General features: G+C 62.2%; 88 protein-coding genes, 1 pseudogene and 2 riboswitches (1 of these 91 only partly in view). Of the genes and pseudogenes, 44 read left to right on the top strand and 45 right to left on the bottom strand.

All coding sequences use genetic code 11. The features are described 5' to 3' along the window. The first annotated feature begins 182 nt into the window (after window positions 1-182). The 6 genes from leuS (at window position 183) to lipA (ending at window position 7,348) form a co-directional block, all read left to right on the top strand. On the top strand, window positions 183-2,795 hold the full coding sequence (gene leuS, locus CUR33_RS18430) for a leucine--tRNA ligase (protein ID WP_289240519.1): 2,613 nt from the start codon (window positions 183-185) through the stop codon (window positions 2,793-2,795). A gap of 72 nt (window positions 2,796-2,867) precedes the next feature. Continuing rightward, entirely contained in the window at window positions 2,868-3,479 is a 612-nt protein-coding gene (locus tag CUR33_RS18425; RefSeq protein WP_289240518.1) for an LPS-assembly lipoprotein LptE, read from the top strand. A 39-nt stretch (window positions 3,480-3,518) separates the two neighbouring features. After that, the gene (holA, locus tag CUR33_RS18420) at window positions 3,519-4,553 is read left to right on the top strand and encodes a DNA polymerase III subunit delta (protein ID WP_289240517.1); all 1,035 of its coding nucleotides are present in this window, start codon (window positions 3,519-3,521) and stop codon (window positions 4,551-4,553) included. A gap of 82 nt (window positions 4,554-4,635) precedes the next feature. Beyond that, window positions 4,636-4,794, top strand: coding sequence for an alternative ribosome rescue factor ArfA (gene arfA, locus CUR33_RS18415; protein WP_090255580.1), 159 nt, complete (start codon window positions 4,636-4,638; stop codon window positions 4,792-4,794). A 72-nt stretch (window positions 4,795-4,866) separates the two neighbouring features. Continuing rightward, window positions 4,867-6,150: a lytic murein transglycosylase gene (locus CUR33_RS18410; protein WP_289240516.1), complete on the top strand. Its 1,284-nt coding sequence runs from the start codon at window positions 4,867-4,869 to the stop codon at window positions 6,148-6,150. Between the two features lie 145 nt (window positions 6,151-6,295). Next, window positions 6,296-7,348, top strand: a complete 1,053-nt coding sequence (lipA, locus tag CUR33_RS18405; protein ID WP_289240515.1) for a lipoyl synthase — start codon at window positions 6,296-6,298, stop codon at window positions 7,346-7,348. Window positions 7,349-7,418: 70 nt separating this feature from the next. Here the strand turns inward: lipA and lipB are convergent, their stop codons facing one another. From lipB to CUR33_RS18350, 11 genes are all read right to left on the bottom strand, one after another. Further along, complete coding sequence (gene lipB, locus CUR33_RS18400; RefSeq protein WP_289240514.1) at window positions 7,419-8,072, bottom strand: lipoyl(octanoyl) transferase LipB; 654 nt, start codon at window positions 8,070-8,072, stop codon at window positions 7,419-7,421. Next, complete coding sequence (locus CUR33_RS18395; protein WP_160089186.1) at window positions 8,072-8,347, bottom strand: DUF493 domain-containing protein; 276 nt, start codon at window positions 8,345-8,347, stop codon at window positions 8,072-8,074. The genes lipB and CUR33_RS18395 overlap by 1 nt, the downstream gene beginning before the upstream one ends. Window positions 8,348-8,420: 73 nt before the next feature. Beyond that, the gene (locus CUR33_RS18390; RefSeq protein ID WP_289240513.1) at window positions 8,421-9,596 is read right to left on the bottom strand and encodes a D-alanyl-D-alanine carboxypeptidase family protein; all 1,176 of its coding nucleotides are present in this window, start codon (window positions 9,594-9,596) and stop codon (window positions 8,421-8,423) included. A gap of 121 nt (window positions 9,597-9,717) precedes the next feature. After that, on the bottom strand, window positions 9,718-10,725 hold the full coding sequence (locus tag CUR33_RS18385) for a septal ring lytic transglycosylase RlpA family protein (protein ID WP_170049194.1): 1,008 nt from the start codon (window positions 10,723-10,725) through the stop codon (window positions 9,718-9,720). Continuing rightward, window positions 10,725-11,735, bottom strand: coding sequence for a lytic murein transglycosylase B (gene mltB, locus CUR33_RS18380; RefSeq protein ID WP_289240645.1), 1,011 nt, complete (start codon window positions 11,733-11,735; stop codon window positions 10,725-10,727). Before mltB ends, CUR33_RS18385 begins: the two co-directional genes overlap by 1 nt. 17 nt (window positions 11,736-11,752) lie before the next feature. After that, window positions 11,753-12,856, bottom strand: coding sequence for a rod shape-determining protein RodA (rodA, locus tag CUR33_RS18375; RefSeq protein ID WP_169852852.1), 1,104 nt, complete (start codon window positions 12,854-12,856; stop codon window positions 11,753-11,755). Between the two features lie 38 nt (window positions 12,857-12,894). Next, window positions 12,895-14,784, bottom strand: a complete 1,890-nt coding sequence (gene mrdA, locus CUR33_RS18370; protein ID WP_289240512.1) for a penicillin-binding protein 2 — start codon at window positions 14,782-14,784, stop codon at window positions 12,895-12,897. A 24-nt stretch (window positions 14,785-14,808) separates the two neighbouring features. After that, window positions 14,809-15,276 carry a 23S rRNA (pseudouridine(1915)-N(3))-methyltransferase RlmH gene (gene rlmH, locus CUR33_RS18365; RefSeq protein ID WP_289240511.1) on the bottom strand — a complete coding sequence of 156 codons (468 nt, stop codon included), beginning with the start codon at window positions 15,274-15,276 and terminating at the stop codon, window positions 14,809-14,811. Between the two features lie 12 nt (window positions 15,277-15,288). Next, a complete protein-coding gene (gene rsfS / locus CUR33_RS18360; protein WP_160090215.1) occupies window positions 15,289-15,660 on the bottom strand; it encodes a ribosome silencing factor in 372 nt (123 codons plus the stop codon). A gap of 40 nt (window positions 15,661-15,700) precedes the next feature. After that, window positions 15,701-16,375: a nicotinate-nucleotide adenylyltransferase gene (gene nadD, locus CUR33_RS18355; RefSeq protein ID WP_289240510.1), complete on the bottom strand. Its 675-nt coding sequence runs from the start codon at window positions 16,373-16,375 to the stop codon at window positions 15,701-15,703. After that, entirely contained in the window at window positions 16,375-17,640 is a 1,266-nt protein-coding gene (locus CUR33_RS18350; protein ID WP_289240509.1) for a glutamate-5-semialdehyde dehydrogenase, read from the bottom strand. Before CUR33_RS18350 ends, nadD begins: the two co-directional genes overlap by 1 nt. A gap of 264 nt (window positions 17,641-17,904) precedes the next feature. Here CUR33_RS18350 and CUR33_RS18345 point away from each other — a divergent pair, with 264 nt between their 5' ends. After that, window positions 17,905-19,134 (top strand): alpha/beta fold hydrolase, encoded by a 1,230-nt coding sequence (locus CUR33_RS18345; protein WP_289240508.1) that lies wholly within the window; start codon window positions 17,905-17,907, stop codon window positions 19,132-19,134. A gap of 52 nt (window positions 19,135-19,186) precedes the next feature. Here the strand turns inward: CUR33_RS18345 and CUR33_RS18340 are convergent, their stop codons facing one another. Further along, the gene (locus tag CUR33_RS18340) at window positions 19,187-20,041 is read right to left on the bottom strand and encodes a class I SAM-dependent methyltransferase (protein WP_289240507.1); all 855 of its coding nucleotides are present in this window, start codon (window positions 20,039-20,041) and stop codon (window positions 19,187-19,189) included. 108 nt (window positions 20,042-20,149) lie between these two features. Between CUR33_RS18340 and CUR33_RS18335 the strand changes: the two genes are divergently transcribed. Together CUR33_RS18335 and CUR33_RS18330 are read left to right on the top strand one after the other, a co-directional pair. Beyond that, complete coding sequence (locus CUR33_RS18335) at window positions 20,150-20,866, top strand: DNA-3-methyladenine glycosylase (RefSeq protein ID WP_289240506.1); 717 nt, start codon at window positions 20,150-20,152, stop codon at window positions 20,864-20,866. Next, window positions 20,863-22,179 carry a bifunctional DedA family/phosphatase PAP2 family protein gene (locus tag CUR33_RS18330; RefSeq protein WP_289240505.1) on the top strand — a complete coding sequence of 439 codons (1,317 nt, stop codon included), beginning with the start codon at window positions 20,863-20,865 and terminating at the stop codon, window positions 22,177-22,179. Before CUR33_RS18335 ends, CUR33_RS18330 begins: the two co-directional genes overlap by 4 nt. Here CUR33_RS18330 and CUR33_RS18325 read toward each other — a convergent pair. Genes CUR33_RS18325 through CUR33_RS18315 form a run of 3 tightly spaced genes read right to left on the bottom strand, consistent with a single transcriptional unit; the run spans window position 22,173 to window position 23,843 of the window. Next, window positions 22,173-22,760, bottom strand: a complete 588-nt coding sequence (locus CUR33_RS18325) for an LON peptidase substrate-binding domain-containing protein (protein ID WP_289240504.1) — start codon at window positions 22,758-22,760, stop codon at window positions 22,173-22,175. The two genes, CUR33_RS18330 and CUR33_RS18325, sit on opposite strands and share 7 nt — an antisense overlap. A 10-nt stretch (window positions 22,761-22,770) precedes the next feature. Further along, window positions 22,771-23,487, bottom strand: a complete 717-nt coding sequence (locus CUR33_RS18320) for an LrgB family protein (protein ID WP_448703202.1) — start codon at window positions 23,485-23,487, stop codon at window positions 22,771-22,773. After that, the gene (locus CUR33_RS18315; RefSeq protein WP_160089210.1) at window positions 23,484-23,843 is read right to left on the bottom strand and encodes a CidA/LrgA family protein; all 360 of its coding nucleotides are present in this window, start codon (window positions 23,841-23,843) and stop codon (window positions 23,484-23,486) included. The genes CUR33_RS18320 and CUR33_RS18315 overlap by 4 nt, the downstream gene beginning before the upstream one ends. A 221-nt stretch (window positions 23,844-24,064) precedes the next feature. Here CUR33_RS18315 and CUR33_RS18310 point away from each other — a divergent pair, with 221 nt between their 5' ends. From CUR33_RS18310 to CUR33_RS18285, 6 genes are all read left to right on the top strand, one after another. Next, the gene (locus CUR33_RS18310; RefSeq protein WP_257777746.1) at window positions 24,065-24,520 is read left to right on the top strand and encodes a MaoC family dehydratase; all 456 of its coding nucleotides are present in this window, start codon (window positions 24,065-24,067) and stop codon (window positions 24,518-24,520) included. 139 nt (window positions 24,521-24,659) lie between these two features. Continuing rightward, on the top strand, window positions 24,660-26,387 hold the full coding sequence (locus CUR33_RS18305; protein WP_289240503.1) for a C13 family peptidase: 1,728 nt from the start codon (window positions 24,660-24,662) through the stop codon (window positions 26,385-26,387). A gap of 61 nt (window positions 26,388-26,448) precedes the next feature. Continuing rightward, complete coding sequence (locus CUR33_RS18300) at window positions 26,449-27,090, top strand: oxidoreductase (RefSeq protein ID WP_289240502.1); 642 nt, start codon at window positions 26,449-26,451, stop codon at window positions 27,088-27,090. Window positions 27,091-27,110: 20 nt separating this feature from the next. Further along, window positions 27,111-27,449, top strand: a complete 339-nt coding sequence (locus tag CUR33_RS18295; protein ID WP_160089216.1) for a DUF5629 family protein — start codon at window positions 27,111-27,113, stop codon at window positions 27,447-27,449. An 18-nt stretch (window positions 27,450-27,467) separates the two neighbouring features. Next, window positions 27,468-28,079, top strand: coding sequence for a class I SAM-dependent methyltransferase (locus tag CUR33_RS18290; protein WP_289240501.1), 612 nt, complete (start codon window positions 27,468-27,470; stop codon window positions 28,077-28,079). Between the two features lie 116 nt (window positions 28,080-28,195). Next, window positions 28,196-30,745, top strand: coding sequence for an EAL domain-containing protein (locus CUR33_RS18285; protein ID WP_289240500.1), 2,550 nt, complete (start codon window positions 28,196-28,198; stop codon window positions 30,743-30,745). A gap of 51 nt (window positions 30,746-30,796) precedes the next feature. On the opposite strand, the gene CUR33_RS18280 is transcribed toward CUR33_RS18285, so the two are convergent. The 4 genes from CUR33_RS18280 to CUR33_RS18265 form a co-directional block, all read right to left on the bottom strand. After that, entirely contained in the window at window positions 30,797-31,096 is a 300-nt protein-coding gene (locus CUR33_RS18280; protein ID WP_289240499.1) for a YceK/YidQ family lipoprotein, read from the bottom strand. Further along, on the bottom strand, window positions 31,089-31,721 hold the full coding sequence (gene ubiX / locus CUR33_RS18275; RefSeq protein ID WP_167147278.1) for a flavin prenyltransferase UbiX: 633 nt from the start codon (window positions 31,719-31,721) through the stop codon (window positions 31,089-31,091). Before ubiX ends, CUR33_RS18280 begins: the two co-directional genes overlap by 8 nt. Beyond that, a complete protein-coding gene (gene mpl, locus CUR33_RS18270) occupies window positions 31,722-33,074 on the bottom strand; it encodes a UDP-N-acetylmuramate:L-alanyl-gamma-D-glutamyl-meso-diaminopimelate ligase (protein ID WP_289240498.1) in 1,353 nt (450 codons plus the stop codon). A gap of 129 nt (window positions 33,075-33,203) precedes the next feature. After that, on the bottom strand, window positions 33,204-35,105 hold the full coding sequence (locus CUR33_RS18265) for a sigma-54-dependent Fis family transcriptional regulator (protein WP_289240497.1): 1,902 nt from the start codon (window positions 35,103-35,105) through the stop codon (window positions 33,204-33,206). Between the two features lie 302 nt (window positions 35,106-35,407). Between CUR33_RS18265 and exaC the strand changes: the two genes are divergently transcribed. The 5 genes from exaC (at window position 35,408) to CUR33_RS18240 (ending at window position 41,452) form a co-directional block, all read left to right on the top strand. Further along, entirely contained in the window at window positions 35,408-36,928 is a 1,521-nt protein-coding gene (gene exaC, locus CUR33_RS18260; RefSeq protein WP_289240496.1) for an acetaldehyde dehydrogenase ExaC, read from the top strand. 181 nt (window positions 36,929-37,109) lie between these two features. Beyond that, on the top strand, window positions 37,110-38,558 hold the full coding sequence (gene eat / locus CUR33_RS18255; protein WP_090255645.1) for an ethanolamine permease: 1,449 nt from the start codon (window positions 37,110-37,112) through the stop codon (window positions 38,556-38,558). A 66-nt stretch (window positions 38,559-38,624) separates the two neighbouring features. Next, a complete protein-coding gene (locus CUR33_RS18250) occupies window positions 38,625-40,019 on the top strand; it encodes an ethanolamine ammonia-lyase subunit EutB (protein WP_282876803.1) in 1,395 nt (464 codons plus the stop codon). A 14-nt stretch (window positions 40,020-40,033) separates the two neighbouring features. Beyond that, window positions 40,034-40,846: an ethanolamine ammonia-lyase subunit EutC gene (gene eutC, locus CUR33_RS18245; protein ID WP_160089248.1), complete on the top strand. Its 813-nt coding sequence runs from the start codon at window positions 40,034-40,036 to the stop codon at window positions 40,844-40,846. Between the two features lie 138 nt (window positions 40,847-40,984). Continuing rightward, complete coding sequence (locus CUR33_RS18240) at window positions 40,985-41,452, top strand: GNAT family N-acetyltransferase (protein ID WP_090255651.1); 468 nt, start codon at window positions 40,985-40,987, stop codon at window positions 41,450-41,452. Window positions 41,453-41,495: 43 nt separating this feature from the next. On the opposite strand, the gene CUR33_RS18235 is transcribed toward CUR33_RS18240, so the two are convergent. Further along, a complete protein-coding gene (locus tag CUR33_RS18235; RefSeq protein WP_289240495.1) occupies window positions 41,496-43,094 on the bottom strand; it encodes a SpoIIE family protein phosphatase in 1,599 nt (532 codons plus the stop codon). A gap of 111 nt (window positions 43,095-43,205) precedes the next feature. Between CUR33_RS18235 and CUR33_RS18230 the strand changes: the two genes are divergently transcribed. Next, window positions 43,206-44,045 carry a M90 family metallopeptidase gene (locus tag CUR33_RS18230; RefSeq protein WP_289240494.1) on the top strand — a complete coding sequence of 280 codons (840 nt, stop codon included), beginning with the start codon at window positions 43,206-43,208 and terminating at the stop codon, window positions 44,043-44,045. A gap of 78 nt (window positions 44,046-44,123) precedes the next feature. Further along, window positions 44,124-44,651 carry an inorganic diphosphatase gene (ppa, locus tag CUR33_RS18225; protein ID WP_090255657.1) on the top strand — a complete coding sequence of 176 codons (528 nt, stop codon included), beginning with the start codon at window positions 44,124-44,126 and terminating at the stop codon, window positions 44,649-44,651. Between the two features lie 190 nt (window positions 44,652-44,841). Here ppa and CUR33_RS18220 read toward each other — a convergent pair whose 3' ends face one another. From CUR33_RS18220 to CUR33_RS18200, 5 genes are all read right to left on the bottom strand, one after another. After that, window positions 44,842-45,585, bottom strand: a complete 744-nt coding sequence (locus tag CUR33_RS18220) for a SapC family protein (RefSeq protein ID WP_289240493.1) — start codon at window positions 45,583-45,585, stop codon at window positions 44,842-44,844. 29 nt (window positions 45,586-45,614) lie between these two features. Beyond that, window positions 45,615-47,252 (bottom strand): ShlB/FhaC/HecB family hemolysin secretion/activation protein, encoded by a 1,638-nt coding sequence (locus CUR33_RS18215; protein ID WP_289240492.1) that lies wholly within the window; start codon window positions 47,250-47,252, stop codon window positions 45,615-45,617. Further along, window positions 47,252-65,794, bottom strand: coding sequence for a leukotoxin LktA family filamentous adhesin (locus CUR33_RS18210; protein WP_289240491.1), 18,543 nt, complete (start codon window positions 65,792-65,794; stop codon window positions 47,252-47,254). Before CUR33_RS18210 ends, CUR33_RS18215 begins: the two co-directional genes overlap by 1 nt. Window positions 65,795-65,919: 125 nt before the next feature. Further along, window positions 65,920-66,636: a response regulator transcription factor gene (locus CUR33_RS18205; RefSeq protein ID WP_289240490.1), complete on the bottom strand. Its 717-nt coding sequence runs from the start codon at window positions 66,634-66,636 to the stop codon at window positions 65,920-65,922. 61 nt (window positions 66,637-66,697) lie between these two features. Beyond that, a complete protein-coding gene (locus CUR33_RS18200) occupies window positions 66,698-69,376 on the bottom strand; it encodes an ATP-binding protein (RefSeq protein WP_289240489.1) in 2,679 nt (892 codons plus the stop codon). 183 nt (window positions 69,377-69,559) lie between these two features. Here CUR33_RS18200 and CUR33_RS18195 point away from each other — a divergent pair, with 183 nt between their 5' ends. Then, entirely contained in the window at window positions 69,560-70,330 is a 771-nt protein-coding gene (locus CUR33_RS18195; RefSeq protein WP_289240488.1) for a sulfite exporter TauE/SafE family protein, read from the top strand. A gap of 3 nt (window positions 70,331-70,333) precedes the next feature. Here CUR33_RS18195 and CUR33_RS18190 read toward each other — a convergent pair whose 3' ends face one another. Next, window positions 70,334-71,326, bottom strand: a complete 993-nt coding sequence (locus tag CUR33_RS18190; RefSeq protein WP_170050181.1) for an AraC family transcriptional regulator — start codon at window positions 71,324-71,326, stop codon at window positions 70,334-70,336. A gap of 172 nt (window positions 71,327-71,498) precedes the next feature. Between CUR33_RS18190 and CUR33_RS18185 the strand changes: the two genes are divergently transcribed. From CUR33_RS18185 to CUR33_RS18155, 7 genes are all read left to right on the top strand, one after another. Further along, window positions 71,499-72,353 carry a MaoC family dehydratase gene (locus CUR33_RS18185; protein ID WP_289240487.1) on the top strand — a complete coding sequence of 285 codons (855 nt, stop codon included), beginning with the start codon at window positions 71,499-71,501 and terminating at the stop codon, window positions 72,351-72,353. A 112-nt stretch (window positions 72,354-72,465) separates the two neighbouring features. After that, complete coding sequence (locus CUR33_RS18180; protein ID WP_289240486.1) at window positions 72,466-73,227, top strand: hypothetical protein; 762 nt, start codon at window positions 72,466-72,468, stop codon at window positions 73,225-73,227. Between the two features lie 76 nt (window positions 73,228-73,303). After that, window positions 73,304-73,624, top strand: a complete 321-nt coding sequence (locus CUR33_RS18175; protein WP_289240485.1) for a nucleotide pyrophosphohydrolase — start codon at window positions 73,304-73,306, stop codon at window positions 73,622-73,624. Further along, window positions 73,617-74,366: a methyltransferase gene (locus tag CUR33_RS18170; RefSeq protein ID WP_289240484.1), complete on the top strand. Its 750-nt coding sequence runs from the start codon at window positions 73,617-73,619 to the stop codon at window positions 74,364-74,366. The genes CUR33_RS18175 and CUR33_RS18170 overlap by 8 nt, the downstream gene beginning before the upstream one ends. A gap of 29 nt (window positions 74,367-74,395) precedes the next feature. Beyond that, window positions 74,396-74,989 carry a DUF4136 domain-containing protein gene (locus CUR33_RS18165; RefSeq protein WP_289240483.1) on the top strand — a complete coding sequence of 198 codons (594 nt, stop codon included), beginning with the start codon at window positions 74,396-74,398 and terminating at the stop codon, window positions 74,987-74,989. Window positions 74,990-75,013: 24 nt separating this feature from the next. Beyond that, window positions 75,014-75,577 (top strand): DUF4136 domain-containing protein, encoded by a 564-nt coding sequence (locus tag CUR33_RS18160; RefSeq protein WP_289240482.1) that lies wholly within the window; start codon window positions 75,014-75,016, stop codon window positions 75,575-75,577. A 40-nt stretch (window positions 75,578-75,617) separates the two neighbouring features. Then, entirely contained in the window at window positions 75,618-76,106 is a 489-nt protein-coding gene (locus CUR33_RS18155; RefSeq protein ID WP_289240481.1) for a GNAT family N-acetyltransferase, read from the top strand. Between the two features lie 5 nt (window positions 76,107-76,111). Here the strand turns inward: CUR33_RS18155 and CUR33_RS18150 are convergent, their stop codons facing one another. Next, window positions 76,112-77,011 (bottom strand): LysR family transcriptional regulator, encoded by a 900-nt coding sequence (locus CUR33_RS18150; protein WP_289240480.1) that lies wholly within the window; start codon window positions 77,009-77,011, stop codon window positions 76,112-76,114. A gap of 99 nt (window positions 77,012-77,110) precedes the next feature. Between CUR33_RS18150 and CUR33_RS18145 the strand changes: the two genes are divergently transcribed. From CUR33_RS18145 to CUR33_RS18135, 3 genes are all read left to right on the top strand, one after another. Further along, the gene (locus CUR33_RS18145; RefSeq protein WP_289240479.1) at window positions 77,111-77,983 is read left to right on the top strand and encodes an MBL fold metallo-hydrolase; all 873 of its coding nucleotides are present in this window, start codon (window positions 77,111-77,113) and stop codon (window positions 77,981-77,983) included. Next, complete coding sequence (locus CUR33_RS18140; RefSeq protein ID WP_289240478.1) at window positions 77,974-78,672, top strand: SDR family oxidoreductase; 699 nt, start codon at window positions 77,974-77,976, stop codon at window positions 78,670-78,672. The genes CUR33_RS18145 and CUR33_RS18140 overlap by 10 nt, the downstream gene beginning before the upstream one ends. A gap of 61 nt (window positions 78,673-78,733) precedes the next feature. Then, a complete protein-coding gene (locus CUR33_RS18135) occupies window positions 78,734-79,183 on the top strand; it encodes a DMT family transporter (RefSeq protein WP_160089286.1) in 450 nt (149 codons plus the stop codon). Here the strand turns inward: CUR33_RS18135 and CUR33_RS18130 are convergent. Next, a complete protein-coding gene (locus tag CUR33_RS18130) occupies window positions 79,180-80,133 on the bottom strand; it encodes an SdiA-regulated domain-containing protein (RefSeq protein WP_289240477.1) in 954 nt (317 codons plus the stop codon). The two genes, CUR33_RS18135 and CUR33_RS18130, sit on opposite strands and share 4 nt — an antisense overlap. A 437-nt stretch (window positions 80,134-80,570) precedes the next feature. Here CUR33_RS18130 and CUR33_RS18125 point away from each other — a divergent pair, with 437 nt between their 5' ends. Both CUR33_RS18125 and CUR33_RS18120 read left to right on the top strand, forming a co-directional pair. Beyond that, window positions 80,571-82,058 carry a SulP family inorganic anion transporter gene (locus CUR33_RS18125; RefSeq protein WP_167147195.1) on the top strand — a complete coding sequence of 496 codons (1,488 nt, stop codon included), beginning with the start codon at window positions 80,571-80,573 and terminating at the stop codon, window positions 82,056-82,058. Window positions 82,059-82,204: 146 nt separating this feature from the next. Continuing rightward, complete coding sequence (locus CUR33_RS18120) at window positions 82,205-83,326, top strand: GGDEF domain-containing protein (RefSeq protein ID WP_289240476.1); 1,122 nt, start codon at window positions 82,205-82,207, stop codon at window positions 83,324-83,326. 33 nt (window positions 83,327-83,359) lie between these two features. Here the strand turns inward: CUR33_RS18120 and CUR33_RS20855 are convergent, their stop codons facing one another. From CUR33_RS20855 to pbpC, 3 genes and pseudogenes are all read right to left on the bottom strand, one after another. After that, window positions 83,360-84,088, bottom strand: coding sequence for a methyl-accepting chemotaxis protein (locus CUR33_RS20855; protein ID WP_448703234.1), 729 nt, complete (start codon window positions 84,086-84,088; stop codon window positions 83,360-83,362). 141 nt (window positions 84,089-84,229) lie between these two features. Continuing rightward, window positions 84,230-85,246: pseudogene (locus tag CUR33_RS20850) on the bottom strand (HAMP domain-containing protein); the annotation flags it as partial. A gap of 209 nt (window positions 85,247-85,455) precedes the next feature. Then, the gene (gene pbpC / locus CUR33_RS18110) at window positions 85,456-87,837 is read right to left on the bottom strand and encodes a peptidoglycan glycosyltransferase PbpC (protein ID WP_289240474.1); all 2,382 of its coding nucleotides are present in this window, start codon (window positions 87,835-87,837) and stop codon (window positions 85,456-85,458) included. Between the two features lie 137 nt (window positions 87,838-87,974). Between pbpC and CUR33_RS18105 the strand changes: the two genes are divergently transcribed. Continuing rightward, window positions 87,975-88,268, top strand: coding sequence for a hypothetical protein (locus CUR33_RS18105; RefSeq protein WP_289240473.1), 294 nt, complete (start codon window positions 87,975-87,977; stop codon window positions 88,266-88,268). A 221-nt stretch (window positions 88,269-88,489) separates the two neighbouring features. Here CUR33_RS18105 and CUR33_RS18100 read toward each other — a convergent pair whose 3' ends face one another. Beyond that, window positions 88,490-93,412: an alpha-2-macroglobulin family protein gene (locus CUR33_RS18100; RefSeq protein WP_289240472.1), complete on the bottom strand. Its 4,923-nt coding sequence runs from the start codon at window positions 93,410-93,412 to the stop codon at window positions 88,490-88,492. A gap of 189 nt (window positions 93,413-93,601) precedes the next feature. Here CUR33_RS18100 and CUR33_RS18095 point away from each other — a divergent pair, with 189 nt between their 5' ends. The 8 genes from CUR33_RS18095 to CUR33_RS18060 all read left to right on the top strand — a co-directional run bounded on the left by CUR33_RS18095 (window position 93,602) and on the right by CUR33_RS18060 (window position 105,533). After that, window positions 93,602-94,972, top strand: coding sequence for an MATE family efflux transporter (locus CUR33_RS18095; protein WP_289240643.1), 1,371 nt, complete (start codon window positions 93,602-93,604; stop codon window positions 94,970-94,972). Next, on the top strand, window positions 94,959-95,987 hold the full coding sequence (locus CUR33_RS18090) for a sensor domain-containing diguanylate cyclase (RefSeq protein ID WP_289240471.1): 1,029 nt from the start codon (window positions 94,959-94,961) through the stop codon (window positions 95,985-95,987). Before CUR33_RS18095 ends, CUR33_RS18090 begins: the two co-directional genes overlap by 14 nt. A gap of 28 nt (window positions 95,988-96,015) precedes the next feature. Continuing rightward, window positions 96,016-96,471, top strand: a complete 456-nt coding sequence (locus tag CUR33_RS18085) for a DUF2214 family protein (protein WP_289240470.1) — start codon at window positions 96,016-96,018, stop codon at window positions 96,469-96,471. A 95-nt stretch (window positions 96,472-96,566) separates the two neighbouring features. Beyond that, entirely contained in the window at window positions 96,567-96,812 is a 246-nt protein-coding gene (locus CUR33_RS18080; RefSeq protein WP_090255704.1) for an exodeoxyribonuclease VII small subunit, read from the top strand. Further along, window positions 96,809-97,696, top strand: coding sequence for a (2E,6E)-farnesyl diphosphate synthase (gene ispA / locus CUR33_RS18075; protein ID WP_289240469.1), 888 nt, complete (start codon window positions 96,809-96,811; stop codon window positions 97,694-97,696). The genes CUR33_RS18080 and ispA overlap by 4 nt, the downstream gene beginning before the upstream one ends. A 277-nt stretch (window positions 97,697-97,973) precedes the next feature. Next, the gene (locus CUR33_RS18070; RefSeq protein WP_289240468.1) at window positions 97,974-101,261 is read left to right on the top strand and encodes a carboxyl transferase domain-containing protein; all 3,288 of its coding nucleotides are present in this window, start codon (window positions 97,974-97,976) and stop codon (window positions 101,259-101,261) included. Between the two features lie 85 nt (window positions 101,262-101,346). Then, window positions 101,347-103,242: a 1-deoxy-D-xylulose-5-phosphate synthase gene (gene dxs / locus CUR33_RS18065; protein ID WP_289240467.1), complete on the top strand. Its 1,896-nt coding sequence runs from the start codon at window positions 101,347-101,349 to the stop codon at window positions 103,240-103,242. Between the two features lie 66 nt (window positions 103,243-103,308). After that, window positions 103,309-103,522, top strand: a riboswitch (cobalamin riboswitch). A 106-nt stretch (window positions 103,523-103,628) separates the two neighbouring features. Further along, entirely contained in the window at window positions 103,629-105,533 is a 1,905-nt protein-coding gene (locus CUR33_RS18060; protein WP_289240642.1) for a TonB-dependent receptor, read from the top strand. A gap of 38 nt (window positions 105,534-105,571) precedes the next feature. On the opposite strand, the gene CUR33_RS18055 is transcribed toward CUR33_RS18060, so the two are convergent. From CUR33_RS18055 to nrdR, 13 genes are all read right to left on the bottom strand, one after another. Beyond that, a complete protein-coding gene (locus tag CUR33_RS18055) occupies window positions 105,572-106,369 on the bottom strand; it encodes a cobalamin-binding protein (protein ID WP_289240466.1) in 798 nt (265 codons plus the stop codon). Further along, window positions 106,369-106,785 (bottom strand): MFS transporter, encoded by a 417-nt coding sequence (locus tag CUR33_RS18050; protein ID WP_289240465.1) that lies wholly within the window; start codon window positions 106,783-106,785, stop codon window positions 106,369-106,371. Before CUR33_RS18050 ends, CUR33_RS18055 begins: the two co-directional genes overlap by 1 nt. Next, on the bottom strand, window positions 106,782-107,402 hold the full coding sequence (gene ribA, locus CUR33_RS18045; RefSeq protein ID WP_090255721.1) for a GTP cyclohydrolase II: 621 nt from the start codon (window positions 107,400-107,402) through the stop codon (window positions 106,782-106,784). The genes CUR33_RS18050 and ribA overlap by 4 nt, the downstream gene beginning before the upstream one ends. A 112-nt stretch (window positions 107,403-107,514) precedes the next feature. After that, entirely contained in the window at window positions 107,515-108,162 is a 648-nt protein-coding gene (locus CUR33_RS18040) for a retropepsin-like aspartic protease family protein (RefSeq protein WP_289240464.1), read from the bottom strand. Window positions 108,163-108,179: 17 nt separating this feature from the next. After that, window positions 108,180-108,908 carry a substrate-binding periplasmic protein gene (locus CUR33_RS18035; RefSeq protein ID WP_160089316.1) on the bottom strand — a complete coding sequence of 243 codons (729 nt, stop codon included), beginning with the start codon at window positions 108,906-108,908 and terminating at the stop codon, window positions 108,180-108,182. 16 nt (window positions 108,909-108,924) lie between these two features. Next, the gene (locus tag CUR33_RS18030; protein ID WP_090255725.1) at window positions 108,925-109,455 is read right to left on the bottom strand and encodes a phosphatidylglycerophosphatase A family protein; all 531 of its coding nucleotides are present in this window, start codon (window positions 109,453-109,455) and stop codon (window positions 108,925-108,927) included. Further along, window positions 109,448-110,416 (bottom strand): thiamine-phosphate kinase, encoded by a 969-nt coding sequence (thiL, locus tag CUR33_RS18025; RefSeq protein WP_289240641.1) that lies wholly within the window; start codon window positions 110,414-110,416, stop codon window positions 109,448-109,450. Before thiL ends, CUR33_RS18030 begins: the two co-directional genes overlap by 8 nt. Before the next feature lie 7 nt (window positions 110,417-110,423). After that, window positions 110,424-110,915, bottom strand: coding sequence for a transcription antitermination factor NusB (nusB, locus tag CUR33_RS18020; protein WP_169852851.1), 492 nt, complete (start codon window positions 110,913-110,915; stop codon window positions 110,424-110,426). After that, the gene (gene ribH, locus CUR33_RS18015; RefSeq protein WP_090255729.1) at window positions 110,912-111,388 is read right to left on the bottom strand and encodes a 6,7-dimethyl-8-ribityllumazine synthase; all 477 of its coding nucleotides are present in this window, start codon (window positions 111,386-111,388) and stop codon (window positions 110,912-110,914) included. The genes nusB and ribH overlap by 4 nt, the downstream gene beginning before the upstream one ends. Before the next feature lie 184 nt (window positions 111,389-111,572). Beyond that, window positions 111,573-112,667 carry a bifunctional 3,4-dihydroxy-2-butanone-4-phosphate synthase/GTP cyclohydrolase II gene (gene ribBA, locus CUR33_RS18010; protein ID WP_090255731.1) on the bottom strand — a complete coding sequence of 365 codons (1,095 nt, stop codon included), beginning with the start codon at window positions 112,665-112,667 and terminating at the stop codon, window positions 111,573-111,575. Window positions 112,668-112,677: 10 nt separating this feature from the next. Then, window positions 112,678-113,340: a riboflavin synthase gene (locus tag CUR33_RS18005; RefSeq protein WP_289240463.1), complete on the bottom strand. Its 663-nt coding sequence runs from the start codon at window positions 113,338-113,340 to the stop codon at window positions 112,678-112,680. Window positions 113,341-113,507: 167 nt separating this feature from the next. Further along, a riboswitch (FMN riboswitch) is annotated at window positions 113,508-113,666 on the bottom strand. Window positions 113,667-113,766: 100 nt separating this feature from the next. After that, window positions 113,767-114,885 (bottom strand): bifunctional diaminohydroxyphosphoribosylaminopyrimidine deaminase/5-amino-6-(5-phosphoribosylamino)uracil reductase RibD, encoded by a 1,119-nt coding sequence (gene ribD / locus CUR33_RS18000; RefSeq protein WP_090255735.1) that lies wholly within the window; start codon window positions 114,883-114,885, stop codon window positions 113,767-113,769. Beyond that, window positions 114,885-115,343, bottom strand: partial view of a transcriptional regulator NrdR gene (nrdR, locus tag CUR33_RS17995; protein WP_090255738.1) — the 3' portion only. Its footprint extends 6 nt past the window's final position; 459 of the gene's 465 nt are visible here — the last part of the coding sequence; the start codon falls outside the window, past its right edge; the stop codon is at window positions 114,885-114,887. Before nrdR ends, ribD begins: the two co-directional genes overlap by 1 nt.

Raw genomic sequence — 115,343 nt, 5'->3', positions numbered from 1 at the left:
TTAGCGTTCGCGCTTTAACCGGCAGTACCTCGCGACAAACGGCGCGGCCGGTCAGGCGCAACAGACGAGCATGGCCAGGCCGCCATAGCTGGAGCGCAGCGCAATCAGGGTTTCCCTGAATAAGCGGGGCTCATGTATGCTACCGCGTTTCCCGCAAGCCCTTATTCCCAGCGCCGGTAGCCATGCAAGAACAGTACTCGCCCCGTGAAATCGAAGCCGCCGCGCAGTCCCATTGGGACGCGCAGAAATCCTTTGTAGTGAGCGAACAGCCGGGCAAGGAGACCTTCTACTGCCTGTCGATGTTCCCCTACCCGAGCGGCAAGCTGCACATGGGCCATGTGCGTAACTACACCATCGGTGACGTAATCAGCCGCTACCAGCGTATGCAGGGTAAAAACGTGCTGCAGCCTATGGGCTGGGATGCGTTCGGCATGCCGGCGGAAAACGCTGCGATGAAAAACAAGGTCGCGCCGGCCAAGTGGACCTACGAAAACATCGAGTACATGAAGAGCCAGCTCAAGTCGCTGGGTTTGGCTGTGGACTGGACACGCGAAGTCACCACCTGCAAGCCGGATTACTACCGCTGGGAACAGTGGCTGTTCACCCGCCTGTTCGAAAAAGGCGTGATCTACCGCAAGAACGGCAGCGTCAACTGGGACCCGGTGGACCAGACCGTACTGGCCAACGAGCAGGTTATCGACGGCCGCGGCTGGCGCTCGGGCGCGGTGATCGAAAAGCGCGAAATCCCGATGTACTACTTCAAGATCACCGCTTACGCGGAAGAGCTGCTGAGTAGCCTGGACGAACTGGATGGCTGGCCGGAACAGGTCAAGACCATGCAGCGTAACTGGATCGGCAAGAGCTTCGGCGCTGATGTGGTATTCGACTATGACCAAGCCAGCGTCGGTATCGACGGCCAGCTCAAGGTCTATACCACCCGCCCCGACACCTTGATGGGCGCGACCTACGTCGCCGTGGCCGCCGAGCACCCGCTGGCCCAGCGCGCCGCCGAGAGCAATCCGGCTATCGCAGCGTTTATCGCCGAATGCAAAGCCGGCTCCGTGGCCGAGGCCGACATGGCCACCATGGAGAAGAAGGGCGTTGCCACCGGCCAATTCGTTATTCATCCGCTGAGTGGCAACAAACTGCCGGTATTCGTCGCCAACTACGTGCTGTGGGGTTACGGCGAAGGCGCCGTGATGGCCGTGCCCGCGCACGATGAGCGCGATTTCGAATTCGCCAACAAGTACGACCTGCCGATCAAGCAGGTCTACACCGGCGAAGGCAAAGAATACGACGCCACTCAATGGCAGGACTGGTACGGCGACAAAGCCGGCCTGAGCAGCATCAACTCTGGCAAGTACGACAACCTCGACTTCAGCGCCGCCTTCGACGCCATCGTCGCGGACCTGGAAGCCAACGCCCACGGCGCACGCAAAACCCAGTTCCGCCTGCGCGACTGGGGCATCAGCCGTCAGCGTTACTGGGGCTGCCCGATCCCAATCATTCATTGCGACAGCTGTGGCGACGTACCGGTACCGGAAGACCAGCTGCCGGTTGTGCTGCCAGAAGACGTGGTGCCCGATGGTGCCGGCAGCCCACTGGCGCGCATGCCCGAGTTCTACGAATGCAGCTGCCCGAAATGCGGCAAGCCGGCCAAGCGTGAAACCGACACCATGGACACCTTCGTAGAGTCGTCCTGGTATTACGCACGCTACGCCTCACCGCATTACACCGGCGGCATGGTCGACCCTGAAGCGGCCAACCACTGGCTGCCGGTGGATCAGTACATTGGCGGTATCGAACACGCGATCCTGCACCTGCTGTATGCGCGCTTCTTCCACAAGCTGATGCGTGACGAAGGGCTGGTCAGTTCGAATGAGCCGTTCAAGAACCTGCTGACCCAGGGCATGGTGGTCGCCGAGACCTATTACCGCACCCTGGAAAACGGCGGTAAAGACTGGTTCAACCCGGCCGATGTCGAGCTGGAGCGTGACGCCAAAGCCAAGGTCATCAGCGCCAAACTGAAAAGCGACGGCCTGCCGGTGGAAATCGGCGGAACCGAGAAGATGTCCAAGTCGAAGAACAACGGCGTCGACCCACAGTCGATGATCGATCAGTTCGGTGCCGACACCTGCCGCCTATTCATGATGTTCGCTTCGCCGCCGGACATGAGCTGCGAATGGTCTGACGCCGGCGTTGAAGGCGCCAACCGCTTCCTGCGCCGCGTCTGGCGTCTGGCGCAAAACCATGTCAACCAGGGCATCGCCGGCGCACTCGACTTGGCCAGCCTGGATGACGAGCAGAAGGCCGTGCGCCGCGCGATTCATCTGGCAATCAAGCAGTCGAGCTTCGATATTGGCCAGCACCACAAATTCAACACCGCCATCGCCCAGGTGATGACGCTGATGAACGTGCTGGAGAAATCCGCACAAACCACAGCTCAGGATCGCGCCCTGTTGCAGGAAGGTCTGGAAGCGGTGGCGCTGCTGCTGGCGCCAATCACGCCACATATCAGTCATCAGCTGTGGCAGGAGCTGGGTCACGACGAAGCCATCATCGATGCCGCCTGGCCACAGGTGGATGAGTCTGCCCTGGTGCAGGACAGCCTGACTCTGGTGATCCAGGTCAACGGCAAGCTGCGCGGACAGATTGAAGTGCCAGCCAGCGCCAGCCGCGAAGAGGTTGAAGCCAGCGCCCGCAGCAACGAGAACGTACTGCGTTTTACCGAAGGCCTGAGCATTCGCAAGGTCATCGTGGTGCCAGGCAAACTGGTCAACATTGTTGCTAACTGACTAGTCGCCAACTGATTAAGCTCGGCGCGACCGCACAACGGCGCGCCGCAAGACACGCCAAGGGGATAAAAGATGATCAAACGGAATCTGTTGGTAATTGGCCTGGCCACCCTGCTCAGCGCTTGCGGCTTCCAGCTGCGTGGCACCGGTGACGTGCAATTCGCCCTCAAGGAACTGGATGTCAGCGCGCGCAACGCCTATGGCGAAACCGTCAACCAAGTGCGCGAAGTGCTGCAGAACAACGGCGTCAAGGTCTATCCAGGCGCACAGTACCGCCTGGTATTGAGTAACGAGCAGGAAAATCGCCGTGCCGCCAGCTTTACCAGCTCGGCCCGCACCGCCGAGTACGAGCTGAGCAAAACGCTGGAATATGAGATCCGTGGCAGCAAAGACCTGCTGCTGATGAGCGACAAGCTGGAAGCCCAGAGCTTCTACACCCAGGACGGCAACAACCTGATTGGTGGCGACCAAGAGGCCGCTCAGCTGCAACAAGAAATGAACCGTGAGCTGGTCCAGCAACTGGTCCAGCGCCTGCAGCAGATCAGCCCAGCGCAACTGGACCAACTGCAGCAAACCGCAGAAGCCAAGGCTCAAGCCGAAGCCGATGCCCTGGAAGCCGCTCGCCAGCAACAGGCCGCGCAACCGCAGCAGTCGCCAATCCAGCTGCCGATTCCCGCCCAGTAAGCTCGCCGGGCCGCGCAAGCGGCCCTGCTCTGCGCTCGCATGAAGCTTAACTCCGCACAACTCAGCAAACACCTGCAGGGCAACCTGAGCCCAGTGTATGTGGTCAGTGGCGACGAGCCGCTGCTCTGCCAGGAAGCCACCGACGCCATTCGCGCCGCAACCCGCCAGCAGGGTTTCAGCGAGCGCCAGGTGTTCAACGCCGACAACAACTTCGACTGGGGCAACCTGCTGCAAGCCGGTGCCAGCCTGTCGCTGTTTGCCGACAAACGCCTGCTGGAGTTGCGCCTGCCCAACGGCAAGCCCGGTGACAAAGGCGCAGCCGCGCTGCTCGAATACCTCGCCCGCCCCGCCGAAGACACCGTACTGCTGATCAGTCTGCCGAAACTCGACGGCAGCGCGCAGAAGACCAAATGGGGCAAGGCACTGATTGACGGCGCGCAGACGCAGTTCGTGCAGATCTGGCCGGTCGATGCCAACCAGCTGCCGCAGTGGATTCGCCAACGTCTCGCGCAATCGGGCCTCAGCGCCAGCGCCGAAGCGGTGGACATGATTGCCGTGCGGGTCGAAGGCAACCTGCTCGCCGCCGCCCAGGAAATCGAAAAACTCAAGCTGCTCGCCGAAGGTACGCAGATCGACGTCGACACCGTGCATGCCTCGGTTGCCGACAGTGCACGCTTCGATGTTTTCGGCCTGATCGATGCAGCCCTCAATGGTGAAGCCGCCCACGCCCTGCGCATGCTCGAAGGCCTTCGCGGTGAAGGCGTCGAGCCGCCGGTAATTCTCTGGGCTCTGGCCCGGGAAATCCGTCTACTGGCCACCATCGCCCAGCAGTACAGCCAGGGCATGCCGCTGGAAAAGGCCTTCAGTTCCGCGCGCCCGCCAGTCTGGGACAAGCGCCGCCCGCTGGTCAGCAAAGCCCTGCAACGTCTGTCGGCCGCACGTTGGGCTGCGCTGCTGCAGGATGCCCAGCAGATCGATGCGCAGATCAAAGGCCAGGCGGCCGGCGATCCCTGGAGCGGCCTGAGCCTGTTGACGCTAAACATCTGCGGTCAACGCCTGGGCCTATCTTGCTAGCGGCCAAACCCTGGACTTTTAGCGGGGTGCGGATCATGCTTCGCCCGCCTGCGACGTGCAGGTCATTTGCCGAGGAAACGTCATGGCGAAGAAAGCCAAACGCGGCCCAAATAAGGCCAAATCCCTAATCGCCCAGCCACTGTTTCGCTCCCGCCAGGAAACACCCAGCAAAGGCAAAGGCAGCTACCGCCGTGAAGCCTCCCAGCAAAACTGGGAGGCTTCATACGTTCTGGCCGCCTGAAAAGCCCGCCACAGCCCGCATACCGCCTCAATCATGCTAAGGTTACGGCCTGCAAAATGTGCCGAGATCACCATGCCTTACCTGCTTCTTCGGGGCCTGTCCCATAGCGCCATCGCCTGCCTCCTGCTGCTTCTGACTGCCTGCGCCGAAGCGCCGGCGCAGCCACTTGTAGCTGCGCCCATCACAGCCAGCACCGCCCCTGCCAGCCCAGCCGCCAGCGAGGCCAGCAGTCCAACCCCGTTACTCAGCTTCGATGAATGGCGCATTCTGCTGCGCAGCGATGCCATTGCTGCCGGCATCGACGCTGCCTTGTTCGATCGCACATTCGCCGACATCACCCTGGACCCCAGAGTGGTAAGCTCCGACAACAGCCAACCGGAGTTCACACGCCCGGTGTGGGAGTACATCGACGGTGCCGTTTCCGTCTCGCGCATCGCCCAGGGCCGCCTACTCAAGGCGCAGCACCGGCCGACCCTGAAAGCCATTCGCAGCACCTACGCCGTCGACCATGAAGTGCTGATTGCGATCTGGGGCATGGAAAGCAATTACGGCAGCAATATCGGCAGCCATAACGTCATCCGCTCCCTCGCCACCCTGGCCTACGATGGCCGCCGCCAAGTGTTCTGGCGCAGCCAGTTGTTGGCCGCGCTGCAAATTCTGCAAGCGGGTGATGCGCCTACGCAGGGCCTGATCGGTTCTTGGGCGGGCGCCATGGGACAGACCCAATTTATGCCGACCACCTTCAATCAGCATGCCGTGGACTTCGATGGCGATGGGCGGCGCGACCTGTGGACGTCAGCCCCCGACGCACTGGCCTCGGCCGCACATTATTTGCAGGCGTCCGGCTGGGAAAATGGTCAACCCTGGGGCTTTGAGGTAAACCTGCCACAGGGCTTCGATTACGCCTTGGCAGACCCCGAAATACGCCGCACCGTGGCGCAGTGGCGTATCCTGGGGATCAACCCGGCCCGAGCCATTGATGCCAACGAGCAGAGCCAGGCCACGCTGTTTTTGCCTGCCGGTCATCGTGGCCCGGCTTTTCTGCTGTTGAATAACTTCCGCAGCATCCTCAAGTACAACAACTCCACCGCCTACGCCCTGGCCATTGGGCTGCTGAGTGATGCATTGGATGGCAATCCGGGCGTACAAGCCGCATGGCCGCGTAACGATCGCCAACTGGGGCGCAGCGAGCGGATCGAGCTGCAAGAGTTGCTGACCAGTAAAGGCTACGAGCCTGGCCCTGCGGACGGCATCATCGGGGCGAACACACGCAAGGCCGTGCGTGCTTTTCAGCAATCCCAGGGACAACCTGCCGATGGCTACCCCAGCCACGAGTTATTGCAGCAACTCCGGTAGACGACTGAGCGGCACTCAGCACCACCTGGCAGAGCGCTAGCACCACACGGCGCCCGCCGGACTGCACGGTCAGCTTCTGTGATAAGCTGCGCGGCGGCCACAAGCCGCCTCGTTCACGGAGCCTCTAGCGGAGCCCAGATTGCCGATGTCCGATACCTCCCCGCCTAAAACCGTCGCCAGTGGCGAAAAATTCCGTACCACCCAAGGCATCACCGCGATCAAGGACGGGCAAAAGCGCCGCACCTCCAGCGAGCCTCAGGTGTTCGAGCCCAAACCCAAGTGGCTGCGCGTCAAGGCGCCTGGCGGCAGCCGCTTCGAGGCGGTCAAGCGCAATGTCAGCGAACACCGCCTGAGCACCGTGTGCCAGGAATCCCACTGCCCGAACATGGGCGAATGCTGGTCCAACGGCACTGCCACCATCATGCTGATGGGCTCGGTGTGTACCCGCGCCTGCCGCTTCTGCGCAGTGGACACCGGTAACCCCAACGGCTGGCTGGACTTGGAAGAGCCGCAGAACACCGCCAAGTCGGTGGAGCTGATGGCCCTGCGTTATATCGTGCTGACCTCGGTGGATCGCGACGACCTGGATGACGGCGGCGCCAGCCACTACGCGGCCTGCGTAAGGGCGATCAAGGAAAACACCCCGCAGGTGGTGGTGGAAGCCCTGACCCCGGACTTCGACGGAGACCTGCTGGCCATTGAACGTGTGGTGGATTCCGGCCTTGAGGTGTTTGCGCAGAACGTTGAGACGGTCAAACGCCTCACTCACGTGGTACGCGATCCACGCGCTGGCTATGAAAAGACCCTGAATGTACTGGCACACGCCAAGCGTCACCGCCCGGACGTGCTGACCAAGACCAGCCTGATGTTGGGCCTTGGCGAGACGGATGAAGAGATTATCCAAACCATGGATGACCTGCGTGCCATCAACGTCGACATCCTCACCCTCGGCCAGTACCTGCAACCGACGCGCAATCACCTGAAGGTGCAGCGCTGGGTCAGCCCGGAAGAGTTCAACCATTTCCGCGAAATCGGTCTGCAGAAAGGCTTTATGGAAGTCGCCGCAGGCCCGCTGGTACGTTCCAGCTACCGCGCCGACAAGGTGTTCGAGAAGAACAACCTGGGTCTCGCCGCTCCGGTGCCAGTGCCGGGCCAACAGCTCGATAACAGCCTGATTCCTGCCCTCAATCTGAACTGATTGAGCCACCCAACGCCTGACCTTGGGCTTTGCCTGGGGTCAGGTGTTTGTGTATCTGCCCTACACCGTTCTAGCAGTCTATTGCGCCCGCCAGGCTCTGCTGCTGCGCGTAGTCGAGATGTTTGACCAGTTGCTCACGCAGCCGCGCACTGACCTCGGACATAGTGATAGGCCCCGCCACCTGATCAGCCAACTGGGTCATGGCCATACCGGCATAGCCGCAAGGATTGATGCGCTGGAACGGCTGCAGGTCCATATCCACATTCAGCGCCAGACCATGAAAGGAACGACCGTTGCGGATACGCAGTCCGAGCGAAGCGATCTTTGCACCATCAACATATACACCCGGCGCATCCGGCTTGGCATTGGCGTTGACGCCATAGCTGGCCAACAGATCAATCAGACTGCGCTCGATACGGCTGACCAGTTCACGCACACCAATGCCGCTGCGGCGCACATCCAGCAGCAGGTAAGCCACCAGCTGGCCCGGACCGTGGTAAGTCACCTGACCACCGCGATCGACCTGCACCACCGGAATATCCCCCGGAAACAACACATGCTCGGCCTTGCCGGCCTGCCCCTGGGTAAATACCGGGGAGTGTTCGAGCAGCCAGATTTCGTCCGGCGTATCCGCGCCACGGGTGTCGGTAAAGCGCTGCATCGCATGCCAGGTAGGCTGATAGTCGACCTGGCCCAGCTCACGAAAGCCGAGCGGCAGGCTCATCAGAGCACCATGTGCACGATGCCAGTCGCGCGCAGGGCGCTATTGATATCGCGTAGCTGATCTTCGCTGGTGGCTTCGATATGCAGCTGTACGGTGGTGTACTTGCCGTTGCTGCTCTGGCGTTCGGCCAGGGTGCTGAGATCGACCTTGGCGTGCTGGCTAAGGATCTCTATCACCGTACTCTTGTAGTTTTCGCCACTGTCACCGACCACCTTGATCGGGTAGTCCGCGCAGGGGAATTCGATTTTGTGCGATTTGACGTCTGGTTGATTCATGGCAGTAACGGCCTCGTAAGCCGTGGCAACAACAACGCCCTTGCGGGTCAGCAAGGGCGCGCTGGTCACGCTATCAGTTGAACAATCCAAAGAAGAACAGGCTGATGCTATCCCACAGGCGACGGAAGAAACTGCCTTCCTCAACGGCCTCAAGAGCAATCAGATCGGCGCTGTGCACCACTTCTTCACCCAGTTTCACTTCAACCTTGCCGATCACATCACCCTGGGCAATCGGGGCGGTGAGCTGCGGGTTGAGGATCATGCCGGCCTGCAATTTTTCCAGCTGACCTTTCGGCAGCGTCAGGCTCAGATCAGCACCGAGGCCGGCTTTGACCTGACGCACAGCGCCTTTCCACACTTGGGCCTGAGCCAGTTCCTGGCCTTGCTTGTAGAAGGTGCGGGTTTCGAAGAAGCGGAAACCATAGGTCAGCAGTTTCTGAGTTTCTGCGGCACGGGCCGACTCGCTGACAGTGCCGAATACCGAAGTAATCATGCGCGCGCCATCACGTACAGCCGACGCCACCAAGCAGTAGCCGGCTTCTTCGGTATGGCCGGTTTTCAGCCCATCAACGGTCTTGTCACGCCACAGCAGCAGGTTACGGTTGCCCTGCTTGATGTTGTTCCAGAGGAACTCCTTCTGCGCATAGATCGCATAGTGTTCCTGGTCTTCGTTAATGATGGCGCGAGCCAGAATGGCCATGTCATGGGCGCTGGAGTAATGCTCCGGATGCGGCAGACCGGTGGCGTTCATAAAGTGGCTGTTGGTCATCCCCAGGCGCGCAGCGGTCTCGTTCATCATGTCGGCGAAGGCATCTTCGCTGCCGGCGATGTACTCGGCCAGGGCGATACTGGCGTCGTTGCCGGACTGGATGATCACACCGTGCAGCAGGTCATCCACAGTTGCCTGGCTGTTCAGCGGCAGGAACATGGTCGAGCCACCGGATGCGGCACCACCGGTACGCCAGGCGTGCTCGCTGATTGGCACCAGGTCCTGCTCACCGATCTTGCCTTTGCGAATTTCCAGCGTGGCAATGTAGGCGGTCATCAATTTGGTCAGGCTGGCCGGCGGTAGGCGCTGATCACCGTTGTTTTCAACCAGCACCTTGCCGCTGGCGGCGTCCAGCAGTACATAGGATTTGGCAGCCAACTGCGGCGCAGAAGGAATCACTTGCTGATTGGCCCAAACGGCCGGAGCGCTGAGCAGGAAAAGTGATAGGAAAACGCGTTGCGCAAAGCTGGTGATATTCATCCGTCTCTCTAGATTGCTGATGGTTGAACAGGCCCAGTGGGCCTAATTTGCTAATTCTCCAACCACCCGTGAATGGCCGGAGTTGAGTGTTTAGTCCCGCAGATCCTGCAGAAGTGCCGTATTAGTCAGGCTTGACCAGGGTTGGCTCGCCAAGATTGGCCAGGCGTACGCTGCTTTGCAGCTGCTCAGCCTCGCTTTGGCTGCTCACCGGCCCCAGGCGCACGCGGTGCAATATCTGCTGGTTGCGCACCACTGAGCTGACGAACACGGGCGCAGCTACCGTCTCGCTCAGCTTGGCTTTGAGGAGCTCCGCAGCGTCCGGATTGGCGAAGGCGGCCACTTGGAGATACAGGCCAGAGGCTCCGACTGAAGCGTTTTTTTTTGCGTCAATCTGCACGGGGAGCACCGCGGCGGCATGCTGCTGCGGGGGCGGTGAATACTGCTCAACCGGCTGCGCGATAGGCTGTGCAACCGGCTGGGCCTGGGCTACTTGCTGCGGGGCGGCCAAGACCATAGGTACCGGACGGCCTTGCTGAGCCCACCACTCGTGCGGGTCAATACCTTCAACCTTGACCCGTGCGGTACCGCTTTCGGCATAGCCGAGTTTCTTCGCTGCGGCGAAGGACAAATCGATAATCCGATCGGAATAGAACGGCCCGCGGTCGTTAACCCGCAGAATCGCGCTCTTGCCGTTTTCCAAGTTGGTGACGCGCACATAGCTCGGCAACGGCAGGGTTTTGTGTGCAGCGGTCATGCCGTACAGGTCGTAGGTTTCACCGTTAGCGGTGGCCTGACCGTGGAACTTGGTGCCATACCAGGACGCCGGGCCGACCGCCTGATAGCGACGGGCATCAGGAATCGGGTAGTACTGCTTGCCGAATACAGTGTAAGGACTGGCCTTGACAGGGCCGTAGTGCGGCATCGGTATCGCATCAGGAATCCGCGATACGTCGACATCCCACCAGGGTGCGCCATCCTTATGCGGACGGTTGAAATCACCCGGCCCGGAAATCGCACCACCCGGCTGCTGCACCGGTGCAACCGGCTGCGGCGCACGGGTGGACGAGCAACTGGCCAGCAGCAGCGCCAGGCTGCCGTATGCAGCCCATTTAAAAGGCAAACGCGACATCAATTCTTACCCCGTGCATCAACCAGCAACTCGGCCAGCTGATTGACCGCCATGGCATACATCACACTGCGATTGTAGCGGGTGATCACAAAGAAGTTAGGTAGGCCTAGCCAGTGCTCAGCGCCATCAGCACCTTCCAGACGGAAGGCCGTTACCGGCAAATCGTCAGCCAGCGGATCGGCGCTGGTCCAACCCAACGCACGCAGCTCACCAACAGTTTTCACCGGATCGAGCCCAACCGTCAGCCCCTCTTCGGCCTGCACGCCTTTAACAGTCGCGGCACTCACCACCGGCTGTCCCGGCTGCCAATGGTGACGTTTGAAGTAGCTGGCGACGCTGCCGATGGCATCCGCCGGGTTGTTCCAGATATTGATATGGCCATCGCCATCGAAATCCACAGCGTAGGCGCGGAAGCTGCTCGGCATAAACTGCGGCAGCCCCATGGCGCCGGCGTAAGAGCCGGTCATGCTCAGTGGCTCGACCTGCTCTTCACGGGTCAGCAGAAGAAACTCGCGTAGCTCCTTGCGGAAGAACGGCGCACGCGGCGGGTAATCGAAGGCCAGGGTCGACAGAGCATCCATCACCCGCCAGCTACCGGTGTTACCGCCATAGAAGGTTTCCACCCCGATAATGGCCACAATCACTTGCGCCGGCACACCGTACTCAGCCTCAGCGCGAGCCAGGGTTTCTTCGTGCTGCTTCCAGAACTCAACACCCTTACTGATACGTTTGTCGGTGATAAAGATCGGACGATAATCCTTCCACGGTTTGGCCTTTTCTGCCGGACGCGAGATGGCATCGAGGATCGCCTGCTTGCGCTCGACTTGGGCAAACAACTCAACCAGCTGCTCGCCGGCAAAGCCATAGTCACGGGTCATTTCGCCGACAAACTCAGCCACCTGCGGTGACTGCTGATAATCCCCAGCCAGCGCGGGCTGAGCCACTGCGCACACCCCGGCCAACGCCAGCCAAGGTGCAGTACGAACCATCCAACCACGCGCGTTTTGCATTGAATTCATAATCCCAATCAAGCCTGTGTCATCCACTTACGGTGAGTGTGGATCGACATCAAAATCCCAAACCCTGCCAACAAGGTAATCAACGAAGTGCCACCATAGCTGATGAAGGGCAGCGGAACCCCCACCACCGGCAGCAGGCCGCTGACCATACCGATATTGACGAAGACATAAACGAAGAAAGTCATGGTGAGCGCGCCGGCGAGAAGCTTACCGAACAGCGTCTGCGCTTGCACGGTAATCACCAGGCCGCGCGCGATCAACAGCATGTACACCAGCAGTAACAAACACACGCCAACCAGGCCGAACTCTTCGGCCAACACGGCGATGATGAAGTCGGTGTGGCTCTCCGGCAGGAAGTCCAAGTGCGACTGGGTGCCTTGCAGCCAGCCCTTACCGAGCACACCGCCCGAACCAATCGCCGCCTTGGACTGGATGATGTTCCAGCCACTGCCCAGCGGATCGCTTTCCGGGTTGAGGAAGGTCAGCACGCGCTGCTTCTGGTACTGGTGCATGACGAAGAACCACATGCCAATGGCAATCGGCACCACCGCGGCCACCGCGCCAATCACCCAGCGCCACTGCAGGCCAGCGATAAACAGCACGAAGCCACCAGAGGCAATGATCAGCAGCGAAGTACCCAGATCCGGCTGCACCAAAATCAATCCAAATGGCACGATGATCATCGCCAGGCTGATGCAGATATGCTTGAGCCGCGGCGGCAAGCTGCGGTTGGACAGGTACCAGGCAATGGTTGCCGGCATGATGATCTTCATGAACTCCGAGGGCTGGAAACGAATCACCCCGGGAATATTGATCCAGCGTGTGGCGCCCATGGCGTTGTGCCCCATGACGTCCACCACCACCAGCAGCCCCACGCCACCGACATAGGCCAACGGCACCCAGCGCGCCATAAAACGCGGCTCGAACTGGGCAATGATAAACATGCCGACCAGGCCGATGCCGAAGGAACTGGCCTGCTTCATCAGCAGATCAACGTTCTTACCACTGGCCGAATACAGAATAAACAGACTGCCGGTGGCGAGAATCAGCAGCAGTAAAAGCAGAATGCCGTCGATATGCAGACGCTGCAGGATGGTCGCACGGCGACGCATCAGGTCTTCGGAGGACAGGTTGCGGTCAAAATTACTGTTCATGGCGCAGCGACCTCAGCCGCCACTGGCGGAGCGTATTCGGCTTTCAACTGACCGTTTTCATCCAGCAACCACGCATCGATGACCTGCTTGACCACCGGTGCGGCCACGCCGGAGCCAGACTCACCGTTTTCCACCATCACTGACACGGCAATCTGCGGGTTATCTGCCGGAGCAAATGCCACAAACAGCGCATGGTCACGGTGACGCTCGGCAACCTTGCTGCGGTCGTATTTCTCCCCCTGCTTGATCGCCACCACCTGAGCGGTACCGCTTTTGCCGGCAATCCGGTACAGCGCGGCATCGCCGACCTTGCGCGCGGTACCACGCGGGCCGTGCATCACCGACACCATGCCCTTGATACCGGCGTCCCAGAACTTCGGATCACGAAGCACGATATCCGGTAGTGGGTTGGGGTCTGTGGGAATGCGCCCCTGGATGGTCTTGGCCAGGTGCGGGCGAATCCACTTGCCGCGCGTGGCCATAAGTGCCGTGGCCTGTGCCAGTTGCAGCGGCGTGGTCTGCATATAGCCCTGACCGATACCGAGAATCAGCGTCTCGCCCGGGTACCAGGCCTGCCGGTAACGCGCGCGCTTCCAATCCCGCGACGGCATCAGCCCGGCGGTTTCTTCGAACATGTCCAGCGACACGCGCTGACCCAGCCCGAAACGGGTCATGTAGTCATGCATGCGGTCGATGCCCATCTTGTGCGCCAGCGAGTAAAAGTAGGTGTCGTTGGAGCGCATGATCGCGTAATCCATATCCACCGAGCCGTCGCCCGTGCGGTTCCAGTTGCGATATTTGTGGCTGTGACCGGGCAACTGATAGAAGCCGGGGTCGAACACCCGGGTCTGCGGCGTGACTACGCCAGCATCCAGACCGGCCACCGCGACCATCGGCTTAATGGTCGAGCCGGGCGGATAGAGACCGCGCAATACGCGGTTGTATAGAGGACGGTCGATAGAATCGCGCAGGTCGGCGTAGGCCTTGAAGCCAATCCCGGTAACGAAGGGGTTAGGGTCGAAACTCGGCTGACTGACCATCGCCAGCACTTCACCGGTCTGTGGCTGAATCGCCACAATCGCGCCACGGCGACCGGCCAGGGCCTTTTCAGCGGCCTCCTGCAAGCGGATATCGAGGCTCAGCACGATGTCCTTGCCGGGCAATGGATCGGTGCGTTTGAGCACCCGCAGCACGCGGCCACGGGCGTTGGTTTCGACTTCCTCGTAACCCACTTCACCGTGCAGCTCGTCTTCATAGAAGCGCTCGATACCGGTCTTGCCGATATGGTGCGTACCGCTGTACGCCACTGGATCGAGCTCTTTCAGCTCTTTCTCGTTGATCCGCCCTACATACCCCACCGAATGGGCAAAATGCTCGCCCAGCGGGTAATGCCGCACCAGCTGTGCGGAGACCTCTACGCCTGGCAGACGGAACTGATTGATCGCGATACGGGCAATCTGCTCCTCGGACAACTCGAACAGCACCGGCACCGGCTCAAACGGCCGCCGCCCCTGACGTACACGCCGCTCGAACAGCGCGCGCTCATCCGCGCCCAGTTCCAGCACTTCGACAATCACGTCGAGCACCTGCGGCCAGTCACCGGCGCGTTCGCGGGTCAGGGTCAGGCTAAAGCTGGGCCGGTTATCGGCGATGATCACCCCGTTGCGGTCGTAGATCAGCCCGCGGTTCGGCGGGATCGGCTGCACGTGGATGCGGTTGTTTTCCGCCAGGGTGGTGTGGTGTTCGAACTGCACCACCTGCAGGTAATACATGCGCGCCACGAGTACCGAGGTCAGCAACAAAACCACCACAGCACCGACCACCGCGCGTTTGCGGATCAGGCGGCCGTCTTTCTCGTGGTCTTTGAGGCGGATTGGTTGCGGCATCGGTGGCTGCTGATTACTGGCTGATTATTTGTGGTAAGGGTGGCCGGACAACACGGTCCAGGCACGATACATCTGTTCGCCGATCAGAATCCGCACCAAAGGGTGCGGCAAGGTCAGCGGCGACAACGACCAGCGCTGTTCACTGCGCGCCTGCACCTCAGGCGCCAGCCCTTCCGGGCCGCCGACCATCAGGTTGACGGTGCGTGCATCCAGGCGCCACTTGTCGAGCTCGGCCGCCAGCTGCTCGGTACTCCAGGGTCGCCCTTCGACTTCCAGGGTAACGATGCGTTCCCCTGGCTGCACCTTGGCCAGCATGGCCTCGCCTTCCTGGCGGATCATCCGCGCCACATCGGCATTCTTGCCGCGGGTGGTCAGCGGAATTTCCACCAGCTCGAGGGACAGCTCGCTGGGCATGCGCTTGGCATATTCCTGCCAGCCCTCTTCCACCCAACGTGGCATCCGCGAGCCGACGGCGATCAGTTTGATCCGCACCGCTGCGCGTCCTTATTCCTGCTCTGGGCCCGGCTCGGCGCTGAACTGCGCACGGCTCTGCTCAGCACCTTGCCACAGACGCTCAAGGTCATAGAACTGGCGAGCTGTCGGCAGCATCACGTGAACCACGATGTCGCCGAGGTCGAGCAGTGCCCACTCGCCGGTGTCCATGCCTTCAGTGCCGATCGGGCGCACGCCCTGTTCCTTGACCTTCTCCAGCACGTTGTCGACCAGCGACTTGACGTGACGACTGGAGGTGCCACTGGCGATCAGCATGAAATCGGTGATGCTGGTCTTGCCGCGCACGTCGATGGTGGTGATGTCCTGCGCCTTGATTTCTTCCAGAGCGCTGATGGCCAATTTGACCAGCTCTTCGCTCTGCATTTTGCTTGCGTTCGTCATAACTAACTCGTTTGCCTCGTGTTCAATTCGCACCACGGTACAGTCCGTGGGCATGGATATAGGCCAGTACCGCGTCAGGCAACAGAAAACGTGCCGACTTTCCGCTCGCCAGTAGCGAACGGATCTGGGTAGCCGACACCGCCAGAGGTGTCTGCCAGATAAAAGCAATCTGCCCACTCGGCCCACTCAGGGCCGATGGGGCACTCACACTGCGCGCCGCCAACAGATTGCGCAGCGCCTCGGGCGCTTCACTGTCGGCATCCGGCCGTTGCAGCACCAGAATATGGCAGTGCTGCAGCAACTCATCCCAACGCTGCCAACTGGGTAAACCGCAGAAGGCATCCCAGCCCAGCAGCAGAAACAGCTGATCATCCACTGCCAACTCACTGCGCAACGACTCCAGGGTGTCAATGCTGTAGGACGGTTTGTCGCGTTGCAGCTCGCGATCATCCACCTGCAGCACCCCGGCATCGGCTACCGCCAACCTGACCATGGCCAGGCGATCCTCAGCACTGACCTCTGGTGCGCTGCGGTGCGGCGGCCGCGCGCTCGGGATCAGACGCAACTCATCAAGCTGCAGCGCATCGGCCACTTCCACAGCGCTGCGCAGATGGCCGATATGCACCGGATTAAAGGTGCCGCCTAGCAGACCGATGCGTCGGGCGTCGGTACGTCGGGCGCCGCTGCGCTTGGCCATCAGGTACGAATGTGTCCGTCGCCAAACACCACGTACTTCTCGCTGGTCAGCCCATCCAGGCCGACCGGGCCACGGGCGTGCAGTTTGTCGGTGGAAATACCGATCTCCGCGCCCAGGCCGTATTCAAAACCATCGGCGAAACGAGTCGACGCGTTGACCATCACCGAGGCGGAATCCACTTCGGTAAGGAAGCGCCGCGCATCACTGAAGTTCTCGGTGATGATCGCGTCGGTGTGTTGCGAGCCGTAATGGTTGATGTGCTCGATGGCCGCATCCAGCGAGTCGACGATGCGAATCGCCAGGATCGGCGCGTTGTATTCGGCAAACCAGTCGTCTTCGCTCGCTTCCAGCACGTCACTGCCTAGCAGCGCGCGGGTCGCGGCGTCGCCACGCAGCTCAACACCTTTGTCGCGGTAGATCGCCGCCAGCGGCGGCAGCACCTTGTCAGCCACCGAGGCATGCACCAGCAGAGTTTCCATGGCGTTGCACGGCGAGTAGCGGTGGGTCTTGGCGTTATCAGCAACGCGAATGGCCTTACCGAGGTCAGCAGCCACATCGATATACACGTGGCACACGCCGTCCAGGTGTTTGATCACCGGCACCTTGGCGTCACGGCTGATGCGCTCGATCAGGCCCTTGCCGCCACGCGGCACAATCACGTCAACAAATTCCGGCATGGTGATCAGCGCACCAACGGCGGCACGATCCGTGGTTTCCACCACCTGCACGGCGCTGGCGGGCAAACCGGCTTCGGCCAGACCGAACTGAATGCAACGGGCAATCGCCTGATTGGAATGAATGGCTTCGGAGCCGCCACGCAGGATGGTGGCGTTACCGGACTTCAGGCACAGGCTGGCGGCGTCGATGGTCACGTTCGGCCGCGACTCATAGATGATGCCGATAACGCCGAGCGGCACGCGCATCTTGCCGACCTGAATACCCGACGGCAGGTAGCGCATATCGCGGATCTCGCCGATGGGATCGGGCAGCGTGGCGACCTGACGCAAACCTTCGATCATCGAGTCGATCACCGCCGGCGTCAGCGCCAGACGGTCAACCATGGCCGGCTCCAGACCATTGGCGCGCGCGGCGGCCAGGTCCAACTCGTTGGCGGCAGTCAAATCGCTACGCGCGGCATCCAGCGCGGCGGCGGCGGCCTGCAGGGCACGGTTCTTCTGCGCGGTACTGGCGCGCGCCAGCACACGCGAGGCGCTGCGGGCGGCCTGTCCCAGGCGGGTCATATAGTCGAGCACGGACTCAGTCATGGTCTTGGCAGGTCTGGCGGTTGAAAAAAGTCGCTGAGTATAACGGTCGCGCCGCTCCACGCCCAGCGCTGCGCGGCGGACGGTAGACACTGCGTTCGCCACAACCCGCGGTAACGCCGCCAAGCCCCACACAGCAAGCCACCGGAAGAAACAGTGACACCACAGACCATCAGCCGCCCGAAGGTTAGGTAAACAAAAACCGTCCGAATGTTTACCTTGCCATCACAAGCAAGACAGGCGGCCGACCGCCGGGGTGGGATCAGCATGCATTACCGTACCGACTACTGCGCCGCACAACTTAACGAAGCCCCACAGGTGCTGCATATCGGCGACCTGCGCCTGCACTACCAGGCCTACGCCTGCCGCAGCCACGACACTCGCCCGCCCGTATTGCTGTTGGGCGGCGCATTCCAGAGCTTTCGCTCGTTTGCCGCCGAGGTCAGCGAGCTGCTCGGCGAACACCCGGTGATCCTGCTCGACTTGCCCAGCCAGGGCGGCAACCTGCAACTGGTGCCGGACCTCACCCTGGAACAACTGGCCGACCTGATCGCCGCCTTCGCCGAAGAACTCGACCTGCCGCCGCTGATGCCCATCGGCCTGTCCTACGGCTCAGCCTTGGCCGCGCTGTTTGCCGCGCGTCACCCCGAGCGCTGCGCCCGTGTGCTGCTGGCCGGGATCACCGCGTTCGGCCGCCCCGGTGCGCGCCTGCTGCTGCAGGAAGGCTTGGCGCTGCTGGCCGAAGGGCGCTGCGAGGCCTTTGCCCATGGCGCACTGACCGGCCTGCTCAACCCTTTGCGCCTGGAGCAGACCGGCGTAGCCCCGGTATTTCGCAAGGCGTTGCTGCGGCAGATCCAGCGCCTGTCAGCCGCCGATATCGAGCGCTACCGGCAGAACAGCCAGCGCCTGCTGGATTTTCAGGGCTTTCACGCTCACCCCAGCTGCCCGACCCTGGTGCTGGCCGGCGAATATGACCACTTCACCCAACCCTGGGAACACGCGCACTTTGCCGCCGCCTGCGCCCAGGCCAGTTGCGCGCTGATCCACAATGCCGATCACTTGGCCCAGTTTGAACAGCGCGACGCCTGCGCCAGCCTGTACAACCCGTTCCTACGCGGCGACGCCCTACCGAGCCGCACCCCGGGCAGCAGCCTGCTGAGCAACCCGCAGCTGCTGCAGCTGGAAAAACGCCACGAGCCGCGCCTGCCGCCCAGCCAGCGCCAAGCGCGCCTGCAGCATGCCGAGGGTGGCGAATGGAGGGTGGACATCAGTGAATTGGGCTTCTTCGGCGGTTTACTGCAGGGCAACCTGCCGACTATTGGAAGCGGCCGCGGTTGGCTGCTCCTCTGCAAAGACCTGCCCGCACAGCCCATACTCGCACTGCGCCATGATCAAAACGGCCTGGCATTTGTCTTCCCGCACAGCGATCAGCACGCCAGCCAGACGCTGGCCACGCACTTTCAACGGCAGCCCCTGCCGGCAGCAGCCTGTGCCTAGCGTCTGCTCCGGAGCTGTTTAGCGCAGGCAATACCGCTCTCAAAACAGACTCTTAGACCCGCGCCTCAATCACCCGCACCAGCCCGGCATTACGCGATGGCGCCAGGCCAAGCGTCTGGGCCGTGCGGCTCGGGTCGAATACTTCGACCCGGCCAAAACCGCAGCGCTGAAAGCCCTGCACAATCGCCTGATCATTGCGGTAGTGCAGCGGGTAATTGCCACGGGTCAGCCGCCCGATCAGGTCGACGCCCCAGCGTAACTGGCGGTAACGCGGGTGTTCGCGTAGGTCAGGGTACAGCTCGGTCAGGTAGGTGGCCTGCGGGAACTGCCGCAGCTGGTCGGCCAGGCGCGTCCAGAATGACTCGATCAGCGCCAGCTCGAAGTAGTTCACCAAGCCTTCGGTGATGACCACCACCGGCTTGCTGTGATCCAGCTCGGCGAACAGCGCCGCCAGACTTTTACCACCCTCCTCGGCGAGGATATCCACCGCACGCACTTGATGCTGACTGCCCAGCCAGCCTTCAGCATTCAGCAGCAGGCGCTTACGCGCGGCCATTACCGGTAGATCCGCCTCAACATAGCGCAGCTGCGGGTAACGCGCGGTAAAGCGCCGTCCACGCGGCGACAGGCCGCAGGCAATCTCCACGACCTGGCACACGCCGCCCTGCTCAATCGCCGCCGTCAGCTGCGCGTCGATCTGCAAGTGCCGCTGCAGCAGAAACTGCTCAATATCCAGCCCGAACCCCACCCGCGCGCCCCAGGTAATCGGGCTGAGTAAGCCATGCACAAACCGCCCGAAGCCCGTCACGAAGACGGCATCGGCCAGCTGATGGCGATACCAGATATAGCCGGTGTAGTGGGCGCTGGGGCTGATATGGGCACTGCTGACGCGAGCACGTTCAGACATGGTTAAGACTCTTATTGTTATGATCGCAGGCCTTTAAACGGTGCGCTGTTGAGCACCTGATACGGCAACAATCCCAGCCTATGCCCTGCAGAGTAAGCACAACACCGCATGTCAGCCGATCCCAACCTTAGTTTGCCCTGGCCCCGGGGCCGGGCATTGCCCGCGAGCTTCTTCGACCGCGATGCGCGCCTACTGGCCCGCGAGCTGCTCGGTAAAGTGATTCGCCATCGCCACGGCGAGCAATGGCTAAGCGCGCGCATCATCGAAACCGAGGCCTATTACCTGAGCGAAAAAGGCAGCCATGCCTCGCTCGGCTATACCCACAAGCGCCGCGCACTGTTTATGGAAGGCGGACATATCTATATGTATTACGCCCGTGGCGGCGACTCGCTGAACTTCAGCGCACAAGGCCCAGGCAATGCGGTACTGATCAAATCTGCCTACCCCTGGCAGGATGCCAACAGCGACGCAGACGCACTGATACAAATGCAGGAAAACAACCCCAACGCCCAAGGCCAGCCACGCAGCACTGCAACCCTCTGCGCAGGGCAGACACTGCTGTGCAAGGCCCTGGGCCTGAAAGTGCCGGACTGGGATGCTCAGCCCTTCGATGAGCAGCGCCTGTTTGTCGAAGACCTCGGCGAGCGCCCGCAACACGTTGTGCAATGCGCGCGCCTGGGCATTCCCCACGGCCGGGATGAACTGCTGCCGTACCGGTTTGTCGATGCTGCCTTTGCACGTCACTGCACACGCAACCCATTACGGCGCGGCCAACAGGCCGGCCAAGACTACTACTTGCTAACCCCCACGGATGACCACCGATGAGCCAATGGTTCGACACCCTAACCCTGTGGCTAAGCGCCAACCCCGAATGGCTGGGCCTGGCGATCTTTGTCATTGCCTGCGTCGAATGCCTGGCCATTGCCGGGATCATCGTGCCGGGCACTATTCTGCTGTTTACTGTGGCAGTCCTGGCCGGTAACGGCGCGCTGTCACTGTGGGAAACCCTGCTATTGGCCTACTTCGGCGGCTTGCTCGGTGACGCGCTGTCCTATGCTATCGGCCGCTATTTTCATCAGGATATTCGCCGCCTGCCGTTGTTGCGCAGCCACCCCCAGTGGTTGAGCGCGGCCGAGGTTTATTTTCAGCGCTACGGCGTCGCCAGCCTGTTGGTCGGCCGTTATATCGGCCCGCTGCGGCCGATGCTACCGATGGTCGCCGGCATGCTGAACATGCCGCTCCCGCGTTTTATCGCCGTCAGCCTACTGGCAGCTGCCGGCTGGGCCATGGCCTACATGCTACCGGGCTGGGCCACGGGTGCCGCCTTGCGCCTGCCGCTACCGGAAGGGTTCTGGCCACAAGCCGGCGCCGTAGCGGCAGGCGTGGCCATCGTGGTCGGCCTGAGCATTCAAGGCAGCATGCGCGGGCAACGCCACGCCAGCCTGCTGGCGGCCGGCGCCTGCCTGGTGCTGCTGGTCGGCATGATGCTCAGTTGGCCGCTGCTCAGCCACTTTGATCAGGGCCTGCTGGCCCTGGTGCAGGAACAACGCAGCAGCACCCTCGATACACTGATGGTGCTGATTACCCACCTCGGCGACCTGCACACTCAAGTGGCGGCGGCAGTGCTGCTGTGCCTGATTCTGCTGGCTACCCGACAGTGGCGCAGCCTGTGCCTGGCCATCGGCGCCACGCTTGGCACCGCCCTGGCGAATGGCGCGCTAAAAGCCCTGTTTGCGCGAAGCCGTCCAGATGTACTGCTGGAACCACTGGGCAGTTTCAGCTTCCCCAGCGGCCACAGTTCAGCGGCTTTTGCCTTCTTTCTGCTGCTCGGCATACTCGCGGGTCGCGGCCAAGCGCCACGCATGCGTCTGACGTGGCTGCTGCTGGCCAGCCTGCCGGCGGCGGCAATCGCGCTCTCTCGGGTCTACCTCGGGGTGCATTGGCCCAGCGACATCATCGCCGGGGCCATGTTGGCGGGCTGTTTCTGCGCCCTGAGCCTGGCGCTGGTGCAATGGCGCGCACCACTGCCTGCTCTGACGGCAAGAATCTGGTGGCTATTGCTGCCGGCGATTCTGGCGCTGCTCGGCGGCATCGCCACCTGGCAGCTGTCCACCGGCCTGCTGCTGTATCGCTACTGATGACCGCCCTGCAGCAGCTCCAGCAACGCCTGCAACCGTTCTAGCCGCAGCTGCACGTCCGGCATTTCGAGCAGTTGCAGCTTCTGTTCGGCGTCCAGCGGCAATAGGTAGGCCAGCTGATTGGCCAGGGCCTCCTGGCCCGCTGGCGCACTCGCCATGCCCAGTGAGGCCACCAACGGGTGAGCGCTCAGCGCACCGAGCAATGCTGCCAAATCCGTATGCTCAGCCTCCAGCGGCTGCTCCGGCTGCTCGTCCAGCCACTCGACGTCGCCCAGGGTCAACTGATCCGGCAGCACCTGAGCGCGCTGCACGCGAAAACGCCGACCACCCTCGACGCGAATCCCCAATAAGCCATTGGGCCGCTGCTCAAAATCGCGAATCAACGCCTCGCAACCGATCGCCGAGAATTGCCCCGCGGCCTCGCCCACCTCGGCGCCATCAATGATGCACACCACACCAAAGCCCTGCCCTTGCTTCATGCAGCGGCTGACCATGTCCAGGTAGCGTGCTTCGAATATCTGCAAGTCGAGCATGCAGCCGGGAAATAACACAGTGTTCAGTGGAAACAGCGGCAGGGTCACACACACCTCCTTATAGCCACAACAGAATCGCCAGCGGCAGCAGCACGGCTGTGAATACGCCCATCAGGCTCATCGCCAGGGCTGAAAACGCACCACACTCCTCACCTTCCTGCAGTGCACGGGCGGTGCCAACCGCATGCGCGGTCAGGCCCAGGGCCATGCCCAGTGCAGCCGGGTGATGCACGCCACAGCGCTTGAGCAGCGCCGGGCCGATGATGGCGCCGATGATCCCGGTGATCATCACAAACACCGCAGCCAGGGCAGCAATCCCGCCAATCTGATTGGCCACCAGCATGGCAATCGGTGAGGTCACCGACTTGGGCGCCATGCTCATCAGCATGATCTGCTCGGCGCCGAAGACCCAGGCCAGGGTAATGCCTAAGACAGTGGCGACCACACCAGCCACCAGCAAGGTGACCAGCGTCGGCCAGAACAACTGGCGAATACGCCGCAGATTAAGGAACAGCGGCACCGCCAGCGCCACCGTGGTTGGCCCGAGGAACAGTGTCAACGCGGCGGCGCTGTCCTTGTATTCGGCAAAGGTCAGGCCGCAGGCCAAAAGAATGCCGATTACCGCAAGCATCGATAGCAGCACCGGCTGCAGAAACACCCAGCGGGTTTTCTCGTAGGCGGCAATCGCCAGTTGATAAGCACCAAGGGTGATGCCTACACCAAATAGCGGGTGATGGATCAACGCCTGCCAGGCGGTGTGCCAGTCCAGACTCATGCGTCCTCCCGGCGTTGTTGGCGGTCAATCAGCTTCTGCATCAGCCAGCCGGCAAACACGATCGAGATCAGCAATGACAGCAACAGCGCACCGGCAATCGCCCAAAAGTCGGCAAAGATATCCTCGGCATAGGCCATCACGCCCACCGCTGGCGGTACCAACAGCAGCGGCAGGTATTTCAGCAGACTGGTAGAGGCCAGATGCAGCGGCTCGCCGACTTCTCCGCGCAGCAGCAGGAAGACGAACAACAGCAACATACCGATGATTGGCCCCGGCAAAATCGGGATCAACAGGACATTCAGCGCAGTGCCGAGCAACTGGCATAGCACCAGCCAGGAAAGGCCGCGTAGCAGCATGATGGGTAATCTCCGAATCGTATGATCCCAGACGCAGTGCCGCGCATTATAAGCAGAAGCACCCGGCAAGGGCCGGTTTACAGCGGTTGCGCACGAGCCAACGGCATACCTTGCCCCATCGCAATAGGCACTTGACCCTGCGTCGAACCCATGATGATCTTAGGGCAGAAGGATTTTACGCCCCCCAAAAAAAACAACACTTGCGTCTTCAAGGAGAAACCATGACATCAGTACCCGCCGCTGAATTGCCCAGCTATATCGGTAAAGAGCTCGGCCGTTCCGATTGGCTGACCATCGACCAGGAACGCATCAACCAGTTTGCCGAATGCACAGGTGATCACCAGTTCATCCACGTCGACCCGGAGAAAGCCAAGCTCACCCCCTTCGGCAGCACCATCGCCCACGGCTTTCTCTCGCTGTCACTGGTGCCCAAGTTGATGGAAGGCATCATGATCATGCCTAAAGGGCTGAAGATGGCCGTCAACTATGGCCTGGACAGCGTGCGCTTTATCCAGCCGGTGAAGGTCAATTCCAAAGTCCGCCTGGTGGTGACGCTGACGGATGCCACTGAGAAGAACCCAGGCCAATGGCTGCTCAAAGCCAAAGTGGTACTGGAGATTGAAGGCTCGGAAAAACCCGCCTACATCGCCGAGCCACTGACCCTCTGCTTCGTCTGATTACCGCCGCCGGATCAAGGCGCACCTGCATCTGCGGTGCGCCTTTTGTATTTTTAAATGCCCGACGGTGCGCTCAATCACGGCACTCCGGGCGTGTTAAGGCATACTCGGCATCGACCTTCTAGCCTGGATTTTCTGCATGCGCACGCTAGCCCGCCTGGCCCCTCTGAGTCTCGCCCTGTTGTTGGCCGCTTGCGGTGATGGCGAACCCTTACTGCCCCCCAATGCCGTGCTGCCTGATGGTGGCCGCTACCGTGGCGAAGTTGTCGACGGTCTGTTGCAAGGTCCTGGCCGCCTGGATTACAGCGATGGCAGTTACTACGACGGGCTGTTCAAGGACGGTCAGTTCAACGGCCCGGGCGAATGGCGCAGCAAGCACGGCGAGTTCTACAGTGGCGAGTTTCAGAACGGAGACTTCCACGGACAAGGCAGCCTCACCTACAGCGATGGCAGCCGTTACGAGGGCGGTTTTATCAACGGCAGGCCCAGTGGCGAAGGTCACCTAAAAAGCAGCCAATTGGAATACCGCGGTGAGTTCAGCAAGGGCCAATACAGCGGGCTGGGCAAACTGCAATGGAGTAACGGTGCCAGCTTCCAAGGCCAGTTCCAACAAGGCGAACCCGACGGCCAGGGTGTGCTCACCGACGCCGAAGGCAATGTGTACACCGGCACCTTCGATAACAGCCAACTTAACGGCCAGGGCAGCTTCAAGAATGCGGATGGCGACCTGTACAGCGGCCAGTTCCGTCATAACCAGTTCCACGGCAAGGGGCGCTACCAAAGCGCCGCTGGCGACGTCTGGAGTGGCCGCTTTGTGAACGGCAGCCTCACCGGCAAAGGCGAATTCAAGGGCAGCGACGGCAGCCATTACGCAGGCCAGTTCGACGATTGGAGCTACCACGGTGAAGGTCACCTAAACCTGGCCGACGGCAGTGCCTATCAAGGCAACTTCGCCTACGGCAGCTACCAAGGCAATGGCAGCCTGACCCTGGCCGATGGTACCCAGCAAAGCGGCACCAGGCAGAACGGCCGACTGATTCGTGATGCCGAGGGCAAGGCCATACCGGACGCCCTGGCCACCGGCCTGCTGGAGCAAGGCCGCCTGCTTGACGCCGCCATCGCCAAGCTGCCCGCCTCAACGTCGGCTATCGAGCTGTATGCCCTGACCCTGGCGGGTGACGGCAAGCAGAGTGTGTTCATGCGCGAAGCCGACTATGTCGGCAACCTGCTGCAGGAGCGCTTCGCCGCCCACGGCCTGATCACCTTGGTCAACCACCGTGACCATCTGACCGATCGCCCCCTGGCCACCAGCGCCAGCTTGAGCCGCAGCATTCAAGCCCTGGCCGAGCGCAGCGGCAAGGAAGACCTGATCTTTATTTACCTGACCAGTCACGGCTCGGCGCAACACGAGCTGAACCTCGACCAGCCACGCATGCAGCTCGATGACCTGCCGGCCAGTGAGCTGGCAGCCCTGCTCGAACCGCTTAAGGATCGGCACAAGGTGCTGGTGATCTCGGCCTGCTACTCCGGTGGTTTTATCCCCAAACTGCAAGATGACAAGACCCTGATCATCACCGCTGCGCGCGCCGACCGCGTGTCCTTCGGTTGCTCAGAGGAAAACGATTTCACCTACTTCGGCCGCGCCCTGTTTGCCGAAGCACTGCAGCAGACCGATGACCTGCAGCGCGCTTTCAAACTGGCCAAGGCCAGCGTTGCCGAACGCGAAAAATCCGACGGTTTCGAACCCTCCGAACCACAGATCTGGCCTGCAAAAGCGGTGCTCGCACAATGGCGTACGCTGCGCGAACAACAGGCCGAGCGCGCCCTGAACAATGCACTTGAGGCGCAATCTGCGGTCAACCGCTAACAGCCATGCGCGCCACCAACGGCCTGATAAGCTGATTGATATCAGCGGAGAACCTCACACTATGTATTTAACACCCCAGCACATCCTCCTCGCAGGTGCCACCGGACTGACCGGCGAACACCTGCTGGATCGCCTGCTGAACGAGCCCACCGTCGCCCGCGTACTGGCCCCCAGCCGCCGCCCGTTGGCAGCCCATGCACACCTGGAAAACCCGCAAGGCGAACTGCTGACCTTGCTGCCGGAACTGAGCGGCAAGGTCGATACCGCCTTCTGCTGCCTGGGCACCACGATTAAACAGGCCGGCTCGCAAGAGGCTTTTCGTGCGGTCGACCATGACCTGGTACTCGCCTTCGCCGAACGCGCACGCGCCCTCGGCGCACGTCACCTGCTGGTGATCAGCGCCCTCGGTGCAGATGCCAACTCCACCGTGTTCTACAACAAGGTCAAAGGCCAAATGGAGCAGGCCCTGCGCGCGCAAGGCTGGCCGCAGTTGACCATCGTCCGCCCTTCGTTACTGCTGGGCGCCCGCCAAGAGTTTCGCCTTGGCGAGCGACTGGCCGCGCCCTTTATGCGCTGGTTACCGGGCCAGTACCGTGGCATTGAAGCCACCGTACTGGCCCGCGCGCTGTGGCGCTTGGCGCTGGAAGAGGATGCCGGCACCCGCGTGATCGAATCAGACCAACTGCGCCGTCTCGGCCGCTAACGACAAGAAGCCATCGACCTATGAGCACCACCCCGCACGACCTGATCAGCGCCCTGAGCGGCGCCGATATGCTGGAAATCGACGAGCTGCATGCCTGGCAGTTCAGCCTCAACGACGATCAACTGGCTCAACATCATGCCGGCACCACGCCCACTGACGATGCGCCGCTGCTGAGCATCGAATGCATGGACGGCCGCGCCCTGCGCAAATGGCATTTCAACCTGGCCCAGGTAATCGCCGCACGTTTTGATGGTGAGGCCGACGCCTGGCGCATCAGCGGCACGGCCGGCGTGCACCTGATCAAGTGTTTTGCCGCTGTCAGCGGCGACAACAGTGATCTGCCAGACGACGCCGAATAACTCTGCCGAGGGCAACCCGTGGGCCTGTATGACCGCTACCTGCTGCCACACCTGATCGACTTCGCCTGCGGCATGGGCGCGGTGATGAAAGCCCGCTCGCAACTGGTGCCACTGGCCCACGGCCGGGTACTGGAAATCGGCATCGGCAGCGGCCTTAACCTGGCCTTCTATGATGCCGCAAAGGTCAGTGTGATCATTGGCGTCGACCCCAGCGCCGATATGCAGAAACTGGCCAGGCAACGGGCTGCCGCGATCAGCATTCCAGTGGAGATGATTGCCCTCGAACTGGGGCAGATTCAGGCCGACGACGCCAGCTTCGACAGCATTGTCTGCACCTTTACCCTGTGCACCATTCCTGATGCTGTAGCCGCACTGAAAGAAATGCGCCGCGTGCTCAAACCTGGCGGTCGCCTGTTGTTCTGCGAACACGGCCTGGCTCCCGAGCTGCCCGTGCTGCGCTGGCAGAACCGCCTGACCCCGCTGTGGAAGCCGTTAGCCGGTGGCTGCCACCTCAATCGCGATATCCCGGCGTTGATCACAGCCGGCGGATTTCAGATTGGCGAGCTGAGCAATCGCTACCTCAAAGGGCCAAAACCCATGACCTATATCTACCAAGGCTGGGCCTACTGAACCACGCCTGACGACCCATCACGCGGCAAATCGCTCGTTGCCATCATCCCGCCACACCCCAGGCCATATTCTGGCTATCGTTAGGCTACGGACTTTGCATAGAAGTAGCCCCACGCATGATGCGCCTGCTCACTCGACATCTCACCGCCCTGCTGCTCTTCACCGTGGGTTTCACAGTCACGCCTTATAGCGGCGCGCAGTCTCGTGCGGTCAGCGTGGGGGTCTACGCCAACGAGCCGAAAATCCTCCTGGATCAAGAGGGCAAACTCTCCGGCATTCTCGGCGAGCTGCTGAACGAGATCGCCCGCCAGGAAAATTGGCAACTGCAACCAAGGCCCTGCGAGTGGCAGCAATGCCTGGAGCTGGCGCAGAGCGGCGAGATCGACCTGATGCCGGACGTGGCCTATAACGACAGCCGCGCAGAGGTACTCGACTTTCACACAGTGCCTTCGCTGGTCAGCTGGTCGCAGGTGTACAGCAACGAGAACCTGCAACTGAAATCCGTACTCGACCTCAAAGACCTGCGCATTGCCGTCCTGCAAGGCTCGGTGCAGGAGGACTACCTGCGTGGGCTGCTGGACAGCTTCGACTTGAAAGCGCAATTGATCGGCGTACCCAGCTTGCAGCAAGGGTTTGCCCTGGTAGCGGACGGGCATGCCGACGCCGTAGTCGCCAACCAGCGCTTTGGTGATTTCCATGCGCCGAGCTACCGGCTGCAAAGCTCCTCAATCATGTTTCAGCCTGCGCAACTGTTCTACGCCACCCGCAAAGGACAAAACGCCGATTTACTGGCCGCCATCGATCAGCACCTGGCGAACTGGCAGAACTCGCCGTCCTCTGTGTACTACCAAACCCTGCTGCGCTGGGGCGGTGAGCGGCCACGCCTGCTGATCCCCACGGGTGTCTGGTGGGGGCTGGCGACCCTGGTACTGCTGCTGATTGCTGCCTTGGGCGGCGCCTGGCTGTTACGCCGCCAGGTGCATGAGAAGACCCGCCACCTGCAGGCCGGCGAAGCACGCCTGAACACCATCCTCGACAGCGTTGAGGCGTACATCTACATCAAGGATGTGCAGCTGCGTTATCAATATGCCAACCGCAAGGTCTGCGAGCTGTTCGGCCAGAACCTTGAGCAGGTGATTGGCAAAACCGATGAACAGTTCTTCGACATCGACACTGCAACCAACCTGTATGACAACGACAGTCGCGTACTCACACTCGGCGAACGGGTGCAGACCGAGGAAATCAATCGCAGCCTGGACGGCAACACGCAGCACGCCTTTCTCTCGGTCAAGCTGCCGCTGCGCGACGATCACGGCAAGATTTACGCGCTATGCGGCATCTCCACTGACATCACCGAACACAAGAAGAACCTCGAAAAAATCAACCAGCTGGCCTTCTACGACCCACTCACCGGACTGCCCAACCGCCGTCTACTGCTCGACCGCCTGCAACAGGCCCTGGCCAAGCATGCCCGCGGCCTGCAACAGGGCGCACTGCTGTTTATCGACCTGGACAATTTCAAAGACCTCAACGACACCCTTGGCCACGACATGGGCGACCAGTTGCTGCAGCAGGTCGCCGAACGCCTGAGTAGCCATGTGCGCGCCCAGGACACCCTGGCTCGTCTCGGCGGCGATGAGTTTGTGTTGATGCTCGAAGGCCTGAGCCTGAAGCCTGAACAGGCCGGCCAACAGGTTGAACACGTCGGCAACAAGATCATTAAGGCGCTCGCCGTGCCCTACACCCTGCAAGGCCGCAGCTATATCAGCACGGCCAGCATCGGCATCGCCCTGTTCCCCATGGAGGAGAGTACGGTCGACGAGGTACTCAAGCGTGCCGACATGGCCATGTACCAGGCCAAAGCTGCCGGCCGCAACGCGTTGCGCTTTTTCGACCCGGCGATGCAGGCCGAAGTAAGCGCCCGCGCCAGCCTGGAAAGCGACCTGCGCCAGAGCCTCGACCAGCACGACTTTATCCTGCACTACCAACCTCAGGTGGATGCTCACGGACAACTGGTCGGCGCCGAGGCCCTGGTCCGCTGGCTGCACCCAATACGCGGGCTGGTGCCGCCGGGCGAATTCATTCCCCTGGCAGAAAGCACGGGGCTTATTCTGCCGCTGGGTCGCCTGATCTTGCGTGCGGCGTGCCAACAGCTGGTGGCATGGGCCAATGATTCACAGCTGGCGCAACTGACACTGGCGGTCAACGTCAGCGCCCGGCAGTTCCACCATCCCGACTTTATTGAAGACGTGCTTGCTGCCCTCGCGGAAAGCGGCGCCAAACCTGAACGCCTGGAGCTGGAACTGACCGAAAGCCAACTGGTGGAGGATGTGGAAACGCTGATCGACAAGATGAGTCAGCTAAAAGCACGTGGCGTGCACCTGGCGCTGGATGATTTTGGCACCGGCTACTCCTCACTCAACTACCTCAAACGCCTGCCACTGGATAAGCTGAAGATCGACCAATCCTTCGTCCGCGACCTGCTCGAACACCCCAGCGATGCCGCCATCGTGCGCACCATCCTGGCGCTGGGAGCCAACCTCAACCTCAGCGTAACCGCCGAAGGCGTAGAAACTCAGGCGCAGTACGAGGCCCTGCAAGGCATGGGCTGCAGGCGCTTTCAAGGCTACCTGTTCGCCAAACCGGGGCCAGCGCAGAACATTTAGCACTGGCCATCAGCACCCATACAGCCAAGCCAATGATCCGCCAGCTGGCGATCACAACCCGCCGCTGATACCCAGATTCAAGCCAATGGCCGTCGCCAGGGACAGCGGTAGCAGCAGGGTGTCGAGCAATGCGCTGACCGGCAGATCAGCCGCCGGATACGCCGGGGCTTCGGCGCCGAAGCGGTCCGTGGCGCAGCAGCCGCCTTGCAGCGCATACAGGTTAAGCCGTGTGCCGGCGTAAACCACCGGCGCATCGGGCTTGGCGGCATCCAGGGTGCGTACGGTGGCGCAACCGCTGAGCGACAGGGCCAGGCTCAGGCCCAGAACGAGGCAACCCAGCCGCTTATTCATCAGGGCTGATCTGATGATGTTCTCCCCAACGCGGCAGCATGTCCTGGGGAATATTCAGGCAATTGAGTATCCGCGCCACGACGAAATCCACCAGGTCATCAATGGTCTGCGGCTGGTGATAAAAGCCCGGAGCGGCCGGCAGGATAATCGCACCCATGTTCGACAGTTTGAGCATGTTCTCCAGATGAATGCTGGAGAACGGCGCCTCACGCGGCACCAGAATCAATTGACGACGCTCCTTGAGGGCCACGTCGGCGGCGCGCTCAATAAGGTTGTTGCAGGCGCCATTGGCAATCGCCGAGAGTGAGCCGGTGCTGCATGGCACCACCACCATCGCAGTGGGCGCACCCGACCCAGAGGCCGCCGGCGCCATCCAGTCTTCTTTGCCAAACACGCGAATTTGCCCCGGCGCGGCGCCGGTGTACTCGCTCAAGAATGCCTGCATGGCCTGCGGTTTGCTCGGCAGGCTGACATCCGTTTCGGTGGCCATGACCAACTGCGCGGCCTTGGAAATCAGAAAGTGCACCTCGCGCTCTTCCTGCACCAGGCAGTCGAGCAGGCGCAGGCCGTATTGAGCGCCGGACGCGCCCGTCATAGCCAAGGTAATACGTTCAGGACCGGACATTTATGCCTCCAAGGCCGCAGCCAACTTGCCATGCAAGCCGCCAAAGCCGCCATTGCTCATCACCACGACCTGGGTGCCCGGTGCCGCTTCTGCCTTGACCCCTGCAATGATCGCGTCCAAGGAATCGCAGACCTGAGTCGGCACGGTCGACGTAGCCACGGTACCAGCCAGGTCCCAGCCGAGATTCGGCGGCGCGTACCAGTACACCGAGTCGGCCTGCACCACAGACTCCGGCAGGCCATCACGGTGCGCGCCGAGCTTCATCGAGTTGGAGCGCGGCTCGACGATGGCGATCAATTTGGCGTCGCCGATGCGTTTGCGCAGACCATCCAGGGTGGTGGCAATCGCCGTAGGGTGATGGGCGAAGTCGTCGAAGATGGTCACGCCCTTCACTTCGGCGACCTTCTCCATGCGCCGCTTGGCGTTGATAAAGCCGCACAGCGCGGCGATGCCCAGCTCCGGCAACACGCCGACATGCCGCGCCGCCGCCAGCACCGCCAGGGCGTTGGCGACGTTGTGCTGGCCGGTCAGCTGCCAATCCACGGTGCCGGCAACCTTGCCTTCGAAACTGACTTCGAAGCGCGAGCCGTCGGCACTGAGCAGACGCGCCTGCCATTGGCCGCCATCACCTGTGGTTTGCACCGGGGTCCAGCAACCCATCTGGATAACGCGTTTGAGCGCTGGTTCAGTGGTCGGGTGAATGATCAGGCCGTCACCCGGAATGGTGCGCACCAGATGGTGGAATTGCCGCTCGATGGCCGCCAGATCCGGGAAGATGTCCGCGTGATCAAACTCCAGGTTATTCAGGATCGCGGTACGCGGGCGGTAGTGGACGAACTTGCTGCGCTTGTCGAAGAAGGCGCTGTCGTACTCGTCGGCTTCCACCACAAAGAACGGCGTGCCACCCAAACGCGCGGATATGCCGAAGTTCTGTGGCACGCCGCCAATCAAGAAGCCCGGGCTCATGCCGGCATGTTCCAGCACCCAGGCGAGCATGCTCGAACTGCTGGTTTTACCGTGGGTACCGGCCACCGCCATCACCCAACGACCCTGCAGCACATGGTCGGCCAACCACTGCGGGCCACTAACATAGGGCAGGCCCTTGTTCAGCACATACTCCACCGCCGGGTTACCGCGCGACAGGGCATTGCCGACCACCACCAGATCCGGTGCGGGGTCGAGCTGGGCGGCGTCGTAACCCTGGGTCAGCTCGATACCCTGAGCTTCCAACTGGGTGCTCATGGGCGGGTAGACATTGGCGTCGGAGCCGGTCACGCGGTGGCCGAGTTCCTTGGCCAGCACGGCCAGCGAGCCCATAAAAGTGCCGCAGATGCCGAGAATATGGATATGCATGATTTACCTTGAAGGCGTCGTCAGAGCCGGTGAATAAGGCGGGATAAAAACTGGCCGCAGATTAGCACAGCGCCGCCGCCCCGCAGAGGCTTGGCGGCGCGCTGCAGGGCGTGGTTCAAGAGGCGCAGCTCAAAGCGTTGAGCGCAGCTTGATCCCGTGTTTACGCAACTTGCGGTACAGGGTGTTGCGGCTGATGCCTAGCTGCTCGGCGCTGCGACTCATCTGCCAGTGCTGCGCCTCTAGGACCGCGAGCAACGCCTGGCGTTCGGCGTCGCCTAGCTGGTCGGGCCTGGCGTTGGGTATCAGGGCAAGTGCGGGGCGTGCATGGAGAATCTCGGCGGGCAGCTCGGCGTGGCTGATCACGCCGTTTTCGCACAGGGCGCAGAGGGTGCGCAGCACATTGCGCAGCTGGCGCACATTACCCGGCCAGGAATAGGCGAGCAGCGCCTCGCGAGCCGCATCATCAAGCCGTGCAGATTGTCCACGCGCCTCTTCGGCCAGCAGGAAATCCAGCAGCGCCAGCTTGTCGCTGCGGTCACGCAGCGGCGGCAGGTCGATCACCAAGCCATTAAGGCGATAGAACAGATCCTGGCGAAACTCGCCGCTGGTTACCCGTTCGTTCAGGTCGCGGTGGCTGGCGCTGATCACCCGCACATCGATGGCTTGCGATTCGCCGCCAATCGGTTCGACCCGGCGTTCTTCAAGCACCCGCAGCAAGCGGGTCTGCAGCGCCAGCGGCATATCGCCGATTTCATCGAGAAACAGCGTGCCGCCATCGGCCTGTTGCAGCTTGCCGCGCATGCCTTCCTTGCGCGCACCGGTAAAGCTGCCACCGCGATAGCCGAACAGTTCGCTCTCGATCAGGCTCTCGGGAATTGCCGCGCAGTTCAGCGCAACAAAGGGTTTACCGCCACGCGAGCTGACCTGATGCAGCGCCTTGGCGAAGGCCTCCTTGCCGGTGCCGGTTTCGCCGCCGATCAGCAGCGGCACGTCGCGCTCGTACACCCGCAGGGCGCGACGAAAATCGTCCTGCAAGCCAGGGTCGGCCAGGCACAGCCCAGGCGTTGCCAAGGTCGCCGCCAGTGCCTGAGCACTGCGCCGAGGCTGACCGCGCAACACGGTAAACAGCAGCTGGCCACGCTGGGTATACAACGGCCAACTGGCGCTGGGCTGCGCCGAGGCGCGGCCGAGCAGGTCATCCAGGCGGCAGTCGAATACCTCGACCAAGGTGCGCCCGAGCAGTTGCCGACGCGACAGGCCGAGCAAGTTGATCGCACTCTGATTGACCGCACTCACGCGTCCATCGCCATCGAAGGCCAACAGCCCTTCGCTGAACTGGCCGATATATTCGGCTTGAGCATGGAAGCGCAGCAGCCATTCGCCTTCATAGCTGCGCAGGAAATGGCAGCCCTCGATGGCTTTGGCCGACAGGTTGACCAGGGCCATGGTGTGGAACTGGCTCTGCCGCGATACGTCATGCCGCGCCGAGGACACATCCAGCACCGCCAGCAACTCGCCATGCGGATCGAAAACCGGGCTGGCCGAGCAAGTCAGACCGGTATGTCGGCTGCGGAAATGTTCATTCTGGTGGATGGTCAGCGGCTGGCGCTCGACCAGGCAGGTGCCAATGCCATTGGTGCCTTCGCAGGCTTCGCTCCAATCGGCACCAAGCCATAGCCCGGCTTGCTCGAAGGTGCGTTTTTCCGCCTGCTCGGTGACGCAGTTGAGGATCACCCCACGGGCATCAGTCAGCAGCACCGCGTGGCCGCTGCCGGCCAACTGGCGGTGCAGGCTGTTCATCTCATTGCTGGAAATCTCCAGCACCTGTTGCAGCTGCTCACGTCGCTCGAGCATATGCGCGTGCTCAATCACCGCCGGCGGCATGCTCTGCGCCGGGTCGAGGTGATGCTGCTGCAGACAACGCAGCCAGGAGCGCGCCACCGAGGAATCGGCAGCCGGGCCGGCGAGTTGTCCGCGCCCTTGAGCCACGGTCAGCACCTGCTGGGCGTGGCGGCTTGCTGGGTTGTGCATTGTTATTGTTCTCCGCGTTGGAGTTGCACGTGATGGCCGAGCATCTACCAGCTTTCCGGCCATTGCAAGACACACTGACCGGTGAGTCACCATGCTGTATCGCCCCTGGCACAGAGTGTCACGCGGGCTGTATCAGGTCTGATACAACTCGCGCAGCGCAATTCCCAGCAAATGCCACGCAACCGCTCTAGAACGGGCATCGTGTATGCCTGGCCCAGCCCTTGCTCTGTTTCTGCACAAGCGCCACAGCGCGCCGTTCGCTGCATCACCAGAACAAGCATAAGAACCAGGAGATATTCAGCATGCGTTACGCCCATCCCGGTACCGAAGGTGCCCTCGTTTCCTTCAAATCCCGTTACGGCAACTACATCGGCGGCGAGTTTGTCGCGCCGGTCAAAGGCCAGTACTTCACCAACACCTCGCCGGTGAACGGCCTGCCGATTGCCGAGTTCCCGCGCTCCACTGCCGAGGATATCGACAAGGCCCTGGACGCTGCCCATGCCGCCGCCGATGCCTGGGGCCGTACGTCGGTGCAGGAGCGCTCGCTGACCCTGCTGAAGATCGCCGACCGCATCGAGGCCAACCTGGAAGTGCTGGCCATCACCGAAACCTGGGACAACGGCAAAGCCGTGCGCGAAACCCTCAATGCGGACATCCCCCTGGCCGCCGACCACTTCCGCTACTTCGCCGGCTGCCTGCGCGCCCAGGAAGGCAGCGCCGCCGAGATCGACGGCAACACCGTGGCCTATCACATTCATGAACCGCTGGGCGTGGTCGGGCAGATCATCCCGTGGAACTTCCCGCTGCTGATGGCCGCCTGGAAACTTGCACCGGCCCTGGCCGCCGGCAACTGCGTGGTGTTGAAACCGGCCGAACAAACGCCGCTGGGCATCAGCGTGCTGATGGAGCTAATCGGCGACCTGCTGCCGCCGGGCGTGCTCAACGTGGTGCAGGGTTACGGTAAAGAAGCAGGCGAGGCCCTGGCCACCAGCAAACGCATCGCCAAGATTGCCTTCACCGGCTCGACTCCGGTGGGCGCGCACATCATGAAATGCGCCGCCGAGAACATCATCCCGAGCACCGTGGAACTGGGCGGCAAATCGCCGAACATCTTCTTCGAAGACATCATGCAGGCCGAGCCGAGCTTTATTGAAAAAGCCGCTGAAGGCCTGGTACTGGCCTTCTTCAACCAGGGCGAGGTATGCACCTGCCCATCCCGCGCGCTGGTGCAGGAATCGATCTACCCGGCCTTTATGAAAGAGGTGATGAAGAAGGTCGAGCAGATCAAACGCGGCGACCCGCTGGACACCGACACCATGGTCGGCGCCCAGGCCTCCGAGCAGCAGTTCGACAAGATCTTGAGCTACCTGGAAATCGCCAAGCAGGAAGGCGCTGAACTGATGACCGGCGGCGCAGTGGAAAAACTCAGCGGCACCCTGGACGGCGGTTATTACATCCAGCCGACCCTGCTCAAGGGCCACAACAAGATGCGCGTGTTCCAGGAGGAGATCTTCGGCCCGGTGGTCAGCGTCACCACCTTCAAGGACGAAGCCGAAGCCCTGGCGATTGCCAACGACACCGAGTTCGGCCTCGGTGCTGGCCTGTGGACCCGCGACATCAACCGCGCCTACCGCATGGGCCGGGCGATCAAGGCCGGGCGCGTGTGGACCAACTGCTACCACCTCTACCCGGCGCATGCCGCATTCGGTGGCTACAAGAAGTCCGGTGTCGGCCGTGAAACCCACAAGATGATGCTCGACCACTACCAGCAGACCAAGAACCTGCTGGTCAGTTACGACATCAACCCACTCGGCTTTTTCTGAGCCCCTGCGCAACCGCAGCCGATGCTCGGAAACGACATCGGCCTGCCAGCCCGCGCCCAGGTCTAGACCAGAGGCGTAGTTGGCACAGCGGTTGCTGATCCACTGGGTAACACTTTTCCCTCAAATACCTACAAGCCTGACCGGGCGTGCGCTGCGGCCAGCTTGTTGATAAGGAATTCCCATGGCAGCAGAACAAATCAGTGCGGTAGGTCTACCGCAAGGCACCGATTTAGAGCAGGTCGATGCCGATTACTTCCAAAGCAGACAATTGAAGAAGGGCGCAGCTGGCTGGGTATTGCTGGTCGGCCTGGGCGTTGCCTACGTGATTTCCGGCGATTACGCCGGCTGGAACTTCGGTCTAGCCCAGGGCGGCTGGGGCGGCATGTTTCTCGCCACCTTGCTGATGGCGCTAATGTACCTGTGCATGTGCTTCTCCCTGGCTGAACTGTCCTCGATGATCCCCACCGCCGGTGGCGGTTATGGCTTTGCCCGCAGCGCTTTCGGCCCCTTGGGCGGCTTCCTTACCGGTACGGCGATCCTTATCGAATACGCCATTGCTCCAGCGGCGATTGCGGTGTTTATCGGCGCTTACTGCGAGTCGCTGTTCGGCATTGGCGGCTGGGCGATCTACCTGGCCTTTTATGTGCTGTTTATCGGCATCCATATCTTCGGCGTCGGTGAGGCGTTGAAGCTGATGTTTATCATCACCGCCGTGGCGGCGATTGCCCTGGGCGTGTTTATCGTCGCGATGGTGCCGCACTTCTCGGTGGCCAACCTGCTCGATATTCCGGTGACTGAAGCCACCGGCGCCAGCAGCTTCCTGCCATTCGGCTATGTCGGCGTGTGGGCGGCGATCCCCTATGCGATCTGGTTCTTCCTCGCAGTCGAAGGCGTGCCACTGGCCGCTGAAGAAACCCGCAACCCGCAGCGCGATATGCCACGCGGGCTGATCGGCGCCATGCTGGTGCTGCTGGCCTTTGCTCTGCTGATTCTGGTGGTTGGCCCAGGTGGCGCCGGCGCCAACGCGCTGATGGCCTCCGGTAACCCACTGGTGGAAGCCCTGACCATTGCTTACGGCGAGTCCACCTGGATGAGCAGCTTCGTCAACCTGATTGGCCTGGCCGGTTTGATTGCCAGCTTCTTCTCGATCATCTACGCCTACTCCCGGCAGATCTTCGCCCTGTCGCGCGCCGGCTACCTGCCGCGTTCGCTGTCGCTGACCAACAAGAACAAGGCGCCGGTACTGGCGCTGATCGTGCCTGGCCTGATCGGCTTTGCTCTGTCGCTGACTGGCCAGGGTGACCTGCTGATTCTGGTGGCGGTGTTCGGCGCCACCATCTCCTACGTGTTGATGATGGCCGCGCACATCACCCTGCGCGTGCGCCGTCCGGAGATGCATCGCCCGTATCGCACCCCAGGCGGCATCGTCACCTCGGGCATCGCCCTGGTGCTGGCCTGCGTGGCCGTGGTTGCCGGCTTCCTGGTCGACCCACGGGTGGTGATTGGTGCCGCGATTATCTACGCCGTGCTGATCGCCTACTTCGCCCTGTACAGTCGCCACCATCTGGTGGCCGGTACGCCGGAAGAAGAATTCGTCGCCATCGGTAAAGCCGAGGCCGCGCTCAAGTAGCCAAGTAATCAAGTAACACCGCCGCGCTGGCGCAACTGCGCTAGCGCGGCGTTTGGGAGACATGCGATGTCCAGTTTTCAGCATACGGTAGGCGGTGAAACCTACCGTTTCGACAGCCTCGCCGAGGTCATGGCCAAGGCCAGCCCGGCGCGCTCCGGCGACTTTCTCGCCGGTGTAGCGGCGAGCAATGCCGGCGAACGGGTCGCGGCGCAGATGGCCCTGGCCGATATTCCGCTCAAGCATTTCCTAACCGAGGCGCTGATTCCCTACGAAGCGGATGAAGTCACCCGGCTGATCATCGACAGCCATGACCTGGCGGCCTTTGCCCCGGTCAGCCACCTGACCGTCGGCGGCTTTCGCGACTGGCTGCTCGGCGACAGCGCCGACGAAGCCAGCCTGCGCGCCCTCGCCCCCGGCCTGACCCCGGAAATGGCCGCTGCGGTATCGAAGATCATGCGCGTGCAGGACTTGGTGCTGGTGGCGCAGAAAATCCGTGTGGTCAGCCGTTTTCGCAACACCGTCGGCCTGCGCGGGCGCATGTCCACCCGCCTGCAGCCCAATCACCCGACCGATGAACCGGCCGGCATCGCCGCGAGCATTCTCGACGGCCTGCTGTACGGCAACGGCGACGCCATGATCGGCATCAACCCGGCCACCGACAGCATCAGCTCCATCTGCGACATGCTGAAGATGCTCGACGGCATCATCCAGCGTTATGAAATCCCCACCCAGGCCTGCGTGCTGACCCACGTCACCACCTCGATCGAGGCGATCAACCGTGGCGTGCCGCTGGATCTGGTGTTCCAGTCGATTGCCGGCACCGAGGCGGCCAACGCCAGTTTCGGCGTCAGCCTGAAAATTCTGCAGGAAGGCTACGACGCCGGCCTGAGCCTCAAACGCGGCACCCTCGGCGACAACCTGATGTATTTCGAAACCGGCCAGGGCAGCGCGCTATCCGCTGGCGCCCACCATGGCCTCGACCAGCAAACCTGCGAGACCCGCGCCTATGCAGTGGCTCGGCACTTCAAGCCATTTCTGGTGAATACCGTGGTCGGCTTTATCGGCCCGGAGTACCTGTATAACGGCAAACAGATCATCCGCGCCGGCCTGGAAGACCACTTCTGCGGCAAGCTGCTGGGCCTGCCGATGGGCTGCGACATCTGCTACACCAACCACGCCGAAGCCGATCAAGACGACATGGACGTGCTGCTGACCCTGCTGGGCGTGGCCGGGATCAACTTCATCATGGGCATCCCCGGCTCCGACGACGTGATGCTCAATTACCAGACCACCTCCTTTCACGACGCACTGTATGCCCGGCAGAGCCTGGGGCTGAAACCTGCCCCTGAGTTCGAAGGCTGGCTGCAGCGCATGGGTATTTTCACTCAGGCCGATGGTCGCCCGCGCATGGGCAACAGCCTGCCGCCGGCGTTTCGTCAGGCGTTGGCGCAGCTTGGTTAACTAAGGAGCCGCTTATGTACGATGACAGCCCACTCAGCGGCGCCAGCGAAAACCCCTGGCAGCAACTGCGTAACCTCACCCCGGCACGTATCGCCCTCGGCCGCGCCGGCACCAGCATGCCGACCCGCGCGCAGCTGGATTTCCAGTTCGCCCACGCCCAGGCTCGCGATGCCGTGCACCTGCCGTTTGACCACGGCGCATTGGCCGCCGGCCTGGCCCACCAGCATCGGCAGAGCCTGCTGCTGCACAGTGCTGCCAAGGATCGCGACACCTACCTGCAACGCCCGGATCTCGGTCGGCGCTTAAGCCATGAATCCGCCGAGCTGCTGGGTCAGCACCGCGAAAACAATCCGGACGGCTACGACCTGGCCATTGTCATCGCCGACGGTCTGTCGGCCCTGGCCGTGCACCGTAATGCCCTGCCCATGGTGGCGCATATCGAGGAACAGGCCGCTGCCGAAGGCTGGAGCGTGGCGCCCGTCTCCTTGGTCAGCCAAGGCCGCGTGGCGGTAGCCGATGAAGTGGCCGAACTGCTCGGCGCACGCATGGTGGTGATCCTGATCGGCGAACGCCCCGGCCTGAGTTCACCGGATAGCCTGGGGCTGTACTTCACCTACGCACCCAAGGTCGGCTTGACCGACGCCTACCGCAACTGCATCTCCAACGTGCGCCAGGAAGGCCTGAGCTACGCCATGGCCAGCCACCGCCTGCTGTACCTGATGCGCGAGGCCTGCCGCCGCCAGCTGTCGGGGGTCAATCTCAAGGATGAGGCCGAAGTGCCGCTGCTGGCCGGCGGGGTGCCGCGCGAGAACTTTCTGCTTGGATGATGGGGAATTTCCGCAAACTACAACCAAACGCTTGTTTGGATTGCACTTTCCAAAAGCTTTAGGCAGCATCGGGGTCGTTCGCAGGCAGCGCTGCCGTGTTGCCGAAGCCATCCACATGACTTTAAGTAGAGGCTCACCATGCGCATCGTCCAAGCGACCCTGGAGCATCTGGATCAACTCACGCCATTGTTCGTCAATTACCGCGAACACTTTGGCCAGCTGCCCTACCCCGACTCCTCGCGCAAGTTTCTGGAAAAGCGCATCAGCCGCAAGGAATCGGTGATCTACCTGGCCATGGCCGATGATGAAGAGAAGATTCTCGGCTTCTGCCAGCTCTATTCGAGCTTCTCCTCGCTGTCGCTCAAGCGCGTGTGGATTCTCAACGACATCTACGTTTGCCAGGATGCACGCCGCCAGCTGGTGGCCGACCGTCTGATCCAGACCGCCAAGCAGATGGCCAAGGAAACCAACGCTGTGCGTCTGCGCGTTGCCTCTAGCGTCGACAATGAGGTCGCCCACAAGCTCTACGAATCCATCGGCTTCAAGGAAGACACCGAGTTCAAGAGTTTTGTCCTGCCGATCACCGAAGACTTCACCGCGCCGTAACCTGCCCAGCCAGCGACGCACAGTGCGCCGCTGGCTAAGCCCCTCAGCCTTCCAGGCTAAGCCACAAAGCCACGCCCAGTTGCAGCACCAACAGCGCCAGCGCCGCCAGGTGCCAGCCCTGCCGATAGCGGCGTGTGCGACGCGAAGGTACCGGTTGATGAAGTAACGGCTGACGCAACGCCTGCTCAAACTCCGACAGCGCCTCGAAGCGCGCTTCAGGCCTGGGCGCCAGTGCCCGCGCCAGCACACCATCCCAGCCGATTGGCACCCGCATGCTGAACTGCGCCAATGGCATATAACGGCTATGACCGCCCGCATCCGCCTGCGCTGCCTCGGGCCAACGCCCACTGAACAGCCAATAGGCTAGCGCTGCCAGAGCGAACTGATCGGCGCGGCCATCCACGGCCTGCCCGGCGCGCACCTCGGGCGCCAGCGGCACCGCCTGCGCGGGTATTGCCTGCGGCGCCACCCCAGGCAATAGCGCGGCATGTTCGGGCAGCAACAGCAGGCGGCCGCCGTCATCCAGCAGAATATTGCGCGGGTCCAGCCACAGCCCCTGCATGCCGCGTCGTTGCAAACCGCGTACGGCGGCGATCAACTGTTCGAGCACAGCCAGTATCGTCAAACCATCGACCGGGCCGTGGGCCGCCACCCAGTCGTTCAGGTTACGCATACCCTTGCCCGCAGGCTCGAACAGCCAGAAGGCATGCTCACGCGGCTGATGCGAAGACATCACCTGCGCCAGGCTGGCCACCGGACTGCGCCGTAGCGCCCACTCGCGCTGCCAAAATGCTTCATCCGCATCCCGCTCGGCCAGCCACAGCATGGCCTCACGCCCATGCGGATCGGTGGCGCGAAACACCCGCCCCGGCGGACCGTAGGGGCAGGCCGAGAGCAGCACCCAGCCATCCAGCTGCAAACCAGGTTGCGCATCGACCACCGCGCGCCAGGGCTTGCGCGGGGCCAGCTCAGGCGCGCTATCGGCTTCGCCCGGCAGCAATAAAACAGCTGCGCCGGGGGCTTGCAGCAATGGTGCAAGCATCTCCGGCAATGGATCGCCTTGCAGGGTATCGCCCGCGCCGCAAAAGCCTTGCAAGTCCGCCACATCCAGCAACGGCTGCGGTGCCAGCAATAACAGCTCGCCAGGATTAAGGGTCAGGCTGTGCTGCACCAGCGCCAGTTCGGCCTGAGCGCCCAGCTGCAGCCCATCGCGGCCGATCAAGCTCTGCGTGGTGCCGCCTTGATAGCGCCGTAAACCGATGGCCCCGGCCTGGAGAAGCTGCGCCTCGCCGTTCTGCAGCAACAGCAACCCGGCATTCAGTTGCGCGATGCTGCGTCCAGCCTGGCGTTGACGAAACAGCTGCTGATTGAATGCTGCCAGCACCTGCCGCGCCGCCTGGGCTTCGCTCCAGCCGCCCGGCGTGCAACAGCAGTCGGCCAGCAGGCCATCCAGGTAGGACTCCAGGCTACGCACCACATCAGTGCATTCGCGCGCCCAGAGCAGCGCTACCAGAAGCACCGCCGGCTGTCCTTCCCGCACCGGCAGCCAGGTCGCGCGGACCCGTGCAGCCTGGTTGGGCAGGTCTCGACCGTTGCCGCAGAGCAGTTTGATGGTGGGATGATGCAGACGCTCGATCGACATTGGCAGCCCTCCCAGGTCGCAGATAAGCATGCCGTTGCAGCCTTTGTGCCGACTTGCCCAGCACTGACACCCGGCTTATGGTGGGCGCTTTCCACCGTACGAGCAGAGTCCATGTGGTCGCTCCGCGCCTGGCGTCGCCAGCGCATCCTTGCCCGTCATCCCGTGAGCAGCGCGCAGTGGCAGGCCGTATTGCAGCACTTGCCGATCCTCGATGGCCTGGATGACGCCGAACAGCAGCGCCTGCGCGAACGCGCTGTGCTGTTTCTCCATCACAAACACCTCAGCGCCCTGCCCGGCGTAGACCTCGACGCCCAGGCGCGCCTGCTGCTGGCGGTGCAGGCCGAGCTACCGCTGCTGCACCTGGCCGATCTCAACTGGTATCAGGGCTTCCATGAGATCGTCCTCTACCCAGATGACTTCGTCAGCCCGCAGCGCCACCGCGACGCCAGCGGCGTGGTCCACGAATGGGACGCCGAGCACAGCGGCGAAGCCTGGCAGCAAGGCCCGGTGATCCTCGCCTGGCCCGGCGTGCAGGCCAGCGGTCAATGGGATGGCTACAACCTGGTGATCCACGAGCTGGCGCACAAACTGGACATGCTAAACGGCGACGCCAACGGCCTGCCGCCGTTGCACAGCACTATGGCCGTGCAGGCGTGGGCCCAAGCCATGCAAAGCGCCTTTGATCAGATGAATGCAGAACTGGATGCCAATCCCGAGGCCGACACCGCCATCGACCCTTATGCAGCGGAAAACCCGGCAGAATTCTTCGCCGTCACCAGCGAATACTTCTTCAGCGCCCCAGACCTGCTCGCCGGTGCCTTCCCGGCGGTGTACGCGCAGCTGGCGCTGTTCTACCGGCAGGATCCACTGGCACGCCTGCAGCAGTTGCAAGCCTGCAACCCCGACTACCAGGTCAGAACTGAAGACAGTGGGTTCGCGACCAATGGCTAGGCATCCCGGCGTAGCAACCCCTGGTGAATATGCCTATAATCGCGCCACTTTTTTGGCCCACCCTTCGGGAGTCGCCCCATGAGCTACAGCAAGATCCCAGCTGGTAAAGACCTGCCAAACGACATCTACGTCGCCATCGAGATCCCGGCCAACCACGCGCCGATCAAATACGAAATCGACCACGACACCGATTGCCTGATGGTCGACCGCTTCATGGCCACCCCGATGTTCTACCCGGCCAACTACGGTTTTATCCCGCACACCCTGGCTGACGACGGTGATCCCCTCGACGTACTGGTTGTCACTCCATATCCAGTGGCACCGGGTTCGGTTATCCGCGCCCGTCCAGTTGGCGTGCTGCTGATGAGCGACGAAGCCGGCGGCGACGCCAAGCTGGTTGCCGTACCGCACGACAAACTGACCGTGCTGTACAAAGACGTACAGGAATACACCGACCTGCCCCCACTGCTGATCGAGCAGATCAAGCACTTCTTCGAGAACTACAAAGATCTCGAGAAGGGCAAGTGGGTCAAGGTTGAAGGCTGGGCTGGCGCCGACGAGGCCCGCAACCTGATTAACAAGGCGGTCGCTGCTTACCAAAAATAAGTAGCTACCACCCCCTAAAAGCCGGCCACAAGCCGGCTTTTTTATTGCCTAACACAGACGCAACTTGACCTCGTCAAACATCAAAAGCGCTCAATAATGAATTCGCCCGTATGAGGCGGCACCAAATGAAGCGTGACTAACACGCCTCACCTGAGATCAGCCAGCGGGACTCAAAAAGGCACTTAAACAGTTAATGTGTCACCCGTTGCGCCTGTTGTTTTTTCGATAAAAAGTTATCGAACAGCTGATTGGCGTTGCCCAGCGACATCAGGTGGGCATAGATCCAGCCCAGGAAACCGGCACGGTTCAGCTCCAGCACCTGTTCATCGGAGAGTGCCAGAAACTTCTCTTCATCAATGGCCAGGAAGTCGCTGAGCACAAAGCTTTCGCCGCTGCTGTGGGTCAGTTTGATCGTACGCGGAGCGAGCAACTCAAAGGCGTTGAGCTTTTCCACAAACGCACGGGTACGCTCCATCTCGGCAGTGAAGTTCTGCAGGAACTGAATCATTTCATCCAGGTATGCACTGTTCTGCCCTTCAGCGTCGAACAGGTCACGACCATCCTGCTGATTCCAGCCACTGAACGCCGCATCGAAGCAAACGGTAAAGTTGCTCGCCTCATCCTGCGCCAGCACGAAGGGATAGCGGCGGATAAAGGCCGGGATGTAGGTATTGGCCTGCCAGCGCAACTCATCATCCAGGTAGCCATTGTGCCCCTGCGCCAGACCAAGCAAGGCGATCGGCGTGGCCTGTGCGCCTTCACCGATAAAGACCAGCGGGTAATGACGTGCGGCCTGGAAGAACTCCAGCCCGGCCACAGGCACCAGATGAGTATCCGCCGCAAACCCGCAGTTTTCCGAAGGCTGCAACTTGAGAGCTTGATGTTCCTCGCGGTTGAGGGCCTTGATGTCTTTGTAGAGTAGAAGCGTGGTCATGTTGAGTCTCCATCAAAAGTAATAAAGCATCAGCGCAGAATGATCTGGGCCAGCACTTGGCCGCCGTCCTGATCAGGCACCACATCCTTGAGGGTGTTGGCGGCTGTCAGGCTCAGGCTCAGGTGCCGGCCCCAGTTGAAATTGAGTCCGACGCCGACGCTCTGCAGGTCGATGTCGGTGATGCCCAGCTCCATGGCACGGCCATAGTCGAAGAACACAAAAGGCTGCCAACGCGGACTGTGACGCCACCAGGCTTCCAGGTTGAGCGTTGCCCCTTGAGGCGATGAAATGACGCCAGGGTCATACCCGCGTACGCTGCTGATACCGCCAAACTGGTAGAAGAGTGACGCTGGCAGCTCTTCGGTGTTATTGGCGAATTGCCAGCTGAACCGTCCGACCAACTCATACTGCTCGCCCAGAGCTCGCGATAGGTAACCCTGCCCATTGAGCAGGGCGTAGCTGCCGCTATCACCACTCACCGCGTTGTCCACACTGGCCTGACGCACGCGTTGTTCATAACGCAGGTACCAAGGCGCTGCCCGGTACTCGAGCTGGCCGCGTAGAAAGGCTTCCCGGGTATCTACTTCACTGAGGGTGAAGCTTTCGACGGTATTCTCTGAGTGCTGCTGGTTGTACCCCAGGCCACCTTGCAACAGCCAGTTGTCATCCAGCCACCAGGGCTGGTCAAACCCCAGGGTGTAGGTGCGCGACTCCCCTTCGATATTCAGTGCAGCCAGCGGCCCCTCCTCCACGGTCATGCTGTTCCCGCCCACCTCGGCATAGGCCACCCCGTTCCAGCGGTTCAGCGGCCGGCTGTAGCGCAGACTGGCATATTGCGAACCTGCGGTTGTTACCAGCAGCAGGTTGAGGGCATCGGCCACGGCGGTCGGCGAAAACCAGGTGAGGCTGCCGCCATACTGCTCACGGCCAGTGCTTTCATTGCCATAGTTGTTGGCAAACAGGCTCCATTGCAGCGTTTCAGGCTCGAACGCCTCCAGCTCAACCGATGTAGTACCAAAGCGAGCGCCGGGGGCCAGGCTGGCCGTTACTTGAGGGCCAGGCGTGGTGGCATTGAAACGCTGAATCGCACTCATCAGCGCAGGACTGTCCAGGGTGCTGCCCGGCTGCACATTCAGGCGTTGAGCATAGAAACGCTCACCGACCTTACGCGCTTCTCCCTTCCAGGTGACCTGATCGACCTTCGCCTCGACCAGCACAATGCGCAACTGACCGTCTTCCAGGCTTTGCGCCGGGATCAATGCTCGCGCCGTCAGCTGGCCACGCGCTTCGTAGAGCGCATTGATCTCGCGCAGCAGCTGATTCAATTCGGCAAAGCCAATTTCACGACCGACGTAACCCTGGGCCAAGGACTCCAACTGCTCGCGAGGCAGATAGACCGAGGCATTGAAGGCGATACCCGTCAGTACGAATCGCTCGCCCTGATCCGGCAAAACCTGATCAGCAGGCGCATCACCGCGTAACGCCGGCACCTGCGTACGCCGGGCCCGCTCTTCGATACGCTGCTGTTGCTGAATCTGCTCCACCTGCTCACGTTGCAGGTTCGGGTTAACCAACCCGGGGACCTGCGGACCGATAGGCTGCGCAGCCTGTACGCTGATGCTGGCCAACATGACCAACATCAGCCAGGCAGCACGCGGGGTGATCATCACAGGGACCAAGAAGCCACCTCATCTCCTTCCAGCCGCTCATCGGCTACATCAATATTGATACGGGTTTCCACAGGTGCCTGACTCCAGGCGGGCACCCAGACACTGCTCGGCACAACCGCTGCAGCCAGGCTATTGAGCAATGACGACAGACGTACCAGCGTTAGGCCGCTCGACAGGTGCTGTTCGGCAAAGCGGGCCGCAGAAATCCCCTGATACGGGACACCTGTGCTGGCTTCGCGGTTGATGCTGAAGTTCGGCACCACCACCTGATGGGTCAGTTTGCGGTGCAGGACATAGGCACTGGTGTCAGACAACAGGCTGCTCTGCTTGAGACTGAATGCTTTGTCCAGTTCGTACAGCTGCACATCGGCATCGGCCATGTAAACCGGGCTGGCATTGTCCATGCGCACCCGCGCTTGCGGGGTGCGCAACTCAAGCCGATTGACTCCGCGTGCATCACGCAAATCAACCTGTGCCGCGGTGGTGTCGATCAGCGCGTCGGCCACATAAAGACGCGGAGCAGCGATGCTGGCGGCATCCAGGCGCAACAACAGCGTGTCAGCAATCTGCTGCTCGGCGCTCCCTTGCACCCAGAGATCCAGTTGACCGCTACCGGTGTGACGTCCGTAGAGCTGTATGTCACGACCATGCAGATCCAGGCGCTGACCAATGGCCGCATCGGCAACCCGCACCAGATTCCCCGCCCACAGGCTCAGGCTCGGCGCTTCGGCCTGTTGTAGATGAATACTGGCAGCGCCTGAGCCACCCTGGCGAATGCCGGCACGAACCAGCGCACCCTGTTCGGCACGCAGCTCTGTACCACGCACATCGAGCAGGCCATCAAGCAACGCCTGGCCATTGGCGAGCAAACGCTCGAAGAAGATGCCTTCATCGGCTGTCCAACGCTGGTCACCGGCACTGCGACTGGTTGCCACACGAATCAAACCGCGCGACAACAGATCGATACGCTGACTGGATGCCAAGTCACCCAGTTGCAGGCGTGCACCTTCGGCTTCAATACGCCCATTAAGACTTTCCACCAGCGGCGTCTCGATACTGCCTGAGGCGCTCAGTAGAATATTGCCTCCGATCACCTGCCCCTGATACTGACCGCTGGAGCGGATGCGCTGACCGATGCGGATATCGCCTTGATTGGCCTTGAGCGTGATGTGTCCACCGGCATCGATAAATTGCTCAATGTTGATCGTCTCACCGGCAACGATGCTCAGGTTACGCCCGGCCCTCACGCCCTCCAGGTCAACCTTGCCAGCAATTTCAAAGCGCAGATCACGGCCTGCTTCGGCAATACCAGTGATATTCAGGTCGCCGCCCAAGCCCACCACCAAATCACGCCCGGCTTTGAGCGAGTAGGTGCCCCCGAACAGCACCTTGGGCATGCTCAGGTCACCGTTGGCAATGATGCCAACGTCCCGCTTGGCCTCCACCACCTGCCCGGTGATATTTCCATGGCCTTGCAGGAAGTTACCGTTGGCCTGCAAGAAGATATCCTCCTTGAGACTCTGCGCCCGACCAAAGCGCAGGTTGCGGCCAATCATGCGCAGTTCCAAATCTGCTTCGGCATTGCCACCCAGCACATCCCCGTCAGCATGCACCAACAGGTTACCAGTGGTTTTCAAATGAGCCGCCAGCAAGCCGGCTGGATCATTCGGGTCCATCGCGGTGCCGAAGCGGATGTGGCCCAGATGACCTGCGGCCGTGGTGAGGCTCATGTCGCCGCCACTGCGCCCCTCAAGCACACTCAAATCGCCCTGAGTATGCGCCTTGAGCTCACCCGCCGCGCTAACCCGGCCGAGCTGGGCACTGCCCGCCGACAGGTCAATACGTTGCAGACGGCTGTGCAGCTCATTGACCGCCAGATGTCCGCCTGCATTCAGACGCAAGGCACCGCTGGCACTTTCCACGCGGCCAAAGGTCCCGCTGCCCAGGTCGGCACTGACATCGCCCTGCGCCAGAGCGCTGTCACCCTGCCAGTGACCCGCGCCCTGCATGTTCAGCGTTCGCCCAACATCCAGCGAGCCAAAGCGCAGCGTGCCTTGAGCGCCAGTGTGCTGCAGGTCGGCATGACCGCTCACCACAGCGCGCTGCAGCCACATGTCCTGAGCCACGCGCACCAACAGGTCACCATCAATGGCCAGGTCAGCCAATTGCGATGCGCTGCCTGCACGTAGGAGCGAGGTTTTTGCTTGCAAGCGCTGCAGCGCCAGATCACCCGTCAACTCAAGGTCAGCTTCTGCACCCACGACCAGGTGACCAATCTGCGCGGCAGTGCCTTGCAAGGTAAAACGGTCTGAGGTGGTTAAACGGCCCAATTGCAGCGTGTCATGCAGCTGCATGCTCACCGCGCCCACCAGGTTGGCCTCGGTGATCTCGCTGCGACCTGCTTTCAAGTTCCAGCCGCCGGTGGCGTCCAGTTGGCCCAAGTTCAGCGCACCCGTAAGGGTGTGCTGCACCTGACCGTTGACCGTGGCGCTGCCAATGCGTGCCGAGTCGGCCTGCAGGGTCCAGTTACCGGCACGGGTCAGCCGGTCGATTTGCACTGCACCGCTGTGCACCTGCTCCAGCGCGCCGGCAAAACTTGCCTCACCCAATACCGCGGAGGCACTGCGCAACTTGCCGAAGCCCGCCACGTTGAGCGTGTCGACACGCAGGGCATCACTTAGATTGACCGTCAGATTGCCGTTGCGACTGTGCAAGGTGCCGACGATCAGGGCTTCACCGCTCAGATCCAGATCACGCTCGGCACTCAGTGCCGTCAGTTCGAGCAGACCGCTGCCCTGCAGTTGAGTGTCCCCGCCACTGCTGACCCGATCCAGGCGCAGATTACCCAGGCTGCGCAGCCACTGATGACCGGCACTGTCCAATGTCCCGCCCTGAATGCCAGCAGCCAGGCTGAGGAATAACCCACCGGTGACACTGTTGACCTGCAGCTGCCGGGCCGACAGCTCCAGCGGTTGCAGCTGGCTGCCAATATCACCCAGGCTGGACAGACGCAGCAGACCACTGGCGTGCCAGCGCGTCGACGGTGCCCCTGCACTGAGGCGTGCGGCCTGAATATCCAGATCACCGTTGGCGACGCTGACATTGCCCAGGCGCACGTCGCCACCGCTGTTGAGCAGGACGCCCTTGTCGGCATTCAGGCTGCTGCCGGCACTGGCCAGCCAGTCGCCGCTGACGTCCGCCACTAAGCCGCCAAGCTGCCACGCACCGCGCTGCTGCACCTCGCTGACTTGGCCCAGATCCAACGTACCGTTCACGGCAACCGTGCCCAGATGCAGCACGCCCGGCTGACTGGACGCGCCTTGCAGGCCGCCGAGCCAGGCATCAGCACCCAGGTCGAGATTGATCTGTTGAGACACCAGCCCTGTGCCCAGTTGCAAGCGCTGCCCGCTGGCCCCGGTCAGGCCGCTGACCTTGAGGTTGATCTGCCCGCCCAGCAGGTTTTCACCCAGCTGACTGGCGGCGCGCAGGTTACCCAGCACCTGCAGCGACAGGCTGTCCACGCCCGTCAGGCGCTCCACGGCCAGATCGCCGTGTTGCACCAGGTTGAGCAGCCGTGCCCGTGCGGTGAGGTCGCCAGTGACCTCCATATTCAACGCCTGTGCGTTGCCGATACTGCCGCCGGCCGCCTCCAGGGTGACGTCATGGCCACGAATGACCACCTTGTCGCCATTACTGCTGACGATGCTGCCATCGGTTTTCAGGCTGATGCTACGCCCGTTGAGCGCATGCACGTTGAAGTCCTGCTCGCCACCGAGGAACAGGTCCGTTTGCGCCGTAGCGGTCAGGGTTCCGCCGGCCTTGACGTTGACGTCATCGCGCTGAATCACCCGGATCAGCAGCGGGTTATTGGCATCAAAGACGATGTCATCACGCTCAGCAGACGCCAGCGCCGCGCGCTGTTCGTTGCTCAGCGTAGCGGCCTGGCTCAGGTCGATGACAATCGAATCGGCTTTCAGGCGGCCAATGCGCGAGGCCTCCAGGGTGACGTTGCGACCCTCGATATTGTTGGCCTCCTTGACCACCGAACCGCCATCGTCGCGGCGCAACAGGTTGGCGGAAATCGAGTAGCGCAGTTGCTCATCCGTCCATTTAGCCGTCTGCTCCAGACTGGCCAGCTCGCTGCCTTGCAGTTGGTAGGTGAAGTTCGCATCAAAACTGCCCGCGCCATACAGCGTATGCAGGGCTTGGTAGTCAGCGATTCGCCGCGCGTCCTCGGTGGCGATCTGCTGCACGCTCCAGCCCAGGCTGGTGAGCTGGTTGCGCTGCCCGTCCGTGAAGGCGGCCTGCTGGGCATCGAAACTCAGCGCCCCGCCCTGACGCAGGCGCCAGTACTGCGCATACCGCTGCTGCCCGGCCTTGACCAAGGCATCACGCTGTTGTGCCAGCGCTTCATCGGCAGCACTGCCGGTCAGGCCCATGCTGGCCCAGAGTCGCTGCAGCTCACTCAGGGCGCGATTGTCGTAGTTCAGTTCGCTGTTGCCGTCATACAGGTCACCGGCACTAACCTTGAGCCAGACATCGCCACCCGCTTTGACCTGATCCAGCCAGAGGTTGCCACCCACTTCCTCCAGGTGGATATCACTCACGGCGTTCGCCCGCAGCAAGCTCTGGGCGCTGTTGCCCGAATCAATGCGCAGTGCATTGCCAGCGGCACCAATGCTGCCGTGGCTGGAGGTTAGGTTAAGGGTCTTGCCCGTCACCACCATCCCGGCCTGGCCGAGAATGTCCCCCTGGGCACTGAGCGAGAGGTGATTACCGCCGGCACTCAGACGTGTCAGGTTGACGCCGCCATTGAGGGCCTTGAGGTCGATCGAGCCGAACTGGCTGGAAGCGCCCAGGCTGCGGGTGGCCTCGACCCGCAAGGCCTGTTCGGCGCTGCCGATTGACTGCCCGGCCTGCAGGTCGAGGTCACGCGCGGCAATCACCAGGCTGTCATTGTTCTGCCGCAGCGCCCCGTCGACCTTCAGCGATGTGCTGCCGCTGAGGTTGTACAACGAACCACGCAGCGTCACATCCCCCTTGGCCATCAGGTCGATCAGCCCACTCTCGCTGCCGATAAAGCTGATGTTGATGGGGCGATCAGCCTGCACCGCATAGCGGTTGATTTCTTTTTCGCCCGAGCTGAACACCTTGGTCAGGGTGGTGCGGTAAACCTGGCACCAGATGAAATGGGTCTTGCAGTACCCACCGGCGAATTGGTTGATCTTGACAGGATCAGCGGTGGTGTAAGTCTCGTTGACCCGGGAAATTTCACCGGCCCCAAGGCCGACACGGAACAGTTGCAACAGCGCGTTATCCGGATCCTCTTCCGCCAGTTGCAAGGCGGCATTCTGATAGATCGCGTTGAGCGCTGCGTCCTCGGTAAAGCGGTGGTTACGGATACGGTCTTTGTCGATCCGGTACAGGCCCTGAGTGCTGCCCATGTACTCGGCCCCGGGAATGGCCGTGCTCTGGCCCTTGACCACTTTTTCCCAGGCCAGGGTGCCATCACCGGTCGGGATAAAGCCCCAGAAGGCATCCCAATACTCTTGCCGGGTGGTGGTGATGCTGTCGTCGCGCCCGGTCAGCCAGACGTAGGAACGCCCGGCCGTGGTGCTGTAGCTGGTATCACGGCCATTGCTGCTGCCTTTGTGGGTCAGCGGACCATTGCTCCAGCCTTCATAACGCTGCACCTGATCGCCCACACGGGTGTAAACCGTCGACCAGAGCCGATCACCGCCGGTCTGCTGCCCCTGTTCGCCACGCCCCAGATCGTTGATGCGCAGGGTGCCTTCCACGCCGCGGCCCAGGTCCAGCCCGGCCAGTTCCAGATGACGCGTGGTGTTGTTGGTGACGTGCACCTGGCTGAAACCGTCGAGCACCTTGAGTTGGCCATTGCCAGTGCTGAGGATGTGCCCGGTCAGCTCCATGTAACCGCCACCCACCTGCACCTGATCGAGCACGATGCTGTTGCTGTCGTAATCCCAGGCATACCCCAGAGTGCCGGTACGGGCATCGGTCTGCACCAGTTGCAAGCGGTTGCCAACGGCCTCTGCACGGCGCCCGTCTAGATTGGCAAAGCGCGATTCATCAATGGTCGCCCGCCAATCCGCGACACCGCTCTGGATCAGGCCATTGATATTCAGGTACAGCGCATTGATCACCACGTTCTGCCCGGCCACCGTGGCCGAACCATTGCCGTGAAGCGTGCTGCCGTTGTTGTTGAATGCCGGGTCGCCGCCGATGTGTACAAAGGACTTGGGGTTGTTCAGGACAAAGTCCTGACCGGCGCTGAGGCTCAGTTTCTGCGCGCGGATATCGGCATTGGCGTAGATGCTGCCGTATTTGGCAGTCAGTTCGATCTCGCCGCGTTTGTTAAGCAGGCTGCCCGCGACGTAGATATCGGCCGCGGGCATGCTCAAGCCAGAAGCATCCTTGATGTTGTCAGCCGGGTTGCGCAGGTTCTGCACCACTATGCGTGGTGCTGCCGAGTTTTCCGCCACGGTCACGCTGCTGAAGGCCGCGTTGCCACTGCCCGGTTTGTTAGCGGCCTGAATGCTGGCATTGCCAGACATCTTGGCGCCATTGAAGAGCAACTGGCCGCCCAGGTGATCCGGGATTTCCAGCCCCTTGAGGCTAAGGAATGCCTCGCTGTGGTTGATGATTTCGATCTTCGCATCGCCCGGTGCATTGAGCTTGCCGCTGCCGATCAGGGCATCGCCTTGCACCAGAATATTGCCGGGCTTGGCCAATATCGGATCAATCTCCAACAGCCAGATTTTCAAGCCTTCCGGCAGGGTCCCCTCGCCGGAAACAGCACCGGGGTTATTGGCGACCGTACCGCCCATCTGCTCATACAGCTTGCTCAGGGTTTTATTCAGCAGGGTACGCTCAGCTTCAAAAGCCGCCCGTTCAACCGCCGAAATACCGTAGCTGGCTAAGCGGTTATTGAGTTCCTGCAGGCGCTGCGTCAGCAACTGTGAGTATTCGCTTTGCTTGAGGCTCCAAGTGATGCCATCACTGACTTCCTGCATCACAGGAACGACGGTAAGCGTGCCTTGGGTCGAGGCATTGAGGCTGGCCGGGTTGACCTCCTGACCATTGAGCAGGTACTTCAAGCCACTGATCACCAACTTGCGCTGGCTGTAAACGCCTGCATCCAACTGACCATCGATACGCACCAGGCCTTGACCACTGTTCAGGGTGCTACCGCCGTTGATGTCCAGCGACACCTGCCCGACGATAGCACCCAGCAGGTCGGCGGCGGCCTGACGATAAAGGTCACGGCCCACGCCCTTGCCAGTGAGTACGCCATGCCCTTGCCCGGCATAGGCATGAATGTCACCCACGCTGCGCAGCCGGCTACCGGCGTTCACGTGCAGGTTGCTGGTGCGCTGGTACTCTGCGGCGGCATCCGGGTCTGTCACCACCGGAAAGGCGGTGTTGTTCCACAGGTCAGTGCGCGCCGTGAGCTCGGCGCGGTTCATCGCGCCATCGAGCCCATAACCGGCCTGCAAGCGCAGATCGCCATAGGCGAACAGCGCCGCATTGGCGTTTACGCGCGCCACATAGTCGGCCTTGACCCGCGCCAGACTGCTGCCGCTGGCCGCACCGGCTGCGCCGAACGTCTTGGCGTTCGCCTGACTGTCGATGACATAAGCACCGCTGGCAGCCAGCACCAGATCGCCGATGCTGTAGAGGTCGGCGCGCTCACCCACGCGCACCTCGGCGTTGCTCTTGAGCACATCAATCCGGGATTCGGCACGGGCAATGCTGATCACACCGCCACTGTCGAGTTTGACCCGGTCATAGCCATCAATGCGGTTGAAGGCCTGAATTTCCAGTTTTTTCGGGTTGCGCCAATCACCGTCGACACGCAGCAACACGTCGTTGCCGACCAGACTGCTGGTATCCAGGGAGATCGCACTGAGGCTGCGCGCAGCCGCCGCATCGACCACACCACCGGAGCCGGATTGCACGTTATAGGCGCTTGCCTGGGGTTTGCTGACGTTGGCACGAGCGCTCTGGCTGTAGCCACGGCTGTTGATGCGCGCGCCGTCCAACAACCGGGCACTGGTGGTAAGGTTGATATCGTTCTGCGCATGGGCGCCGCTCATGCCGAGCAGCGCAGCACTGCTGCTGTCGACAAAGCTGTTGAAGCGCGACTGCTGCAACGCACTGAGGGCCAGGCTGCCCACCTGCATGGCATTACCGAGCACACCACGTGCCCAGAAGCTGGCCAGGGTCGAACTGCTGTCGGCGGTTTTGCCAACGGCTGCCGCACCGCTGACCAGACCACCCTGACCCGCGCTGGCAACGGCCTGGTTGTCCTGACTGCCAAGTGCGTTGATCTTCACCGTGCTCAGGTTGCTCTCAAACAAACCAGCCACTTCGGCCAGTGTCTGCGACTGCGACAGTGCCTGCGCCACGGTGGCACCCAGCGCCAGCATGCCTACCAGCCGGCCATCGGCGGTGGCGCGCTGACGCACATCGGTTTCCGCCAGGAAGGTCCAACTGCCCCCGTCAGCACCGGCAAAACGGCTGCTGGTACTGGTGCGCAACAGCGCCTTGCTGTTCGAGCGCGCGGTGGCCACGGCGGCGTTGGCAGAGATGCCCACACCACCGGCCAGGCTCTGCGCATGCACGGTCGCACTGTCCTGCTCGCCCTCACGCAGCACGCGGCTGCGCAGCTGACCGGTGGTGGCTGACAGTAGCACGTTGCTGCCAACCGTCAACTCGGCCTGGGTACTGTTCAAGGTGTCGACCACACTGCCGCCCACCGCGAGCAGACCGCCCAACGCATAGCCTTCGCTGCGGGCCTGCAAGCGCGTGCGTACCTGCGCATCCAGATCCAACGCCTGTGTGGCCTGCAGGCGGGCACCATCACCGATGCTCAACCGGGCATGCGCCGTATCACGGGCCAACAACAGCAGAGCATTAACCCCGCCTAACACACCACCACTGCTGCCCCAGCCATTCAGCTGGGCTGACCCTGCAGATAATGCAGACAATAGGATGTCACTCGCCTGCAATGCGGCACCCGGTACCACATCCAGACTGACCTGGCTGTCATGAGCGGCAACGCCCAACACCAACCCGGCCCCGGCCAACCCACCGACCGCCAGCCCCGAGGCTTTCACCTGCAGGTTCTGGGTGTCACTGGCCTGCCCATTGAGGCTGCCCGTCAGTTGCACCGGGCCGCCGAGGACGGTGCTCACGCCATTGTTCAAGACCGCCGCTGCGACGGCACCGCCCACGGCACCGACAACCGCCGCCTGCCCACTGACCGCATTAACCAGCATGGCCTGGGTGTGATCACCACTCTGTTCGGGGGTGTTCTTGTCCACGGCCGAGGCCTTGATGAGCAAGCTGGCGGCATTCAGCGTGCCGCGCAAAATCTCGGCGCTGACCCGCGCATTGGACAGGCTGAATGCCATGGCCGCGCCATAGGCACCGCCGCCCGCATTCAGACTGCCGGCTTGGTTACGGCTGGCCAGACGATCCTGAGCCTGTACCGAAGCCGCCCCACTGAGGCTGATCTGGCTGTCGCTGACCCGGGCTACGGTTTCATGCTTACGACTGCTGTTGCTCTGCAGGCGGTCACTGACGGTGACCTTGGAGCTGGTGTTGATCCGCTCGGCATCTGCCTTGTCGCTGACTGTGACACGCGTGTAGCGCTGGCTAGCGTCATCCCAGACCACCTCATCGTGATTCAACTCGGTCACCGGGCCGGTGCTGCTCAGCTTATCGAGTTTGGCCAGCGTGCCCTGCCCGTCTTTGTTCAGGTAACTCAGTGGATCAACCGTGCTGCCACCGGCGCTGACTTGAGTGGCGCCGCTGCCCAGCAATAACAAACCCAGACTGCCGCTAAGGCTGGCAAAGCCCAGACCACCCGAAGTGGTGAGCAGTTCGGCATAGCCTTCGCGCAAGGCATTCACGCTCAGACTGCCCGCGTGCACGGTGCTGCGGTCAAGCAACGCGCGGGTTGCACTGTTGGCCACCACCACGTTGGCCGACGCGCCCAGCGCTGCAGCGCCAACCACACCGGAGCCGACATTGCCGGTCACACGCAGGTTGTCGTGGGCATTGATGTCGAGGCTGCTCAACGGAGCGGCCCCGGTACCGAACAGGGCTTGGCTGGCACCGGCTTCAGTGGTGGTTTCCACAACCTGCACCAGCGCCGAACCGGCTACCGCGCCACCACCGGCCGCAGCCCCCACCAGATTGCTGTGCAGTTCCGTGTTGCCACGCGCGCGAAGCGTAACGGAGCCGGCCTGTACACGGCTGTCAGCCAGTGAATTGGAGGCATTCAACGCCTCACCGACCCACGCGCGGGTCACCGCCTGATTCAGCACCAGACCGAAGTTGGCCCCCACACCCACCAAACCACCGGCCAGGGCCAGCGCATTGGCACTGAATTGTTGCAGCGCATCCGCGCTGACCAACAGACTGCCGACCTGCAGCTCACTGCCTTTATCCACCCGGGCTTCGGTGGTGCCTTTGGCAATCACCAGGGTGGCGTTGCCAGCCGTTCCGACAATGCCACCGCCGGCACTGGCCAACAGGCTGCTGGCGAACTGAGTGGACGCCGCACGTACCTCGGTGGCTGCGCGACTGGCGAGCAGGGCCCCGCTGATCAGCGCACGCGTTTCACGCTGGATTACCGTGGTGTCCAAGGCTGCCGCCACCGCCGCCACGCCGAGGCTGAACGACGCACTGGCCAGATAACTGGCGCTCAGCGCATGGCTGGCAGCGCCGACCAACACCTGTTGCGCTGCAGCCGCACCGGGTGCCTGATTGATCTGCGCCGACTCGATGCTGGCATGCGTGAGGCCACCGATGACGTTGCTATTGCCCAGGCCCGAAACCGATGCGCTGTAGAGGGGAACAAACGAAATCGAACCGGCCGCGGCCAGTTGACCAATCTGCTGCACCGAACTGGCCTGAACCGCCAGCCCACGGAACTGCCGTGTACCCAAGCCCAGATTGGGAATCGGATTGAACTGCTCTGCATCACTCCACAGGCGTTCTGTGGCGTTCGGGCCATTGAGCAACACGCCGTTATCAATGCCCGCCGCTTCACCCAGCGCCAGTGCGCTGACCTGCGTCTGAGCGCCCGTGATCCCCGCAGTGGTGCTGTTTTCAATCACGTTGACCGTGGCCGAACCACCGACCGACGCCGTGCCGCTGGCCATAAAGGCACCCGCAGCCCCGCTGATCTGGTCCTGCGTCCGCGCCGACACCGTGACGTTGTTCTGCGCGACGACCCAGGCCCCTTGTTCGATAAATGCCCGAGCAGAACTCTGGATCACGTTGGTGGCGGCCGACCCGCCCACCGAAGCCGTACCCGAAGCCGCGCCACTGATCGACGCCGAACGGATGGTCGAATTCGAATGTGCGGCGACAATGAGGTCGCTGAGCAGCCAGCTCTGTGCCGCCTTGCGCCCTTGCACGCGGGCTTCCAGTTGGCTGGCCACGCGATTGACCGAGGTCGCCGCACCGACAGCCGCCGAGCCACCACCGGCCGCACCGCCGGACAGCGCCGCGATGCTTGAGGTGTCCAACGCCTTGACGGTGACCACGCCGGCCGTTCCCGCACTGCCGTCGATCTGCGCGCGGGTCACTGCGCCAATGTTGTTGCTGGCATTGGACAGGGCTACGCCGCCACTGCCGCCAATGCTGCCGCTAACCGCCAAGGTGCGAATGCTGCCGGCGCTGGTGGCCAGGACATCGATAGCCGAAGTGCCGGCCGCGACGGTGCTGTCGAGAATCCGCGCAATCCGCTGCTGTTCGATGGTGCTGATGGCGACCGCGCCGGTGCCGGAACCGCTGCCGCCCACCTGCACGTTACCGGCGGCGGTGTAGATGTCCGCCGCCCCATCGGTCACCTTGACCTCGACGCCCTGAGCGCCGCTGACGGTGCTGCTGTCCAGGCTGGCGCGCTCTTCGCCCTTGATCACATTGATTGCCAGCGACGCACCGACGGCCGCCGAGCCCGCACCGCCGGCCCCGACCGCCAGCGAACGGATACCCGAAGCGCCACCACTGCGCAGACTCAGCGCGCCGTTGAGCAGCAACTGACTGCCGCTGACTTCCGCAATGCGCTTAGCCAGAATGATGTTATTGGCGTTGGCCATGCCCACCGAGACGTTGCCGGCCCCGCCCACGGTACCGGCCAGACTCCAGATTTCCCGGTTGCCACGGCTGGCATTGAGCTCAAGACGGCCCAGTTCAATACGGCTACCCGTGATGCTGGCCTTTTCGCTGCCTTCAATCACGTTGCTGGTGGTCGAACCGGAAATAGCCGCCGTGCTGGCACCGGCACCGGAGACGGCGGCGGAGTAGATGGACTGATCCAGGCTGGCAGACAACGCACCGCTGGCAAAGCCACGGACATCACTCTGCGCAATCGAGGCACTGCGCTGAGCGCCAATGCGGTTGACTGAGAACGCACCACCGACACCGGTATTACCCGAGCCGGTCACTTGCCCGGACAGCGAGGCAATCAGCATGCCTTTCCCCTGCGCCGCGTCCAGCGTGAGACTCTTGCCACTGCCGCTGGTGCGCAGGTAACCGCCACTGACGCGGGCACTGTCACTGCCGTCGATGTTGTTGACCACCACCGAGCCACCCACGCCAGCCGTACTCCCACCGACCGCATTGACCCCGACGCCCCAGATTTCGCCATCCAGCCCCGACAACACGCTGGCTGAACCGCGCAGGTCCACTTCACTGTCATTGACCTCGGCCTTGCGCGTGGCTTCGACCAGGTTGATCGCCACCGCCGAACCCACGCCGGTGTTGCTGCCACTGGCGGCCAGGTTGAAGGCCAGCGACCAGATGCTCGCGCCCAGACCGGCCTGCGTGGTGCGAATGCTCAGGTCATCCGCCAGCACCTTGGCATTGCGCAGGTGCGCCAGGGTGGTGTCAGCAATCCGGTTGAAGGTCATGGCCCCGCCCACGGCAACATTGCCGGAGGTCACAGCCGCTGACAGGGCCGCACTGATGATGCGGCTCTGCTGGGCTGCATCCAGAGTCAGGTCGCCGCCCAGTTCATAGCGGCCTTTTTCCAGCACGGCTTCGACGCGCTGCTGCATGTCGCTGATGCCCACCGCACCGCCCACCGCCGTGGAGCCGCTGCTGCCGGTGATATTGCCCGCCAGCGAATAGTGCCCACCGCTGCGCTCGGCGCTGATGCGCAGGTTATTGGCTTTGAGCTTGCGATCGCCCATGCCCAGACCCGCCAGCACATTGCCGCGACCAATCAGCGCCGTGGCCGAACCGGAAACCCCCACCTCGGTGCTGCCTGCGCCAGAAACCGCAGCCGCCAGCACGTCGGCACTGTGCCGCGCAGTAATCGTCAAATCGCCGCTCAGGCCGACGTGACTGTTAGCCAGTTCAGCGGTGTATTCGCTGCCTGAATACACCAGCGCCATTGAACCGCCCACCCCGGCCTTGCCGCCGGAGGCCCCCAGGCTGCCGGCCACCGCCAACACCGCTTCACCGGCAATCTGGCCCTCGAACAGGTTACCGGGGCCGTTCTTGCCGTTGAGCAAATCCTTGTCCACTTCACCACTGACCTTGATCGCCGATACGGTGTTACCACCGCCCAGATCAAGACCGCTCTCAAGCAAGGTGCCATCAGCAGCCGTGGCGAACAGGCTGTCCAACGGCGAAGCGCCGGATAGGCTTTGCGCCGACAGGTTCAGCGCCCCGCCTTGCAGTGAAGACAACAGCGCCGGAGACGTGGCGTTCGGCTTATACGCGTCGACACGCGACTGAATTTTGTTAGCCAAAACCAGTGTCAGCAGCGAACCGGCACCCGCGCCACTGTCGCTGCCCGTGCTGACGGCACCGCCCAGCGCACCGGCCAGCACCCGTGAGGCGCTCGCTGCGGTGACATCCATGCGAGCGAAGTTGCTCGCCTCACTCCCCAGCCATTCCGCCGTCAGGGTATTGGCCAGCACCCCCACCACCAGCGAGCCGCCGGCACTGCCGCCGTTACCCTTGCTGCCGGCAAAGGCGCCGCCACCGAGCATCACCCGTGCGCGGTCGTAGGCATTGACTGCGATCTGGCCGGGTGCCGCCTGGCGCTGTTGCACCTGGCTGTTCTCCACCAGCGCGCGGGTGCGGTTGCCCATGTAAGCGGCCGAGCCGGACAATGACACTGCGACATTTTTATCGGTACCGGCGGTGGCCACGGACAGACCAAGACCAAGCGCGATCTGATCACCTGCGCTGAGGGCCTGCACCTGCAGCAGGTCATTGCCGCGCAACAGCACGTTGCCCACCCGCGCATCGGTCTCATTCATCAGGTGGTTGTAGGCCAGCGCTCCCGATAGAGCGGCACTGGACTCACTCTTCTGCTTGCCCGCCAGGGTCAGCGCGCCGGCACCGGAACCACTGAACTGGTGCGTCTGATTGAGGGCCAGCACGTTGACCTTGCTGCCGCCGTCGGCAGGGTCACGCGGATCGAGCACGATATCGCCCAGATCCGCTTTGCTGCGCTGACGCGACACATTGATGGTGGCCGACCCGGCAGCAGCCAGCGCGAAGCCCTTGCCTGAGCCGCCCGAGTCATCACCACCGCCATCCGGACCACCGCCCGCGTCTTTCTTGCTGAACAGCTTCTTCATGCTGTCCCAGCCACTGGCAATTTTCTCCGGGGCTTCGGTTACCGCATCCTTGAGTTTGCCAGCCGCACTGGACAAGGCACTGAGCGCCGGCGTGACGTTGATCACGCCGACGGTGATCGACTGCAGCAACGCCTGACCAAAGCTGTCGGCCAGCTCTACCGTGGGCTTACCGATATCACCGGCCTTTTTCGTGCCTTCGTCCTGTTCTTTCTGCTCATCCTTACCCTTGGCAATGGCCCCAGCGATGGCAAAAGCCCCGCTCTGCCCTGAACTGAGCGCCTGAACATCCAGAACGTTGGCCTTCCATACACCTTTACCGCTGGCCTCCAGACCTTGGCCCAGTGCCTCCGGTCGCCAGTTCAGGTTATTGCCCACCAGCGCATTGACGTCGGTGGTCAACACATTCAGCGCCAGCCCACCGCCCACCCCGGCGGTACCGCCCAGCGCCACAGCACCCGCTGCGGTCCACAGCCCCAGGCGGTGCTCGGCCTGCACACCAATGCGCTTGGCGTCCATGCTCGCGGTGTTATGAATGGAGGCATTGACCGTCGAGGTGAGGGTATTGGCCACAGCGGCGCCATTGGCCGCCGCACTTACCCCTTTACCCGCAGACGGACTCAGGGCCAGGATCAAATCATCCTGCAAAGCCTGGACCTGCACCCCGCCAGCCTTGACCAACGCCTGCGCGCCGATGCCGGCAACGGCCTTGCTGGAAACAGTCTGAATATTGAGCGCACCGCCAAGAGCCGAGGGCTTGGCATTTTCACCCGGGGCAGACTCGCCCCCCACAGCAGTGCCGAACAGGAACATGCCGATATTGCCGGCAATGGCCAATTGGCCGAGCTGGTTACCCGCTGTCACCGTGATGGGTTGCGCCCAATCCCAGCGGCGGTTGGCCACCATGGCGCTGGGCGGAATCAGCAAACCCTGAGCATCACGCAAACCGACCAGAGCATCCAGCGGCCTGCTCTGCCAGGCGAGTTCATCATTGACCAAGGCTTCCAGGCGAACCCGATCACCGACCCAAGCACGGGTATCAATCAAATTGGTCAGCACCGAGATCGAACCGGTGATTGCCAGTTCGTCGGAGGTGCCCTGGGAGTTGGCGTATTGGGTGGAAAACTTACCGGCCAGATCACTCGGCCAGCCCCCAAGGCTCATCATGTTCTTGCCGATATCACTCAGCGAACTCCAGCGGTCAAAGCCGCCGAGGCTCAACGGTTGGATGTATTGAGCGCCCAGACCGATGCGCTGGGCAGTGATCTGCGCACCATCGCCAACCAGCGTGCGGGTGCCCTGATTCAGGGTGGCAATCGCCACGGCCATGCTCAGGGAATAGTCATTCTGGTCCTCGCCCCTCTTGGAGCCGTTTACGGTGCTGTTGACCAGATTGTGCAGCTCACGAATCTCCTGCAGTGCCGTGAGCCCAAGATTGCCGCTCAAATTGAGCTGCGTGCTCTGGCCGATGCTGGCCTCTGCTTGCTGATCACTGACCACCAATCCCAGCGAGGCGGCCAAACGGAATTTGCTGTCCGTCGGCTGAGTCGGATTCACGTCCTTGAACTTGCTCAGCACATAATTCTTGATCGGATCGACTGTGCCAATCGCACGAAACTTAAGGAAGTCCGCCAGGCCTTTACCGGCCTGCGAGGTCGCTTCATTTTGCTGACGGGAAATCAGGTTGGTGGCGCTGACGTCCAGATGACGCGCGCCGCTCAGGTTGGCATTGAATGCCGCCTGGGTATTGCTGTTGAGCACACTCAGGGCCAGCACGGCACCGCCGGCAGCACCGTTACCCAACGACTTGAACACCGCCTTGTTGCGGATCGCTTGCTCGGTCAGCGCCAGCAGGCTGACATCACCCCGCGTGTTCAGTAGCGCACCGCTGTTGACCTTGGCCGAGGTAGTCAGACCCGTGTTGGCCATGGCAAAAGCAAAGCCGGTGGTGGTGGCCTGCTTGCCTTCGGCGTCGTGCCCATTGGTGGCTTCCGACTCAACCGTCAAGGTGTTCTGGCTGTGCGCTTGCAGTGCGATGCCTTGCTCGCCCTTGAGCGTGGCTCCCGACTTGACCTCCACGCTGGTGGCGCCGCTGATGCGGCCAAAGGCCATACCAGCGTTGAACGGAATCAACGATTGCACCAGCGGAATGGAGAAGCTTTCCGTCGTCACCGTGCGCGTGCTGTCGGCCTTGACCAGCAACTTTTGGCTGGCATGCAGGTTCGCGCCGTCGAGCACTTCAATCTTGGAGTCGGCATGACCGATCGACACGGCCAGGAAGGGAATCAACGCCGACAGCTCACTCAGGTCGGCGGGGTCTGCACCCAACGCCTTGAGCTGGTCGGGATTGCTCAGCGAACCAATACCGGTGATCGGCCCCATGATGTCGCCGATGATCTTTTTCCAGGCTTCTTCATCGCTCCAGCCGTTTTCATTCTTCATCTTCAGAATGTCGGCTTTGATCGCGGCACTGTCGAACAGCGAGCTCAGTAAGCCTGGGTCAACAACCGCCACGGCATTGCTGTTCAGGGCGATATTGCCGCCCTTGAGCGTACCGGCGACCTTGATGCTGGCATCGGCTGCCGAATAGCCGCCCAGTTGCTTGCTGATGGCGGTGGCGCTGACCTTGATGTCACCCTCGCGGAAGTCATCAACGTGGCTGGCATCCAGTACGGCATTTTTCTCGATGTTGACGCTGGCAACGCCGCGGTCAGGTGCCAGCAGCGAGTTCGGCTTGGTTTTTAGCGTCTGGGTAATTTCATCGACGGTCTTGGCATCGTCGCCTTTGCAGAAGGTGCAGGCACCATCACTGATGGCGCTGACCTGAATATCCCCGGAGCGCCCACTGCCGGTGGCCCGCGTATCGACCACTGCACCGCTGCGCACATTGATGGTGCTGCCTTCAAGCGTCACTTTGCCGCTGTTTTTGCCGGCTTCGCCCTGACTGCGCACGCGGGCGGATGCCGTCAGCTCCAGGCTTTGCCCACCCGACACCGAAACACTGGCCCCACTGCCATCGGCCATCAGCGCCGCCAGTTCCCCAGAGATTACCGCCGAGTCACGGCCGACGATGCGCACCGCACCATCGGCTCGCTGCGCGGCCTGCCCCACGGACAAACCAGCGGTGTTAACCGTGCCTTTGAAAACGGCATCAGCAATGTCCTTGCCGCCTTCAACACGCGCCCCTTGAGCCACCACCGCCGCGGCACCAAAGATATTCACCGAACCTACGGCATTGATCTTGCCCTTGATCTCAACCTTGCCGCGCTCTGCACCCGGCAGATCGGTCAAAACGCCCGCGTCGTTGTACTGACCGTTCTTCAGGTCGTCGACCAGTTGGCTCGCGCCTTCCGGCGTGACCACACCCACCGCCGAAGACAGCTGCTGCATCTGCTGCGCCGAGGGCGTGGTGATGGTCAAACTGCCGACGTTGATGACACCGCTGCTACCCACCACCATGCCATGGGGGTCGGCAAAGATGATGTTGCCACCAATCCGGTTGCCATCAGTCAGCACACCGTTGAGCGTGCCATTGATCACCACGCGTGAGTCATGCACCAGGTTGACCAGATTGCTGGCCCCGCTCGGCACATAGAGGTTTACGGTATTGCCGTTGCCGACCTGGAAATGACTGAAGGAGTTAAAGCCGGTCTGCCCACGCACCGTGCCGGTGGTGATATCCGTGACATTGCCATTGACCGCAATAGTGGTCGCCGTGCCTGGAAGCTGCACCAGAGTATCGCCCACCAGGTACGTGCCGCCGGAGGCAACAATAGTGTTCGTATCCGCCCAGACCGAGGGCACGCCCATGCCGACCAGAATGGCCGCCGCCAGTCGGGTAGGCTGAAACACCTGCTTGGGCTGTTCACGAAAGGTCGAACGAGGGGCGGGGCGTTTGACCAACATGGCGGACCTCACTGTCACGATTAGAGATATCACGAGTAGTGAATTCTCTGGTTTCGCTATATGTGAGTGCTAGGAAAGGCCATTCACGCTTGTGAACCCTTGTTCACAATTAACCAGCAAACGACTTACTGACTGATTTCGGCCTCATTGGCCAGGCGGTAACCCTTGCCGTAGACGGTCATGATCAACTGGGGGCGGTTGGGCGAGACTTCCAGCTTGCGCCGCAAGCGCACGATCAGGGCATCCACCGTGCGCACGTCAACGTCCTCGGCATCTTCCTGGCCCCGGCGCAGAAATGTCAGCAACTCATGACGATTGACCGCATGCCCCCGGCGCTCAATCAGCCCGATCAAAACAGCAAACTCACCCGGTGTCAGGCTGACATCCACGCCGTCCTGATTGACGATATGACGCCGCAACAAGTCGATACGAAAACGCCCCAGGCTCAGGCTGTAGTCAGACTCACGGTCACCGCCACCGCATCGGCGCAGAAGGCTGCGCACCTGGGCCAGCAGAATGCCCAGGTTAAGTGGCTTGGTCAGGTAACAATCGGCTCCGGCCTCCAGCCCCACGACACGGTCGTAATCCTCATCGCGCACCGTCACCAGAATCACACCCAGGTTGGGCTGGTTGCGCCGTAACTGTGCCGTCACGGTCAGCCCGTCCAAATCCGGCAGGCCAATGTCGAGCAGCACCAGAGCGGGCTTGAGGCGCTCCACCATGAGCAGGCATTGCCGGCCGGAGTCGGTGGAATAGACTTCAAACCCTGCGTTCTGCAGATACAGCACCATCATCTCGCGAATCTCTGGTGCATCTTCGACCACAACAAGCCTGTCAATCATTGACCGTGCACTCCCCAAAAACTGGCGCGGATTCTGACGCAAAGATCAAACAGTGCGCCAGCTATTCGCGATGACCACCTGGCGGCTGTTGTTCTTGCAGGACACGCGCACGCAACAGCTGCAGGTGCCGTTCAATCGCATCCAGCAGGCCTTCGATCTGATCGGTTTCATGCGTGGCATCAGCAATCCGGGCGAGATTATCCAGGCCGAAGTTCAGGGTACTGCCGCGCAAACGATGGCACAGCACGCGCAGTTGATCGCGCGCCTGAGGGCCTTGTGGCAACTGGGCCAGGGCGTCGTAGGTTTGCTGCAGGGAGTCCACCAGCGTGGGCAGCAAACGATCGAACAGCGCCGGCCCCAACCAACCGCGCAACACCTCCAGTCGCGCTTCGGAGATATCGTCGTGCTCGCCGCTGGGCGATGCCGGCAGGGCGTCCCAATCCTCAAGCACGCGGAGCAGGTCATCGCGGCGCAGGGGTTTGGCCAGCACGGCACTCAGCCCGGCCTGACGCCACTGTGCGGGATCAAGATCGTTGGCATTGGCAGTCAATGCCACCAATTTGGCGGCGCTTTGGGGATGCTGTTGGCGAATCAGCCGACTGGCAGTCAAACCGTCAATATCGGGCAGGCGCATATCCATCAAAACCAAGTCGAAGGTGTTCACGGCACAGGCCTGCACGGCGTCCTGACCGGTGCTGGCGGTGCACACCAGGCAACCCCAGCGCTCCAGCAATTCGGCGGTGACTAACCGGTTGATTTCGACATCTTCGACCAATAACACGCGCAAACCCTGCAGCAGCGCAGAGTCTTCCAGGACCAGCCCAGGCGCTTGCGCATCCGGGAACGGTAAGGCGATGTCGATACAGGTTCCACGCCCAGGTGCGCTGTCCAGCGCAATCACAGCGTCCATCAGATCGACCAGCCGGGCGGTGATGTACAGCCCCAGACCAATACCGGGCTCAGCCCGCTGCGCATCCCTGACAAAGGCATCAAAGATATGCGGCTGCAATTCGGTGCGAATACCGGCGCCAGTGTCCTTGACCCTTAGCGCCAGTCCTGCACCCCGTCGCGTGAGAGTAATTTCAACATAGCCTTCTTCGGTGAATTTAAGGGCGTTGCCCAGCAGGTTGTACAAGACCTGCCGTAGCGGTTGCGGATTACCCAGCACATACGCCGGCAGCTGAGGATCACAGCGCGTGAGCAGACTCAAGCCGCGCGCTTCGGCTTGTGGCCGGAAGATCGCAGCGCAGTCCTCGATCAATTGCACAGGGGAAAACACTTCGCGCGGCGGCGGCTCCAGCTTTTCCGAGCGCGACAGCAGCATCAATCCGTCCAGCACATCGGTCAGGCTCTGCGCGGCCACCTGCACCGTATCCAGACGGCGTTGTTGCTCGGACTGCAGGCCATCGCGGGCCAGCAGTTGCAAGTGGCCTTGAATGGCCACCAAGGGGGTCCGCAGCTCATGGCTGAGCATGGCCTGCCGTTCCAGTGACTGACGGGCCTCGTGCAGGGCCTGATCGCGCGCCACGGCCAGCGCCTGGGTGCGCTCATCCACACGCGCTTCAAGTGAGGCGTTCAAGCGCTGCAGGTCTTCGCGCAGTTCATCACTGCGACGCAGCGCAGCCGTCACCCGGCTGCCGACCACCAGCCCATGGGAGAGCAAGAAGAGCAAAACGCCCACAGGGATCAGATTCAGCGTTGGCACGTTCAACGAGTACATCATCAGGTCGTTAACAATGGTCACATCCAGCGCAACCATGCCCAACAAAACCACCGCCGCTCCGGCGCGTTTGCGATAAGTAGCCAGGCACAGGCACCCGAGAAAATACAGCTCGCAAAGCAGCAACCAGAGGGCGCACGGATCACGCAGCAGGGTGAAAAAAGACGCCGGCATAAACAACGTGAGCGCGGCCCCCATTACTCCGACGCCGATCATCACGCGCAGCACGCGTAAGGACAGCTCGCCCGGGAACAGCCGCAACAGCAATACCCCGTAAGCAGGCGCGAACAAATGCCCCGAGAGGTATTCAATGCGATAGATCCACAAGGCAGGCAGCTCAAGGTAGTAGTCCAGCAACTCGCCACTGGAAGCTGCACGCATACCAGCCAGCACCAAAATGGCGGCAAACGGCACACCTCCCAGAGAACGGGCCGCGCTGCGATCCAGCAACACCATGAACAACGCCATCATCAACGTGGCGCCGACACTCACCAGGTACAAGGCTTGTTGACGGCTGACATCCAAGCGCACGTTATCCAGCGTGCCTGCACGCACGACCATGTCGATACCGCCTTCATGGTGAAAGTGGTTGGACAACTCCACGCGCAGCGCCACGCGGACGTGCCCCATGGGCAAAGGCACGATGGCAGATTGCAAGCGGGCCACCTCATGTTCGGCATTACCGGGGCGACCGCGTTCCAACACCAGCACATCATCGACCCAGACCCGCGCCGCTGATTTGAGATCGTCGAAATACAGCGCTAAGGGTCGCGAATGCTCAGGCAGCAGCACGACCGTACGCAGTTCGATATGACCAAAACCCACCTGTCCCCATGGCTTGGCTGTGCCCTCCGACCAGGTGAACGGCAGTTGGATCAGGCCTGCTTCACGCTGTGGTTCAAGCCATTGCAATTGCCACTGTCCCCCTAGCACCTGATAGGGCTGCTGATCGGGCTCCCAATGGCGCAGGTCATTAACGGCCGCGGCCTGGCTATGGGCGGTAAAAAACAACAGGACCAAGGCTAAAAGTACATAGAATCGCGGCCTGTACCACGCTAGTCCGTTTGCCATCATCGCCAGCCCTGTGCCAAAAAGCCGATTATAGGAACGCCAATGCAGTGCCAGGCAATAACGGCGGGCATTAAACAAGACAACCACAGCAGGCATTGACCCCGTCACCTGCCGTTAACCCGATGAAGCCCTATGCCACTCAACGAAATGCTGCTGTTGCTGCTCGCCGGCTTCGCCGCCGGTGGGATGAATGCCCTGGCCGGTGGCGGCACGTTTTTCTCTTTTCCGGCGTTGCTCGCTGCGGGTCTGCCGCCGGTGACGGCCAACGCCACCAATGCCGTGGCGCTGTGGCCGGCCAGCCTGGCAGGGGCCTGGGCGGCGCGGGATTCGCTGCGGCCTTTGGGGCGCTATTTGCTGCCGTTGTTGGCGGCAGGGCTGGCGGGCGGTTTGCTAGGAGGGCTGTTGCTGCTAGTTGGCGGCGATGCGGTGTTTGCCAAGCTGATTCCCTGGCTGCTGCTGGCCGCCACCGCGCTGTTTGCCGCCAGTCCCTGGCTGAGTCGCTGGTTGGCTGCTCGCCGTGCCGAGGCCGCGCAACCGCCGCACGGCCCACTGTCACTGGCCGCGCATGTCGGCGTATCGATCTATGGCGGCTACTTCGGTGCCGGTATGGGCATTCTGCAACTGGCGGCGTTTTCTATCGAAGGCCACCCGTTAGCCGGCGCCAATGCCCTGAAGAACCTGATTTCCGCGGTGATCTACAGCGTCGCCACCGCGACTTTTATCATCGCCGGCCGAGTCAGTTGGTATGAGCTGGTGATTCTGCTGGTGGGCGCCACCGTCGGCGGTTATGTCGGCGGCGCACTGGGCCAGCGTTTGCCGGCCAAGTTCCTGCGCCTGCTGGTGATCAGCGTGGGCAGCGGGATGACGCTCTATTACTTCTGGGCGACCTATTTCGTCCAATAGCCATCACTGCTTGCCGCGCTTGCGAAACTCCACTGGCGTTTCGCCGACCCAGCGCTTGAAGGCACGATAGAAGGTGCTCGGCTCAGAGAAGCCGGTGCGCTCGACGATCACTTCGATACGCTCGTCGGTGTTGAGCAGCAGGTCTTTGGCCAAACGGCAACGGTAGTCGGTGACCAGGTCGTTAAAGCGCACCCCAGCCATCGCCAGGCGCTCGCGCAGCCGCCGTGCCGGCATGTTCAATCGCGCGGCGACCTGCTCCAGGGTCGCGCCGCTGTCGACCAGTAATTCGCCGATCAACTCACGCACCTTGCGCACCAGGTCCAGACGTTCGACTTCAGCCAGCTGCCGGCGCGCCAGCGACTCGTGCATGCGCAGTAATTCTGGCGCAGCGTGCCGTGAGGTCTTGTCCAGCACCGAGGCATTGAACACCAGCGCGTAACGCTCGCCGCCCAGTTGCGCCGGGCAGCCGTAGACCTGCTGATAGCGCTCGGCCGGCGCACCTTCGGTGTGCATGAACTGCACTTCATAAGGGGTGAAATCACCTTCGGTCAGCGCATCAAACAGGCGGATCACCGCGCCGGCGAGCATCTCCGGGAAGTGTCGCGGCGTGCCGGGAACCAGCCCAAGTAGCAGCACCGCGCGGTCGTCCTGCACCTCCAACTTGGCATTCAGGGTGTCGGAGAGCAGACGCACATAGCGCAGGGCATGGCGCAGGCCTTCGCCGAAGGTTTCACTGGAAAGAAACAGGTACTCCAGCAGCAGGCCGTGGAAGGCCGGCAGGTGTTGAGCCAGGTAGAGGCCGACATGCTCTTCGCCGCATTCGTCGATGGCGGCTTTCCAGAACAGCGCTTGGGCGGCATGGGGGAAGCGCCCGGCAGGTAAACCACCCGGCGGCAGGCCAACCCGCGCCAGCACCCGATCAGGGTCGGTACCGCTGGCACGCAGGGCGTCGATCACGGGGCGCATAAGCGCCACGTCGTCAGTCAAGTCACGCATATTGAAGAGTTCTTATTGTGTGCGAGGCGCGGCCATCTTAGGCAGCTTTAGGCCATGCGCTCAAGGCGTGAATGCAGGCAATTGACTGCCCCGCCACATAACCAGGCAGCACGGCCAATGCAGATACAGGCGCGCCATCTAAGCTGCTGCCACCGTTCTGAGGAGTGACCCCATGGCCATCGACTGGCTCGACCTGCCCGCCCCGCCCGCGCTACCCGGTCTTTTTCTGCGCGCCGCCCTGCGCCGCCGTGTGACTGGCCGCAGCCTGCCCGAGCTGGGCGTGCGCTGCCAGGTCACGGTTGATCCCAAGCACCTGGCGCGCTATCGGCAGATCTGCGGCTTTAGCGATGAGCATCGGCTGCCCGTACCCTACCCGCATATTCTGGCGTTTGCCCTGCAAATGCAGTTGCTCACCGATACGCGCTTTCCCTTTCCGCTGCTCGGCCTGGTGCATCTGGAAAACCATATTCGCGTGCTGCGCCCGCTCGGCGGCCTGGGGCCATTTACCGTCAGCGTGCAGGTGCAGGATCTGCAACCCCACGACAAGGGCGCGACCTTTAGCCTGATTACCCAGCTGCACGACCAGCTCGGCCTGCTCTGGGAAGGCGACAGCCGCATCCTCTGCCGCGCCCTGCGCCTGGACGGCAAAACGGCCGAACGCGCAGCCGAAACCACGCTTACCCAGACCACCCTGGCCCACTGGCGCGCCCCCGCAGATATCGGCCGGCGCTATGCGCGCATCGCCGGCGACTACAACCCGATCCATCTGTTTGCCGCCACCGCCAAGTTGTTCGGTTTTCCCCGCGCCATTGCCCATGGCCTGTGGAACAAAGGCCGCGCCCTGGCCGAACTGGGCGCACGCCTACCGGATGCCGGTTACAGCGTGAGCGTACGCTTCCAGAAACCGGTGCTGTTGCCGGCAGAGGTGCGTCTGCTGGCCAGCGAGCCCGGCAGCCATGGCCAGTTCAGCCTCCTCGGCCAGAATGAGCTGAGCCATATGAGCGGCAGTTGGCAGCCGCTGGACTAGGCGCACCGCAAGGCTTGGCGTTTTTGCGGGGGCCGATTATCGTGTCGACTCCTGCGCCCACGCGGTCATGGTTGACCCGCACGGCAACTCCAATGGATCAGAGAGCCTCAGCATGAAAAACACCGCCGTACTTGCCACGTCCTTCGTCCTCGCCTGCAGCGCACTGCAGGCCCATGCCCTGGACGCGTCCGGGCAGCGCTATGTCAATCAGCTGGTGCAGGGCGGCCCGGTGTCGATTCGCGAGGCCGCGCAGAGCATCTACCACAGCGGCTATCGTGACCAGGAAACCCTCGACGTCGCCGCCGAAGTGCTGCTGCAGAAGTACCGCAGCGCCTCCGACAACACTACCTCAGACGCTCTCGCCTGGGTCTGCAAGGCCTTGGCCAGCTCGGGTAACGGCCGCTACAAGCCGGTGCTGAGCGAAGTGGTGGCCAACTCCAACAACCGCAAGCTCGACCGTCATTGCGAGAAAGCCGCTGACAGCCTTAGCGCCGGTGGCGCGCCTTACACTGCAGGCAGTGTCAACCTGGACGCCTACCGCGCCGGCCAGGGCCAAGCGGCTACTAGCACGCAAACGCTGACGCCCGCTGCTGCACCAGCGACCGCAGCCCAGGGCAGCGGCTCGTTCAGCGATATACGCACCGGTATGAGCATGGATGAAGTCAATGCGCTGCTCGGCGCGCCGACCGCCACCTTCTCGCACCAGACAGGCAAGGCCTGGATCCCGTTCAACTTCAAAGGCAAGGACGTCGCCCGCGTGGTGTCGCTGTACAAAGGCAAGGGGCGCATTACGTTTTCCCAGGAAAGTGTCTATGCCAACGTCTGGCGCGTGCTGGAAGTGACTAATAACCCGAACGAAAGCGGCTACCCATAACCTGCGGTATCGGTTTGCCGGCTTGAAGACCGGCCGGCAAACCCCGAAGCTATGCTCCTCTTTGCTGGAGCGCCTGATGAACCTCGCCGAACTGACCACCCGCATGCACGCCATTCGTGACCACAACGACTGGCGGCCATTCCACAGTCCGAAGAACCTGGCCATGGCCGCCAGCGTGGAAATGGCCGAGCTGGTGGAAATCTTCCAGTGGCTGACCGAAGCGCAGTCCCGCGAACTGCCAGCTGAACAACTGGCCCATGCCGGCCAGGAAATCGGCGACGTGATCCTCTACCTGGTGCTGCTGTGCGGCGAGCTGGGCCTGGACATGGAACAGGCGGTGCGCGCCAAGCTGGCCGACAACGAACGGCGCTTCCTCGGGAGCGCATCCAATGAGTGATCGTCACTTCGACGAGCTGGCCACGCGCTTTGCCGAGAAAATCTATGGCGGCGCCAAGGGCGCAATTCGCCTGGCCGTGCTCCAGGCTGATCTGGCCGAAGCGCTACCGGAACGCCCGTTGCGAGTGCTGGATATTGGCGCGGGGCTTGGCCATATGTCGCTATGGCTGGCCGAGCGTGGTCACCAGGTAACCCTGACCGAACCCGCCGAGCCGATGCTCACCGGCGCCCGTGAGCGCTTTGCCGCCGCCGGCCAGCAGGCCACATTTATCCAGGCGCCCTGGCAGGACCTGCTCGGCCAGCTGGAACAGCCCTATGACTTGGTGATCTGCCACGCGGTGCTGGAATGGCTGGCCGAACCGCACAGCATCCTGCCGGTGCTGCACCAGCTGTGCGCGCCCGGAGGCTGGCTGTCGCTGGCGTTCTACAACAAGGACGCGCTGATCTACCGCAACCTGCTCAAGGGCCACTTCCGCAAACTGCGCAAGGCTGAGTTCGCCGGAGAGAAACAGAGCCTGACGCCGCAAATGCCGCTTGATCCGCGCGAGCTGGCGGCGCAACTTGAGGCTAATTGGCAGGTCGAAAGCCAGAGTGGCGTGCGGGTGTTTCACGACTATATGCCGCAGCCATTCCAAGCCAAGGCTGAGCTGCTCGACCTGCTGGAAATGGAGCTGGCCTACCGCCGCCACCCAAGCTTTTCCGGGCTGGGGCGCTACCTGCACTGGATCTGCCGGCCACGCTGACTGCCCTCTCACTGGAGGCTGAACACTCAATGAAAAGACTGGGCACATTACTGCTACTGACGAGCCTCGCAGCCTGCCAGAGCGACAACCCGTATACCGCCGAAAGTAAGCCCCTGCCGCCTGCACCCGCACAGGCGGCCCAGCAACTGGATCTCAGCACCTATCCGGCAAAACCACGCGACTTCGGCCGCTACCTTACCTGGAGCTGGCAACGCCTGCCTGCCGGCACGGCCTGGGCCAGCTCCGAGCAGGTGCAGGAAGCCCTCAGCAATGCCCTCGACCAACGCGGCCTACGCCCACATCGCGCCGGTAAAACCAGCGACCTCAAGGTCAGCGCCGAGCTGCGCTTGGAGCAACGCCTACGCCAGGTCACCGAACACTACGGCAGCCAGTACGGGCACAGTCGGTATGGCAACGACTACGGCATGTGGGGCAGCGCGCCGCTGGTGCGCAGCTATACCGAAGAAGTGATGGTGGTGCGTATCGAACTGTTCGACGGCCAGGATGGCCAACCCGTCTGGAGTGCCAGCGCCGAAACCCTTAGCAGCGGCAGCCAGAGTGAACGCGCCGCCGCGCTGCGCAATGCGGTCCAACAGGCCCTGGCGGCATACCCGCCAAACTGATCGCTGTATTAAAGGAGAGCACCCGTGCGTGCATCACTGCTGTTACTGCCCCTGCTGTTGATCCTCAGCGCCTGCCAAACCGCGCAGCTGCAGCGCGACTTCGACCCTAACCGGGATTTTGCCGCCTACCGCAGCTGGAGCTGGCAGGAACCCGCAGTGCAGTACAAACCCGATGACCCGCGCCTGAAAAGCGACCTGACAGATCAGCGCATCCGCACGGCGATCAGCCAACAGCTCGATCAGCGCGGTCTACGCCCGGCAGCGGCAAACACGCCAGGCGATCTCAAGGTGCAGGTGTGGATGATCGTCGACAATCGCCAGCAGCAGGTCAGTACCCAGCTCGGCGGCGCCTGGGGTGATCCCTGGAGCGGCGGCTTCTGGGGCGGCCCGAGTTACGTGGAAACCCGCACCCTGGACTATCAGGTCGGCACCCTGCAGATCGACCTGCTCGACGGCAAGGATGGCAAACTGGTCTGGCGCGGCAGCACTGAACAGGTGCTGCGCAATCCACATCCCAGCCCGAGCGAGCGCGAGGCCGCGATTCGCCGCAGCGTGGAGGACGTGTTGAGTCAGTACCCGCCTCAATGAGCAGCCGCGTGCCCATCCCGCTGACCCACAAGGATGTTGCATGAACCCAACCCCACACCTCAGCCATCGCCCCGCGGCGGCGGCTGATCTGGCCGAGATTGTCGGTTTCCCGCAGAACGCTGATGAACTGTTTTTCTGTTATCCCAAGGCCGACTGGCCGCTGAGCATCGGTCAGCTGGCCGCCGCCATGGCCGAGCGCCGCGACAGTACCGTGGTGCTGCTCGATGGCCGGTTAGCCGGCTTTGCCAACTTCTACCAATGGCACTACGACGACCACTGCGCCCTCGGCAACCTGATGGTCGCACCCTGGGCCCGTGGCCATGGCGTGGCGCACTATCTGGTGGCGGTGATGGAGCAGCTGGCGCGCGAGCATTACCACGCCAAACGCATGCAGGTGTCGTGCTTCAATGCCAACAGCGCCGGTCTGCTGCTCTACCCCAAGCTCGGTTATGCCCTCAGCGGCGTGCTCGAACGCCGCGACCCCAAGGGCCAGCGCGTCGCGCTGATCCAGTTCAGCAAACCCCTGTAGACCGTTTACAAATCCCAGTCCGGCCGATCCGCCAAGCGCTTGATCAGAAAATCCAGCAGCGCCCGCAGCGCCGGCGGCATCTGCCGGCGCGTGCCATACAGGGCGTGAATACCCAATTGCTGTGGCTCGTAGTCAGGCAGCAACTGCACCAGCGCCCCGGAACGCAAATGCGCGCCGACCGAATAGCGCGGCTGCAAACTGATGCCGATATCGGCCAGCACGGCTTCCAGCAGCACCATGGATTCATTGGCGCTGAGGTTGCCGCTGACCGCCACGGCATGCGGCTCACCAGCACGGCTGAACTCCCAGATGCTGCGGCCAAAATAGGCATAACTCAGGCAATTGTGTTGCGCCAGGTCCTCGGGCCGCTGCGGCGTGCCATGCCTGGCCAGGTACGCGGGTGTTGCGCACACCACCGAACGGCACACCGCCAGCTGGCGGGCGATCAGGTTGGGGTCGAGCTGATTGGTGATGCGCAGGGCCAGGTCGATACGCGCTTCCACCAGATTGACCGCCTGACTGCCCACCAGCAGATCGACGCTGACCTGCGGATACAGCCGGGTGAAGTCATCCAGCGCGTGCACCAGCCAGGCCTGAGCCAGCGACTGGCTACAAGCGATGCGCAAGGTGCCGCGCGGCGCGGCCTCGTCCGTACGGCTGACGCTCTGCATGGCGTCGGCCATGGCCAGCATCTCGCGGCATTGCCCCAGCAGTTGCTCACCGGCACCGGTCAGGCTCAGCTTGCGCGTGGTGCGGTGCAGCAGGCGCGCGCCGACCCAGGTTTCCAGCTCGCCGAGGTAACGCGACACCATCGCCCGCGACATCTCCAGCGCATCGGCAGCGGCGGTCTGGCTGCCACGCTCCACCACTTCGACAAAAACCCGCGTAGCTGTCAGGCGATCCATAATTAGCCCATTTAACGCAACAAACATGCGCAGATTACGGGGCTTTTTGATCGATTTAAAGCAACTAAGATGAGCTCATTCACTCAACAGGAGTTCCCCATGTCGATCATCACTCACCTGCGCAGCCTGCTCGCCAGCGCCAGCCTGCTGACCCTGGCCACCACTGCCCTCGCCCAACCGCTGACCCTGGACGTTTACAACCCAGGCGACAAGGCCATCTTCCCGGTAACCTCGACGCTGATCAGCGGCGAACGCGAGGCCATCCTCGTCGATGCGCAGTTCTCCAACCGTGAAGCGCAGGAGCTGGTCGAGCGCATCCAAGCCAGCGGCAAAACCCTCACCACCATCTTTATCAGCCACGGTGACCCGGATTTCTACTTCGGCCTGGACACCCTGACCCGTGCCTTCCCCAAGGCCAAGGTCCTGGCCACGCCGCAGACCATCGCCTATATCGAGAAAAGCCGTGAACCGAAGCTGGCCTACTGGGCCCCGATCCTTAAGGACAGCGCACCGGCCCGCACAATGGTGCCGCAAGCCCTGCAAGGCGACCACCTGAGCCTGGAAGGCCAGCGCATCGAGCTGATCGGCCATGACCCCAAGCACACCAGCCTGTGGATTCCGAGCATCAAGGCCGTGGTCGGCGGCGTGCTGACCTACGCCAACATCCACCCCTGGATTGCCGATGCACAAACCGCAGAGGCGCGTAAATCCTGGCTGAAATCCCTGGACGAACTGCAAGCGCTGCAGCCAAAGACCCTGGTGCCTGGGCACTTTATGGGCCAACCGACGCTGAGCCTGGATGACCTGCGCTTTACCCGCAACTACCTGAATGACCTGGAAGCAGCACTGCCCAAGGCCCAGAACAGCCAGGCGCTGATCGAGACCATGAAAGCCAAGTACCCACAGCTGCTCGACGCCAGCAGCCTGGAACTGAGCGCCAAGGTGCTCAAGGGTGAAATGCAGTGGCCGTAAGCCGCCATATCCTGATCACCGGCGCCTCACGCGGCATTGGCCTGGGTTTGACCCAGGCCTTTGTGCAGGCGGGCTGGCAGGTGCACGCCGTGATCCGCAATCTGGCGGGTAGCCATGAATTGCAGGCGCTGGCCACGCAACATGGTCAGTGCCTGCAGCTGATCGAGTGCGACCTGGAGCAGCGCGAAGCGGGCCCGTTGATTGACCGCGCCCTGGGCGACCAACCGCTGACCTGTGCGCTGTTCAATGCCGGCGTCTATGGCCCAGCGCATCAGGACCCGCGCCAGGCCAACAGCGCGGAGATCGGTCAGCTGTTTCTCGCCAATGCGGTCGCGCCGATCAGCCTGGCGCAACAGCTTGCCGGTCGAATCGAAACCGGCGGGGTGATGGCCTTTATCAGCTCGCAGATGGCCAGCCTGCAGCTCAACCGCGCCCTCGACATGCCGCTGTACGGTGCCAGCAAAGCGGCGCTGAACAGCCTGCTGCTGAGCTGGAGCAGCCACTATGCCGAGCTGCCCTGGAGCTTGCTGGCCCTGCATCCAGGCTGGGTGCGCACCACCATGGGCGGCGCGGATGCCCCCTTGAGTGTGGCAGACAGCGCAAGCGGTCTGTTTCAGGTGATCACCGCAGAGCTGGGTCGCCGACGCTGCACATTCCTCGATTACCAAGGCCAGGCGTTACCCTGGTGAGGCTGACGGCGCGGGGCGCATTTGCGGCATAATCGCCCCTTGCCCACCTGGAGATATGCCCATGCCTGCCCCCATCTGGTGGTTGATGGCCCTGCCCTTCGTAGCCGGCGCCTGCCTGCCGTTGCAAGCGGGCATCAACGGTCAATTGGCCAAACAGGTGTCGAGCGTGATGGCCGCCGCGCTGGTGTCCTTTGCCGTAGGTACCCTTGCGCTGCTGATTCTGGTGCTGGCCCAGCGCGAGTTCCCCAGCCTCGGTGCGCTGAAAGGCCTGACCTGGTGGCACTGGAGTGGCGGCCTGCTGGGGGTGATGTTTATCGCCACCGCCGCCTTTGCCGGCCCCAAGGTTGGCGCCGTGCTGTTTATGGCCCTGGTGATCGCCGGGCAACTGAGCATGGCCCTGACCTTGGATCACTTCGGCTGGGCCGGCTTTCGTGAAGCGCCGATCACCGCAGGCAAAGTCGGCGGCCTGCTGCTGATCGTTGCCGGTATCTGGCTGATCAGGCGCGGTTAAGCGCCCGGCCGACTCTCGCGTTCAAAGCGGTAGAACAGGTTGGGTTCGCTGACCAGATAGAGATTGCCCTGATCATCCAGGGTCAGCCCCTCGCCCTGCGGCACACTGTCTTGCAGCCCGGCGAAGCCACTGAGCAGCGAGCGGAAGCTGATCAGCTTGCCGTCCTCGGCATCCAGTTCGATCAGCACCTTGGACTCATCGCTGAGCAGGGCCAGATGCCCGGTCTGCTCGTCGTAATGCACCGATGACAAGTCCGTGGCAAACACCTTGTGATCGATCCAGGCCTGGCGATCGATTACCTGCAGGTTGAAGTCACCCAGGAAGCTGGCTTTAAGGCCACGCACTTCATAGAGTTTGCGCGGTGAATGCTCCTTGACCACATACAGCCGGTCACCCGCACGGTCGTAGCCGACTCCTTCAAAGCCTTGGTTGCCGCCCAGATCAATGCCCAGGGTCAGCGCCCGGTAATCCTCGCGAAACAGAGCACCGGGTTTTTCCGGCAGCTCGACCACCACCAGCGCCTGATCGCGCTCTTCAGCCAGTAACAAGAGGTTATCGCCCAGGTACGTGATGCCTTCGACATCGCTGAACCCGCTGAGCGTATAACGCGCCAACAGCTCACCCTCCTTGCTCAGGGCCAGCAGCTCCTCTGGGTTATTGACCACCGCCCAGAGCTGGTCGCGCCCTTCATCGTAGGTCAGGCCGGACAGGTTGTTGCTCACCCCGGCAATCGGCAGCGCATCGATGCGCACCTGGTACTCGGGCAGCCACAGGCTGCGGCTTTCCCATTCGGTTTCATGCCAGGAGGTCTTGATCCAGAAATACAGACGGTTATCCAGGTGCTGCACGCCTATCTGGTAAACCAGGGTCAGCGCCAGCAGTAATAGCGACCATTTCCATGGGCTGACATCAGGTAGCCGTCCTAGCACCCCTTTCGCAGCGGACATCATGAATAGTCATACTCGCGTGCTTACGGGAAACAGCAGTGTGCTGCGTGAACATGACAGCACGGCGGTAAGGGTGCCGATTGGTCGGGCCAGACGCTGGGCTGCGGGTGTAGGAGTGCACGCCTGCTGCTGAGTTCAACTCGCAGAGCCTTCAGCCCGCGGCCGGCGACGGCTGAGAGGCATGTGTTAAGGTGAGCGCCCTTTTCGCCCGAATGGATCGAGACAGGTCGATATGACACTGGCCCAACCATCCCGCTGGCTGCCTACGCCGCCATAGCGCTTCGCCCCCTCCCTGCATAGCCCGGCGGCTTACCCGTTGCCGTAGCTGTGCGCCTGTACGCTGGCCGCAAGGCTGCGTTGCTCTCGTTGTACCCAGTTTTTATTAGCCCATCCGCCCTGCCCTTGCGGGCATCTGCGGCCCCCAGTTTTTGGAATTGACCATGTTGCAAAGCCTGAAAAACACCTGGTTCTTTAACATCCGCGGCGATGTGCTCGCTGGTCTGGTGGTGGCGCTGGCGCTGATCCCGGAAGCCATCGCCTTCTCGATCATCGCCGGCGTCGACCCCAAGGTCGGCCTGTATGCCTCATTCTGTATCGCCGTGGTGATCGCCTTTGTCGGTGGCCGCCCAGGCATGATCAGCGCCGCCACCGGGGCCATGGCTCTAGTCATGGTCACTCTGGTGAAAAACCACGGCCTGGAATACCTGCTGGCAGCGACCCTGCTGACTGGCGTGCTGCAGATCGGCGCCGGGTACCTCAAGCTCGGCTCGCTGATGCGCTTTGTCTCGCGCTCGGTGGTTACCGGCTTCGTCAACGCCCTGGCCATCCTGATTTTCATGGCGCAGCTGCCGGAGCTGACCAACGTCACCTGGCAGGTCTACGCCATGTGCGCGGCGGGCCTGGCCATCATTTACCTGTTCCCCTATGTGCCGAAGCTCGGCAAGGTGATCCCCTCACCGCTGGTGTGCATCCTGTCGATGACTGCCGTGGCCATGTATTTCGGCCTGGATATCCGCACCGTCGGTGACATGGGCGAGCTGCCGGATACCTTGCCGATTTTCCTCTGGCCAGATGTACCGCTGACGTTTGAAACCCTGGCCATCATCTTTCCCTACGCCGCTGCGCTGGCTGTGGTGGGCTTGCTGGAGTCGATGATGACCGCGACCATCATTGATGACCTGACCGACACCAACAGCGACAAGAACCGCGAATGCAAAGGCCAGGGCGTGGCCAATATCGCCTCCGGCCTGCTGGGCGGTATGGCGGGCTGCGCGATGATCGGCCAGTCAGTCATCAACGTGAAATCCGGCGGCCGTGGGCGGCTGTCGTGCCTGGTGGCCGGCGTGGTGTTGTTGCTGATGGTGGTATTCCTCAGCGACTGGGTCAGCCAGATTCCCATGGCCGCGCTGGTGGCGGTGATGATCATGGTGTCGATCGGCACCTTCAGCTGGGACTCGTTGCGCAACCTGAAGCACTACCCGCTCTCCACCAATATCGTGATGCTCGCCACCGTGGCCGTGACCGTTTACACCCACAACCTGGCCTACGGCGTGTTTGTCGGGGTGCTGCTGGCGGCCATGTTCTTCGCCAACAAGATTGGCCACTTCCTCTACATCAGCGCTGAACTCGACAGCGAGGGCCGCCAGCGTACCTACAAGGTGGTTGGACAGGTGTTCTTCAGCTCTGCCGACAAATTCATCGCCGCCTTTGATTTCAAGGACACCGTCCGCCAGGTCACCATCGACCTGTCCCGCGCACACTTCTGGGACATCACCGCCGTTGCCGCCTTGGACAAAGTGGTGATCAAACTGCGCCGCGAAGGTATTGAGGTCCACGTTCTGGGCCTGAACGAGGCTAGCGCCACCATCGTTGATCGTTTCGGCACCCACGAAAATCCTGAAGCGATTGAGCGGGTACTCGGCCACTGAGTTCGACGCGGCGATCATGCTGTAACCCCGTGCTGGCGCATGCCAGCTCGGCATTGGGTGTCGCCCAAGGCGCGATAGCAATGTGACAGCTTTTTCAAAAGCAAAGAGTTATGCTGCTATAACGCTGCTATTTGTGATCACAAGCCATGGCTGAAGCCCAAGTACCTCGCCAACCACACGCCTTCGCCCTCTGGCGCGAAGCGCAAGACACACGCATTCGCTCGCCACTGGGTGGCATCTATTACCTGCTGGCCTGGCTGCTCACGTGGGCGTTCAGCAATGACCCGGCCGCGCTGGTGCTGCCGGGTGTCGTCGGCATCGCCCTATTTGCCCTATTGCTGGCTCTACGCCTGCTACACCGCCTGCCTCAGGAGCAGAGCAACGATTCACTCAGCCGCTGGCTAAACCTGCATTGGAGCCTGATTCTGATCACCGCGCTGAGCTGGGGCGCTGCCCATGCCCTGGCGCAGCACCATCCGCTGTTCAGCAGCTCAGCGATTATCGCCACCCTCAGCACCATCGCCTTTAGCACCGCCCTGGCCTTTAACTTCGCCATGCGCAAAAAGCGCGCGCTCCTGGCATTGCTGCTGATTTACCTGCCGGGGCTGCTCACGCTGGCACTGGCATGGCGCGAGCAGTACGCCCTTCTGATTACCCTGAGCTTTTACCTCAGCTACCTACTATTGGCGTTGAACCGCAGCCACCGCGAATACCACAACACGCTCAAGCTGGAGTTGCAGCTGCTCGACCAGCAGGAGCGCCTCGAACACCTCAGCCGCACCGACAGCCTGACCCAGCTGGGCAACCGCTATCAGTTCAACAGCCTGTTCCCGGTGATGGTGGCCAATGCCCAGCGGCAGAGCCAACCGCTATCGCTGGTACTGCTGGATATCGACTTCTTCAAGCGGATCAACGACGAGTACGGACATGCCTGTGGCGATAGCTGCCTGAGCGATTTTGCCGAGCGCATGCGGCAGAACTTCCGCCGCGACAGCGACGCGCTGTTGCGCCTGGGCGGCGAAGAATTCGGCATCCTGATGCCCAACACCCCGCTGGAACAGGCACGCTTGCTGGCCGAGCAGTTTCGCCTGGAACTGGAGCGTGAAGGCTTCAATGTACCGGGGGCAATCCTGCCGCTGACCACGAGCCTTGGGGTGGGCTGTTACGACATGCGCCGTGACGGCAGTGCTGAAAGCTTCTTCAAGCGCGTCGACGATGCGCTGTATCAGGCCAAGGCTGCCGGGCGTAACCGCCTGGAGCTGGCCTGAGTCCGGCGGCACAGGCGTGCCGCCGGCATACGCCTACAAACGGAAGCTGCTCATCTGCTTGGCCAGGTCATCCGCCAGACCGCGCAGGGTCTGACAGTCCTCTTTACACACCTGCACCTCGCCGGCGGTGGCATGCGCCAGGTCGGCAATGCCCTGCACGTTGCGGTTGATCTCCTCGGTCACCGATGACTGTTCCTCGGTCGCGGTGGCCACCTGGGTGTTCATATCGCTGATGCGTTCAATCTGCTCGGTAATCGCGCTAAGCGACTGACCCGTCCGCTGACTGGCTTGCACACCAGTTCCGGTCGCACGCTGGCCGGCATGCATGGAACTCACGGCCGTTTCCGCGCCCTGCTTGAGGCGCTGGATCATCTGCTGAATTTCATCGGTCGAACTCTGCGTGCGACTGGCCAGGGTGCGCACTTCATCGGCTACCACAGCAAAACCACGGCCCATCTCGCCCGCGCGCGCAGCTTCGATGGCCGCGTTCAGCGCCAGCAGGTTGGTCTGCTCGGAAATCCCACGAATCACCGCCAGCACCTGATCAATCGAGGCCACCTGCTCGGCCAGCTCACTGACTGCGGCGGCGGCATTACCAATATCAGTGGACATGCTCTCGATATGCCCGATGGATTGGCGCACCTCATTACGCGCGCCCTGCGCCTCGTCCCGTGCGCTTTGCGATGACTGCGCGGCGCTGCTGGCATTACGGGCGATTTCCTGCACGGTCAGGCCCATCTCGTGCACCGCCGTGGCGACCATATCGGTCATTTCTTGCTGCTGGCCGGAACGCCCAGCAGTGTTGTCGACCACCTGCGCGACCTGGCTGACCGAGGCACGCAAACGCTCGCTGGTCGCCAGCACATCGCTGATCAGGCTGCGCTGACCACCGATAAAGCGGTTGAAGCCACGGGCTAGATCGCCCAGCTCATCCTCGCGGGACTCATCCAGGCGACGGGTCAGGTCGCCACCGCCGCCGCCAATTTCCACCAGTGCAGCGGTCACCTGGCGGATCGGCCGCACCAGGCCACGCGCCAACAGCACCACTAGGCCGAGGAACAGCAAGGCTACACCCACCCCAATGGCGCTGGTCATCAGCAGCGCCTGACGCGCTTCGGCATAGACTTCCGCTTCCGGCACCTCACTGACCAGCAGCCAATCCAGGCTGGACAGCTTCTGTGCCACCGCCAGGTAGGTTTCACCATCACGCTCGAAACGTACTGCCTTACCACCGCCGCTCAACAGTTCATCCGCCGGCGCCTTGCCAAACAACTCGGCGAGGCGGCCACTGCCACTCAGGTCGGCCTGTGGATGCACCTTGACCTCGCCCTGAGCATCGATCAGAAACACCTGACCGCGCTCACCAAAACGAAAGTCGCGGATCATTTCCGACATGGCTTTGAGGCTGAACCCCAAGCCAGAAACACCGAGGGTTTTGCCGCCCTGCTTGATCCGCTGGTTGATAAACAGGGTCGGCAGTCGTGTGCCCTTGTCGATATCGATTTCCAGCACCTGATCACGGCTGCTGTCGACCAGCTTGTAGAACCACTGGTTTTCCGGCTGATCACGGCTGATCACCCGGGCCAGGCCCTCGCCGGTGAAGTAGTTGCCGCTTTCCAACACAGCAATCGAGGTGGTCATGGCGTTCTGCTGCGTGCGCACGCCCTCCAGGTAACGCGCCACGGCGTCGCGCTGGCCTTCATCTTCGCCAGCCGCCAGCCAGTCCTGAATAAAGGTATTAGCGGCAATCCCGGCGTTGGCGGTGATCGGTGCGGTCAGCACCCTCTCCAGGTCGTTGCGGATCGCCAGTACCCGCGCCGGCAAGGCCTCTTCCACCAGAAAGCGTTCAGTCAGGCGGTTAACCACTGCCGAGTAAACGCCCACGACGATCAAAATACTGGTGAGCAGGGCGGCGCCCATGCTGAGAATCAGCTGCCACTGAATGCTGCGCTTCCACAAGCCCATGGGGATACCCTCTCGTTATTATTCGAAGAGTCAATTGAATACAATTTTGTATACAAACTCAAACGCTCGCCGATGTATAACCCTATCGACCCGCAACCCGGCGTCTTGAGCACCTTGGCACAACAGGGGCGTTTATTTTTCAACGTAGTCCTTCTGGGCAACACTCACGGCAATACGCTGAAACTCAGCTTGGCGGTCTGACCACTCTCGTCGAGGACACTGAGTTGATAGCGACCGGGGCGAGAGAACAGCTGGTTCAGCGCCACATCGGCCGTGGTTTCCGCCACCGGCTGGCCGTCGACAAACCACCAACGCCGGCCACTGCCGCCCAGGGCAGACAGGCGCAATCGCAGAGGTTCGGCGCTGCCGGCCGGACGGCGTAAACGGTCGCCTTCGCGCACACCGACTATCGACAGCGGCGCGGCAACGGGCATATGCCGTGGTGGGCACTGCGAATCAACCGCCGGCAGGCGCGCACTGCGCCGCTCGCGGCGTGGCAGCCAGGGCTCCAGCGGCGCCGGCCACAGCGCCAGGCTCTGCACCGTGGCATCCGGGCAACTGGCATCAACGCGCAGCCCGGCAGCATTGACCCAGATGTTTTCCTGCAACCCCAAACCCAGCGGCTGGTCCTGCGCCTGCAAAGTAGGCGGCGTGGTGCCGTCCAGAGTCCATGCAAAACGCTGACGTCGGCAGTTGGGGTCACGGCTGTCCAGCGGCTGGCCCAGCGGCCAACAGATAGCGGCCACACCGACCGAGGCTGGTTGTGGATCAACCGGCAGGGCAATGCCGCGCTGGCTGTCGCGGTTAACCAGCAGATCATGCACCTGCAGCAGCAGCGGTGCAGCCGAAGCCAGGCCGAACTGCCCGGAGACTGGCGTACCGTCAGGGCGGCCGATCCAGATGCCAATCAGGTAGCGTGGCGCCACGCCAATCGCCCAGGCATCGCGAAAACCGTAACTGGTGCCGGTCTTCCAGGCCAGGCTCGGGCGCTGCACCAGCTGCGCGCGCGGATCACGGTCCGGCCGGGCCTGGCCGCTGAGAATACGCCGCACAATCCACGCGGCACCGGGCGACAGCAGGCGCCGCTCATGCAGCCCATCCTGTGGCTGCAAACGCAGCCGTGCGGCCATCCCGCCACGGGCAAAGGCGCTGTAACCGCTGACCAATTCCTCCAGCCGGCTGCCGGCACCGCCGAGAATCAGCGCCAGATTGGGTTCGGCCAGCGGTGGCAACAGCAAGGGCACCCCGGCGCTGCGCAATTCACCGGCAAAGCGCTTCGGCCCGTAGGCCTCCAGCAGCTGCACGGCGGGTAGATTGAGCGAGGTAGCCAGCGCCTCACTGGCGGACACCGCGCCGCTGAAGCCGGCGGCGAAGTTGCCCGGTCGATAGTCGCCATACCGGCGTGGTACATCCTGCAGCAGTGATTCGGAATGGATCAGCCCCTCGTCCAGCGCCATGCCGTAAAGAAAGGGTTTCAGGGTCGAACCCGGCGAGCGTACGGCGTTGATCATGTCGACATGGCCAAAGCGTTTGACATCGCCGATATCCACTGAGCCCAGGTAAGCGCGCACCGCCATGCTCGGCTGCTCGACCACCAGAATCGCCGCCGAGGTGCGCTCTGGCAGCCGCGCCCGCCAGCCCAGCAGCAGGTCTTCCAGACGGCGCTGCAAGGCGGCATCGATCGTCGTGCGAATCAGCGGTGGACTGCCCGCCGTATTCAGCCGCCGCGCCAGCAACGGGGCCAGGCGCGGTTCCTGACGCGGCGCCAGCAGCACCGGCTCCTCCAGCGCATCGTTGATCGCCAACTGCGGCCACACCTCGAAACTGGCCAGCCGCTTGAGGACCTTATCCCGCGCAGCCTCGGCCAGCTCAGGATGGCGATCCGGTCGTAAACGACTGGGCGCTTGCGGCAGCACCGCGAGCAGCGCGGCTTCGGCGCGGGTTAGCTGGCTCGGCGACTTACCCAGATAAGCCCAACTGGCCGCCGCCACCCCCTGCAGCGTGCCGCCAAACGGCGCACGATTGAGATAAAGGGTGAGGATTTCATCCTTGGACAGGTGCCACTCCAGCTGCAGCGTGCGCCACAGCTGCTTGAGCTTGCCGCTATAACTGCGCGCATGCGGATCCAGCAGTCGCGCCACCTGCATCGACAGGGTGCTGCCGCCCGAGAGCACGCGCCCGCCGCTGAGGTTCTGCCAGGCCGCGCGGCCCAGCGCCAGCGGGTTGACCCCAGGATGCTGATAGAACCAGCGATCCTCGTAGGTCAGCAGCGCGTCCAGGTAATAGGGCGACACTTCACCGGGGCTGATCGGATAACGCCAGACGCCATCACGGTCGGCAAAACGCCACAGCGGCGCACCGTCCTCGGCCAGCACCACGCGGGCCAGGTCATCGCCTGGCAAGGGCAGCGGAAACAGCCGGTCGGCCACGAGCAGAATCAGCAGCAGACAGAGCGGAAAGCCCAACCAAGGGCGCCGTAGCAACGGCCACAAACGGTTACGCCACACGCGCAGAGCCAACCAATACAACTGTTTAACGCGGGTCATGCGCTGATCCATTCCTTGCATCGCGGGGCGGTACCACAATTAACGGCCCAACCGGCCAACAGCGCTGCCATTCTGCCAAATGACTGGCACACTGGCGCGCAGTAGCAATCAACGCAGGGTCGAGTGGAACGAGAACTATGGGTGTAGAAGGTTTTTTTGAATCCCTTGGCGAGGCAGTCGGCTCGGTGATCCGCTTTATCGTCGAAGGCTTGAGCGGCTTTTTCGGCATGATCGGCGGCGCGGTCAGCAGCTTTATCACGGGCATGTCCAAGGCCTTGGGGGTAACGCCATCATTGCTCAGCATCGTGGTTCTGCTGGCCGGTCTCTGGTTGCTGTACCTGGCGGTACGCGCCTTTATCCGCCGCTCGATCATTGCTGGGGTGATCTGGCTGGTGCTCGGATTGTGGCTGCTGAGCGGTCTGATCAGCTAAGAACCCGTCTACGACCTGCTGCGCTTCGGCCCTGCTGCGTTAAAAGCAGGCTCGGAATGCTCATGTACAGCTCGTACACTCCGCTTCCTCGCCTGCTTTGACCAGCCGGAGGCTGTTACTAACGTAGCGCCTTGCATGACTCTAGCTCGCGAGATCGCAAACAGGTTCTAAGCACACCGGCTAAACAACAAGGCCCGCCAATTTGGCGGGCCTTGTGCGTTCTAGCGCTCCTTGACCACCAGACGCCCCGGCGTGGTGCCCAGGGCCTGCCAGTTCGGCCGGTACATCGACTCTACTTGCGATGGCGGCACGCGGTAGCTTCCCGGGGTAACAGCGCGGGCCAGGTACAGCAGGTGGGTGGTGTCGTAGCCGTTTACATCCAGCGCCGCAACGTAGCGATCACCACGGAACTCCTGGTGCTTGATCGCCGCGTTCTGCATCGACTCACGCCATTCTTTCACCGCACTGCTGGCGTCATCCAGGCTGGCCGAGCTTTGTGCCAGGTTCTGGTTTTCCAACTCCAGGCCCGCCGGCAGCAGGTCGACCACCAGAGCATCCGGTACGCGCTGCTGGGCGGATACAGCCAGGTGCACCAGCACCAGCTCGCCGCTTTGCAGGTTGCTCAGGTCCAGCTTCTCACCGTCCATACCTAGGTATTCGCGGTAGATACTGAGGTTTTCACCACCGGCAGCTGGGGCCTGACTGGGATAACCGGACAGGGTCAGCTGCTGATACAGCGGGGTATCACCCGGCTTGCTTGCCGAATTACGGATGCTCAACGGCGCAGTAAGGTCGCTGCCATCGAGTTTGAGCCCCGGCTGCGCATTGCTCAGCTCGAAAGCCAGGCTGCCGCTTTGCAGCGCGGCGCGCCAGCTCGGCTCCGGCTTGCTCAGCAGGTTGCGCCCGGCCAGGTACAGCGAGTTGCGCTCCTGGGTCGACAGCCACTGCTGCCCGGCCACTTCATCGGCCAGGTTGAACAGGCGCTCTTCGCGGCGATTGCCGGCCAGGTCGTGCTCTTCCAGCAGCGCCAGAATCAGCGCCTGATCGCGCAGCGGGCTGCCGTAGTCGGCCAGCCAAGTATTGCTGTCACGACCACGGGCCAGGCCGGCGGTCAGCAGCTCGTCGGCACGCGGCTGATCGCCCATTTTCTGCAGGGCCACGGCCAGGTGCACCAGCGGCAAACCGGAGCGTGCATCACTGCGCCGCTCATACAGGCTGCGCAGCGCACCCAATGGTGCCTGTTGACTGCGCGCCAGCACATAACCGGCGTAGGCCTGCACGGCAAAACGGCTGTGTTCGGCGTTGTCGCTGTAGTTGACCTCGATCAGGTGACGTTCCTGCAGGTAGCGCAGCAGGCGTTCGTTGGCCTTTTTCAGCGCCTCTTCCGGTACGCCAAAGCCCTGCTCGCGGGCACGCAGGAGAAAGTCGCTGACGTAGGCGGTCAGCCAGTATTCCTCATCGCTGTCCGCACCCCACAGACCGAAGCTGCCGTTGTAGCGCTGCATGCTCAGCAGGCGCTCGATGCCCAACTCGATGGAGCGCTTGCGCTGCTCATCCGGCTCGGCTTCCACGCCCAGACGTTTTAGCGTTGCAGCATCGGCATACAGCGACGGGTACAGACCGCTGGTGGTCTGCTCCAGGCAGCCATACGGATACGCCTTGAGCGCACGAATCTGCTCACCCAGGTTGAGCGGCGGCCGGCTGGAAATCGCCAAGCGCGCTTCCAGACCCGCCGTTTCAAAAGCACTCAAGGCATCGGCAGGCAGCAGCCAGGCTTCGTCTTTGAGCACCGCGCGGAAGTGCTGCAGCTGCGCAGGGTAGGCCGGACGGATGCCCAGCGTCCACTCGCGGCTGAACGGCGGCAGGTCCTCACCCGGCAAGGCCAGGCCAGTGACGCTGACCTTGAAGCGCCCTTGGCCGTAACCACCCAGCGCGGTGACCGGAATGCGCAGGATGGTGCGCTGACCATCGGCCAGGGTGATCGGCGCTACTGCCGCCCCCGGATTCTGCGCCAGACGCAACTGGCCTTCGGCGCTCAGTTGTACATCGAGTTTCTGCTCGCGCCCGGACAGGTTGCTCAGGTCCAGGGCCAGGGTGGTTTCATCGCCGCCGGCGAGGAAGCGCGGCGCCGACAGCTCGGCAATCAGCGGTGCAGCGACCACCGTCTTGCCTTCGCCCATACCGTAGTGCTCATCAGTCCAGGCTTGCGCCATCAGCCGCAGTTCGCCGTTGAAGTCGGGGATATTCAGGCTGACTTCGCCTTCACCCTGCTCGTTCAGTGCCAGCGGCTCACTCTGCAACGCGACAATCAGCACGCTGGTATCCGGACGTTTGCCGCCACCGGCCAGCGCCGCGTCACCGCCGAAGGCCAGTTTGGCCACTCGACCCTGGCCGGCTTCGATCAGTTGCCCGTAGATATCCAGATGGTCCGCGCCATAGGCCTTGCGACCGAAGAAGTTGGCGAATGGATCGGGCGTGGCGTACTCGGTGATATTGAGGATGCCGACATCCACCGCGGCCACCAGCACCTGAGCCTGTTTCGGGATACTGCCGTCGGCGTTGCGCGCCTGCACCTTGACCTTAAGTGGCTGATTGGGGCGCATCTTCTCCGCAGTGGTGAGAGTCAGCGCCAGTTTGCGCGGCGCACGTTCCAGCGGCAGATGCAGCAGGCCAACCGCACGTTTAGGCGTGGCATTGCTCTTGCGCTCGCCGGGGCGAATCACCAGGGCGCTGACATACAGGTCATGCCGCGCCCAGTCCTTGGCAATCGGGATGTCGAAGGTCTTGCCCTCGGCCGGCACTTCGATCTCTTCCCACCACAGCGGCCCTTCGCTGGACTCCACCATCAGGTAACCCTTGCCCGCAGAAGGCGGGGTGACGGTGACCTGGGCAGTATCGCCATCGACGTACGCCGGTTTATCCAGCGCCAACTTGACCTGATCCGGGCGCACGGCGCCGCCGTCGGCGTTGTCCTGCCAGCGGTAGCCGGCCCAGAAGCGCATGCTGCTGAGCATGCCAGTCTGACCGTCGATGACCTCGACGCGGTACGGGCCCCACTCCACCGGGAAGCTGATCTTGGCGGTGCCGCCAGCGCTGACCTTGAGGGTTTCTTCGTTAAGGGTAAGGAATTTCTCGGTGTAGTTATGGCTCCAGCCATCGCTCTCGGAGAAATTCCAGAAGTAGTCACGGCGCTCACGAATCAGGCGCACGCTGAGCTGATCAGCCGCCAGCTTGTTGCCCTCGGCATCGGCCACCAGCACTTCGAACTCGGCCAGGCTGTCGGCGTCCACTTCTTCGCCGTCAAACAGCCCGCGAACACCGGGCAGACGCTCGGCTGGCCAGACCGGCTGGATAATCCGCCGAGTAATCGCACGACCGCCGGACTCCTGCAGGCTGGCTTGCAGGATCAAACGCAGCGGCGATTTGGCATCGCTCCAACGGCTTTCGATATCCAGACTGGCCTTGCCCTGCTCGTCGAGACTGGTTTCATCCAGCTCGATGTCCTCGCTCAGTTCTTCTTCGGTAACCGAGCCGAACTGATAGCCCGGCAAACTCGCCACCGCCTCACGCAGCGGCCGCACATAGAGTTGCCCGCTGAGACGATTGCCAGCGGCCGGTGCGCCGTACAAGTAGCGTCCGGTCACGTCGAACTGGGCATTTTCTGCCGGGCTGTAAGGCACATCGCTGCCCTTGAGTTCCAGGGCCATGCGCTCGGGCAGGAAGTCTTCTACAGAGAATTCATACAACTGCTGGCGGCCATCGCCGAGGTCGAACAGCAGCTGCCAGCGCCCGGTCGGCGCTTCATCGGCCAGTTGCAGCTGATACTGATAGAGGCCGGCATCATCAGCCTGCCAGACGAATTTGCGGCTGACCTGCTCATCCGGCCGGCGCACTTCCACATTTACCGGCTGGGCTTTTACCGCGCGGCCATCGGCATCGCGCAGCAGGCCGTTTAGCAATACGGTTTCGCCGGGGCGATAAAGGTCACGCGGGCCGAACACGAAGAACTGCAACGGGTGAGCGACGGGGCCGGCGATATCAAACTCGGCCAGGTCCAATGCCGCAGTGTTCAGGCGCAGCAGGCTGGTCTGTTCGCCCTGGTGGGCCAGCAGCACTTCGGCCTTGGGCGGCAGCGGCAGTTCGCCATGGCCGGCGCCATCGGTCTTGCCTTCGGCCAGCACCTGGCCTTCGGCATCAAGGATTTCCAGGCTTACATCACCCAGGGCATCACCGCCGGCCAGGGCCTGGGTGAACACATCGATACGGTTCTGGTAGCGCCGCGCGGACAGGCCAATATCACTCAGGGTGAACAGCGTGGCCGGTTGCGAGTAGTTGTAGCTGCCGGCTTCACGCATCACCGCCAGGTACACGCCGGGCTGCTTGAACGGCTCCAGGCCGGCAATCGGCAGCAGCAGGGTTTCGCGGGTGTTGCGCGCCGGGTTCAAATCGAAGCGGCCGCCGTAGACCAGATCAGCCATCGGCAGCAGGCTACGGGCTTCCCAGTTGTCCAGATTGCTCGCGCGGCCCCAGCGGTTGAGGAAGGCCGGTAACGATTCAGGTTTGATGCGGAAGAACTCGACATTCACCTTGTCGACGTTCAGCGCAATCACCGGCAGGCCTTCAGCGAGGCGTGTGGGCAGCAAAGAACCACGGCTGGCAAAACCGACGCTGGCTTGCAGGTCGCGGGTTTCCAGGCGGGAGACCTGCTCGGCGGCAAGGCTTTTGCCATTCAGCCCGAGCAGGCCGGCATCCACGGTCAGCACCAGCTTGCGCTGTGGTTCCAGGTGGCGCAGGCGCACCTCCATCAGATTGTCCGCCAGCTCCCAGGCGCCATCGACCTTGCCGTCTTTGCTATCGACCAAGTGCAGACGCTCGGCGAGCTTCTGCTCAGGGTCGAGCGGCACTGAGAAGCTGATCGACAGCGTGCTGGCACCATCCAGCTGCACCTCCGAGACATCCACCACGGTCAGCTCGCGGCCCGCGTAACGCTCGGCCAGCGCTTTACGGTCAACCGCCGGCTTGGCAGCCTCGCTGCTGACAGGGGTGGTTTGGGTCGCCGTCACTTCGGCGGGCCCAGGGGTGGATGAATCACAGGCGCTGAGCAGGCTCAGGACAAGTGCCAGAAGCAGTCCATTCTTCGGCATTGCGGGGCTCCAACAAGGGTAGGTGCAGAGGCCTGACACTATAGTCGAGGCGCTCACCGACCACTAAGCGCGCACATGCAAAATTGCTTGGCAGCGCACGCCTGTCGATCAGTGTTTAATAACCCGCCTGTGACACACGCCCGCGCATTTCGTTGCAGCTACCGCCAATCAAGTTTGAGAGCACATTTGATAAACGCCTTACGCGATGCCTGGCAGCACTCGCCTACCCATAAACGGGTCTGGGCACTGGCTGCGCCGATGATCCTCTGCAACCTCTCGGTGCCCCTGGTGGCGCTGGTCGACAGTGCGGTGGTCGGCCACTTACCGCACGCCCATCAATTGGCTGCAGTGGCGGTGGGAGCAAGCTTGTACGGCTTATTGGTCGGCAGCGTTGGTTTTCTGCGGATGGGCACCACGGGATTTACCGCCCAAGCAGCTGGCCGCAGGGACGGCAGTGCGCTGCGCCAGGTGTTGCTACAAGCCTTGTTGTTGGGCGGCGTACTTGCCTTGGCGCTCAGCCTGCTGATGCGCCTGCTCAGCGCACCGATATTGGAACTGATGCAGCCTTCAACGCAGCTCGACGCCCTTGCCCGCAGTTATCTGCATATTCGGCTATTCGGCCTGCCGGGTGCGCTGGCCAGTTATGCCCTGGTCGGCTGGCTACTGGGCACACAAAACGCCCGTGGGCCGTTATTGATCATGCTTGGCACCAACCTGCTCAATGTTGCCCTGACCCTGCTGTTCGTTCTGGGGCTGGGCTGGGAAGTGGCGGGCGCGGCCTGGGGCTCCGTACTGGCTGAATGGAGTGGCGCACTGCTCGGCCTTTACCTGGCGCGCCAGACAATCAAGCGCCAAGCTGGGCGCATCAATTGGCCCGCGCTGCGGCTATGGAGGAACTGGCGCCCTTTGCTGGCGGTAAATCGCGATATTTTTATCCGCACCATGGCGCTGCAAGCGGCATTTTTTCTCATCACCGTACAAGGCACCCGCCTAGGTGATGCCACAGTGGCGGCCAACGCTCTGCTGATCAATGGACTGATGCTAAGCGCCTTCGCCCTAGACGGGCTGGCCCATGCAGTCGAGGCGCTCGGCGGACATGCGCTGGGAGCGGGGGATCGCCAGGCACTGCGGCGCAGCCTACTGGTGGCGGGGGCCTGGTCCCTGCTGGCGAGCGTGGGATTTGCCTTACTTTTCTGGCTGGGTGGACACTGGTTTATCGGCCTGCAGACCGATATTGCCGCGGTGCGCAGCATGGCCCTGACCTATTTACCCTACCTAGCTCTGTTGCCACTCATCGGCGTCTGGAGCTACTTGCTCGACGGCCTGTTTATCGCCGCAACCCGCGCCCGCGAAATGCGCAACGCCATGCTCCTTGCCCTGCTGCTAAGCCTGCCATTGGCATGGTGGCTGCAAACGCTGGGCAACCACGGGTTATGGCTGGCCCTGCTGGCTTTTATGGCCCTTCGCGGTCTGTGCCTAGGTGGCTATGCTTATCGTCTGACACGTACCAATCAATGGTTCGCCACCAGTCAATCAGGAACACCCCATGCTCAGTCCTGAAATGCCCTGCGATGAAGTTCTGCGCCAGCAGATTCTCGATGATAACGAGCTGGTCGACACCCCGGCCGACGCGTACCTGGACACGCTGGTGCGGGTAGTACGTGAAGTTTTCGGGGTGAAGACCGTGCTGATCAGCCTGATCGACCATGACCGCCAGTGGTTCAAGTCGCGCATCGGCCTGGAGATCACCGAAACCCCACGAACCATCTCCTTTTGTGCTCACGCCATTCTTGGCACTCAACCTTTTATCGTCGAAGACACGCACAACGATCTGCGATTTCACGATAACCCGGTAGTGATCAACAACCCGCAGATTCGCTTCTATGCCGGACAGCCGTTGCTCTCCGAAGAAGGCCAGCCACTGGGTACGCTGTGCATGATCGATCCGGAGCCCCGGCAGCTCACCGCCAAACAATTGCGTTTGTTTGTCGACATGGCTGTGCTGGTGGAGGGTTACCTGAAGCTGCGCCATGTCAGTGCCCAGACTGCAAAACTGCGCGAGGCCCTGAGCCGCGAGCAACGCAAAACCATGCTCGATCCGCTGACACAACTTTGGAACCGTGCCGGCCTGAACCACTTCCTGCTCAAGCAGGAACAGCAGGCAGACGAACTCGGCCTACACCTGGGTGTACTGTTCTGCGACCTTGATCATTTCAAACGGATTAACGACCAGTACGGGCATGCCGCAGGTGATCAGGTGCTGTGGGAAACTGCCCGGCGCATCAATGCGGCCGTGCGCCCGCAAGATATCGTCACCCGCAGCGGCGGTGAGGAGTTCGTGGTGCTGCTGCAGGTACACGATGAACAGGAACTGCTGCACATTGCCGAGCGGATTCGCAACACCCTGAGCAAAGAGCCCATTGAGCTGGATGAGCAGCAGCTCAGCCTGACCATCAGCATCGGCGCAGCCCTGCGCACGCCAGGTGAGACGCCAAACGAAGCCATGAACCGCGCTGACCAGGCGCTGTATCAGGCCAAAGGCAATGGCCGTAACCGGGTCGAGCTAGCCAGCTGATCACACACCCTAAAGAAAGGACGCAACCATGGGCCAAGCCATTGCCGCCTACCTGCACTACCTGTCGATATTTCTGCTGTTCGCCCTGCTCAGCATCGAGCATGTGCAATTCAAACTGCCGCTGGACGTGCGCCGCGCGCGCAACCTGATCATCACCGACATCGCCTACGGCATCTGCGCCGGCGTGGTGCTGTTTACCGGGCTGGCGCGGGTGCTCTGGTACGGCAAGGGCCTGGACTACTACCTGGGCAACAGCCTGTTTCACGCCAAAGTCGGCCTGTTTATCCTGGTCGGGCTGATTTCCGTGGTGCCGACCTTTGTCTTCCTTAACTGGCGCAACAGCCTCAAGGCCGGCGAAGTGCCGCAGGTCAGTCCAGCCAAGGCGCGCCTGGTGATCATGGTGATTCGCCTGGAACTGTTGCTGCTACTGGTCATCCCATTACTAGCGGTGCTGATGGCACGCGGCTACGGCGTAATCGGCTGACAGCCAGCCACCTGCCGCGCTGATTTGCCCGCGCGGCATGGCTCTGCTAGTGTCGCGCCGGTTCCGACTCCCCGATCTACCCCGAGATATCCGCCATGGCCGCCCGCAAAAAAGCCGCGCTCGACTTCGAGCAATCCCTGACCGATCTGCAGAACCTGGTCGAGCGTCTGGAAAACGGCGAGCTGTCGCTGGAAGACTCGTTGACGGCCTTCGAGCAAGGCGTGCGCCTGACCCGTGATTGCCAGGCGGCGCTGGCCCAGGCCGAACAGAAAGTGCAAATCCTCATGGAGCGCGACGGCGAGCTGGAGGAAGCCCCCTTCGACGCGGACCAACAGGCATGATTGCGGCCTACCAGAGCGACTGCCAGCGTCGCGTCGATGCTGCCCTGGAAAATCTCCTGAGCAGCCCACGCCCGGAACTGGAACGCCTCTACGCCGCCATGCGCTACAGCCTGTTCAATGGCGGCAAGCGCGTACGCCCGCTGCTGGCCTACGCCGCCTGTGAAGCCCTCGGCGGCACTCCGGAGCGCGCCAATGCGGCCGCCTGTGCGGTGGAGCTGATTCACGCCTATTCCCTGGTCCACGATGACCTGCCGGCAATGGACGATGACGACCTGCGCCGCGGCCAGCCGACTACCCACATCGCCTTCGATGAAGCCTGCGCGATTCTCGCCGGTGATGGCCTGCAGAGCCTGGCGTTTGAAGTGCTCAGCGATGCCGCACACAACCCGCATGACGCCGACCTGCGTCTGGCCATGCTCAGCGCCCTGGCGCGCGCCGCTGGCCCGGCCGGCATGGTAGGTGGGCAAGCCATCGACCTCGGCTCAGTGGGCCAGACCCTCGACCAGAACGCCCTGGAAATCATGCACCGGCACAAAACCGGCGCGCTGATCGAAGCCAGCGTACAGCTCGGCGCATTGGCCAGTGGCCGGGCTGATGAACACGCACTAAAAGCCCTGCACATCTACGCCCGCGCCATCGGCCTGGCCTTCCAGGTGCAGGACGACATCCTCGACGTGGAAAGCGACACCGCCACCCTCGGCAAGACGCAGGGCAAAGATCAGGCCCACGACAAGCCGACCTACCCGGCCCTGCTCGGCCTTGACGCGGCCAAGGCCTATGCCCTGGAACTGCGTGACCAAGCCCTGCATGCACTGCGCCCGTTCGACCAGGCGGCTGAACCGCTGCGTGAACTGGCGCGCTATATCGTCGAACGGCGCAGCTGAGCGGCGTAGTACCTATCGCGGGCATGGCCCGCTCCTACGGAATTCGACGTTTTTTGTAGGAGCGGGCCATGCCCGCGAACATCCCAGCCGCAACCCGTAGCCCGGATGTAATCCGGGAAAATCCAGCGCCGACAAACAGTTCCCGGATTGCATCCGGGCTACCCAGGCCCCGTCGATCATCACCCAGACAAATACCCCAACTTACGCCCACTGAGGCTTGGTTTACCTCTCCTGTCGAACGCCTAAGATGGCTGCAGAATAAAAATCTGGAGCCATCATGCCCATTACGACTGCGCCCTTCGCCGCCCTGCTGATCGCCAACCGGGGCGAAATCGCCATTCGCATCGCCCGCGCAGCCAGTGAGCTGGGCATCCGCTCGGTCGCCATCTACGCCGAAGACGATGTTGCCTCCCTGCATGTGCGGCAGGCCGACAGCGCCGTGGCGCTCAAGGGCCGTGGCGTACCGGCTTACCTGGATATGGACCAGCTGATCGCGATTGCCCAGACGCAGGGCTGCGATGCCGTTCACCCCGGCTATGGTTTTCTCGCAGAGAACGCCGAATTCGCCCGTCGCTGTCTGGCCGCTGGGCTGCGCTTTGTCGGCCCCAGCAGCGAGGTGCTGCAATTGTTTGGCGACAAGGCAGCGGCGCGGGCGTTAGCCGAACGCTGCGCCGTGCCGCTGGTGGCGGGGATCAATCGGCCGATCAATCTGGAGGAAGCCCATGGCTTTCTCGCTGAACATGGCGCCGTCATGCTCAAGGCCCTGGCGGGCGGCGGTGGTCGCGGCATGCGCCCGGTATTCGCAGCCAGTGAGCTGGACGAGGCCTTTGCACGCTGCCAGTCCGAAGCCCGCGCCGCCTTCGGCAGTGATGCGCTGTATATCGAACAGCTGGTCAGCCAGGCCCGGCATATCGAAATTCAGGTACGTGGCGATAGCACGGGCGCGGTGAGCCATCTGTGGGAGCGCGACTGCAGCCTGCAACGCCGCCAGCAGAAGCTGGTGGAAATCGCCCCCAGCCCGGACCTGCCTGCGGCCACCCGCGAACGGATGATCGCGGCCGCGCTAAAACTGGCCGGCGCGGCGCAGTACCAAGGCCTGGGTACGTTCGAATTTCTGCTGGATGCCGAGCAGCCTGAGCGCTTTTACTTTATGGAAGCCAACCCGCGCATTCAGGTCGAGCACACCGTCACCGAGCAGGTCACCGGCATCGACCTGCTGCACACCCAGCTCAAGCTGGCGGCGGGTCAGTCGCTTGAGCAACTCGGCCTGATGCAGCCGCCGCCGCTTAATGGCTGCGCCGTACAGCTGCGCATCAACCTGGAAAGCATGAGCAGCGATGGCAGCACCCGCCCAGCCGCCGGCACCTTGACGGCCTACCAGCCGCCCAGCGGCCTGGGCCTGCGCGTAGATGGCTACGGTTACGCCGGCTACCCGGTCAGCCCCAGTTACGACTCACTGCTGGCCAAGCTGATCGCCCACGCGCCGGACTACCCCAGCGCCCTGCGCCGCGCCTACCGCGCGTTATGCGAATTCCGCCTGGAAGGTGTGGCGAGCAACCTGCACCTGCTGCAGAACCTGCTGCGCCTGCCGCAAGTGGCGAGCTATCAGCTGACCACGCGCTTTGTCGAAAGCCAGCTAAGCGAGCTGCTGGCCGCCCAGCCCCAGGCCCATCCACATCATTTCTTTGCCGGTGCGCAGGCGGCCAGCCAAGACACACAGCAGATACAGGATGCACCACCCGGCTGCGTGCCCCTGCTAACCCACAGCACCGGCGTGGTAGCCAGCCTGGAGGTGGCCGAAGGCGATGCGGTGGCTGTCGGCCAGAGCATTGCCGTGCTGGAAGCAATGAAAATGGAGTTTGTCGTCACCGCCAGCCACAGCGGCATCGTCCGCCAGTTGGCCGTGCAGGTCGGTAGCGCGCTCAATGAAGGCCAGCCGCTGCTGTTTATCGAACCCGCCGAGGTCGACGCCGCTGCCCGCCAGAGCGAACAGAACCTAGACCTGGATCATATCCGTGAGGACCTGGCCGAAGTGCTCGAACGCCACGCGCTCCTCACCGATGTACGCCGTCCTGCCGCCGTGGCCAAACGGCGCAAGACGGGTCAACGCACCGTGCGCGGGAACCTGGCGGACCTGCTGGATGAAGGCAGTTTCAGCGAATACGGCGCCCTGGCGATTGCCGCCCAACGGCGGCGCCGCTCGCTAGCCGAGCTGATTGAGCAGAGTCCGGCCGATGGCCTGGTGGCCGGCACCGGTACGGTCAACGCCGAAGCATTCGGCAACCAGGCGGCGCGCTGCATGGCCATCGCCTACGACTACACGGTCTTCGCCGGCACCCAGGGTGTGATGAACCACAAAAAGACCGACCGCATGCTCGGCCTCGCCGCGCAGTGGCGCTTGCCGGTGGTGCTGTTTGCAGAGGGTGGAGGCGGCCGGCCGGGCGATACCGATTTTGTCGGCGTGGCCGGACTGGACTGCCACACCTTTGTCGGCATGGCCAAACTCTCCGGCCTGGTGCCGCTGGTGGGCGTGGTGTCCGGGCGCTGCTTTGCCGGTAACGCCGCATTACTCGGCTGCTGCGATGTGATTATCGCCACCGACAACGCCACTATCGGCATGGCCGGTCCGGCGATGATCGAAGGCGGCGGCCTGGGCAGCTTCAAACCGGAACAGGTCGGCCCGGTCAGCGTGCAGGGCCCCAATGGCGTCATCGACGTACGGGTGGCCGATGAAGCCGCAGCGGTGCAGGTGGCCAAGCAGTACCTGAGCTACTTCCAGGGTGCGCTCAGCGAATGGGACTGCGCCGATCAGCGCGAGCTGCGCCAGCTGATCCCGGAAAACCGTTTGCGCGTGTATGACATCCGCCAAGTGATTGCCACCCTCGCCGACAGGGACAGCGTGCTGGAACTGCGCCGCGAGTTCGCCCCAGGACTGATCACTGCCTTTATCCGCATCGAAGGCCAGCCATTTGGCCTGCTGGCCAACAACCCAGCACACCTCGGCGGCGCCATCGACGCGGTTGCCGGCGACAAGGCTGCGCGCTTTATGCAGCTGTGCGATGCCTTCGATATTCCGTTGCTGTCGCTGTGCGACACCCCCGGCTTTATGGTCGGCCCGGAGGCGGAGAAACAGGCCACTGTGCGCCATGTTTCGCGCATGTTCGTTGCCGCCGCCAGTCTGACCGTGCCGTTTTTCACCGTAGTGCTGCGCAAAGGCTACGGCCTCGGCGCCCAGGCCATGGCGGCCGGCAGTTTCCATTCGCCGCTGTTCACCATCGCCTGGCCCAGTGCCGAATTTGGCGCCATGGGCCTGGAAGGCGCGGTACGCCTGGGGTTTGCCAAGGAACTGGCCGCCGTCGAAGAACCGGCGGCACGCCAACAGCTGTTCGACAAACTGGTGGCCAAGGCATACGAGAATGGCAAGGGCATCAATATGGCCAGCTTCCTGGAGATCGATGCGGTGATCGACCCCGTGGAAACCCGCGCGTGGCTGCTGCGCGGCCTCAACGCCACGCCTAAACCCGCTCCGCGCGAAGGCAAGAAACGCTCAGTCGACACCTGGTAACAACCGTCTGCCCGAACCTTGTTTGGGCAGTTTCCGGCGCTTCGGGTAAACTGCCGCATCTTTTGCACCGATAACGATCTGCCTGATGCCGACGACCTTCCACGAGATTCCCCGTGAGCGCCCGCTGACGCCCCTTCTAGACCGCGCCAATACGCCGGACGAGCTGCGCCGTCTGGGTGAAGCCGAACTGGAAATTCTGGCCGACGAGCTGCGCCAGTACCTGCTGTATACCGTTGGGCAGACGGGCGGACATTTTGGTGCGGGCCTGGGCGTGATCGAACTGACCGTGGCCCTGCATTACGTCTTCGATACTCCGGACGACCGCCTGGTGTGGGACGTGGGCCATCAGGCCTACCCGCACAAGATTCTCACCGGCCGCCGCGAACAAATGGGCAGCCTGCGCCAGAAGGACGGCATCGCCGCCTTCCCGCGCCGCTCGGAAAGTGAGTACGACACCTTTGGCGTCGGCCACTCCAGCACCAGCATCAGCGCCGCACTGGGCATGGCCATCGCCGCGCGCCTGCAGAACAGCAAACGCAAGGCCGTTGCCGTAATCGGCGACGGTGCCATGACTGCCGGCATGGCCTTCGAGGCACTGAACCACGCCAGCGACGTGGGTGCCAATATGCTGGTAATCCTCAACGACAACGACATGTCGATTTCCAAGAACGTCGGCGGCCTGTCCAACTACCTGGCCAAGATCATCTCCAGCCGCACCTACTCGAACATGCGCGAAGGCAGCAAGAAGATCCTCTCGCACCTGCCGGGTGCCTGGGAAATCGCGCGCAAGGTCGAAGAACACGCCAAAGGCATGTTGGTGCCCGGCACCCTGTTCGAAGAATTGGGCTGGAACTATGTCGGCCCGATCGACGGCCACGACCTGCCCACCCTGCTCGCCACCCTGCGTAATATGCGCGACCTCGACGGCCCGCAGTTCCTGCATGTGGTGACCAAGAAAGGCAAGGGCTTCGCCCCGGCCGAAGCCGACCCGATTGGCTACCACGCCATTACCAAGCTGGAGCCGATTAACGCGCCGGCCGTCCCCAAACAAACCAGCGGCCCGAAATACTCCAGCGTGTTCGGCCAATGGCTGTGCGACATGGCCGCGATAGACCCGCGCCTGGTCGGGATCACGCCTGCGATGAAAGAAGGCTCGGACCTGGTGGCGTTCAGCGAACGTTATCCCGAGCGCTATTTCGACGTGGCCATCGCCGAACAGCATGCCGTGACCCTGGCGGCCGGCATGGCCTGCGACGGTGCCAAACCGGTGGTGGCGATCTATTCGACCTTCCTGCAACGCGCCTATGACCAGCTGATCCACGATGTGGCGGTGCAGCACCTCGACGTGCTGTTCGCCATTGACCGCGCCGGCCTGGTCGGCGAAGACGGCCCGACCCACGCCGGCAGCTTCGACATTGCCTACCTGCGCTGCATCCCCGGCATGCTGGTGATGACGCCGAGCGATGAAAACGAGCTGCGCCGCATGCTCACCACCGGTCACCTGTTCAATGGCCCGGCCGCCGTGCGCTATCCGCGTGGTAGCGGTCCGAATGCCGCCATCGAGCCGGGCCTGGAACCGCTGGAAATCGGCAAGGGCACCATTCGCCGCCACGGCAAGCAAACCGCACTGCTGGTCTTTGGCGTACAACTGGCCGAAGCCCTCAAGGTCGGCGAAGTACTGGATGCAACGGTGGTCGACATGCGCTTTGTCAAACCGCTGGATGAGGCCTTGGTACGCCAGCTGGCCGCCAGCCACGAGCTGCTGGTCACTATCGAAGAAAACAGCGTGATGGGCGGTGCCGGCAGTGCGGTCAGCGAGTTCCTCGCCCACGCTGGCATCCTCAAACCTGTGCTGCACCTGGGCCTGCCGGACTACTACGTCGAGCACGCCAAGCCTGCGCAGATGCTCGCCGAATGTGGATTGGATGCCGCCGGCATCGAGGCCGCCATCCGCGCACGCCTTGCCATGCTTTCTGCATGAGCACCGCTCATCCAGAGCTGAGCCAGGCTTGCTTGTAATTCATTCACCCGCGCATTAAGGTGCGCGGCGTTTTACTTCCGCCAAGGTGCGCCCTTCCACAGTGAAGCGGCGTTAAACGGGAAGCCGGTGCGTTCGTTAAGAACCATCCCGGCGCTGCCCCCGCAACGGTAATCGACCGCAGAGTCGTTCTGCACGTCGCCTCAACGCCACTGGGTTATCCCGGGAAGGCGAGGCGGCGCACGTCGAGAGCCCGGAGACCGGCCTTGCTGGATGTGACTGGTGTTGCGGAGGGCATCACCGTCAAGCTCAGGCTGCGCCAGCGCGCCCGTTCTTGCCCCTGCCCTCCTCAAAAGTCGTTTGATCTTTTGAGGATTCTCTACGTGAAAATGTCCCGTCTCGCCCTGGCTGTGGCGCTTGCACCTTGCCTGGCGCTGGCTGCTGAAGCGACTCAGCCCTATCAAGCCCAGCCGCTGGTGATTACCCGTGCCACACCGCTGCAAACCCCGGCACCGGCTAGCGTCGCCGTGATCAGCCGTGAGCAGATCGAAATTAGCGCTGCCAGCAGCTTGGTGGATGTGCTGCGCACCCAGGCGGGGCTGCAAATTCAAGACACGCTCGGCGACGGCAATCGGGTCTCTTTGAGCTTTCGTGGCTTCGGCGCCAATGCGGCGAATAACACCTTGGTATTGGTGGATGGCCGCCGGCTGAACAACCCCAGCCAGGAAGCCGCCAACCTCAATAGCGTGCCGCTGAGCAATATCGAACGAATCGAGATTATCCGCGGCGCCGGCAGCGTGCTGTACGGCGACCAAGCCGTGGGCGGGGTGATCAATATCATCACCCGTCAGCCCAGCGAGAATGAAGGCTACCTTGAGACCAGTCGCGGCAGCCATGATCTGGAAGCATACCGTGGGCATTTCAACCAACAGCTGGGGCACGGCTTTTCGCTCTACGGCAGCGGCGAGTCCCGACATACGGATGGCTATCGCGACAACAACAATGCCAGCTACAGCAATGCCTTTGGCCGCCTGCGCTACGACCATGACAATGGCTGGGCGCTGTACGAGCAGCAGAGCATAGATGACGAGTTGCGCTACCCAGGCCGCCTGACCGAGGCGCAACGCCGCGCCGACCGTAAAGCCGCAGGCTCGCCGCAGGACTTCAACGACAGCAAGACTCAAGTGCAGCGCCTGGCCTTCCAGCAGAATCTGGGTACGCACTGGACCGCCGACTTCGACTACAGCTACCGCGATAGCGATGGCGTCGGCGCTCTGTTCGCCTCACCTTTTATCCAAGGCACTCGGGTGGAAAGCCTCAGCCCGCGCCTGACCGGCCACTGGAATAGTGACTTCGGCCGTGGTGAGTGGCTGCTGGGCCACGACCACATCAGCAGCGATTACGAACTCAGCTCAGTGTTTGGCGACACCCGTTCCCACCAGACGCTACGCGACTGGTACAGCCAACTGAGCCAACCGTTGTATCGGGATCTCACCCTTACCCTGGGCTACCGCACCAGCGAGGCAGAAGACCGTGACAACGCCGTGGCGCACGCCCATACCGACCGCGAAGACAGCAGCAGCATCGGCCTCAACTGGCAAGCCGCCCGCCAAGTCCGGCTGTTTCTCAAGCGCGAAGACGTACTGCGCTTCGCCAACGTCGAGGACAACGCCTTTACCCTGCCGGACGTCGACTTCCTCAAACCGCAAACCGGGACGTCCTGGGAAACGGGGGCCGAATGGCAGGATGGCGTACAACGCTATCAACTCAGCCTGTACCGCCTCGACCTTGAAGATGAGCTGCTGTTCGACCCACTCAATTTCGTCACCATCAACCTGGACAAGACTCGCCGTGACGGCCTGTTGCTGGAAGGCCAGCGCCAGCTCACTGAACGCTTGAGCCTCAACGGGCAATACAGCTTCACCGACGCACACTACCGCGCCGGCGCATTCGAGGGCAACGACGTGCCCTGGGTTGCGCGACATACCGCTGGCATGAGCCTGAGCTATCAATTGCTGAAAGGACTGACAGGCTATGTGGAGAGCAACTACACCGGGCCACGCTACCTGGCTGGAGATGACGGCCATGCCCTAGGCCGCGAAGGTGGCTACACCCTGTTCAATCTTGGCCTGAACTACGACTATGAGCAGTTCAACGCCAAGCTACGCGTCAACAACCTAACCGGTAAGCGCTACGACAGCTACGCCTCCTATGCCGACTGGCTACCGGGTGGCAAAGGCCTCTATTCCGCCAACGAAGAAGACGTGCGGCTCAGCCTGGGTTATCGCTTCTGACCATCGAGAGCGGGCCTAACCCATAGGCCCCTTCTCAATCATCGCGCCCGCTGCAATTGCTGGCAGAGTTTCTCCACCGCCCCAAGCATCTGAAAGCTTGGCCGCTCCAGTCCCGCATCCGGCACCAGCCACAGCTGCTTGCGCTCAACCGCCGCCACGCCCGGCCAGCTGCGCCAGGCATCTAGCTGCTCTTGCACACTGGCCAGAATCACCTCGGGGTTTGCTTGCAGCACCGCTTCCACACTGACCTGAGGCGCCGGCAAGCTGAGTTCGGCAAAGACATTCTCGGCGCCGCAGATACGCAGGGCGTCACTGATAATCTGCTCGCCGCCGATGGTGTACAGCGGCGTATCCCAGACCTGATAGAACAGCCGCAAAGGCTGTTCACGTTGATAACGCTGACGCAGTGCGACCAGACCGTTATTGAATTGCTGTTGCAGCGCCCTACCCTTGTCGAGGCGACCGATACGCGCGCCGATTTCGACGAAGTTCTCCGCCAGATCATCCAGTTTGCGCGGTTCCACAATCAGCAGTGGAATCCCTATGCGCTCTAGCTGCTGACGTTGCGCACGGCTGATGCTGTCAGGCCAGAGCAGCACCAGGTCAGGCTGCAATTTGAGCACGCTTTCCAGCTCAAGCTGGCCATAGCGGCCCACCGAAGGCAGTTGCGCCACCGCTGCCGGGCGCTCACCGCCATCCAGCAGGCCAACCAAGAGTTCGCCCGCATCCAGCTCCAGCATGATCTCAGTCAGGGACGGGGCTAGGGTGACCACCCGTTCGACGGCTGCTGCGGGTAACGCCAGCAACAGCAGCAAACAGAGAGTGGCAGCGCGCATCAGCCGAGTTGGCGTGGAATGCGATAGAGGTACAGCAGAACGATGCTGGAAATCGCGAGAAGGATCAGCGGGATCGCTTCCAGACCGGCGAAGACTGCGATAGCGGCAATCCAGGCTGGCAACGCTGCGCCGAGAAAGGCCAGGCGGCGCACACGCGCCAGTTCCAGCCAGGCATCGTGCTCATCGGCAGTATCGAGCGCTTGTTCCGTGGCCACCAGCGCGCGCTTGTAGCCACTGAACAGCGGCAGGCTAACAAACATTGAGGCCAGGCCGGCGATAAACAGCGGCATGGTCAGCAGACCGGTTTTCTGTTCGGCGCCAAACAGCAGATTGAGCACGAACAATGGCGCCAGGGTCACGGCCAGTTGCCGCCACCACTCCAGCGCCAGTCGACGGCGCACTTGACCGCGCGTCACAGGCTTTCCTCGACCTCGCCCTGGTGCAGGCTGCCGAGCATATGCCCGAGTTTGCCGGCCTTGGTCGCGAGGTATTTTTGGTTGTGCGGGTTGTGGTCGATCTGCAGCGGCACACGGGTAGCCACATTGATGCCCATGTCGCCCAGCGCCTTGACCTTGCGCGGGTTGTTGGTCATCAGCTTAAGCTGGCTGATACCCAAGTGATCGAGCATCGGCAAGCAGATGGCGTAGTCACGCTGATCCGCGCCAAAGCCCAAGCGCTCATTGGCTTCTACGGTGTCAGCGCCGCCATCCTGTAGCTCATAGGCGCGGATCTTGTTCAGCAGGCCGATGCCACGGCCTTCCTGACGCAGGTAGAGCAGAACGCCACGGCCTTCATGGGCAATCGCACGCAGCGCCGCTTCGAGCTGGAAACCGCAGTCGCAACGCAAACTGAACAGCGCATCGCCCGTCAGGCATTCGGAGTGCAAACGGCCCAGTACGGGCGCGCCATCGGCCACATCACCAAAGGTCAGGGCTACATGTTCCTTGCCTGTGGCCTCTTCGAGGAAGCCATGCATGGTGAACACGCCAAAAGGCGTAGGCAACTGGGAGGCGGCGACAAACACGACGGACACCGGATGCTCCTAAAGAAAATGGGCAGGAATAATAAGGCCGGCATTGTAACAGCAGGCCCTGGCAGCCGCTTGGCTTGAATTACTGATGATAAGAATCGAACCAACGCAAGAGCTAGTATTTGGACTCCAGCACCAGCACATCCTGTTCAACCTTCCAGCCAACGCGACCGAGAAAGCTCATGCCAAGCAGCGCCTCGGTCGGCGAGCCGCCTTCCAACACCACCGCATCAACGCCCAGCACTTCCAGCTCACCAACCTTCACCCGATCCAGCGTCACGCGCCAACCACGCGCGGTACCGCTGGCAGTGCTGACTTGCAAAGGCGAACCCATCACCCGGTAATCGATCCCCAGACGGCGCGCATGCTCATCATTCAGGGCCACCGAAGTGGCGCCGGTATCCACCAGGAACTGGATGGACTGACCATTGACCGAACCTGCAATCCAGTAATGCCCACCGATGCCCTTGGCCACACTGAGCTGTTTCTTCCGCGCTTCGGCAAAGCCATCGCTGTACTCACGACTCAAGTTGTAGCTGCGCTCCACGCCATCGACACGCAACACCGCGCCACGGCTATCAGCACTGACCACCACCACGCCACCTGGGCCAACCTGACCGACCTTGACCAGCTTGCGCTGGCCATCGACATTCAACACCGCAGCGCCAGGGAACAGGCCGACAACCCGTACCTGGGTGGCCGCCATGACGCCACTGCTCAGCAGTAGCGGCAGGCTCAACAACAGTACTTTCAAGGCGTACATGGAGCGTCTCGCACAGGTTAGTCAAATGGATAAGGTTGCTGCCAGCGCTGAAAAATAGGCCGTAGGCTGCCGTCCGCCACCAGGCTGTCCATGCGTTTATCGAACAACTCAGCCAGCGCCCGGCCACGCGGCGTATCGGCAAAACCCAGGTAAGTCGGCAGGTCGGTCAGCTGAGTAACACGGTAGCGCTCGGGCTGGCTGGTCGTGCGCAACACATCGTCAACTTCGGCCAGGGCATCGATATAGAAATCTACATGGCCCATGTCCAACATACGTAGGATTCCGCCGCGACGCAGCACTTCGCGGTACTGGTGCAAATTTGGCAGATAGCGCTGGTATTCATAACCGCGCATCCAGGCCAGGCGGAATTCGCCAAGGGACTGCTGGGTCGGGATGGGTTTGTCCAGCAGGCCCAGCGCAGAAATCTGATCGAAGTCGTAGTTCCAGCGCGGATAGAACACGCCTTGCTCGACTTCGTTAAGGTAAGAACCCACCCAGGCATCGGCAGCGCCGCGCTGCACCAGACCGATGGAGCGGGTGTAAGGGACCGTCTGGATATCCAGCCTCACGCCAGCAGGCTCGAACACCGTGCGGAAAATCTCCCACACCATACCGCTGCCATCAGGATGAGTGCGGCCTTCCCAGGTGTCACTGGCTATACGGATCTGCGTAAGCTCAACGGCGCACAGCGGCCCGCTGACAGCACTTATCACCAGCCACAGCAACCACCGACAGCAGCGGCCCATTTTCAATCCCTTTTGATTACCAGCCCAGCGCAGCAGCCAGCCCATTGCCCCAACCCCAGACAATCAGTTGCAGAGCCATCCAGGCAAACACACCGGCAAGTACGTCATCAAGCATGATGCCGACACCGCCATGCACATGCCGATCAATCCAACGAATCGGCCACGGTTTGAGGATGTCGAACACACGGAACAATAAAAAGCCTAGCAGCAGCCAGCCCCAGCCGTCGGGTACTAACCAAAGCGTAATCCACATGCCGACCATTTCGTCCCAGACGATACCTTCATGGTCATGCACCCGCAGGTCATCCGCCACTTTGCCGCACAGCCAGAAGCCAAACAACATGGTGATGCCAAGCATCAGCCAGTAACCCCAGTCGGGCAGCATCTGAAATAACGGCATAAAGGGCAGCGCCACCAGCGACCCCCAGGTGCCTGGAGCTTTCGGCAAAGTACCGGAGCCAAAGCCAAAGGCCAGGAAATGCCAGGGATTGCGCCATACCGAAGGCGGTACAAACTCGGCGGGAACTTGCTTGGGATGATCAGTCACTGACACGTCCAAAATGTTGATAACCGCTAAACGGCAGCTTTACGGGCTGACCTTGCGCGTCCAGCAGGGTAACGCCCTCACCGGCCACAACACGACCAATAACACGTACCGGCCAACCGGCTTGCTGTAAATCAGCCAGATGGGCCGTCGGCAGGGTAAATGCCAGGCGGTAATCATCGCCACCGCTCAATGCGCACTGGAGCGCCGCTGACTCACCCGCAAAGGCCAACAGGGTGGCAGACATCGGCACCCGTGCCTGCTCGATGATTAACGCTACGCCAGAGGCGGCGGCGATATGACCACAATCGGCCAGCAACCCATCGGAGATATCCAATGCAGCTGTGGCTTTGCCGCGCAGTGCCTGACCCAAGTCGAGCTGCGGCATAGGTGACCAGTAGCGCGCCAGCAACGGCTCGGCCACTGCGGGCTCGGCGTCCCGTTGCCCAAGCACCAGTGGCAAGGCCCCCGCCGCATCACCCAACTCACCGCCAACGCAGAGCAGATCACCGACCTGCGCGCCCTTGCGGGTCAGCGCCATGCCAGCCGGCACGCGGCCAAATACGGTCAGCGTGAGGCTCAAAGGCCCCCGGGTGGTATCGCCACCAATGAGGCGGATGGCGCACTGCTGGGCCATCCGGTCCAGACCGGAGGCGAACGCCTGCAGCCAGTCGGCATCAGCACTGGGCAGGGTCAAGCCCAGGGTAAAGCCAACAGGCGTCGCGCCCATCGCGGCCAGATCGCTGATCGATACGCCCAGCGCACGTTGCGCAAGCAGAAACGGGTCAGGCGATTCAGGGAAATGCACCCCGGCAACCAAGGTGTCAGTAGAAATGGCCAGCTGCTCGCCGACCGGCACCTGCAACAAGGCACAATCGTCGCCGATCCCCAATGCCACGCCTTCGCCGGCCTGCGCACAAGACGCAGCGGCGAAGTAATGACGGATCAGCTCAAACTCACCCAAAACAGGCTTAACGCTTGTTAGCGCGAACTTCATCCGCGCGCAGGCGCGGCGCCAGCTTGTCCAGCACACCATTGACGAACTTGTGTCCGTCGGTTGCACCAAACACCTTGGCCAGCTCGATACCTTCGTTGATCACCACGCGATAAGGAATATCGATGCGGTTTTTCAGCTCGAAGGTCGACAAGCGCAGGATCGACAGCTCAACCGGGTCGATCTCATCCAGCGGACGATCAAGCAGCGACTCGAACGCGCCATCAATCTCGGTTTTCTGCCGCGGCACGCCGTGCAGGATTTCATGGAAGTAGGCACCGTCCACCGCCGTGAAATCATTGTCGACACGGAACTGTGCTTCGATCTCGTTCAGCGACTGGCCTGCCATGTGCCAGGAATACAGCGCCTGCATGGCCAACGTACGTGCCTGACGGCGCGCCAGCGTCTTGGTGCTGGGGCCTTTTTTGGGTGCTTGAGGCTGCTGCCCGTTACCGTCGTGCTGGCTCACTTGGCCTCCAACTGCGCCAGCAGGCTGACCATTTCCAGGGCGGACAGTGCTGCTTCCGCACCCTTGTTGCCGGCCTTGGTGCCGGAGCGCTCAATGGCTTGCTCGATGGAGTCGACAGTCAGAACACCGAATGCAACCGGCACGCCGAATTCCATGGACACCTGAGCCAGGCCCTTGGTGCACTCGCCTGCCACGTACTCGAAGTGCGGAGTGCCGCCACGGATGACCGCACCGAGGGCGATGATGGCGTCGAAGTCACCGCGCTGGGCGACTTTCTGCGCGACCAGCGGAATCTCGAAGGCACCCGGCGCGCGAATGAGGGTGATGTCGCTTTCGCTCACACCATGGCGCACCAGCGCATCCACCGCACCGCTGACCAGGCTTTCAACAACGAAGCTGTTGAAACGGCCGACAACCAGAGCAAAACGGCCCTTGGGGGCGATAAAAGTACCTTCGATGGTCTTCAGGGTCATAAAACAATTCTCATATAGCGTTAAAGAGCCAGGGGGCAAAAAAGTTATAGCCCAACGGAACAGCGCGTAGCGAGCGCAGGACAGGTGGGGCGGAAACAGGTAAGGCTGCGACATTTACCGAGGTAAAGGACAAGCCAAACCTGTTTGCAACGCCGTCTATCCATGCGCAGTAGCGCGGCGGTCGTTATTCAGCGGGCAGGTATTCTACAACTTCCAGGTCGAAACCGGATATCGCGTTGAACTTCATCGGCGAGCTGAGCAAGCGCATCTTGCGCACGCCAAGGTCACGCAGAATCTGTGAGCCGGCACCCACCGTACTGTAGGTCGCCGGGCTGGCTGACTTGCTTTCTGCACTTTGGCTGCGCTCCAGTTGAGCCAACAGCTCCGGACCATTGATCGGATTGCCCAGCAACAGCACCACACCGCTGCCGGACTTGGCCACTTCGGCCATGGCCGCACGAAGGCTCCACCGTCCAGCCTGCTTGACCATCAGCAAGTCACGCAGCGGATCGGCGTTGTGCACGCGCACCAAGGTCGGGGTCTCGGCGCAGATGGCGCCCAGGGTCAGGGCCATGTGCACGCTGTCATCCAGGTCATCGCGGTAGCTGACCAGGTTGAACTGGCCCAGCTCGCTGTCGATCGTCTGTTCGCTGACACGCTGCACAGTGCGCTCGTGGATCAGCCGGTAGTGGATCAGGTCAGCGATGGTGCCGATCTTCAGGCCATGCTGCTCAGCAAACACTTCCAGCTCCGGGCGACGAGCCATGGTGCCGTCGTCGTTCATGATCTCGCAGATCACTCCGCTCGGCTCGAACCCGGCCATGCGCGCCAGATCACAGGCCGCCTCCGTGTGCCCAGCACGAGCCAGCACGCCACCAGGCTGAGCCATCAAAGGAAAGATATGGCCAGGGCTGACAATATCGTCGGCGGTCACATTCCGCGCAACCGCAGCCTGCACGGTACGCGCACGGTCAGCGGCGGAAATACCGGTCGTCACGCCTTCGGCGGCCTCAATCGACACGGTGAATTTGGTGCCGAATCCAGAGCCGTTGCGCGGTGCCATCAGCGGCAGCTTAAGCAGCTCGCAGCGCTCACGGGTCATGGGCATGCAGATCAGGCCGCGAGCGAAGCGGGCCATGAAGTTGATGTGCTCGGCGGTGACGCATTCCGAGGCGATGATGATGTCGCCTTCGTTCTCACGATCCTCGTCATCCATCAGGATGACCATCTTGCCGGCGCGGATGTCTTCGATCAGTTCTGCTGCAGTATTCAAGGCCATGCGGGCGATCTCACTTATTCAGGTAGCCGTGTTCGGCAAGAAAACTGGCGGTCAGGCCCGAGGCGGCAGGTTCAGCGGCTTTGTCACCGAGCAACAGGCGCTCCAGGTAACGCGCGAGCAGATCCACTTCGAGGTTGACCTGGCGGCCAGGGCGGTAGTCGAGCATGATGGTTTCGGCCAGGGTGTGCGGCACGATGGTCAGCTCAAATTCGGCGCTGTTGACCGCATTGACGGTCAGGCTCGTGCCGTCGACGGTGATCGAGCCTTTGTGGGCGATGTACTTGGCCAGTTCGCGTGGTGCACGAATGGTGAATTGCCACGCTCGGGCATTTTCCGCCATCGATACGATCTCACCGACACCGTCAATATGCCCACTGACCAAGTGACCACCCAAGCGGCTCGTGGGTGTCAGGGCCTTTTCCAAGTTGACCTTGCTACCGGCCTTGAAGTCGATAAACGCGGTACGAGCCAAGGTTTCGCGGCTGACATCAGCCCAAAAACCATCGCCGGGCAACTCAACTGCAGTCAGGCACACGCCGTTGACCGCAATGCTGTCGCCCAACTTGACGTCTGCAAGGTCAAGCTTGCCGGTTTCCACATACACCCGCACATCGCCACCCTTAGGTGTCAGGGCACGGATACTGCCAATAGCTTCGATTATGCCGGTAAACATGCCACCCCCTGTATCGCAGCCACAGCAAAGCACTGGCGCACAACGCCAGTAGCCTTAGGCTTGGAATAAAAATCAGACATCTAGACCAACTCCTGTTTTATAAAAAACAGGGCGTGATTGATCGATAGGGATTTCGAGGCACGCCTGAACGCGCCTTCTTGAGGCAATCCCGCTCTCTCTTTATCCGGACTTTAACCGTCGGCCCCGGAATCACACCGGGTCTGCTGACCTTGCCAAGCGGTTTACGCCACCGTGCAAGCGCTCGCGGGCTAGGCTATGCAGCCATTACCGCCGGTGGGGAATTACACCCCGCCCTGAGAACGTTACGGCCGCTTGCGCAGCCGAGACGCGTTTTACCACATATTGCACGCGCCCTGCACCGGCAAACGACCGCCTGAATGGCGGGCCATTGCGGATAACGGCTGGTTAAACAACCGGCTGTGGCACCGCGATAATCCGCCAGTCATCACCGACTGCGCGCATCTCAACAATTTTCAACGCTGGCGCATCGGCCATGCGCGCCAACGGCAGGTCAAGCAGTGGCCGCGCGCTGGACCCCAGCAGCTTGGGCGCGACAAACAGCTGGTACTCATCCACCAGGCCCAGACGGGCAAACGCCCCGGCCAACCGCGGCCCAGCTTCCACCAGGACTTCGTTGGCACCACGATTGGCCAGTTCGACCAGCAGACGACGCAGGTCAACATGCCCGTTGCTACCGGGTACGGCCAATAATTCGTGTCCATCGTCCAGATAGCGATCACGCGCCGAAGCCGCTGCGCACGTCGCCACCAGCGCAGCGCCTGCCTGAAAGAACGGCACGCTGAGCGGGACTCGCAGGCGTCCATCAACCAGCACCCGCAGGGGTGGTCGCGCCTGCGCCAGCGCGCTCAACTCTGCCCCAAGGCCCAGCTCGTCAGGGCGTACCGTCAGCCGGGCATCATCGGCCAGCACCGTGTCGGCGCCGGTCAACACCACACTGGCGCGCGCGCGCAGCCGCTGAACCGCCGCTCGGGCGGCGGGCCCGGTGATCCACTGGCTTTCACCACTGGCCATGGCGGTGCGCCCGTCCAGGCTCATGGCCAGCTTGACCCGCACAAACGGCAAGCCCTTCTCCATCCGCTTGATAAAGCCGGCATTCAGCGCCCGTGCCTCGGTTTCCAGCACGCCGCTCTGCACAGCGATACCGGCATGCATCAAGCGCAGCAGGCCATCACCACCGACTTGTGGATTGGGATCCTGCATAGCCGCGACCACACGGGCAACGCCGGCATTGATCAAGGCATCGGCACACGGCGGTGTACGCCCATGGTGGCTGCAGGGTTCCAGCGTGACATAGGCCGTTGCGCCACGAGCCTTGTCGCCTGCCTGACGCAGCGCGTGCACTTCCGCATGCGGTTCACCGGCTCGGGCATGCCAGCCTTCGCCGACGATACGCCCGTCACGCACGATCACGCAGCCCACGCGCGGATTAGGGTGAGTGGAGTACAAGCCTTTACGGGCCAGCTCCAGCGCGCGCGCCATAAAGGCGTGATCTGAATTCATCATCAACCTTTAATAGGCTCGCGGGACAGTCGATCGATTTCCTCGCGGAACTCGTTAAGGTCTTGAAAGCGTTTGTACACCGAGGCAAAGCGGATATAGGCCACTTCATCGAGCTTTTGCAGCTCGCCCATCACCAGCTCACCCAGAACCAGCGACTTGATCTCGCGTTCGCCAGTGGCGCGCAGCTTGTGCTTGATGTGGGCAATTGCGGCTTCCAGGCGCTCGATACTCACCGGGCGCTTCTCCAGCGCACGCTGCATGCCGGCACGCAGCTTGTCTTCATCGAAGGGCTGGCGGCTGCCGTCCTGCTTGATCAGGCGTGGCATCACCAGCTCAGCGGTTTCAAAGGTGGTGAAACGCTCTTCACAGGCCAGGCATTCACGCCGACGACGCACCTGCTCACCCTCGGCAACCAGGCGCGAGTCGATCACTTTGGTGTCATTGGCACCGCAGAAGGGACA

This window comes from Pseudomonas sp. FEMGT703P (genome assembly GCF_002786345.1).
Taxonomy (GTDB): domain Bacteria; phylum Pseudomonadota; class Gammaproteobacteria; order Pseudomonadales; family Pseudomonadaceae; genus Aquipseudomonas; species Aquipseudomonas peli.
This window is presented reverse-complemented; position numbering and strand designations above follow the sequence as displayed.

Excerpts from the sequence above, each read along its gene's own strand:
- CUR33_RS18135 (WP_160089286.1), top strand. The coding sequence starts at position 78,734 with ATGCCTGCCCCCATCTGGTGGTTGATGGCCCTGCCCTTCGTAGCCGGC.
- ubiX (WP_167147278.1), bottom strand. The coding sequence starts at position 31,721 with ATGTCCGGTCCTGAACGTATTACCTTGGCTATGACGGGCGCGTCCGGC.
- CUR33_RS18100 (WP_289240472.1), bottom strand. The coding sequence starts at position 93,412 with ATGCCGAAGAATGGACTGCTTCTGGCACTTGTCCTGAGCCTGCTCAGC.
- CUR33_RS18305 (WP_289240503.1), top strand. The coding sequence starts at position 24,660 with ATGCGCACGCTAGCCCGCCTGGCCCCTCTGAGTCTCGCCCTGTTGTTG.
- CUR33_RS18060 (WP_289240642.1), top strand. The coding sequence starts at position 103,629 with ATGTCCCGTCTCGCCCTGGCTGTGGCGCTTGCACCTTGCCTGGCGCTG.
- CUR33_RS18120 (WP_289240476.1), top strand. The coding sequence starts at position 82,205 with ATGGCTGAAGCCCAAGTACCTCGCCAACCACACGCCTTCGCCCTCTGG.
- mltB (WP_289240645.1), bottom strand. The coding sequence starts at position 11,735 with ATGCAAAACGCGCGTGGTTGGATGGTTCGTACTGCACCTTGGCTGGCG.
- CUR33_RS18180 (WP_289240486.1), top strand. The coding sequence starts at position 72,466 with ATGAAAAACACCGCCGTACTTGCCACGTCCTTCGTCCTCGCCTGCAGC.
- lipA (WP_289240515.1), top strand. The coding sequence starts at position 6,296 with ATGTCCGATACCTCCCCGCCTAAAACCGTCGCCAGTGGCGAAAAATTC.
- holA (WP_289240517.1), top strand. The coding sequence starts at position 3,519 with ATGAAGCTTAACTCCGCACAACTCAGCAAACACCTGCAGGGCAACCTG.
- CUR33_RS18240 (WP_090255651.1), top strand. The coding sequence starts at position 40,985 with ATGCGCATCGTCCAAGCGACCCTGGAGCATCTGGATCAACTCACGCCA.
- CUR33_RS18250 (WP_282876803.1), top strand. The coding sequence starts at position 38,625 with ATGTCCAGTTTTCAGCATACGGTAGGCGGTGAAACCTACCGTTTCGAC.
- leuS (WP_289240519.1), top strand. The coding sequence starts at position 183 with ATGCAAGAACAGTACTCGCCCCGTGAAATCGAAGCCGCCGCGCAGTCC.
- rodA (WP_169852852.1), bottom strand. The coding sequence starts at position 12,856 with ATGCGTCGCCGTGCGACCATCCTGCAGCGTCTGCATATCGACGGCATT.
- dxs (WP_289240467.1), top strand. The coding sequence starts at position 101,347 with ATGCCGACGACCTTCCACGAGATTCCCCGTGAGCGCCCGCTGACGCCC.
- CUR33_RS18425 (WP_289240518.1), top strand. The coding sequence starts at position 2,868 with ATGATCAAACGGAATCTGTTGGTAATTGGCCTGGCCACCCTGCTCAGC.
- CUR33_RS18090 (WP_289240471.1), top strand. The coding sequence starts at position 94,959 with ATGCTCAGTCCTGAAATGCCCTGCGATGAAGTTCTGCGCCAGCAGATT.
- ribD (WP_090255735.1), bottom strand. The coding sequence starts at position 114,885 with ATGATGAATTCAGATCACGCCTTTATGGCGCGCGCGCTGGAGCTGGCC.
- CUR33_RS18230 (WP_289240494.1), top strand. The coding sequence starts at position 43,206 with ATGTGGTCGCTCCGCGCCTGGCGTCGCCAGCGCATCCTTGCCCGTCAT.
- CUR33_RS18310 (WP_257777746.1), top strand. The coding sequence starts at position 24,065 with ATGACATCAGTACCCGCCGCTGAATTGCCCAGCTATATCGGTAAAGAG.
- ribBA (WP_090255731.1), bottom strand. The coding sequence starts at position 112,667 with ATGGCCTTGAATACTGCAGCAGAACTGATCGAAGACATCCGCGCCGGC.
- CUR33_RS18040 (WP_289240464.1), bottom strand. The coding sequence starts at position 108,162 with ATGTACGCCTTGAAAGTACTGTTGTTGAGCCTGCCGCTACTGCTGAGC.
- pbpC (WP_289240474.1), bottom strand. The coding sequence starts at position 87,837 with ATGACCCGCGTTAAACAGTTGTATTGGTTGGCTCTGCGCGTGTGGCGT.
- CUR33_RS18145 (WP_289240479.1), top strand. The coding sequence starts at position 77,111 with ATGTCGATCATCACTCACCTGCGCAGCCTGCTCGCCAGCGCCAGCCTG.
- CUR33_RS18220 (WP_289240493.1), bottom strand. The coding sequence starts at position 45,585 with ATGACCACGCTTCTACTCTACAAAGACATCAAGGCCCTCAACCGCGAG.
- CUR33_RS18390 (WP_289240513.1), bottom strand. The coding sequence starts at position 9,596 with ATGAATATCACCAGCTTTGCGCAACGCGTTTTCCTATCACTTTTCCTG.
- CUR33_RS18395 (WP_160089186.1), bottom strand. The coding sequence starts at position 8,347 with ATGAATCAACCAGACGTCAAATCGCACAAAATCGAATTCCCCTGCGCG.
- CUR33_RS18055 (WP_289240466.1), bottom strand. The coding sequence starts at position 106,369 with ATGCGCGCTGCCACTCTCTGTTTGCTGCTGTTGCTGGCGTTACCCGCA.
- CUR33_RS18130 (WP_289240477.1), bottom strand. The coding sequence starts at position 80,133 with ATGATGTCCGCTGCGAAAGGGGTGCTAGGACGGCTACCTGATGTCAGC.
- CUR33_RS18190 (WP_170050181.1), bottom strand. The coding sequence starts at position 71,326 with ATGCGTGACTTGACTGACGACGTGGCGCTTATGCGCCCCGTGATCGAC.
- rsfS (WP_160090215.1), bottom strand. The coding sequence starts at position 15,660 with ATGCAGAGCGAAGAGCTGGTCAAATTGGCCATCAGCGCTCTGGAAGAA.
- ppa (WP_090255657.1), top strand. The coding sequence starts at position 44,124 with ATGAGCTACAGCAAGATCCCAGCTGGTAAAGACCTGCCAAACGACATC.
- CUR33_RS18185 (WP_289240487.1), top strand. The coding sequence starts at position 71,499 with ATGGCCATCGACTGGCTCGACCTGCCCGCCCCGCCCGCGCTACCCGGT.
- CUR33_RS18335 (WP_289240506.1), top strand. The coding sequence starts at position 20,150 with ATGTCAGCCGATCCCAACCTTAGTTTGCCCTGGCCCCGGGGCCGGGCA.
- CUR33_RS18315 (WP_160089210.1), bottom strand. The coding sequence starts at position 23,843 with ATGCTGCTACGCGGCCTTTCCTGGCTGGTGCTATGCCAGTTGCTCGGC.
- CUR33_RS18345 (WP_289240508.1), top strand. The coding sequence starts at position 17,905 with ATGCATTACCGTACCGACTACTGCGCCGCACAACTTAACGAAGCCCCA.
- ribH (WP_090255729.1), bottom strand. The coding sequence starts at position 111,388 with ATGACCCTGAAGACCATCGAAGGTACTTTTATCGCCCCCAAGGGCCGT.
- CUR33_RS18350 (WP_289240509.1), bottom strand. The coding sequence starts at position 17,640 with ATGACTGAGTCCGTGCTCGACTATATGACCCGCCTGGGACAGGCCGCC.
- exaC (WP_289240496.1), top strand. The coding sequence starts at position 35,408 with ATGCGTTACGCCCATCCCGGTACCGAAGGTGCCCTCGTTTCCTTCAAA.
- CUR33_RS18210 (WP_289240491.1), bottom strand. The coding sequence starts at position 65,794 with ATGTTGGTCAAACGCCCCGCCCCTCGTTCGACCTTTCGTGAACAGCCC.
- CUR33_RS18300 (WP_289240502.1), top strand. The coding sequence starts at position 26,449 with ATGTATTTAACACCCCAGCACATCCTCCTCGCAGGTGCCACCGGACTG.
- mrdA (WP_289240512.1), bottom strand. The coding sequence starts at position 14,784 with ATGCCGCAACCAATCCGCCTCAAAGACCACGAGAAAGACGGCCGCCTG.
- CUR33_RS18080 (WP_090255704.1), top strand. The coding sequence starts at position 96,567 with ATGGCCGCCCGCAAAAAAGCCGCGCTCGACTTCGAGCAATCCCTGACC.
- CUR33_RS18215 (WP_289240492.1), bottom strand. The coding sequence starts at position 47,252 with ATGATCACCCCGCGTGCTGCCTGGCTGATGTTGGTCATGTTGGCCAGC.
- CUR33_RS18205 (WP_289240490.1), bottom strand. The coding sequence starts at position 66,636 with ATGATTGACAGGCTTGTTGTGGTCGAAGATGCACCAGAGATTCGCGAG.
- CUR33_RS18265 (WP_289240497.1), bottom strand. The coding sequence starts at position 35,105 with ATGCACAACCCAGCAAGCCGCCACGCCCAGCAGGTGCTGACCGTGGCT.
- CUR33_RS18035 (WP_160089316.1), bottom strand. The coding sequence starts at position 108,908 with ATGGGCCGCTGCTGTCGGTGGTTGCTGTGGCTGGTGATAAGTGCTGTC.
- CUR33_RS18125 (WP_167147195.1), top strand. The coding sequence starts at position 80,571 with ATGTTGCAAAGCCTGAAAAACACCTGGTTCTTTAACATCCGCGGCGAT.
- CUR33_RS18410 (WP_289240516.1), top strand. The coding sequence starts at position 4,867 with ATGCCTTACCTGCTTCTTCGGGGCCTGTCCCATAGCGCCATCGCCTGC.
- CUR33_RS18085 (WP_289240470.1), top strand. The coding sequence starts at position 96,016 with ATGGGCCAAGCCATTGCCGCCTACCTGCACTACCTGTCGATATTTCTG.
- CUR33_RS18005 (WP_289240463.1), bottom strand. The coding sequence starts at position 113,340 with ATGTTTACCGGCATAATCGAAGCTATTGGCAGTATCCGTGCCCTGACA.
- CUR33_RS18385 (WP_170049194.1), bottom strand. The coding sequence starts at position 10,725 with ATGTCGCGTTTGCCTTTTAAATGGGCTGCATACGGCAGCCTGGCGCTG.
- CUR33_RS20855 (WP_448703234.1), bottom strand. The coding sequence starts at position 84,088 with ATGGTCGCCACGGCGGTGCACGAGATGGGCCTGACCGTGCAGGAAATC.
- eat (WP_090255645.1), top strand. The coding sequence starts at position 37,110 with ATGGCAGCAGAACAAATCAGTGCGGTAGGTCTACCGCAAGGCACCGAT.
- CUR33_RS18295 (WP_160089216.1), top strand. The coding sequence starts at position 27,111 with ATGAGCACCACCCCGCACGACCTGATCAGCGCCCTGAGCGGCGCCGAT.
- CUR33_RS18340 (WP_289240507.1), bottom strand. The coding sequence starts at position 20,041 with ATGTCTGAACGTGCTCGCGTCAGCAGTGCCCATATCAGCCCCAGCGCC.
- CUR33_RS18285 (WP_289240500.1), top strand. The coding sequence starts at position 28,196 with ATGATGCGCCTGCTCACTCGACATCTCACCGCCCTGCTGCTCTTCACC.
- lipB (WP_289240514.1), bottom strand. The coding sequence starts at position 8,072 with ATGAGCCTGCCGCTCGGCTTTCGTGAGCTGGGCCAGGTCGACTATCAG.
- CUR33_RS18165 (WP_289240483.1), top strand. The coding sequence starts at position 74,396 with ATGAAAAGACTGGGCACATTACTGCTACTGACGAGCCTCGCAGCCTGC.
- CUR33_RS18175 (WP_289240485.1), top strand. The coding sequence starts at position 73,304 with ATGAACCTCGCCGAACTGACCACCCGCATGCACGCCATTCGTGACCAC.
- CUR33_RS18070 (WP_289240468.1), top strand. The coding sequence starts at position 97,974 with ATGCCCATTACGACTGCGCCCTTCGCCGCCCTGCTGATCGCCAACCGG.
- CUR33_RS18155 (WP_289240481.1), top strand. The coding sequence starts at position 75,618 with ATGAACCCAACCCCACACCTCAGCCATCGCCCCGCGGCGGCGGCTGAT.
- CUR33_RS18150 (WP_289240480.1), bottom strand. The coding sequence starts at position 77,011 with ATGGATCGCCTGACAGCTACGCGGGTTTTTGTCGAAGTGGTGGAGCGT.
- CUR33_RS18170 (WP_289240484.1), top strand. The coding sequence starts at position 73,617 with ATGAGTGATCGTCACTTCGACGAGCTGGCCACGCGCTTTGCCGAGAAA.
- CUR33_RS18320 (WP_448703202.1), bottom strand. The coding sequence starts at position 23,487 with ATGAGTCTGGACTGGCACACCGCCTGGCAGGCGTTGATCCATCACCCG.
- arfA (WP_090255580.1), top strand. The coding sequence starts at position 4,636 with ATGGCGAAGAAAGCCAAACGCGGCCCAAATAAGGCCAAATCCCTAATC.
- ispA (WP_289240469.1), top strand. The coding sequence starts at position 96,809 with ATGATTGCGGCCTACCAGAGCGACTGCCAGCGTCGCGTCGATGCTGCC.
- mpl (WP_289240498.1), bottom strand. The coding sequence starts at position 33,074 with ATGCATATCCATATTCTCGGCATCTGCGGCACTTTTATGGGCTCGCTG.
- eutC (WP_160089248.1), top strand. The coding sequence starts at position 40,034 with ATGTACGATGACAGCCCACTCAGCGGCGCCAGCGAAAACCCCTGGCAG.
- CUR33_RS18280 (WP_289240499.1), bottom strand. The coding sequence starts at position 31,096 with ATGAATAAGCGGCTGGGTTGCCTCGTTCTGGGCCTGAGCCTGGCCCTG.
- nadD (WP_289240510.1), bottom strand. The coding sequence starts at position 16,375 with ATGGCCAAGCGCAGCGGCGCCCGACGTACCGACGCCCGACGCATCGGT.
- CUR33_RS18105 (WP_289240473.1), top strand. The coding sequence starts at position 87,975 with ATGGGTGTAGAAGGTTTTTTTGAATCCCTTGGCGAGGCAGTCGGCTCG.
- CUR33_RS18235 (WP_289240495.1), bottom strand. The coding sequence starts at position 43,094 with ATGTCGATCGAGCGTCTGCATCATCCCACCATCAAACTGCTCTGCGGC.
- CUR33_RS18330 (WP_289240505.1), top strand. The coding sequence starts at position 20,863 with ATGAGCCAATGGTTCGACACCCTAACCCTGTGGCTAAGCGCCAACCCC.
- CUR33_RS18195 (WP_289240488.1), top strand. The coding sequence starts at position 69,560 with ATGCCACTCAACGAAATGCTGCTGTTGCTGCTCGCCGGCTTCGCCGCC.